At 69.2% G+C, this 115,343-nt stretch carries 91 protein-coding genes (2 of these 91 running past the window's edge); 44 read left to right on the top strand and 47 right to left on the bottom strand.

Annotated elements, in window-relative coordinates:
- Together AC1C2R_RS10550 and AC1C2R_RS10555 are read left to right on the top strand one after the other, a co-directional pair.
- Nucleotides 1-1,509, top strand: the 3' portion of a protein-coding gene (locus AC1C2R_RS10550; RefSeq protein ID WP_495379862.1) for an esterase-like activity of phytase family protein. The gene continues 1,281 nt to the left of window position 1, outside the view; 1,509 of the gene's 2,790 nt are visible here — the last part of the coding sequence; the start codon falls outside the window, past its left edge; it ends in the stop codon at nt 1,507-1,509.
- Between the two features lie 84 nt (nt 1,510-1,593).
- Nucleotides 1,594-5,253, top strand: a complete 3,660-nt coding sequence (locus AC1C2R_RS10555) for an efflux RND transporter permease subunit (protein ID WP_495379863.1) — start codon at nt 1,594-1,596, stop codon at nt 5,251-5,253.
- A 107-nt stretch (nt 5,254-5,360) separates the two neighbouring features.
- Here the strand turns inward: AC1C2R_RS10555 and AC1C2R_RS10560 are convergent, their stop codons facing one another.
- Both AC1C2R_RS10560 and AC1C2R_RS10565 read right to left on the bottom strand, forming a co-directional pair.
- The gene (locus AC1C2R_RS10560) at nt 5,361-6,947 is read right to left on the bottom strand and encodes an RNA polymerase sigma factor (protein WP_495379864.1); all 1,587 of its coding nucleotides are present in this window, start codon (nt 6,945-6,947) and stop codon (nt 5,361-5,363) included.
- 4 nt (nt 6,948-6,951) lie between these two features.
- The gene (locus AC1C2R_RS10565) at nt 6,952-7,371 is read right to left on the bottom strand and encodes a YciI family protein (RefSeq protein ID WP_495352432.1); all 420 of its coding nucleotides are present in this window, start codon (nt 7,369-7,371) and stop codon (nt 6,952-6,954) included.
- A 178-nt stretch (nt 7,372-7,549) separates the two neighbouring features.
- On the opposite strand from AC1C2R_RS10565, the gene AC1C2R_RS10570 reads away from it, so the two are divergent.
- From AC1C2R_RS10570 to AC1C2R_RS10585, 4 genes are all read left to right on the top strand, one after another.
- Nucleotides 7,550-7,909 (top strand): heavy-metal-associated domain-containing protein, encoded by a 360-nt coding sequence (locus tag AC1C2R_RS10570; RefSeq protein ID WP_495379865.1) that lies wholly within the window; start codon nt 7,550-7,552, stop codon nt 7,907-7,909.
- A gap of 406 nt (nt 7,910-8,315) precedes the next feature.
- Nucleotides 8,316-10,199, top strand: coding sequence for a glycoside hydrolase family 15 protein (locus AC1C2R_RS10575; protein WP_495352434.1), 1,884 nt, complete (start codon nt 8,316-8,318; stop codon nt 10,197-10,199).
- Nucleotides 10,200-10,420: 221 nt separating this feature from the next.
- The gene (locus tag AC1C2R_RS10580; protein WP_495379866.1) at nt 10,421-10,582 is read left to right on the top strand and encodes a hypothetical protein; all 162 of its coding nucleotides are present in this window, start codon (nt 10,421-10,423) and stop codon (nt 10,580-10,582) included.
- Nucleotides 10,583-10,739: 157 nt separating this feature from the next.
- Nucleotides 10,740-11,174: a DUF6226 family protein gene (locus AC1C2R_RS10585; RefSeq protein WP_495380399.1), complete on the top strand. Its 435-nt coding sequence runs from the start codon at nt 10,740-10,742 to the stop codon at nt 11,172-11,174.
- A gap of 101 nt (nt 11,175-11,275) precedes the next feature.
- On the opposite strand, the gene AC1C2R_RS10590 is transcribed toward AC1C2R_RS10585, so the two are convergent.
- Nucleotides 11,276-13,480 (bottom strand): copper-translocating P-type ATPase, encoded by a 2,205-nt coding sequence (locus AC1C2R_RS10590; RefSeq protein ID WP_495379867.1) that lies wholly within the window; start codon nt 13,478-13,480, stop codon nt 11,276-11,278.
- A 160-nt stretch (nt 13,481-13,640) separates the two neighbouring features.
- Between AC1C2R_RS10590 and AC1C2R_RS10595 the strand changes: the two genes are divergently transcribed.
- The 7 genes from AC1C2R_RS10595 to AC1C2R_RS10625 all read left to right on the top strand — a co-directional run bounded on the left by AC1C2R_RS10595 (nt 13,641) and on the right by AC1C2R_RS10625 (nt 20,986).
- Nucleotides 13,641-16,496: a cation-translocating P-type ATPase gene (locus AC1C2R_RS10595; protein WP_495379868.1), complete on the top strand. Its 2,856-nt coding sequence runs from the start codon at nt 13,641-13,643 to the stop codon at nt 16,494-16,496.
- A gap of 83 nt (nt 16,497-16,579) precedes the next feature.
- Nucleotides 16,580-17,581, top strand: a complete 1,002-nt coding sequence (locus tag AC1C2R_RS10600; RefSeq protein ID WP_495379869.1) for an NAD-dependent epimerase/dehydratase family protein — start codon at nt 16,580-16,582, stop codon at nt 17,579-17,581.
- Between the two features lie 75 nt (nt 17,582-17,656).
- Nucleotides 17,657-18,589: an arginase family protein gene (locus AC1C2R_RS10605; RefSeq protein WP_495379870.1), complete on the top strand. Its 933-nt coding sequence runs from the start codon at nt 17,657-17,659 to the stop codon at nt 18,587-18,589.
- 16 nt (nt 18,590-18,605) lie between these two features.
- On the top strand, nt 18,606-19,241 hold the full coding sequence (locus AC1C2R_RS10610) for a SixA phosphatase family protein (RefSeq protein WP_495352441.1): 636 nt from the start codon (nt 18,606-18,608) through the stop codon (nt 19,239-19,241).
- A 94-nt stretch (nt 19,242-19,335) separates the two neighbouring features.
- Nucleotides 19,336-19,926 carry a sulfite oxidase-like oxidoreductase gene (locus AC1C2R_RS10615; RefSeq protein ID WP_495352442.1) on the top strand — a complete coding sequence of 197 codons (591 nt, stop codon included), beginning with the start codon at nt 19,336-19,338 and terminating at the stop codon, nt 19,924-19,926.
- On the top strand, nt 19,923-20,729 hold the full coding sequence (locus AC1C2R_RS10620; protein ID WP_495379871.1) for a ferredoxin reductase: 807 nt from the start codon (nt 19,923-19,925) through the stop codon (nt 20,727-20,729). The genes AC1C2R_RS10615 and AC1C2R_RS10620 overlap by 4 nt, the downstream gene beginning before the upstream one ends.
- The gene (locus tag AC1C2R_RS10625; protein WP_495379872.1) at nt 20,729-20,986 is read left to right on the top strand and encodes a DUF6510 family protein; all 258 of its coding nucleotides are present in this window, start codon (nt 20,729-20,731) and stop codon (nt 20,984-20,986) included. Before AC1C2R_RS10620 ends, AC1C2R_RS10625 begins: the two co-directional genes overlap by 1 nt.
- Before the next feature lie 45 nt (nt 20,987-21,031).
- Here AC1C2R_RS10625 and hutI read toward each other — a convergent pair whose 3' ends face one another.
- The 4 genes from hutI to hutH all read right to left on the bottom strand — a co-directional run bounded on the left by hutI (nt 21,032) and on the right by hutH (nt 27,438).
- The gene (gene hutI / locus AC1C2R_RS10630) at nt 21,032-22,288 is read right to left on the bottom strand and encodes an imidazolonepropionase (RefSeq protein WP_495379873.1); all 1,257 of its coding nucleotides are present in this window, start codon (nt 22,286-22,288) and stop codon (nt 21,032-21,034) included.
- Nucleotides 22,285-24,018 (bottom strand): urocanate hydratase, encoded by a 1,734-nt coding sequence (gene hutU / locus AC1C2R_RS10635; protein ID WP_495379874.1) that lies wholly within the window; start codon nt 24,016-24,018, stop codon nt 22,285-22,287. Before hutU ends, hutI begins: the two co-directional genes overlap by 4 nt.
- Before the next feature lie 78 nt (nt 24,019-24,096).
- Complete coding sequence (locus AC1C2R_RS10640; protein WP_495379875.1) at nt 24,097-25,434, bottom strand: M23 family metallopeptidase; 1,338 nt, start codon at nt 25,432-25,434, stop codon at nt 24,097-24,099.
- A gap of 222 nt (nt 25,435-25,656) precedes the next feature.
- Entirely contained in the window at nt 25,657-27,438 is a 1,782-nt protein-coding gene (gene hutH / locus AC1C2R_RS10645) for a histidine ammonia-lyase (protein WP_495379876.1), read from the bottom strand.
- A 152-nt stretch (nt 27,439-27,590) separates the two neighbouring features.
- Between hutH and AC1C2R_RS10650 the strand changes: the two genes are divergently transcribed.
- A complete protein-coding gene (locus AC1C2R_RS10650; RefSeq protein ID WP_495379877.1) occupies nt 27,591-28,448 on the top strand; it encodes an IclR family transcriptional regulator in 858 nt (285 codons plus the stop codon).
- Nucleotides 28,449-28,557: 109 nt separating this feature from the next.
- Here the strand turns inward: AC1C2R_RS10650 and AC1C2R_RS10655 are convergent, their stop codons facing one another.
- A complete protein-coding gene (locus AC1C2R_RS10655; protein ID WP_495352450.1) occupies nt 28,558-29,157 on the bottom strand; it encodes an antibiotic biosynthesis monooxygenase in 600 nt (199 codons plus the stop codon).
- Nucleotides 29,154-29,597 carry a MarR family winged helix-turn-helix transcriptional regulator gene (locus tag AC1C2R_RS10660; protein ID WP_495352451.1) on the bottom strand — a complete coding sequence of 148 codons (444 nt, stop codon included), beginning with the start codon at nt 29,595-29,597 and terminating at the stop codon, nt 29,154-29,156. The genes AC1C2R_RS10655 and AC1C2R_RS10660 overlap by 4 nt, the downstream gene beginning before the upstream one ends.
- 73 nt (nt 29,598-29,670) lie before the next feature.
- On the opposite strand from AC1C2R_RS10660, the gene AC1C2R_RS10665 reads away from it, so the two are divergent.
- Nucleotides 29,671-30,063 carry a hypothetical protein gene (locus AC1C2R_RS10665; protein WP_495352452.1) on the top strand — a complete coding sequence of 131 codons (393 nt, stop codon included), beginning with the start codon at nt 29,671-29,673 and terminating at the stop codon, nt 30,061-30,063.
- Entirely contained in the window at nt 30,060-31,655 is a 1,596-nt protein-coding gene (locus tag AC1C2R_RS10670; RefSeq protein WP_495379878.1) for a multicopper oxidase family protein, read from the top strand. The genes AC1C2R_RS10665 and AC1C2R_RS10670 overlap by 4 nt, the downstream gene beginning before the upstream one ends.
- Before the next feature lie 35 nt (nt 31,656-31,690).
- Here AC1C2R_RS10670 and AC1C2R_RS10675 read toward each other — a convergent pair whose 3' ends face one another.
- Together AC1C2R_RS10675 and AC1C2R_RS10680 are read right to left on the bottom strand one after the other, a co-directional pair.
- The gene (locus AC1C2R_RS10675) at nt 31,691-33,121 is read right to left on the bottom strand and encodes a MinD/ParA family ATP-binding protein (protein ID WP_495379879.1); all 1,431 of its coding nucleotides are present in this window, start codon (nt 33,119-33,121) and stop codon (nt 31,691-31,693) included.
- 177 nt (nt 33,122-33,298) lie between these two features.
- On the bottom strand, nt 33,299-34,768 hold the full coding sequence (locus AC1C2R_RS10680) for an acyltransferase family protein (protein WP_495379880.1): 1,470 nt from the start codon (nt 34,766-34,768) through the stop codon (nt 33,299-33,301).
- Between the two features lie 153 nt (nt 34,769-34,921).
- Here AC1C2R_RS10680 and AC1C2R_RS10685 point away from each other — a divergent pair, with 153 nt between their 5' ends.
- Nucleotides 34,922-36,796 carry an alkyl/aryl-sulfatase gene (locus tag AC1C2R_RS10685; protein ID WP_495379881.1) on the top strand — a complete coding sequence of 625 codons (1,875 nt, stop codon included), beginning with the start codon at nt 34,922-34,924 and terminating at the stop codon, nt 36,794-36,796.
- A gap of 716 nt (nt 36,797-37,512) precedes the next feature.
- Here the strand turns inward: AC1C2R_RS10685 and AC1C2R_RS10690 are convergent.
- The 3 genes from AC1C2R_RS10690 to AC1C2R_RS10700 form a co-directional block, all read right to left on the bottom strand.
- Entirely contained in the window at nt 37,513-38,184 is a 672-nt protein-coding gene (locus AC1C2R_RS10690) for a response regulator (RefSeq protein WP_495379882.1), read from the bottom strand.
- A complete protein-coding gene (locus tag AC1C2R_RS10695) occupies nt 38,181-39,434 on the bottom strand; it encodes a sensor histidine kinase (RefSeq protein WP_495352458.1) in 1,254 nt (417 codons plus the stop codon). Before AC1C2R_RS10695 ends, AC1C2R_RS10690 begins: the two co-directional genes overlap by 4 nt.
- Nucleotides 39,435-39,524: 90 nt before the next feature.
- Entirely contained in the window at nt 39,525-40,595 is a 1,071-nt protein-coding gene (locus tag AC1C2R_RS10700; protein ID WP_495379883.1) for a YihY/virulence factor BrkB family protein, read from the bottom strand.
- Nucleotides 40,596-40,762: 167 nt separating this feature from the next.
- Between AC1C2R_RS10700 and AC1C2R_RS10705 the strand changes: the two genes are divergently transcribed.
- A complete protein-coding gene (locus tag AC1C2R_RS10705) occupies nt 40,763-41,731 on the top strand; it encodes a DUF2510 domain-containing protein (protein WP_495352460.1) in 969 nt (322 codons plus the stop codon).
- 19 nt (nt 41,732-41,750) lie between these two features.
- Here the strand turns inward: AC1C2R_RS10705 and AC1C2R_RS10710 are convergent, their stop codons facing one another.
- Both AC1C2R_RS10710 and AC1C2R_RS10715 read right to left on the bottom strand, forming a co-directional pair.
- The gene (locus AC1C2R_RS10710) at nt 41,751-42,797 is read right to left on the bottom strand and encodes an alpha/beta hydrolase (protein WP_495379884.1); all 1,047 of its coding nucleotides are present in this window, start codon (nt 42,795-42,797) and stop codon (nt 41,751-41,753) included.
- A gap of 67 nt (nt 42,798-42,864) precedes the next feature.
- Nucleotides 42,865-43,365, bottom strand: a complete 501-nt coding sequence (locus AC1C2R_RS10715; protein WP_495379885.1) for a GNAT family N-acetyltransferase — start codon at nt 43,363-43,365, stop codon at nt 42,865-42,867.
- Nucleotides 43,366-43,596: 231 nt separating this feature from the next.
- Here AC1C2R_RS10715 and AC1C2R_RS10720 point away from each other — a divergent pair, with 231 nt between their 5' ends.
- The 8 genes from AC1C2R_RS10720 (at nt 43,597) to AC1C2R_RS10755 (ending at nt 54,317) form a co-directional block, all read left to right on the top strand.
- On the top strand, nt 43,597-44,196 hold the full coding sequence (locus AC1C2R_RS10720; RefSeq protein WP_495379886.1) for a hypothetical protein: 600 nt from the start codon (nt 43,597-43,599) through the stop codon (nt 44,194-44,196).
- Nucleotides 44,197-44,471: 275 nt separating this feature from the next.
- Nucleotides 44,472-47,054, top strand: coding sequence for a DEAD/DEAH box helicase (locus tag AC1C2R_RS10725; protein WP_495379887.1), 2,583 nt, complete (start codon nt 44,472-44,474; stop codon nt 47,052-47,054).
- Nucleotides 47,055-47,318: 264 nt separating this feature from the next.
- Nucleotides 47,319-48,359 carry a medium chain dehydrogenase/reductase family protein gene (locus tag AC1C2R_RS10730; RefSeq protein ID WP_495379888.1) on the top strand — a complete coding sequence of 347 codons (1,041 nt, stop codon included), beginning with the start codon at nt 47,319-47,321 and terminating at the stop codon, nt 48,357-48,359.
- Between the two features lie 239 nt (nt 48,360-48,598).
- On the top strand, nt 48,599-49,807 hold the full coding sequence (locus AC1C2R_RS10735) for an acetyl-CoA C-acyltransferase (protein WP_495379889.1): 1,209 nt from the start codon (nt 48,599-48,601) through the stop codon (nt 49,805-49,807).
- A gap of 26 nt (nt 49,808-49,833) precedes the next feature.
- Nucleotides 49,834-50,613: an enoyl-CoA hydratase/isomerase family protein gene (locus tag AC1C2R_RS10740; protein ID WP_495379890.1), complete on the top strand. Its 780-nt coding sequence runs from the start codon at nt 49,834-49,836 to the stop codon at nt 50,611-50,613.
- On the top strand, nt 50,610-51,479 hold the full coding sequence (locus AC1C2R_RS10745; protein ID WP_495379891.1) for a 3-hydroxyacyl-CoA dehydrogenase family protein: 870 nt from the start codon (nt 50,610-50,612) through the stop codon (nt 51,477-51,479). Before AC1C2R_RS10740 ends, AC1C2R_RS10745 begins: the two co-directional genes overlap by 4 nt.
- A gap of 358 nt (nt 51,480-51,837) precedes the next feature.
- The gene (gene paaZ / locus AC1C2R_RS10750; protein WP_495379892.1) at nt 51,838-53,886 is read left to right on the top strand and encodes a phenylacetic acid degradation bifunctional protein PaaZ; all 2,049 of its coding nucleotides are present in this window, start codon (nt 51,838-51,840) and stop codon (nt 53,884-53,886) included.
- Between the two features lie 44 nt (nt 53,887-53,930).
- On the top strand, nt 53,931-54,317 hold the full coding sequence (locus AC1C2R_RS10755) for a hypothetical protein (RefSeq protein WP_495379893.1): 387 nt from the start codon (nt 53,931-53,933) through the stop codon (nt 54,315-54,317).
- Nucleotides 54,318-54,329: 12 nt separating this feature from the next.
- Here AC1C2R_RS10755 and AC1C2R_RS10760 read toward each other — a convergent pair whose 3' ends face one another.
- The gene (locus AC1C2R_RS10760) at nt 54,330-56,471 is read right to left on the bottom strand and encodes a RecQ family ATP-dependent DNA helicase (protein ID WP_495379894.1); all 2,142 of its coding nucleotides are present in this window, start codon (nt 56,469-56,471) and stop codon (nt 54,330-54,332) included.
- A 49-nt stretch (nt 56,472-56,520) separates the two neighbouring features.
- A complete protein-coding gene (locus AC1C2R_RS10765) occupies nt 56,521-57,570 on the bottom strand; it encodes an LLM class flavin-dependent oxidoreductase (RefSeq protein WP_495379895.1) in 1,050 nt (349 codons plus the stop codon).
- Nucleotides 57,571-57,723: 153 nt separating this feature from the next.
- On the opposite strand from AC1C2R_RS10765, the gene AC1C2R_RS10770 reads away from it, so the two are divergent.
- Complete coding sequence (locus tag AC1C2R_RS10770; protein ID WP_495379896.1) at nt 57,724-57,924, top strand: hypothetical protein; 201 nt, start codon at nt 57,724-57,726, stop codon at nt 57,922-57,924.
- A gap of 22 nt (nt 57,925-57,946) precedes the next feature.
- On the opposite strand, the gene AC1C2R_RS10775 is transcribed toward AC1C2R_RS10770, so the two are convergent.
- From AC1C2R_RS10775 to paaI, 3 genes are all read right to left on the bottom strand, one after another.
- A complete protein-coding gene (locus tag AC1C2R_RS10775) occupies nt 57,947-58,576 on the bottom strand; it encodes a TetR/AcrR family transcriptional regulator (protein WP_495352475.1) in 630 nt (209 codons plus the stop codon).
- A gap of 99 nt (nt 58,577-58,675) precedes the next feature.
- On the bottom strand, nt 58,676-60,013 hold the full coding sequence (gene paaK / locus AC1C2R_RS10780) for a phenylacetate--CoA ligase PaaK (RefSeq protein ID WP_495379897.1): 1,338 nt from the start codon (nt 60,011-60,013) through the stop codon (nt 58,676-58,678).
- An 84-nt stretch (nt 60,014-60,097) separates the two neighbouring features.
- Nucleotides 60,098-60,484, bottom strand: coding sequence for a hydroxyphenylacetyl-CoA thioesterase PaaI (gene paaI, locus AC1C2R_RS10785; protein ID WP_495379898.1), 387 nt, complete (start codon nt 60,482-60,484; stop codon nt 60,098-60,100).
- A gap of 205 nt (nt 60,485-60,689) precedes the next feature.
- Between paaI and paaA the strand changes: the two genes are divergently transcribed.
- From paaA to paaE, 5 genes are all read left to right on the top strand, one after another.
- Entirely contained in the window at nt 60,690-61,667 is a 978-nt protein-coding gene (paaA, locus tag AC1C2R_RS10790) for a 1,2-phenylacetyl-CoA epoxidase subunit PaaA (protein ID WP_495352478.1), read from the top strand.
- Nucleotides 61,667-61,972 (top strand): 1,2-phenylacetyl-CoA epoxidase subunit PaaB, encoded by a 306-nt coding sequence (gene paaB / locus AC1C2R_RS10795; RefSeq protein ID WP_495352479.1) that lies wholly within the window; start codon nt 61,667-61,669, stop codon nt 61,970-61,972. The genes paaA and paaB overlap by 1 nt, the downstream gene beginning before the upstream one ends.
- Nucleotides 61,969-62,826, top strand: coding sequence for a 1,2-phenylacetyl-CoA epoxidase subunit PaaC (gene paaC / locus AC1C2R_RS10800; protein ID WP_495379899.1), 858 nt, complete (start codon nt 61,969-61,971; stop codon nt 62,824-62,826). Before paaB ends, paaC begins: the two co-directional genes overlap by 4 nt.
- 107 nt (nt 62,827-62,933) lie before the next feature.
- The gene (gene paaD, locus AC1C2R_RS10805) at nt 62,934-63,446 is read left to right on the top strand and encodes a 1,2-phenylacetyl-CoA epoxidase subunit PaaD (protein ID WP_495380400.1); all 513 of its coding nucleotides are present in this window, start codon (nt 62,934-62,936) and stop codon (nt 63,444-63,446) included.
- Nucleotides 63,446-64,720, top strand: coding sequence for a 1,2-phenylacetyl-CoA epoxidase subunit PaaE (gene paaE / locus AC1C2R_RS10810; RefSeq protein ID WP_495379900.1), 1,275 nt, complete (start codon nt 63,446-63,448; stop codon nt 64,718-64,720). The genes paaD and paaE overlap by 1 nt, the downstream gene beginning before the upstream one ends.
- Here the strand turns inward: paaE and AC1C2R_RS10815 are convergent.
- Nucleotides 64,708-64,902 (bottom strand): hypothetical protein, encoded by a 195-nt coding sequence (locus tag AC1C2R_RS10815; protein WP_495379901.1) that lies wholly within the window; start codon nt 64,900-64,902, stop codon nt 64,708-64,710. The genes paaE and AC1C2R_RS10815 overlap by 13 nt on opposite strands.
- Nucleotides 64,903-65,039: 137 nt before the next feature.
- Between AC1C2R_RS10815 and AC1C2R_RS10820 the strand changes: the two genes are divergently transcribed.
- Entirely contained in the window at nt 65,040-65,825 is a 786-nt protein-coding gene (locus AC1C2R_RS10820) for an enoyl-CoA hydratase/isomerase family protein (RefSeq protein ID WP_495352482.1), read from the top strand.
- A 50-nt stretch (nt 65,826-65,875) separates the two neighbouring features.
- Here AC1C2R_RS10820 and AC1C2R_RS10825 read toward each other — a convergent pair whose 3' ends face one another.
- The 4 genes from AC1C2R_RS10825 to AC1C2R_RS10840 all read right to left on the bottom strand — a co-directional run bounded on the left by AC1C2R_RS10825 (nt 65,876) and on the right by AC1C2R_RS10840 (nt 71,677).
- Nucleotides 65,876-68,485 carry a family 78 glycoside hydrolase catalytic domain gene (locus AC1C2R_RS10825; RefSeq protein WP_495379902.1) on the bottom strand — a complete coding sequence of 870 codons (2,610 nt, stop codon included), beginning with the start codon at nt 68,483-68,485 and terminating at the stop codon, nt 65,876-65,878.
- A 6-nt stretch (nt 68,486-68,491) separates the two neighbouring features.
- A complete protein-coding gene (locus AC1C2R_RS10830) occupies nt 68,492-69,316 on the bottom strand; it encodes a carbohydrate ABC transporter permease (RefSeq protein ID WP_495379903.1) in 825 nt (274 codons plus the stop codon).
- Complete coding sequence (locus AC1C2R_RS10835) at nt 69,316-70,278, bottom strand: carbohydrate ABC transporter permease (RefSeq protein WP_495379904.1); 963 nt, start codon at nt 70,276-70,278, stop codon at nt 69,316-69,318. The genes AC1C2R_RS10830 and AC1C2R_RS10835 overlap by 1 nt, the downstream gene beginning before the upstream one ends.
- A 61-nt stretch (nt 70,279-70,339) precedes the next feature.
- Nucleotides 70,340-71,677: an ABC transporter substrate-binding protein gene (locus AC1C2R_RS10840; RefSeq protein ID WP_495352486.1), complete on the bottom strand. Its 1,338-nt coding sequence runs from the start codon at nt 71,675-71,677 to the stop codon at nt 70,340-70,342.
- 242 nt (nt 71,678-71,919) lie between these two features.
- Between AC1C2R_RS10840 and AC1C2R_RS10845 the strand changes: the two genes are divergently transcribed.
- Entirely contained in the window at nt 71,920-75,237 is a 3,318-nt protein-coding gene (locus AC1C2R_RS10845) for a family 78 glycoside hydrolase catalytic domain (protein WP_495379905.1), read from the top strand.
- A 19-nt stretch (nt 75,238-75,256) separates the two neighbouring features.
- Here AC1C2R_RS10845 and AC1C2R_RS10850 read toward each other — a convergent pair whose 3' ends face one another.
- The 3 genes from AC1C2R_RS10850 to AC1C2R_RS10860 all read right to left on the bottom strand — a co-directional run bounded on the left by AC1C2R_RS10850 (nt 75,257) and on the right by AC1C2R_RS10860 (nt 78,361).
- Nucleotides 75,257-75,463 carry a hypothetical protein gene (locus tag AC1C2R_RS10850; protein WP_495352488.1) on the bottom strand — a complete coding sequence of 69 codons (207 nt, stop codon included), beginning with the start codon at nt 75,461-75,463 and terminating at the stop codon, nt 75,257-75,259.
- A complete protein-coding gene (locus tag AC1C2R_RS10855) occupies nt 75,460-77,175 on the bottom strand; it encodes an ABC transporter ATP-binding protein (RefSeq protein WP_495352489.1) in 1,716 nt (571 codons plus the stop codon). The genes AC1C2R_RS10850 and AC1C2R_RS10855 overlap by 4 nt, the downstream gene beginning before the upstream one ends.
- A gap of 181 nt (nt 77,176-77,356) precedes the next feature.
- Nucleotides 77,357-78,361 carry a LacI family DNA-binding transcriptional regulator gene (locus AC1C2R_RS10860; protein WP_495352490.1) on the bottom strand — a complete coding sequence of 335 codons (1,005 nt, stop codon included), beginning with the start codon at nt 78,359-78,361 and terminating at the stop codon, nt 77,357-77,359.
- Nucleotides 78,362-78,853: 492 nt separating this feature from the next.
- Here AC1C2R_RS10860 and AC1C2R_RS10865 point away from each other — a divergent pair, with 492 nt between their 5' ends.
- The 6 genes from AC1C2R_RS10865 to AC1C2R_RS10890 all read left to right on the top strand — a co-directional run bounded on the left by AC1C2R_RS10865 (nt 78,854) and on the right by AC1C2R_RS10890 (nt 90,980).
- On the top strand, nt 78,854-81,394 hold the full coding sequence (locus tag AC1C2R_RS10865; RefSeq protein ID WP_495379906.1) for an alpha-L-rhamnosidase-related protein: 2,541 nt from the start codon (nt 78,854-78,856) through the stop codon (nt 81,392-81,394).
- Nucleotides 81,395-81,441: 47 nt separating this feature from the next.
- On the top strand, nt 81,442-82,368 hold the full coding sequence (locus tag AC1C2R_RS10870; protein ID WP_495352492.1) for an alpha/beta hydrolase: 927 nt from the start codon (nt 81,442-81,444) through the stop codon (nt 82,366-82,368).
- Nucleotides 82,369-82,391: 23 nt separating this feature from the next.
- Complete coding sequence (locus tag AC1C2R_RS10875) at nt 82,392-85,172, top strand: glycosyl hydrolase (RefSeq protein WP_495379907.1); 2,781 nt, start codon at nt 82,392-82,394, stop codon at nt 85,170-85,172.
- 78 nt (nt 85,173-85,250) lie between these two features.
- Nucleotides 85,251-86,213: an acetylxylan esterase gene (locus tag AC1C2R_RS10880; RefSeq protein ID WP_495379908.1), complete on the top strand. Its 963-nt coding sequence runs from the start codon at nt 85,251-85,253 to the stop codon at nt 86,211-86,213.
- Between the two features lie 72 nt (nt 86,214-86,285).
- Nucleotides 86,286-87,623 (top strand): GH1 family beta-glucosidase, encoded by a 1,338-nt coding sequence (locus AC1C2R_RS10885; RefSeq protein ID WP_495353238.1) that lies wholly within the window; start codon nt 86,286-86,288, stop codon nt 87,621-87,623.
- Nucleotides 87,624-87,968: 345 nt separating this feature from the next.
- Entirely contained in the window at nt 87,969-90,980 is a 3,012-nt protein-coding gene (locus AC1C2R_RS10890) for an MGH1-like glycoside hydrolase domain-containing protein (RefSeq protein WP_495379909.1), read from the top strand.
- A gap of 78 nt (nt 90,981-91,058) precedes the next feature.
- On the opposite strand, the gene mnhG is transcribed toward AC1C2R_RS10890, so the two are convergent.
- Genes mnhG through AC1C2R_RS10920 form a run of 6 tightly spaced genes read right to left on the bottom strand, consistent with a single transcriptional unit; the run spans nt 91,059 to nt 97,581 of the window.
- Nucleotides 91,059-91,424, bottom strand: a complete 366-nt coding sequence (mnhG, locus tag AC1C2R_RS10895; protein WP_495352496.1) for a monovalent cation/H(+) antiporter subunit G — start codon at nt 91,422-91,424, stop codon at nt 91,059-91,061.
- On the bottom strand, nt 91,421-91,693 hold the full coding sequence (locus AC1C2R_RS10900; RefSeq protein WP_495352497.1) for an MrpF/PhaF family protein: 273 nt from the start codon (nt 91,691-91,693) through the stop codon (nt 91,421-91,423). The genes mnhG and AC1C2R_RS10900 overlap by 4 nt, the downstream gene beginning before the upstream one ends.
- Entirely contained in the window at nt 91,690-92,292 is a 603-nt protein-coding gene (locus tag AC1C2R_RS10905) for a Na+/H+ antiporter subunit E (protein WP_495352498.1), read from the bottom strand. The genes AC1C2R_RS10900 and AC1C2R_RS10905 overlap by 4 nt, the downstream gene beginning before the upstream one ends.
- Nucleotides 92,289-93,869 carry a Na+/H+ antiporter subunit D gene (locus AC1C2R_RS10910; protein WP_495379910.1) on the bottom strand — a complete coding sequence of 527 codons (1,581 nt, stop codon included), beginning with the start codon at nt 93,867-93,869 and terminating at the stop codon, nt 92,289-92,291. The genes AC1C2R_RS10905 and AC1C2R_RS10910 overlap by 4 nt, the downstream gene beginning before the upstream one ends.
- Nucleotides 93,866-94,432, bottom strand: a complete 567-nt coding sequence (locus tag AC1C2R_RS10915) for a Na(+)/H(+) antiporter subunit C (protein ID WP_495352500.1) — start codon at nt 94,430-94,432, stop codon at nt 93,866-93,868. The genes AC1C2R_RS10910 and AC1C2R_RS10915 overlap by 4 nt, the downstream gene beginning before the upstream one ends.
- Nucleotides 94,429-97,581: a Na+/H+ antiporter subunit A gene (locus AC1C2R_RS10920; RefSeq protein WP_495379911.1), complete on the bottom strand. Its 3,153-nt coding sequence runs from the start codon at nt 97,579-97,581 to the stop codon at nt 94,429-94,431. The genes AC1C2R_RS10915 and AC1C2R_RS10920 overlap by 4 nt, the downstream gene beginning before the upstream one ends.
- A gap of 112 nt (nt 97,582-97,693) precedes the next feature.
- Here AC1C2R_RS10920 and AC1C2R_RS10925 point away from each other — a divergent pair, with 112 nt between their 5' ends.
- Nucleotides 97,694-98,929 (top strand): ATP-binding protein, encoded by a 1,236-nt coding sequence (locus AC1C2R_RS10925; protein WP_495352502.1) that lies wholly within the window; start codon nt 97,694-97,696, stop codon nt 98,927-98,929.
- 292 nt (nt 98,930-99,221) lie between these two features.
- Here AC1C2R_RS10925 and AC1C2R_RS10930 read toward each other — a convergent pair whose 3' ends face one another.
- From AC1C2R_RS10930 to AC1C2R_RS10945, 4 genes are read right to left on the bottom strand one after another with little or no spacing between them, the layout of a single operon-like run.
- On the bottom strand, nt 99,222-99,926 hold the full coding sequence (locus tag AC1C2R_RS10930; protein ID WP_495379912.1) for an ABC transporter ATP-binding protein: 705 nt from the start codon (nt 99,924-99,926) through the stop codon (nt 99,222-99,224).
- Complete coding sequence (locus AC1C2R_RS10935) at nt 99,923-101,977, bottom strand: branched-chain amino acid ABC transporter ATP-binding protein/permease (protein WP_495379913.1); 2,055 nt, start codon at nt 101,975-101,977, stop codon at nt 99,923-99,925. Before AC1C2R_RS10935 ends, AC1C2R_RS10930 begins: the two co-directional genes overlap by 4 nt.
- A 1-nt stretch (nt 101,978) precedes the next feature.
- Nucleotides 101,979-102,848, bottom strand: a complete 870-nt coding sequence (locus AC1C2R_RS10940; RefSeq protein ID WP_495352505.1) for a branched-chain amino acid ABC transporter permease — start codon at nt 102,846-102,848, stop codon at nt 101,979-101,981.
- Nucleotides 102,849-102,860: 12 nt separating this feature from the next.
- Nucleotides 102,861-104,054: an ABC transporter substrate-binding protein gene (locus AC1C2R_RS10945; RefSeq protein ID WP_495379914.1), complete on the bottom strand. Its 1,194-nt coding sequence runs from the start codon at nt 104,052-104,054 to the stop codon at nt 102,861-102,863.
- A 190-nt stretch (nt 104,055-104,244) separates the two neighbouring features.
- Between AC1C2R_RS10945 and AC1C2R_RS10950 the strand changes: the two genes are divergently transcribed.
- The gene (locus tag AC1C2R_RS10950) at nt 104,245-105,096 is read left to right on the top strand and encodes a sulfurtransferase (protein ID WP_495379915.1); all 852 of its coding nucleotides are present in this window, start codon (nt 104,245-104,247) and stop codon (nt 105,094-105,096) included.
- A 183-nt stretch (nt 105,097-105,279) separates the two neighbouring features.
- On the opposite strand, the gene AC1C2R_RS10955 is transcribed toward AC1C2R_RS10950, so the two are convergent.
- The 3 genes from AC1C2R_RS10955 to AC1C2R_RS10965 all read right to left on the bottom strand — a co-directional run bounded on the left by AC1C2R_RS10955 (nt 105,280) and on the right by AC1C2R_RS10965 (nt 107,872).
- Nucleotides 105,280-106,068 carry a MerR family transcriptional regulator gene (locus AC1C2R_RS10955; RefSeq protein WP_495352508.1) on the bottom strand — a complete coding sequence of 263 codons (789 nt, stop codon included), beginning with the start codon at nt 106,066-106,068 and terminating at the stop codon, nt 105,280-105,282.
- A 4-nt stretch (nt 106,069-106,072) separates the two neighbouring features.
- On the bottom strand, nt 106,073-106,891 hold the full coding sequence (locus AC1C2R_RS10960; RefSeq protein WP_495379916.1) for an alpha/beta fold hydrolase: 819 nt from the start codon (nt 106,889-106,891) through the stop codon (nt 106,073-106,075).
- 144 nt (nt 106,892-107,035) lie between these two features.
- Nucleotides 107,036-107,872, bottom strand: a complete 837-nt coding sequence (locus tag AC1C2R_RS10965) for a class I SAM-dependent methyltransferase (RefSeq protein WP_495379917.1) — start codon at nt 107,870-107,872, stop codon at nt 107,036-107,038.
- Nucleotides 107,873-108,037: 165 nt separating this feature from the next.
- Between AC1C2R_RS10965 and AC1C2R_RS10970 the strand changes: the two genes are divergently transcribed.
- On the top strand, nt 108,038-108,994 hold the full coding sequence (locus tag AC1C2R_RS10970) for an FKBP-type peptidyl-prolyl cis-trans isomerase (protein ID WP_495352511.1): 957 nt from the start codon (nt 108,038-108,040) through the stop codon (nt 108,992-108,994).
- Nucleotides 108,995-109,071: 77 nt separating this feature from the next.
- On the opposite strand, the gene AC1C2R_RS10975 is transcribed toward AC1C2R_RS10970, so the two are convergent.
- The 4 genes from AC1C2R_RS10975 to AC1C2R_RS10990 all read right to left on the bottom strand — a co-directional run bounded on the left by AC1C2R_RS10975 (nt 109,072) and on the right by AC1C2R_RS10990 (nt 112,494).
- Entirely contained in the window at nt 109,072-110,031 is a 960-nt protein-coding gene (locus AC1C2R_RS10975) for an energy-coupling factor transporter transmembrane component T (RefSeq protein WP_495379918.1), read from the bottom strand.
- Nucleotides 110,028-111,851: an ABC transporter ATP-binding protein gene (locus AC1C2R_RS10980; protein WP_495379919.1), complete on the bottom strand. Its 1,824-nt coding sequence runs from the start codon at nt 111,849-111,851 to the stop codon at nt 110,028-110,030. The genes AC1C2R_RS10975 and AC1C2R_RS10980 overlap by 4 nt, the downstream gene beginning before the upstream one ends.
- A 68-nt stretch (nt 111,852-111,919) precedes the next feature.
- The gene (locus AC1C2R_RS10985; RefSeq protein WP_495379920.1) at nt 111,920-112,294 is read right to left on the bottom strand and encodes a type II toxin-antitoxin system death-on-curing family toxin; all 375 of its coding nucleotides are present in this window, start codon (nt 112,292-112,294) and stop codon (nt 111,920-111,922) included.
- Nucleotides 112,291-112,494: a hypothetical protein gene (locus tag AC1C2R_RS10990; protein WP_495352515.1), complete on the bottom strand. Its 204-nt coding sequence runs from the start codon at nt 112,492-112,494 to the stop codon at nt 112,291-112,293. The genes AC1C2R_RS10985 and AC1C2R_RS10990 overlap by 4 nt, the downstream gene beginning before the upstream one ends.
- A 149-nt stretch (nt 112,495-112,643) precedes the next feature.
- Here AC1C2R_RS10990 and AC1C2R_RS10995 point away from each other — a divergent pair, with 149 nt between their 5' ends.
- Nucleotides 112,644-113,060 (top strand): transferase, encoded by a 417-nt coding sequence (locus AC1C2R_RS10995; protein ID WP_495352516.1) that lies wholly within the window; start codon nt 112,644-112,646, stop codon nt 113,058-113,060.
- Between the two features lie 50 nt (nt 113,061-113,110).
- On the opposite strand, the gene AC1C2R_RS11000 is transcribed toward AC1C2R_RS10995, so the two are convergent.
- Nucleotides 113,111-115,343, bottom strand: partial view of an arylsulfatase gene (locus AC1C2R_RS11000; RefSeq protein ID WP_495352517.1) — the 3' portion only. It continues 134 nt past the right edge of the window; only the last 2,233 of its 2,367 coding nucleotides appear in the window; its start codon lies off the right edge, out of view; the stop codon is at nt 113,111-113,113.

The following is a 115,343-nucleotide window of genomic DNA, read 5'->3' on the forward strand; positions in this document are numbered from 1 at the left end:
CCCGAGGGCATCCTTCCCGTGCCGGGCAGCGACCTGCTCGTCGTGTCGAGCGAGACCGACGAGGCATCGGTCGGTGTGCGCGCCGCGGTCAACCTCTACACCTTCGGCGGCGAGCAGTCGGCGCAGCCGGCACAGCCGAGCATCGTCTCCGACCTCGTCGACGGTGCACCGATCGGCTGGGCGGCACTCGGCGCGCTCAGCGGGCACCCGAGCGACGCGGGCGTCGTCTACGCCGCGAGCGACGCCGCAGTCTCGCCGAGCACGGTGTACTCGGTGGATGTGACGCAGACCCCGGCGCGCATCACCTCGGCGCTGCCGGTGACCGATGGTGGTGCGCCCGTCGCGCTCGACATCGAAGGACTGCAGGCACGTGCCGACGGCGGGTTCTGGCTCGCGATCGAGGGCGCGACCGGCGCCGACAACCGTGTTGTGCGAACGGACGCCGCCGGAGCCGTCGTCGAGACCATTGCACTGCCTGCCGAGGTGACGGCCCACATCGCCAAGTGGGGACTCGAGGGAGTGACCTCGATCGGCACCGGCGACGACGAGCAGCTCTGGGTGGCGCTGCAGCGTCCGCTGTGGGCGGACCCCGCGGTCACGGGCGCCGGCGCGGCGACCGTCGACGGTGCCGACCTCGCCCGCATCGGCCGCTACGACGTGGCGTCCGGCGAGTGGGCCTGGTTCGGCTACCAGCTCGAGGCCACGGCCGTCGCCGGCGACTGGATGGGGCTCTCCGAGATCACGGCGATCGACGAGAACACCCTCGCCGTCATCGAGCGCGACAAGCTCAACGGCCCTGCGGCCGCGGTGAAGCGAGTGACGCGCGTCGAGATCCCAGAGGGCGCGCCCGCGTCCGGCACACTGCCGGTGCTCGAGAAGACCACCGCGATCGATGTCCTGCCGCAGCTCCGGGCGACCAGCGGCTGGACGCAGGAGAAGCTCGAGGGCTTCGCGGTCGCGGCCGACGGGGCGCTGTACGGCGTCACCGACAACGACGGGCTGAAGGATGCCACGGGCGAGACCGTGTTCCTCGGCCTCGGTTCGGCCGACGAGGTGTTCCCGACGGTGCCCGGAGGCCCCGGCGGTCCCGGTGAGCCGGGTGAGCCCGGTGGACCGGAGGCGCCGACGCTCGACCTCGGCGCCGATTCGGTCGAAGCTGGCGGAACGCTCGCCGTGCGCGGCGCCGGCTTCGCGGCCGGCGACGAGGTGCGGCTCGAGCTCCACTCCGAGCCCGTGGTGCTCGGCCAGGCGACCGCGTCGGCCGACGGCGCGCTGGCCTTCACCGCTCGCATCCCCGCCGCGACGGTGCCGGGGGCCCACACGATCGTCGCCGTGCTGTCCGACGGCACGACCCTGTCCGCCGCGATCACCGTCACGGCGGGTGGATCGGCGAGCGCCGCGGGCCTCGCGAGCACGGGTGTCGAGTCGATGGGGGTGATCCTCGTTGCGGCGCTGATTCTCATCGCGGGTGCCGTGTTCCTCCTGCTCGCACGGCGTCGCGCGGCGTAACGGAGACCGGATCGCGTCACCGAATGCCGCTCGGATTTCATCGGTTCGAGTTATTGCGACGTCGGCGCCTGCGAGAATCGAGCAATGCACCTGCTCGCCGCACTCAGCATGAAGAACCGCGCGCTCATCGCGCTCATCACCATTGTCGTTGCGATCTTCGGCGGTATCTCGCTCACAAGCCTCAAGCAGGAGCTGGCACCGTCGATCGAGTTCCCGCAGCTGTCGATCGTGACGAGCTACCCGGGTGCATCGCCCGACATCGTCAACACGGATGTCTCGACGCCGATCGAGACCGCGATCCAGGGCATCACCGGACTCGAGACGACCTCGACGACGAGCTCGACCGGCCTCTCGCGGGTGACCGCGAGCTTCACCTACGGCACCGACCTCGCGTTCGCCGAGCAGAAGCTGCTCTCGGCCGTGAACCGCATCTCGAGCCAGTTGCCCGCCGACGTCGACCCGCAGGTGCTCGCGCTCAGTCTCGACGACTTCCCGGTGCTGCAGATCGCGGTGACCGGCGTCGACGACATCAGCGCCCTCTCCGATGAGATCGAGCGCACGACGCTCGGCGAGATCACCGACGTCGACGGCGTGCGCGAGGCGAGCCTCATCGGCGAAGTCGGACAGCGCGTCACCATCACGCCCGACACCGAGAAGCTCGCGGCGCTCGGGCTGACCCAGCAGGCGATCCGCGACGCGTTGCAGCAGAACGGCCTGCTCGTACCGGCCGGCAGCATCACCGAGGGCGACTCGACCTTCGCCGTGCAGACCGGCACCCGCATCGCCAGCATCGAGGAGATCGCCGAGCTGCCCGTGCTCGGTGCCACCGAGCAGCAAGTGCCGGATGCCGCGACCGAGACGCCCACCGACGGCGCGGAGGTGCCCGACGCCGGCACCGAGACGCCCACCGACGGCACGGAGACGCCTGACGCCGGCGCCGAGTTACCCGGCGCCGAGCTACCCGGCGCCGAGTTGCCCGGCGCCGACCAGGGCGCCGGGACCCTCGCGACCACGATCGACGTGCCCGTCTCGGCGACGATCGCCGACGTGGCATCCGTCGAACTCACCGACAACCCCGTCTCGAGCATCTCGCGCGTCAACGGCGAGCCCGCACTCACCATCTCGGTCACGAAGCTGCCCGCAGCCAACACCGTCGAGGTGTCGAACGCGGTGACCGCGCTGCTGCCCGACCTCGAATCCTCGCTCGACACCACGAACCCGGGCGCGACCTTCACGGTCGTCTTCGACCAGGCACCCTACATCGAGCAGTCGATCGAGTCGCTCGCGACCGAGGGTCTGCTCGGCCTCTTGTTCGCGGTGATCGTGATCCTCGTCTTCCTGCTCTCGATCCGGGCGACGCTCGTGACCGCGATCTCGATTCCGACCTCGGTGCTCATCACCTTCATCGGGTTGCAGGCGGCCGACTACACGCTCAACATCCTCACGCTCGGTGCGCTCACGATCGCCATCGGCCGTGTCGTCGACGACTCCATCGTCGTCATCGAGAACATCAAGCGCCACCTCGTCGAAGGCGTCGACAAGGCTTCGACGATCGTGCACGCCGTGCGCGAGGTCGCCGGGGCCATCACGGCGTCCACCATCACGACCGTCGCGGTCTTCCTGCCGCTCGCGCTCGTCGAGGGCGTCACAGGAGAACTGTTCCGGCCGTTCGCACTCACCGTGACCATCGCGCTCGTCGCCTCACTGCTCGTCTCGCTCACGATCGTGCCGGTGCTCGCGTACTGGTTCCTGAAGCCCGCGAAGCTGCACAAGCACGACGAAGACGCGGAAGTCGCGGCGGCGGCGTTCGTCGACGAAACGCCGGTGCCGGCGACCGGCACGAGCGCCGCAGCAGCCGTCGACGAACTCGAGCACCCGTCGCGCCTGCAGCGCGGCTACCTGCCGATCATCGGGTGGACCCTGAAGCACGGCGTCGTGACGATCATCGTGGCGCTGCTCGTGCTCGGCGGCACCGTCGCGCTCACTCCGCTCATGAAGACGAACTTCCTCGGATCCTCGGGCCAGAACACGTTCCAGGTGTCGCAGGAGCTGCCGGTCGGCACGAGCCTCGGCGCGCTGGAAGCGGCGTCCGAGCCCGTCGAGCGGGTGATCCGCGGCACTGCGGGCGTCGAGACCGTGCAGACCTCGATCGGCGGCGGCAGCGGACTCGCCGCCGCGTTCGGCGGAGGCGGGGCGACCGTGACGTACTCGGTCACGACCGACGAGAGTGCCGATCAAGATGCACTGCAGGCGAGCGTGCGCGACGATCTCGCCGCCCTCGACGACGTCGGCGACGTGACGCTCGCCGCGTCGAGCGGATTCGGGGCCTCGAACGACATCGAAGTCGACATCACCGCCTCGAACGCCGAAGACCTGCAGGCCGCGACGGACGCCGTGGTCGAAGAGCTCGACGGCATCGACTCCATCGCGCAGGTGTCGTCGAACCTGTCGGAGTCCCAGCCCTATGTCGCCGTCGAGGTGAACCGAGCGGATGCCGCTGCCGCGGGCTACTCCGAGGTCGCCCTCGGCTCGGTCGTGTCCGCCGCGATGCAACCGCAGAGCGCGGGCTCCGTCGTGATCGACGAGAAGACCCTCACGATCTACCTCGCCGCCGCGAACCCGCCGGCCACCGTCGAGGAGCTGGCGGCGCTCGAGGTGCCGACTCCCGCCGGCCTCGTGCGGCTCGACTCGCTCGCGACCGTCGAGAACGTCGAGGGGCCGGCATCCGTCACGACCGTGCAGGGCCTCCGCAGCGCGACCGTGTCTGCGACGCCCTCGGGAGACGACCTCGGCACGGCGAGCGGCGCCGTCTCGGCGGCGGTCGCGGCGGTCGAGTTGCCCGCAGGCACGACGGCGTCGATCGGCGGCGTCACCGCCGACCAGACCGAGTCGTTCTCGCAGCTCGGGCTTGCGCTGCTCGCCGCGATCCTGATCGTCTACATCGTGATGGTGGCGACGTTCCGCTCGCTGCTGCAGCCGTTGCTGCTGCTGGTGTCGGTGCCGTTCGCGGCGACAGGTGCGATCGCGCTGCAGGTGATCACGGGCATCCCCCTCGGCGTCGCCTCGCTCGTCGGTGTGCTGATGCTCGTCGGCATCGTCGTGACGAACGCGATCGTGCTCGTCGACCTCGTGAACCAGTATCGAGATCGCGGAATGACCGTGCGTGAAGCTCTCGTGCATGGTTCGTCGAGGCGACTGCGGCCGATTTTGATGACCGCGCTCGCGACGATCTTCGCGTTGCTGCCCATGGCGCTCGGCATCACCGGTCATGGCGGCTTCATCTCGCAGCCGCTCGCGCTCGTCGTGATCGGCGGACTCGTGTCGTCGACGGCCCTCACCCTCGTGGTGCTGCCGGTGCTCTACGACCTCGTCGAGGGCGGGCGCGAGCGTCGCCGGGTGAAGCGGGCGGCGAAGGCGGCGGGCGGCGAGTGGGATGCCTCGGCGTCGCCGGAGTCGCCGGCGCTCGCCGTCGCGGGTGGCGTTGCGGGTGGCGTTGCAGCGACTGCAGCGGCGGCGCCTGCCGAGCCGGGCACTGAGTCGGCCGCGCCTGCTGCGGTCGACGCCGCCCCCGACGCCAGCGCCGCCCCCGACGCCGCCCCCGACGCCAGCGCCAAGGCCGACCCCGCCCCCGACGCCAGCGCCAACCCCGACCCCGACGCCAGCCCCGACCCCGACCCCGACGCCAGCCCCGACCCCGACGCCGCCCCCAACGCCGCCGACGTCTCCCCGGGCGACGGTATCTGACCCCGGCGCCCGATCGACGGGGCATCCAAAAGTCGCAGATGGCGGGCATCGGTCCACTGAGGTCGCCATCTGCGACGTTTCGGTGACTTCAGTTGTGTATTGGCGCGCTACTCGGCGGGCGGCGCGGGCGGCGCGGGCGGCGCGGGCGGCGCGAGCCCGGCGATCTTCGCGAGGAGCGACGCGCGCTCGCGTTCGTTGCCGGTGAGCCGGGCCGCGGTCTCGAGCTCGCCGCGGGCCTCACCGGTACGGCCGAGTCGGCGCAGCAACTCGCCGCGCACGGCCGGCAGCGGAGCGTAGCCGGCGAGCTTGCCGCCGACGACGAGTTCGTCGACGATCAGCAGCGCTGACGCCGGCCCCGTCGACATCGCGACGGCGACGGCCCGGTTCAGCTCGACGACGGGTGACGGGGCGAGCCGCCCGAGCGCTTCGTAGAGCACCACGATGCGCGCCCAGTCGGTGTCGTCGACGGATGCCGCGACCGCATGGCACTCGGCGATCGCCGCCTGCAGGCCGTACGCGGCACGTCCGCGGCCGACCTGGTCGGCGCGGGCGAGCGCCGCAGTGCCGCGTGCGATCTGCGACCGGTCCCAGCGCGAGCGGTCCTGCTCGTCGAGCGGGATCGGCGTGCCGTCGCGCTTCGTGCGCGCCGCGAAGCGCGAGGCGGTGAACTCCATCAGGGCGACGAGCGACTGCGCCTCGGGCTCGCGGGGCATGAGCCCGGCGACCATGCGGGCGAGGCGGATGGCCTCGGCCGAGACATCCGGTCGCACCCAGGCCTCGCCCGTCGCAGGCAGGTAGCCCTCGTTGAAGATGAGGTAGAGCACGGAGAGCACCGAGCCGAGGCGCTCGGCGTACTCGTTCGGCTCGGGCACCTCGAACGGCACCTTCGCGGCGGCGAGCGTCTTCTTCGCGCGCACGATGCGCTGCTGGATCGTCGCGGTCGGCACGAGGAACGCCCGGGCGATTTCGTCCGAGCCGAGACCGCCGACGATGCGCAGGGTCAAGGCGATCTGCGCCTCCCGGGAGAGCACGGGGTGGCACGACACAAAGATCAGGCGCAGGATGTCGTCGTCGATCGTGTCGGGGTCCCAGAAGGTGTCGGATGCCGCGGCGCGATCTCGCTCGAGGTCGTGGCCCATCGACGCGTACCGCTCGTCGAGCCGCTCGCGGCGACGCCAGCCGTCGATCGCCCGGCGCTTGGCCACCGCGGTGAGCCACGCACCCGGATTGTTCGGCACGCCCTCTGCCGGCCACTGCCGTAGCGCCTCGACGATCGCCTCCTGCGCGAGATCCTCAGCCTGGCCGACGTCGCCGACGAAGCGGGTCAGGGTCGCGACGATGCGCGCCGACTCGATGCGCCACACCGCGGCGACCGCGCGCCGGGCACGGTCGGCGTCGTCGGCGTTCGCGGCACCGACCGTGCCCGGGGCATCCGCTGCATCGATTCCGCTCGCCCGGCTGCCCGCACCCGCTGCATCCGCTGCATCGATTCCGCTCGCCCGGCTGTCCGCACCTGTTGCATCCGCTGCATCCGATGCATCGATTCCGCTCGCCCGGCTGCCCGCACCTGCTGCATCTGCTGCATCCGCTGCATCCGCTGCATCAATTCGTTGTGGGGGTGCATCTCCGCCATCCGCGCCGCGTGTTGGCGTCGGATCTGCCGGAGATGCACCCCCGGAGCGATCGGTGGTCATGGGATCAGCCGTTCGCGAGCTTGCCTTCGCGCCAGCCGGCCTCTTTCTGGATCCACTCGTTGTCTTGAGGGAAGTCCTCGAGCTCGGTGACGCGACGCACCTCGAGCTTCGAACCCGGGCCGAGGGGGCAGCGCTTGGCCCACTCGGCGGCCTCTTCGGCGCTCGAGGCCTGGATGATCCAGAACCCGTTGAAGAGCTCCTTCGTCTCGCCGTAGGGGCCGTCGGTGACGACGGGGGGCGTGGAATCGAAGTCGACGACGAAGCCCTCCTTCGCGTCGGTGAGGCCCTCGCCGGCGAGCAGGACGCCGGCCTTGATGAGCGACTCGTTGTAGGCGCCCATGGCCGCGATGACCTCGGCGAAGTCGAGGTTCTCGTACGCCTCGACGGCTGCGTCGTCGGACCGCATGATCAGCATGTACTTCATGGTTCTCTCCTTTGTGGGGAGGGGGCCGAAGTGCCCGCCTCACTCTGGCGTCGAACGGGCGGGTGCCGGATCGACATCGCTCGCGAAATTCTTTTCCTCATGCTGTCATGCGTGGTCGGCTTGCGTATTCAAGTACCCGAGGGGGGTATAGTGAGCCCAACGACGAAAGGACTCCGAGATGACCCTCGCGCCCGAAGGCAGAACCGAGATCGAGCTCTCCGACGGCAGCTGCGCATGCTGCGCCGTCGACACGGTCACGGATGCCGCGGCGCCCGCCGCGGCGCACGCGCACGCCGCCGGCACGGGTGCCGCCAGCTCACTCGTCGAGGCGAGCTTCGGCGTCGCGGGCATGACGTGCGGCAATTGCGTGCGCCACGTGACCGAAGAACTCGCCGGAGTCGATGGCGTCGATGCCGTCGAGATCGCGCTCGTCGCGGGCGGCGTCTCGAGCGTGACGGTGCGCAGCGCGGCCCCGGTCACCGCGGCTGCGATCAGCGCGGCCGTCGACGAAGCCGGCTACGAGGTGGTCGAGGGGTGAACGCACGCGGTCGGGCGTTCGCCGGCGCGGTCCTGCGTTCGCCGCTGCGGTCGTGCGTTGGCCGCCGCGGTCCTGCGTTCGCCGCGTCGGGCACGCGATGGTCGGCGTGCCGTGCGTTCGCCGGCGTCGGGCACGCGATGAGCGGCGTGTCGAACGACGACGAGCTCGGGCGGTCGAGGCCGGGCGGTCGAGGCCGCGACGCGGCATCCATTTCTCGGCTCTTTCCCGGGGTCGAGCGCATGCAAGGCGTGCTCGGCCGGTGACCGACCGCGCGACGGGCACGCAACAGGGCCCGCTGGCGCGCGGGTGTTCGGGGTGCGCGCCTCTCGCCACGGAGTCCGATGCTGTGCTGTCATGAATGGGTGACTGACTCAATGCGGGAACCGGCAATCGCAGAGGCGAGCTCGTGAACACGAGGCGGGCGCCGCAATTCGCCGGCGCCGTCGGTCGCTCGCCCTTCCCGCCGATCGCCCAGTTCGCGTTCCTCTCCGATTGCCACACCGGCGCGCTCGTCGCACCCGACGGCTCGGTCGGATGGCTCTGCCCGCCGAAGTTCGATGCGCCGAGCGTCTTCGCGACGATCCTCGACCGGCAGGCCGGCTACTTTCGCTTCGGGCCGTTCGACGTCAACGCCCCGTCGTCGCGCGCCTACGAGCCGGGCACCAACGTGCTCGTCACCACGTGGAAGACCCCGACCGGCTGGGCGGAGGTGCGTGACGCGCTCACGATCGTTCCGCGGACTGCGCCCGATACGACGACCCCGCACACCCGGGCGCCCGCCGACGACGACGCGGCGCATTGCCTCGTTCGCACCGTGACGTGCCTCGACGGACACGTCGAGATGGAGCTCGTCTGCGAGCCGGTCTTCGACTACGGGCGCGTGGACGCCGAGTGGGCGGCGACCGACGAGCACAGTGCAACCGCGAGCGGTGCCGGCGTCTCGCTGCGGCTGCGCTCTGACCTGTCCCTCGGCATCCAGGGCGGGCACGTTCGCGCGCGCCACACCCTGAGCGCGGGCGAGCAGGCGTTCTGCTCGCTGTCGTGGGCCGACGACCTCGCCGGCCCGGCGACGTTCGAAGAGGCGACCGCCGAACTCTCCCTCACGGTCGCGTTCTGGCGCGACTGGCTGAGCGACGCGAGAATCCCCGACCACGCGTGGCGCGAAGCGCTCGAACGCTCGGCCCTGACGATCAAGGGGCTCACGTACATGCCGACGGGCGCGACGGTTGCCGCCCTCACGACCTCGCTCCCCGAGACACTGGGCGGAGAACGCAACTGGGACTACCGCTTCAACTGGATTCGGGACTCGTCGTTCACCGTGCAGGCGCTGCACTATCTCGACCTCGATTGGGAGGCCGACGAGTTCGTGGAGTTCCTCTCCGGGCTCGAGGCGAACGGCGACGGCTCGCTGCAGATCATGTACGGCATCGACGGGCGGCGCGACCTCACCGAGTCGACGCTCGATCACCTCACGGGATACCTGGGTTCGCGGCCCGTCAGGATCGGCAACGGCGCGTTCGCCCAGCGGCAGAACGACCTGTACGGGGCGGTGCTCGATGCGATCCTGATGCACTCGCGTCGCAGCCAACGGGTGCCGCGATCGCTGTGGCCGCTGATCCGCTCGCAGGCCGAATGCGCGACCGCGGTCTGGCGCGAGCCCGACCAGGGCATCTGGGAGGCCCGCGGCGAACCCCAGCACTACGTGTCGTCGAAGATCATGTGCTGGGTCGCGCTCGACCGGGCGTCGAAGCTCGGCGACATCGTCGGTGACGCGGAGCTTTCGAAGCAGTGGCGCGGCGTCGCCGACGAGATCGCCGCCGACATCTTGGGCAACGGCGTGAGCGATCGCGGCGTGCTGCGCCAGCACTACGGCACCGATGCTCTGGATGCATCCGCTCTGCTCGCGGCGATCTACGGCTTCCTCCCCGTCGACGACGAGCGGTTGCGGAACACGGTGCTGGCGATCGCCGACGAACTCACCGAGAGCGGGTTCGCGCTTCGCTACCGCACTGAAGAGACCGATGACGGCCTGTCGGGGCGCGAGGGCACCTTCCTCATCTGCTCGTTCTGGCTGGTCTCGGCGCTCACGATCATCGGCGAGGGCAAGCGCGCGCACGCGCTGATGGAGAAGCTGCTCCGCATCGTCTCCCCGCTCGGCCTGCTCGCCGAGGAGCTCGACACGGAGACGGGCCAGCACCTCGGCAACTTCCCGCAGGCGTTCTCGCACCTCGCCCTCATCGAGGCCGCCCGACGCATCATCATGATCGAGCGTTTGATCGAGTTCGCCTGATCGAGTTCGCCTGATCGAGTTCGCCTGATCGAGTTCGCCTGATCGGGTTCGCCTGATCGGGTTGGTCGGTCGGGTTCGTCTGGTCGGGTTGGCCTGATCGGGTTCGGTGAGCTGCGGCATCCGCCCGATGCTGGTGCACTGGCCCGCCGCCTGTTAGGTTCTCCGCGGAGGTGCGCATGCGAGGCGGGCGAGGCACGAGGTCGAGGTCGACGGTGACCGCGATGGCTGCGGCCGGCGCACTGCTGGTACTGGTGGCGCCGACCGCGTGTGCGAACGGAGCGGTCGCCGATGCGATGCGGCAGCGGATGCTCGCTGCCTCCCCCGCTGCCGTGCGACCAGACGCGGCGATCATGACCGGCCTCCTCGACCGCGCGGGCGGATGAGCGTGACTGAAGGCCGCGATTCGAGTCGAGCATTCGAGCAGCCGCCACGAGGGGAGTCGTCGGGTGTCGATGAGATCCGGGCGGCGCGGCGCTGGGGCATCGACGGGCCGCCGACCGAGTCCTACAGCCGGGTCAGCGACCCCGAGCGCTACCGCCCCTGCATGCCTTCGCCCTCGCCCTCGCCGACGACCTCGAGGCGGAGTTCGAGGTCGAGCGCGACGACGAGCCGGTACTGGAGGCGGAACTGCGCGAGGGCGTTCAGATCCTCCGCGCGGTTCGCATACAGCCTCGACCGACGGATGCCGCGGCGATCACCATCGCCCTGACCGATTTTCCCGGTCTCGTGCTCGGGTTCGGCGAGTTCACCCGCATCGTGCTGCCCTTGTGCGGATGCGATGCCTGCGACGACCAGGTGCCGGAGCTTGTCGCGTCGGCTCGTGAGCACGTCGACGCCGTCGGGTCGGGAGGATTCGCCGAGGCATCCGGAGGCTGGGCGTCGTTCCACACCGAACGCTGGTCGAGCGATGGCGGTGGCGAGGGACCGTTCGGTCCGCGCCGCGGCTGGGAAGCGTGGCCGCCCAGGAGCTCGTGAGCGGCCTCGCCGGCTGAGCTGCACGCTGCACGCAGCACCCCGAACGCCGGGTATGGAGGTGGTCAGACTGCGGGCCGGGTGACGCTGGGCGAGCGGATGCCTCAGCCCACGCGCTCGAGCACCGCCCGGGTCGAGGCCTCGGGCCGCAGGTCGAGGCGGCGCAGCAGCTGCGCGTTGGCCGCGACGATGATCGTCGAGAGCGACATCAGGATCGCGCCGACCGACATCGGCAGCACGAACCCGATCGGGGCGAGCACGCCCGCCGCGAGCGGCACCGCGATGAGGTTGTATCCGGCGGCCCACCAGAGGTTCTGCGACATCTTGCGATAGCTCGCCCGTGACAGTTCGATGACCGAGATCACCGAACGAGGGTCGGATGACGCGAGGATCACGCCGGCCGAGGCGATCGCGACATCCGTGCCGGCGCCGATCGCGATGCCGACATCCGCCTGCGCAAGGGCGGGGGCGTCGTTGACGCCGTCGCCGACCATCGCGACCGTGAGTCCCTCGTGCTGCAGCTCCTGCACCTTCGCCGCCTTGTCCTCCGGGCGCACGCCCGCGTAGACGCGGTCGATGCCGAGTTGTGCGGCGACGGTGCGGGCAACGGGTTCGGCGTCGCCCGTGATCATCACGACCTGCACGCCGAGGGCGTGCAGCGCGTCGACGGCCTCCTTCGACTCGGGCCGGATCTCGTCGGCCAGTGCGATGGCGCCGGCCACGCTTCCGTCGACGAGCATGTGCAGCACGGTCTGCCCGCGCTCGCTCCAGCCCGCGGATGCCGCGAGCGGCCGCTGCCCCTCGCGGGCGAGCAACGCGGGGCCGCCGACCTGCACGGTGCGTCCGTCGACCGTCGCGTGCACGCCGATCGCGGCCGACGCGGTGAAGCCCGACGCTGACGCGACGAGGAGGCCGCGGCGCGCGGCATCCGTCACGATGGCCTTCGCAAGCGGATGCTCCGAGTCCCGCTCTGCCGCTGCAGCGAGCGCCATGACCTCGTCGGGGTTGAACCCGGATGCCGCGACGGCATCGGTGACCGCCGGCTCGCCCTTCGTGAGAGTGCCGGTCTTGTCGAAGAGCACCGCGCCGACCGTGCGCATCGTCTCGAGCGCGAGACGGTCGGTGATGAGCACGCCGCCCTTCGCCGCGCGCTCGGTCGCGATCGAGACGACGAGCGGGATGGCGAGGCCGAGGGCGTGCGGGCAGGCGATGACGAGCACGGTGATGGTGCGCACGACGGCGTCGTCGGGATCACCGAGCAGGGTCCAGGCGATCGCCGTGATGACGGCGGCGCCGAGCGCGAACCAGAAGAGCCAGCCCGCCGCGCGATCGGCGAGACGCTGCGCGCGCGAGGTCGAGGCCTGCGCTTGCGCGACGAGTCGCTGGATGCCCGCGAGCGCGGTGTCGTCGCCCACGGCGCCGACCCGCACCCGGATCGCCGTGTCGGTGGCGACGGTGCCGGCGACGACGTGGTCGCCGGGACCGCGCGCGATCGTGATGGATTCGCCGGTGATCATCGACTCGTCCATCGCGGCGGTGCCGTCGATCACCTCGCCGTCGGCGGGCACGCGCCCGCCGGGGCGCACGATCACGACGTCGCCGACCGCGAGCTCCGACGGCGAGACGGTCTCGGTGACGGATGCCCCGGCGTCGGCCGAGCCCGTCGAGACGACTCGCTCCGCCTCGTCGGGCAGCAGGGCTGCGAGCGCGTCGAGCGCGCTCGAGGCCTGCATGATCGAGCGCATCTCGATCCAGTGACCGAGCAGCATGATCACGATGAGGAGCGCGAGCTCCCACCAGAAGTCGAGGTGGTGGCTGAGCAGGCCGAGGCTCGCGCCGAGGGAGGCGAAGTACGCGACGGTGATCGCAAGGCCGATCAGCAGCATCATGCCCGGCTTGCGCGACTTCAACTCAGACCAGGCGCCGGTGAGGAAGGGCTTGCCGCCCCAGAAGTACATGACCGTGCCGAGGATCGGGGAGATCCAGCCGATCACGGCGTTGTCGGGCAGCCGGTAGCCGAGGATCGACGCGAACATCGGGCTGAACGCGATCGTCGGCACGGCGATGACGAGCATGATCCAGAACAGGCGGCGGAACTGGCCGACGTGGTCGCCGTGGCCCGCGTGGCCGTCGTGGCCGGCGTGGCCGCTCATGTCGTGGCCCGCGTGGCCGCTCATGTCGTGTCCGGCGTGCGGATCGTGTCCGGCGTGCGCGTCGTGTCTGCTCATCTCGTGTGCAGCCTGCCTCGTCTGCGGATGCCCCGCGCCCTCGGTGTGGTGCTCGTGCATGTCGTCGCGGGTGGCGCCCATCATCTTCCTCCGTCGTCTGCTCGTGCTCCAATACCCCCATAGGGTATCGCTCCCTCAGCAGAACACCACCCCTCGCCGTTCTGTTCCCTCACCCGGCGCATCGATCGAGCCGCGCCGTCCCGCTCTTGCGGTGGTCATGACACGCCCGGAGGATGGGGGCATGACGAGCCCCGGCGAGATCTCGACCGACGCGTTCGACCCGGTGCGAACGGATGCCGCGGAGGTGGCACGCCTGCTGGGTGTCGACCTCGACAACGGACTCTCGGGAGCCGAAGCCGCTGCCCGGCTCGCCGTCCACGGGCCCAACGAGCTTCGAGGCACGCGCCGCACCCCGCTCTGGCGCCGCATCCTCGCCCAGTTCACCGACCCACTCATCGTGCTCCTGCTCGCTGCCGTGGTGATCTCTCTCATCGCGTGGATCGTCGAGGGCGCCGACGGGCTGCCGATCGATGCCATCGTGATCGTCGCCATCATCGTGCTGAACGCCGTGCTCGGCTTCGTGCAGGAGTCGCGCGCCGAGCAGGCGGTGGCGGCGCTCGCCGTGATGACCGCGGCGCACTCGACCGTGCTGCGCGATGGCGAGCTGCGCACGGTGCCGAGCGCCGAACTCGTGCCCGGCGACGTATTGGTGCTCGGTGAGGGAGACCAGGTCGGCGCAGACGGCCGGCTGTTCCGTGCGCACACGTTGCGCACCGCCGAGGCCTCGCTCACCGGCGAGAGCGAGGCCGTCGAGAAGCACTCGGAGAGGATCGAGGCCACCGTGCCCCTTGGCGACCGCCTCGACATGGTCTACAAGGGCACAGCGGTCAACCGCGGCACAGGCAGGGCGATCGTCACCGCGACCGGCATGTCGACGGAGATGGGCTCGATCGCCACGATGCTCGACGAGACCGTCGAGGAGCCCACTCCGCTGCAGGTGGAGGTCACGCACCTCGGGCGCCTGCTCGGCCGCATCGTCGTCGTCATCGCGATCGTCGTGATGGTCACGATCGTGCTCGTCGACGGCGTCAGCACCCCCGCCGAGTTCGTGACCGTGCTGCTGCTCGGTGTCTCGCTCGCCGTCGCCGCCGTGCCCGAAGGCCTTCCGGCGATCCTCTCCGTCGTACTCGCGCTCGGTGTGCAGCGCATGGCGAAGCGGAACGCGGTCGTGAAGAACCTCTCGAGCGTCGAGACGTTGGGGTCGGCATCCGTCATCTGCACCGACAAGACCGGCACGCTCACCACCAACCAGATGACCATCGAGCGGGTCGTCACGGCGTCGGGCACCGTCGACCTCGGTGGCGTCGGGTACACGCCCATCGGCGCGGCGACGACCAAGGGCCACGAACTCGGAGAGGGCTCGCTGCGTGCCGAGGCGCAGCTCGTGCTCGGTGTGGGTTCGCTCGCGAACGACGCGCAGCTCGCTGAGCGCGACGGCAAATGGGAGATCGAGGGAGACCCGACCGAGGCGGCCTTCCTCGTGGCTGCCCGGAAGGTGGCGGGCACCGCCGAGGAGGCGGCCCGCTACGGGCGCGTGGGCGAGGTTCCGTTCAGCTCCGAACGCAAGATGATGTCGACCGCGCACCGCAGAGACGACGGCGAGGTCGTCGTGCTCAGTAAAGGCGCCCCCGACGTTCTGCTCGAGCACTGCACCCGCATGCAGCTGGGCTCCGAGACGGTGCCGCTCGATGCGAATCGGCGGGAGCAAGCCCTCGCCGACACGGAGGCTCTCTCCGAGGCGGCCTTCCGCACCCTCGGGGTCGCGTACCGTGCCGCACCCGAGTTCGAAGGCGGCGACGACGCGGCGAGGGATGCAGCAGCCATCGACGAGTCCGCTGAACACGACCTCGTCTACGCCGGTGTCGTGGGCATCATCGACCCGCCGCGCCCCGAGGTGCGCCCGGCGATCGCCGAGGCGTATGCCGCCGGCATCCGCGTGATCATGATCACGGGCGACCACCCCGCGACGGCCGGGCGCATCGCGCGTGACCTCGGCATCATCCCCGACGACGGCATCGCCCTGCCGGGTGCTCGCCTCGACGGCATGGACGAGCAGCAGCTGCGCGATGCCGTTCGCACCGTCTCAGTGTTCGCGCGTGTAGCGCCGCAGCACAAGCTGCGCATCGTCGATGCGCTGCAGGCCGATGGCCAGATCGTCGCGATGACGGGCGACGGCGTGAACGACGCGCCGGCGTTGAAGTCGGCCGACATCGGCATCGCCATGGGCATCACGGGCACCGAGGTCACGAAGGAGGCGGCGAAGATGGTGCTCGCCGACGACGACTTCGCCACGATCGTCCACGCCGTGCGCGAGGGGCGGGTGATCTTCGACAACATCCGCAAGTTCCTGCGCTACCTGCTGTACTCCAACATGGGCGAGGTGCTGACGGTCTTCTTCGGCGTCGTGTTCGGCGGCGTGCTCGGCCTCACCGGCGCCGGCGACGACGGGCTCGTGCTGCCCCTGCTCGCGACGCAGATCCTGTGGATCAACCTCGTCACCGACTCGGGACCCGCACTCGCGATGGGCGTCGATCCCGAGATCGACGACGTCATGGCGAGGCCGCCGCGAGGCATCCACGATCGAGCGATCGATACGGGTATGTGGATCGGGATCGCGACTACCGGGCTCGTCATCTCGGTGATCACGCTGCTCACCATCGACATCTTCCTGCCGGGTGGGCTCATTCCCGGCGGCACGGATCCGGTCGAGGTCGCGCGCACCGCGGGCTTCACGACGCTTGTCTTCGCCGCGTTGTTCACCGCGTTCAACGCGCGTTCGGCCGCGTCGAGCGCGTTCCGCGGTCTCTTCGCCAACCGGTGGCTCTGGGGCTCGGTGGTACTGGCCGTGGTGCTGCAGGTCGCGGTCGTCTCGTTGCCGCCGCTGCAGGTGGCGTTCGGCACGCGGGGGCTCGACGGCGAGCACTGGCTCGTCTGCGCGGTGATGGCGTCGGCCGTGCTCTGGGTCGAGGAGCTCAGGAAGGTCGGTATCCGGGCGATCGAGCGTCGCCGAGCGGATGCCCTCGCGCCCACCGACTGAGGCGATGCGCCCTCGTCGCCGCGGGAGTTCGCGTTGCGAGAACACGGCTGCGCGCGGCATCCGTCACGTGCTCGAATGGGCGCATGGACCTTCTCGTGCTCGGTGGAACGCAGTGGCTCGGTCGCGAACTCGCGCGAGAGGCGATTCGGCGCGGGCACGGGGTGACGTCACTCGCCCGCGGCGAGGCGGGTGCCGCCGCCGAGGGCTCTGCGGTCGTCGTGGCCGACCGGTCGCAACCCGGCGCTTACGATGCCGTCACCGACCGCGAGTGGGATGCCGTCATCGACGTGACCCGCCAGCCCGGCTTCGCCCGCCGCGCCGCGGCGGATCTCGCCGGCCGCGCTGCGCACTGGACCTTCATCTCCTCGTGCAACGTCTACGCGGCGCACGACGAGCCGGGCGCCGACGAATCGGCCGCGCTCATGCCGCCGCTCGCCGACGACGAGTCGACGCCCGAGACGTACGGCGAAGCGAAATCGGCGATCGAGCAGGCCTACCGGGACGCGCTCGGCGACCGGCTGCTCGTGATCAGGCCCGGACTCATCACGGGCCCGGGCGACGCCTCCGGCCGCGGTGGCTACTGGTCGGCGCGCGCCGCCCGCAGCGACGAGCCGATGCTCGTGCCCGACACCTTCGACTCCGCGGTGCAGGCGATCCACGTCGACGACCTCGTGCAATTCACGATCGACGCCGTGGAGCAGCGGCTCACCGGCGCCTTCAATGCGGTGGGCGAGCACACGACGTTCGGCGACTGGATCGAGCGGTCGCGGGCCGTCGCCGGGCACCAAGGCGAAGTCGTCGCCGTCTCACCCGACTGGCTCGTCGAGCAGGGCGTCAACGAATGGTCGGGTCCCGAATCGCTGCCGCTGTGGATCGTCGACCCCGAGTGGAACGCGTTCCTCGACCGCTCGAACGCTGCTGCCGTCGCCGCAGGGCTGCGCTTGCGCCCCCTCGATCAGCTGCTCGGCGAACTGCTCGAGTGGGAGCGCGGTGAAGGACTCGACCGCGACCGCGGCGCCGGCCTCACTGCCGAGCGGGAGCGTGAACTGCTCGCGGCGCTCCGCGGCCCCGCCCCGGTGGAGTGAGCCCCGTCTGGAATCGCAGACGCCATCGGTTTGGATGCCTCGGCTCGCGGCATCCGTCATTGCTAACGTCAGGCCATGGGCATCGCTGCGCTTCCGAACGATCCACTCTGGCCACGGGCCGGTGACTGGCCGCCGCTGGGCGAGTTGCCGGCGGATGCGCGCGCCGATCTCGCGCTGCTCGGGGTGCCGACCTTCGTCACCTCGCTCTCACCGACGGGTGCGCACGAGACGCCGGCGGCGATCCGGGAGGCGCTTCGGCGGTACAGCCCCGCGATCATGGCCGATCGGGGCCGACGTGACCACGCCACGTCGCTCGCCGGACTCACCCTCGTCGATGCGGGTGACGTCGCCGACCCCGACGGCCCCGCGGGCGAGCGCCGCGTGCGCGCCGCGGTCGCCACCGCCGCCGAACGTGCCCGCATGGTCGTCGCACTCGGCGGTGACAACTCGCTCACCTCACCCGTGGCGCTCGGCGTCTGGGGCGAGCGGCTCGGCTCGGCCGGCCTGATCACGCTCGACGCGCACTACGACCTGCGCGACGGCGTGAGCAACGGCTCGCCCGTGCGGCGCCTCGTCGAAGCCGGTCTCGACGGCCGCCGCATCGTGCAGATCGGCATCGCCGACTTCGTGAACTCGCGCGAGTACGCCGAGCGGGCCCGCGACTACGGCATCACCGTCGTGCACCGCGACGAACTGCACCGCCGCCCCATGGGCGACGTGTTCGCAGAAGCCCTCGAGATCGCGGGCGCAGGGGGCGGACCGATCCACGTCGACCTCGACGTCGACGTCTGCGATCGCGCCGTGGCGCCGGGGTGCCCGGCCTCGGTGCCGGGCGGTATCTCGGCGTACGAGCTGCGCCAGGCCGCACGGGCCGCCGGCGCCGATTCGCGAGTCGAATCGATCGACCTCGCCGAGGTGGATGCCACGGCCGACGCCCCCGATGGGCGTACGGTTCGATTGGCGGCCCTCTGCGTACTGGAGGTCGTGGCGGGCATCACGCTTCGCTGAACGCACGAGTGCACGAGTGCCCGAGTGCTCGACGGGTCGTCGCACAATCGTCGCGCTCGTCGAGTACCGTCGAACGCCCGTCGTCGAGTACCGTCGAACTCCCGTCGTCGAAAGGACCACCGTGAAGACGCTCGTGCTCATGCGCCACGCGAAGTCGAGCTGGGACACCCCGGGGCTGATCGACCACGACCGCCCGTTGAACGAGCGAGGCCGGCGTGATGCGCCGCGCATGGGTCGGCGTCTCGTGGATCGTGGAATCGCCCCCGACGTGATCCTCGCGAGCACCGCGGTGCGGGCACGATCGACGGCCGAACTCGTCGCCGGCCCGCTCGGCCTCGACGCACGGCGGATCATTGCGGACGAACGGCTCTACGGCGCATCCGTCGAAGCCCTGCTCCGAGTCATCCGTTCATTCGACGCGCGCGTGACGACGGCGATGCTCGTCGGCCACAATCCCGAGATGACCGACCTCGCCTCCCGGTTCTCGCCCGACATCGAGTCGATGCCGACGGCGGCGGTCGCCGTCTTCCGCTTCGACGTCCCGTCGTGGCCCGAGCTGCGCGTCGCGGCATCCGTCGGTCGCAGCACTGCCTCGCCCGTCAGCGTGACGTTCGATGCACCGCAGAGCGTGTCCGACTCGGACGCCCGCTGATCGGTGGGAATGATCTGACCGGTGGGAATGGTGAGGAAACCGGTGACACGGGGACTGCGCAACACTAGTGTCGAAGCCAACAGGAGGGGTCGCCATGTCGTTCATCACCAGAGGATTCAGTGGTCGAAGCCGTGAGCGCGATGACCGCCTGCCGCCCGGACAAACCCTCGTGCACGACTTTCCGGTGCTCTCGGCCGGGCCGACGCCCGAGGTCGACACGGCCGAGTGGGAGTTCACGATCCGCACCGAAACCGGCGTGCACCGCTGGAACTGGGACGAGTTCATGGCCCTGAAGATCGACGACGTCGACACCGACATCCACTGCGTCACGCACTGGTCGAAGCTCGGCACGAGTTGGCGGGGTGTCTCGCTCGACACGCTCTTCGAACACGTCGAGACCGAGCAGGAGTACGTCATGGCGCACAGCTACGGCGGGTACACGACGAACGTGCCGCTCGACGAGTTGCTCGACGGAAAGGCGTGGGTCGCATTCGAGTTCGACGGTGAACCGCTCGACCCCGAGCACGGCGGCCCGGCACGACTCCTCGTGCCGCACCTCTACTTCTGGAAGAGTGCGAAGTGGGTGCGCGGCCTCGTCATGATGGACGACAACGAGCCCGGCTTCTGGGAGCAGAACGGCTACCACCTGCACGGCGACCCGTGGACGGAAGAACGCTACTGGTGAGCGACGCCTCGACGGTCTCGTCGTCTCTGCAGACCGACGGGCTCAGCGCGGCGCTGCGAGCGGTGCCGCGTTCGGGATGGCACGTCGCCACGGTCGCCGCCGCCCAGCGCGAGACCCCGAACGCCTCGCGACTCGAACTCGACGTCGACGGATGGCCCGGCAACGCCGCAGGCCAGCACGTCGATGTGCGGCTCACCGCCCCCGACGGTTACACCGCCACGCGTTCGTACTCGATCGCCTCGTCGGGGTCGACGACGCGGGTCACCCTCGCGGTCGACAAGCTGCCCGATGGCGAGGTGTCGCCCTACCTCGTCGACGACGTACGCGCGGGCGACATGCTCGAGGTGCACGGTCCGCTCGGCGCCTTCTTCGTGTGGGCTCCGACCGCAGAGACCGGCGACGCTCGCCCGGTGCAGCTCATCGCCGGCGGATCCGGCGTCGTCCCCCTCTTCGCGATGGCGACCGTCCACGCCCGCGCCGACGACCCGACGCCGTTCCGGCTGCTCTACTCGGTGCGCACGCCCGACGACGTGTACTTCGCCGACGAGCTGCAGGCGCTCGCCGCGGCATCCGCGCCCCTTCGACTCGACCTCGTCTACACGCGCCGCACGCCCGAGGGCTGGCCGACGCAGCCAGGGCGCATCACGCGCGAGGTGCTCGAGGCGGCAGTGCTTCCCGCGACCGAGCGGCCGCGCGTCTACGTCTGCGGTTCGACCGGTTTCGTGGAGCTGGTCGCCGACTGGCTCGTCGAGCTCGGGCACGACCCGCGGTCGATCCGCACCGAGCGATACGGAGGCACGTGATGCAGCACGTCGACGGCAACTCCCTGGCCGGTCCGCTCGCCGACTTCTTCACCTTCGACGTGACGATGGCCACGGCCCGGTGCAACGGGTGCGGCGCGATCGGCGAGCTCGCCCGCGCGATGGTCTACCGCAGCGGCGTGGGCACCGTTGTGCGCTGCGCCACGTGCGACCACGTGCTCGCGACCCTCGTCGAGTCCGGCGATCGCGCGTGGATCGGGTTCAGCGGCGTGAGCGCGGTCGAGGTGCGGCGGGGCTGAGGTCGCCTGGCTGACTCGTCGACGAGCTGACCGGATGCCGCGGCGTCACGCCCCGGCGACGACCTCGCCGTCCTTCCAGACACGCGCGACGAGCGGCACGCCCGGCCGGTAGGCGAGGTGCACGTGGCTCGGCGCGTCGAGCAGGACGAGGTCGCCTCGTGCGCCCGGGCGGATCGCCCCGACATCCGTTCGCCTGAGCGACTCTGCCCCGCCCGCGGTCGACGCCCACACCGCCTCAGCCGGCGTCATGCCCATGTCGCGCACGGCGACGGCGATGCAGAACGGCATCGAGCTCGTGAAGCTCGAGCCCGGGTTGCAGTCGCTCGCGAGGGCGACGGTGACCCCGGCGTTGATCAGGCGTCGCGCATCGGGGTAGGGCTGGCGCGTCGAGAACTCCACGCCCGGCAGCAGGGTCGCGACGGTGCCTCCCGCAGCGAGCGCCGAGACATCCGCATCGCTCAGGTAGGTGCAGTGGTCGACGGAGGCGGCGCCGAGCTCGACCGCGAGCCGCACGCCCTCGCCCGGCCCGAGCTGGTTGCCGTGCACGCGCACGCCGAGTCCGGCAGCGGCGCCCGCTTCGAGCACCCGCCGGGATTGTTCGGCCGTGAAGGCGCCGCGCTCGCAGAACGCGTCGACCCATTTCGAGTACGGCGCGCACGCGGCGAGCATCTCGCCGACGATGAGGTCGACGTAGGCGTCGGGGTTGTCGGCGAACTCGGCCGGCACCACGTGCGCGCCGAGGAATGTGACCTCCTCGGTGACCTCGCGGGCGAGGCGCACGAGTCGCTCCTCTGCCTCGACGCTCAAGCCGTAGCCGCTCTTGATCTCGAAGGTGGTCGTGCCCTGCCCGTGCAGTTCGTCGACGAAGCCCGCAAGGCGCGTGCGCAGTTCGTCGTCGGTCGCAGCCCGAGTCGCGGCGACGGTCGAGCGGATGCCGCCCGCCTCGTACCGGCGGCCCGCCATGCGTGCGGCGAACTCCTCGGCGCGATCACCGCCGAAGATGAGGTGCGTGTGGCTGTCGACGAAGCCGGGGATGACGGCGCGGCCGCCGGCGTCGAGCTGCTTCGTTCCGGGGGTGCTTTCGCGCCGGATTCCCCCCGAATCGGTCGAGTTCTGGCGCGAAAGCACCCCCGGAGCATCCGCCGCGGGGCCGACCCAGGCGATGCGGCCGTCGTCGACGAGCACTGCCGCATCGCGGATGATGCCGAGCGGGCCGCCTTCGCGCCCGGGCAGCGGGTCATTCGTGACCAGCTCGCCGATGTTCGTCAGCAGCATGCGCCCCGCGGCAGCCCCGTCGCTCATGACTCGAGCATAGGTACGCGCAGGCCGCGCTCGCGGGCGACCTCGACGGCACGGTCGTAGCCGGCATCGACGTGCCGCATGACACCGGTGCCCGGGTCGTTCACGAGCACGCGCGCGATCTTCTCGGCGGCGAGCGGTGTTCCGTCGGCGACGACGACCTGCCCGGCGTGGATCGAGCGGCCGATGCCCACGCCGCCGCCGTGGTGGATCGACACCCAGGTCGCACCCGATGCCGTGTTGAGCAGCGCGTTGAGCAGCGGCCAGTCGGCGATCGCGTCGGAGCCGTCGGCCATCGCCTCGGTCTCGCGGTACGGGCTCGCGACCGAGCCCGAGTCGAGGTGGTCGCGGCCGATCACGACGGGTGCGCTCAGCTCGCCCGACGCGACCATCTCGTTGAACTTCAGCCCCGCGAGGTGGCGCTCCTGGTAGCCGAGCCAGCAGATGCGGGCGGGCAGGCCCTCGAAGCGCACCTTCTCGCCGGCCTTCATGATCCAGCGGCGCAAGTGCTCGTCGTCGGGGAAGAGCTCGAGGATCGCACGGTCGGTCGCCGCGATGTCGGCCGGGTCGCCCGAGAGCGCCGCCCAGCGGAACGGCCCCTTGCCCTCGGCGAAGAGCGGGCGGATGTAGGCGGGCACGAAGCCCGGGAACGCGAACGCGCGCTCGTGCGCGAGCCCGCCGAGCTCTGCCTCGCGCCGGATCGAGTTGCCGTAGTCGAAGACCTCGGCGCCGGCATCGAGGAAGCCGACCATCGCCTCGACCTGCTTGGCCATCGAGGCACGGGCGCGGTCGGTGAAGGCTTCGGGGTCGGATGCCGCGAGCTCATGCCACTCCGCAACGCTCACGCCTTCGGGTAGGTACGACAACGGGTCGTGCGCGCTCGTCTGGTCGGTGACGATGTCGATCGCCACGCCGCGGGCGAGCAGTTCGGGGAACACGGATGCCGCATTGCCGACGACACCGACGCTGAGCGGGCGGCGCTCGGCCTTCGCCCCGAGCACCCGTGCGACGGCGTCATCGAGGTCGCCGGCGAGCTCGTCGAGGTAGCCGTGCTCGACGCGGCGCGCGAGCCGCGTCTCGTCGACGTCGACGATGAGCACGACGCCCTCGTTCATCGTCACTGCGAGCGGCTGCGCGCCGCCCATGCCGCCGCAGCCGCCGGTGAGGGTGAGGGTGCCGGCGAGGCTCCCGTCGAAGCGCGCGCGCGCGATCGCGCCGAACGTCTCGTAGGTGCCTTGCAGGATGCCCTGCGTGCCGATGTAGATCCACGAGCCGGCGGTCATCTGGCCGTACATCGTGAGGCCGAGCTGCTCGAGCCGGCGGAACTCGGGCCACGTCGCCCAATCGCCGACGAGGTTCGAGTTGGCGATGAGCACGCGCGGCGCCCACTCGTGCGTGCGGAAGACGCCGACGGGCTTGCCCGACTGCACGAGCAGCGTCTCGTCGGCCTCGAGCCCCTCGAGCGTGCGCACGATGGCGTCGAACGACTCCCAGTTGCGCGCGGCCTTGCCCGTGCCGCCGTAGACGATGAGGTCTTCGGGGCGCTCGGCGACCTCGGGGTCGAGGTTGTTCATGAGCATGCGCAGCGGCGCCTCGGTCTGCCAGCTCTTCGCGGTGAGGGTGGTGCCGCGGGCGGCGCGCACACGTCGACCAGCCTCGGTGCGGGCGGTACGCCCGCCCCCTGTATCAGCCGTCGGCAGAGAGGTCGGGGCTTCGATGGGTGCGTCGGTCATGTTCCGATGCTCGCTCACGCGCAGGGCGACGACAACGGATGTCGCGAGCGATGCGTCTGGGATTCCAGACGAACGACCTCAGCCGAGTGCGATGCCGCGGGCCGTCATGAAGGGCACCGAGTCGATCGCGATACCGTCGATGCGCACCTCGAAGTGCAGGTGACAGCCGGTCGAGGCGCCGGTGGAGCCGACGGCGCCGATCAGCTGGCCGGCCGTCACGGTCTCGCCGGGCTCGACGAGAATGCCGCCGTCGACCAGGTGCGCGTAGCCGGTCGAGACCCCGGCTCCGTGCTCGACGAGGATCCAGTTGCCGTAGGTGCCGTTGGCGCGGGCTTCGACGACCACACCGCCCGTCGCGGCGAAGACGGGCGAGCCGCAGCCGGCCGCGACATCCGTGCCTCGATGGAATTCGTTCACACCCGCGAGTGGCTTGTCGGGCCGCGGGCCGAACCCGTCGGTCTCGTGGCCGGTCACCGGCGAAGCCCAGCCCTGTTCGCTCAGCTGGCCCGCATCGCGCGGAAGGGAGTCGAGGATGGCGACACTCGAGGCGGCGACTCTCGTCTGCAGGCCGGAGAAGTCTTGGCGGGCGGATGCCACGTCGACCTCGGCTGCGGCAAGCGTGCTCTGAGCCGACTCGACCGGCACGGCGTCGACGTCGCTCCAGGCGGTCGCGGACTGCTCTTCGGCGAGCTCGGACTCATCGGCGCGCTTCTCGGCGAGCTTCTGCAACTTCACGGCGTCGCCGGTGATCTGGTTGACGCGTGCGACTCCGCCGAGGCCCGCGAGCAAGTCTTTGCCCGAGCCGAATGCCGCACTCATCGAGGTCAGCGACGCGTCGCCTCCCCGTGCTGCCGCAACGTAGATGCTCGCGGCGGTGGCAGCCGCTTCGTTCGCCTCGTCAGCCCTCTCCTCCAGTTGCTCGGCGAGGGAACGAGCGACCTCGCGCGTCGATTGCGCCGTCTCGAGTTCGGCCTCGGCCGTCTGCAGCTCGGCCGTCGCCCGGTCGATCGCCGTGCGGGCGGAGAGCAGTGCACCGAGTTGGGGGTCGGCGCCCGTCGAGATGCGCGCGTACGGGCCGTCGCCGATGAGCAGCGGGCCACGAGGTGCGGCGACGGGTGCAGTCGGAGCGGGCGGCTCGGGCGTGGGGGTCGGGGTGGGGGTTGGAGTCGGCGTCTCGGTCGGCTCCGGCGTTTCAGTCGGCTCTGGCGTCTCGGTCGGCTCCGGCGTCGGGGTTGGCGACTCGGTCGGCTCCGGCGTCTCAGGTGGCTCGGTCTCAGGTGGCTCGGTGGCTGGTGGCTCGGTCGCGGGAGGCTCGGTGACTGGTGGCTCGGTCGCTGGAGTCTCCGTCGCCGAACCGTCGTCCGTCGACAGACCCTCGGTAGCAGGCGCGGTCGCAGTCGAGGTCTGCGCCGGCACTGGCTCCTCCGCGAACGCGGGGCTCACCGACAGCGAACTGACCAGAACGGCAACCGCGGCCGCAGCGAGGGCAACCCTCTCATTCCGAGCGCCCGGCGTTCGGAGAGGATGTTTCAGGCCGGCGACGAATCTCGACATAGGGTTCCGTTCGATCCGGCTCCGGAGCCGGACTCCCAACAGTCTTTCATCGCCCAGGGGGTGACACAACCGCCTCTTCGAGGCTCAGTCGAGCTCTCCGGCGACGGATTCCGCCGCCATCAGCACATCTCCCCGTGCAGTCATCGCCGAGATCACTTCGATCTCGGGGGAGAGGAATCGGTCGGGGCCGGGTACCGCGCCGATTTGCGCGATGAGCGACACGACAGCGCCGGTAGCGGCCCCGGGCACGAGCGGTGCCCGGAGGGCGAGGCCGCGCGCCGCAGTCATGACCTCGATCGCGAGCACGCGCGCGAGCCCGTCGATCGCACGGCGCAGCTTCCGCCCTGCCGCCCAGCCCATCGAGACGTGGTCCTCCTGCATCGCAGATGAAGGGATCGAGTCGACGGATGCCGGCACCGCGAGTCGCTTCAGCTCGCTCACGATGCCTGCGGCGGTGTACTGCGCGATCATGAGTCCCGAGTCGACGCCCACCTCGTGAGCGAGGAATGGCGGCAGGCCCTGGTTGCGCGCACGGTCGAGGAACCGGTCGGTGCGCCGCTCGCTCATCGACGCGACATCCGCCACCGCGATCGCGAGGAAGTCGAGCACGTACCCGACCGGCGCCCCGTGGAAGTTGCCGTTCGACTCGACACGCCCGTCGAGGGTGAGCACCGGGTTGTCGATCGCGCTCGCGAGCTCGGCATCGGCGACGGATGCCGCGTGCGCGAGCGTGTCGCGAGCGGCGCCGTGCACCTGGGGGGCGCAGCGCAGCGAGTACGCGTCTTGCACCCGGGTGCACTCGGGGCCCTTGTGGCTCGCGACGATCGGCGATCCGGCGAGCAGTCGTCGCAGGTTCGCAGCGGATGCCGCCTGGCCGGCGTGAGGCCGCAGCCGGTGCAGGTCTTCGGCGAACACGGCGTCGGTGCCCATGAGTCCTTCGACGCTCATGGCCGCTGCGATGTCGGCGGTGGTCAGGAGCATCCGCAGGTCGTCGATCGCGAGGGCGAGCATGCCGAGCATGCCGTCGGTGCCGTTGATGAGGGCGAGGCCCTCCTTCTCGCCGAGGCGGAGCGGCGTGATGCCGGCGGCGGCGAGGGCCTCGGCCGCGGGCATGAGGTCGCCTGGCGCCCCGCCCGCTGGTCGAGTAGCGCCCGGCGCCCCGCCCGCTGGTCGAGTAGCGCCCGGCGCAGGAGGACGCGTATCGAGACCACCCGAACCGGTCTCGATACGCTCGCTGGCGCTCGCTACTCGACCAACGGAATCCACGCGCACTTCTCCCTCGCCCATCGCCACGAGCGCACAGTGCGCGAGCGGTGCGAGGTCGCCGGAGCATCCGAGTGATCCGTATTCGCGCACGACCGGGGTGATACCCGCGTTGAGAATCGCCGCGTAGGTCTCGGCGGTCTCGCGGCGCACGCCGGTGCGGCCGGTCATGAGCGTCGAGAGTCGCAGGAGCATGAGCGCGCGGACGACCTCGGTCTCGACCTCGGCGCCCGAGCCGGCGGCGTGCGAGCGCACGAGGCTCGCTTGCAACTGGGCACGGCGGTCCTCGGCGATGAAGGTCGTGGCGAGGGCCCCGAATCCGGTAGAGATGCCATAGTGCGGCTCGGGGTCGGCGGCGAGGCCTTCGATGATCGAGCGGCTCGCGGCGACGACGTCGAGCGCGGTGGGGTCGAGCACGACGGATGCCCCGTGGCGGGCGACCGCGACGACCTCGCCGATGCCGAGCGGACCGGTGCCGACGGTGATGGTGTCGCCAGTGCTGGTGTCGACGGTGCTGGTGCCAGTGCCAGTGCCGGTGCCGGTGCCGACGGCGTCGGATGCCGCGGCGCGGGCGCGGTCGGCTGCGGGGTCGATGCTGCTCATGCATCCGATTCCACACCGCCCTCGCGCGCGCGGGAACACCGTGCGCCCCCTCGCCGTCCGGTATCCCAGACGAAGCGTAGGCTGGGCGCATCCGCTCGGCCGATCCTCCGTCCACGGTCCACGGTCCGCGCTCATCATCGAAAGTGCACAAGATGTCGGAATCCTCGCCCCGAAGCGACAATTCGCGCACTCTCGATGCATCCGTCGTTCTGCCACCGAAGGCGGGCACGGGCGGAGGAGTCAAGGTGCCGGCGGCCGACCAGACGCTCGCGATCCTCGCGCATCTCGCCGCGCAGCGCGGGCCGGTGCCCGCTGCGACGATCGCGCACGCGCTCGGGTTTCCGCGGTCGACGGTGTACCACCTGCTCGCGGTGATGCAGCAGCGCGGATTCGTCGTGCACTTGCCCGAGGAGCGTCGCTACGGTCTCGGCATCGCCGCGTTCGAACTCTCGAGCGGGTTCTCGCGCCAGCAGCCGCTCGCGCGCCTCGGCCGCCCGCTCGTCGCGGCCCTCGTCGACCTCCTCGGCGAGAGCGGACACCTCGCCGTGCTGCACGGGCGCGACGTGCTCTACCTCGTCGAGGAACGCGCCCCGCGGCGCCCGTCGCTCGTCACCGACGTCGGTGTGCGCCTGCCCGCCCACCTCACCGCCACGGGCCGGGCGATGCTCGCCGAGCTGCCACCCGCGCAGCTCCGCGCGCTCTACCCCGACCGGGCTGCGTTCGCCTCACGCGTGAACGAGGGCGCTCCGGATGCCGCGGAGTGGAGCTACGGTCGCCTGAAACGCGTGCTCGCGAGCGTGCGCGAAGCGGGGTTCGCCGCCGAAGACGGCGAGGTCACCGGCGGCCTCGCCTCGGTGGGCGTCGCCGTCGTCGACCATCTCGGATGGCCCGCGGCCGCGATCGCCGTGACATTCCCCGATGATGCGCGGCCGGAGCTCGAAGCGCAGGCGGTCACGGGAGTGCGAGAGGCGGCGGCGCTGCTGTCACGGCGCATCCGCGGCATCCGCTGATCGCGTCTGCTCGCTGAGCTCGTCGAGTGGGTGGCCCTGCGACAGGCTCAGGGCGCGGCGATGGCTCAGCGAGGGCGCGGCGATGGCTCAGCGAGGGCGCAGCGATGGCTCAGCGCGCGTGCGGCGCGAGCCATCGCCGCAGCATGCGCGTGACGAAGGGCAGCGCCCAGAAGGTCATGACCGGGGTGAGCAGGAGCGTCGTGATGAGCACCTTCCAGACGACGGCGAGGTCGTCCCAGCCGGGCACGAACGAGGTGACGAGCAGGGTGAAGGCGAGGTTCACCGGGAAGAAGCCGAGCCAGATGGTCACCGCCTGCTTCCACCGCGGCGGTGCGGGCGGCAGTTCATCGAGGGCATCGGATGCCGCGGCATCCGCCACCGGAACCGACCCCGTCGCCGGGTCGTCGAACCAGCCCTCGATGCCGGTGCGCCGCTTGCTGCGCTCCGAGCGCACGAAGCCCTCGCCCATCGAGAGCCACCACGTGCGCTCGGTCGAGCGTTCCCATGCTTCGAGGGTCTCTTCGCTCGCGAAGCGGTAGAGCATGTGCCACACCTGCGAGCCCTCGCCGGCGCGCACCCAGCCCGAACCGAGGAAGCCCGGGTATTTGGCGGCGAGGTTCACGCCGGTCTGCACCCACGCGGTCGCCTCGGCGATGCGTTCGGGGTCGACCTCGCGCCGAATCGAGACGGTGATCGGTTCGCCGGTCATGACTCCATTCCCGGGGTGGGCTGCAGGATGCGTTCCAGGATCGACTTCAAGGTTTCCATGTCGTGTGGGCCGACGGCTCCGAACAGCTCATCGGCCACGCGCTGCGTGTGCTGCTGCGCCGCACGAAGGGCTCGGTCTCCATCGTCTGTCAATCCGAGAATGGTGACCCTGCGGTCGAGGGTGGATTGCGTCCGGGAGACGTATCCGAGTCGTTCGAGGTCGTCGATCATGCGCACCATGCCGGTCTTGTCGGTGATCAGGCGCGCAACGAGGTCGCGTTGAGTGTGCACGCCGTCGCGGATCAGGAACATCACCGTGACGTGCCTGTTCGTCAGGCTCGTCGGTCGAAGCGCGGTGTTCAACTGCTGGGTGGCCAGTGTGTAGACCCGGTGGAGCAGGAGACCCACCTCGATCGACACTCGCCCGCCGTCATCGCTCATGTTTTCCATTCTCTCGCACATTGATCCACATGCGAATTGTTCCAAATGGATCTAATTCGATAGGCTTCCCATCATGTCTTCTCCCGATGACGCGCCCCGCAGCGGGCGACGGTGGCCGGTGTGGTTCCTGCGTTTCGCGCTGGCGGTGACGGCTGTGCTGATGTTCGATCAGGCGGTGCTGGCCGGTCAGTTCATGGCGGGGGTGTACCCGGCGCTCGCGACGCATCGCGACATGGCGATCGTCACGGGAGTGGCGACGCTGGTCTGCGTCATCGCGGCCGTGCTGGTGCGCTGGCCCGGGGGCGGACCGTGGTGGCCGATTGCGGCGACGGTCGGTCTGGTCGGATTGATGTCGCTGCAGGCGTTCGCCGGGTTCCGCTCAGTGCTCGCGCTCCACATCCCGCTCGGCGTGACCGTGATCATGCTGACGGCGGCATTGACGGTGTGGGCCTGGTGGAGGCGGTGACTCGACCGATCAACCGGCGGCTGTTCATCGGCGGCGTCTTCGGCGGGGTCGTCGCAGTCGGGGTGGGGGTGCCCATCGCACTGAGCCTCGGCGGCGCACCGACCTCGACCGGGAACCTGCTGACCAGTCAGCTGCCTCTCCCGAAGCCGTTCCAGCGCCGTCTGACGATTCCGCCGGTGCTCGCGCCGGTGCGGAGCGATGCCGACACCGACTACTACCGGGTCACGCAGCAGATCACGTCCGCGGAGATCGTCCCGGGCCTGCAGACCGAGCTGTGGACCTACGGCGGTTCGTTCCCAGGGCCGACGATCGAGAGCCGTCGCGGGCGCACGGCCGTCGTCACACACGTCAACGAACTGCCGTTGCCGACGGTCGTGCACTTGCACGGGGGTCGCACGCCGATGGCCAGCGACGGTTATCCGATCGACTTCGTCTACCCGGTCGACCGCAGCGGCTACGACCGACAGCTCGGCAGTCGTGACCACATCTCCTCCGGGCACGACTCGGCGATGACGATGGTCGGCGATACCAGCGACGGCGAGCGTGACTACACCTTTCCACTCGACCAGCGTGCGGCGACCCTCTGGTATCACGATCACCGCATGGACTTCACCGGCCCGAGCGTGTGGCGGGGCCTCGCCGGGTTCCATCTCCACCGTGACGACGAGGAGGAGGCCCTCGGGCTCCCCGCCGGGGAGCGCGAGTTGCCGCTGATGATCCTCGACCGGAGCTTCACCGCCGACGGTTCGCTGAAGTATCCGAGCAGCGACCCGACGCTCGTGCACACGCCCGGCGTCACCGGCGACTACATCGCCGGGGTGCTCGGTGACGTCATGCTCGTCAACGGCACGCCCTGGCCGGTGGCGGAAGTCGACGGCGCACACCACCGACTGCGACTGCTGAACGCCTCGAACGCCCGGCGCCTCTCACTTCGACTCGACCCGCCGCTCCCCGGCGGCTTCATCGAGATCGGTACCGACGGCGGCCTGCTGGAATCCCCGCAAACGCACGACCACCTCGTCCTCGCGCCCGCTCAGCGCTTCGACGTGATCGTCGACTTCGGCGCCTACGCACCGGGCACCATCGTCACGCTCCGCAACGACTTCGACAGCGGCCGCATGGGCGAGGTGATGCAGTTCGTCGTCGGTGACCGGATCGATGACGCATTCGTCGTACCCGACCGGCTCTCCACGATCGAGCCGTTGCGCGCTGAAGACGCGGTGGTCAGGCGTTCGTTCCAGTTCCGTGAAGGAGAGGTCGGCGACATGCACGGCTGGCTCATCGGCGGCAAGCCGTTCAGCCCCGACGACATCGCCGCGACCGCAGTGCTCGGCACCGTGGAGGTCTGGGAGCTGTTCGCCGACTTCCACCACCCGGTGCACCTGCACCTGAACCCCTTCCAGGTGCTCGAGCGCGGCGCCGAGGGGCCGGGGCAATTCGACTCCGGATGGAAGGACACGATCGACCTCAACCCGGGCGAACAGGCCAAGATCGCCATCCGATTCGACGGATACCCCGGAAAGTACGTCTTCCACTGCCACAACCTCGAGCACGAGGACATGGCAATGATGGCGAACTTCGAGGTCAGATAGCCAGCTCCTATTCGCCTCCCGCAAGCGAGGCCGGCTCAGAGCTGGTCGGCGACGACGGCGGCGGCGTTGAGCCACGCGCCGTGGGTCTCGGGTGACAACGCCTCGAAGTCGATCGTGCCGCCGTCGACGAGCTCGTCGTCGTAGGGGATCGTCGTGACCGCGGCGGTCAGCGCCCCGAAGTGGTCGGTGAGGCGCTGCTCGAGCTCGCGGTCGGGCTTCTCCGACGGCGACGTCAGGATCGTGACGGCCCGGTCGACCTTGTCGCCGAAGCCCTTCTCGGCGAGGCCGTCGAGCAGCCACGCCGCGCTCGCCGCCGTGTCTTCGCGCACCGTCGAGACGATGACGAGTTGATCGGCCGCGGCGACGGCGGCAACCCAGTTCGAGGCCCGCATGTTGTTGCCGGTGTCGACGACGAGGAGTCGGTAGTACCGCGAGAGGGTTCGGTGCAGCCGGTCGAACGCCGCGTCGTCGATGGTGGATGTCGCCGCGGCATCCTCATCGGAGGCCAAGACGTCGAAGCGGGCGTCGACCTGCGTGCGCACGTAGTCGTCGAGCTGGCTGAGGCTCGCGACGCTCGGGTTCTCGAAGCGCTCGAGGTCGCCCAGCAGGTCGACGGCGGTGCGGTGGTGCGGCGTGTGCTGGGCGCGCCAGCCCAGGGTGCCGCGGGTCTCGTTGTTGTCCCACGCGAGGGTCGAGCCGCCGCGGAGCCTGCCGAACGTCGCGGCGAGCAGCAGCGTGCTCGTCGTCTTGTGCGCCCCGCCCTTCGGGTTCAGCACGACGATCGTGCGCGGGCCGTCGAGCCGCTTCTGCACGCGAGTCGTCTGCTCGTGCTTCGTCTGCTCGACGGTGCTCGGCTTCGGCGAGATGAGGCCGCCGCTGAGCCGGCGCACGCGCCCCTGCCACCCGGTCGTCGCGCGCAGCGGGCGCACCCGGGGGCGACTCGAGAGCAGGTCGTCGACCGTCGGGCGGTGCGGCTTGGCGTCGGCAGCAGCAGGCGTCGGGATGCCGGCACGAGCCGGTGCCGCCCGGACCTGGCCGGCCGGAGCAGGCGACGCCGTGACCAAGCCGGCCTGCGCCGGCCGAGTGGTGGCGGCCGAAGCAGACACGGGAGGCGGAGCGACCACGACGGGCACCGAGAGGTTCTGCGGCAGGATCGGAATCGGAGCGGTCGAGGTCGGCGTCGCCTCGGTGTATCCGCCGGGCGGCAGCGCGGCGGGTGCTTCGGTGACCCGCCCATCGGGTTCGACGGTCAGGGTCCAGTGCGACGAGTCGTCGATGAGCGAGGCGGTCGCCGGGGTTCCGAGGCGCTGAGCGCGATCTTGGACGAAGGCGACGACGCGGTCGCGCAACGCACCGCTGTCATCGGCCTGAATGCCGACGACGGAGCCGTCGGCATGGACGTCCGCCTGCGTGGCGGAGGTCAAGAACACCGTGACGCCATCCTGCGTGTTGGTCGATATAGACAAGACATTCCCCTCGTATGCACTGCGTATGTTCGAGCTGCCGCCCGACGTGCGGCGTGCGGAATACGCGACATCGACGATGTGCCGACGCCGGCTGCGGGCGACTCGCGCGCAATCGCGCCCGCATCGCCGGTCATTCCCCCGATGGCAGTCTATGCCGCGGCATCGCGCGGGCGCGATCTACGCGGTCGCGGCTGCCGGCGCCGCTGCCGTCGCTGCTGCCGTCGTCGCGAGCGCGATTCCGCTGCGGTGCGACCCGCGCTGAACCGCCGCCCAGACGGTCGCACTGCCGCGCAGCGCGACCACGAGCAGCGCGAGCGAGATGACGGCCTGCACCGGGCCGAACCCGGTCACGAGCACGACGGCGACGCCGGCGGCTCCGCAGACGGCATCGATCGCGGTCGACCATGCGGTCGGCGTCGTCGACGCGGGCGCCGAAACGGGCGCCGAGCCGGGCGCCGAAACGGCGGATGTCGCGGCCGACGTTGTGCGCCCCGCCGCCTTCGATCGCTCGAATCGTGCGAACACCAGGGTGACGGGCACCACGACCGCCGCGGCGACGCTCAGCCAGAGCGCCCGGCTCGCCCACCACTCGACGCTCAGCGGTTCGGGAAGGGGGAGCCCGAATCCGGCGTTCGCGACGAGCAGTGCACCGGCGAGCAGGATCAGCACGGGCAGGTGCCACAGGTAGACGGTCATCGCGCGCTCGCCGACGGCCGAGATCAGCCGCGAGGCATCCGCTCGCTCGACCCATGCCCTGATGCTGGGGCGTGCCAGCTGGAAGAGCGCGAGTTGGGCGATGCCGAGCACCACGAGGCACACGGTCGGCGGGTTGAGGTTCACGTACATGTCGAGTGAGTAGGGCCCGGCGAGGGTCAGCACGGCGAGCAGCGCGAGGGATGCCGCGGCCACGCCCCAGAGCGTGGTGCGTGCGAGCCGGTCGACACTGCCGTCGGCGAGGTGGAAGCCGAGCTGCTGCACGAGCAGCCACACCAGCAGCAGGTTGAGGAACCCGATCTCCTCGACGCCGGTCGAGATGCGCAGCACGTCGACGGCGACGACTCCTGCGAGCAGAGCGATCGGGGTGAGCACCCGTGCCCGTTCATGCGCGCGCACCATCACGGGCACGAGCGCCGAGGTGAGCACGTACACGCCGAGGAACCACAACGGCTGGCCGATGCGGAACCCTGCGGTCGCCACGAGCTCGGGCGCGAGCCCGGCGAGACTGAGGGCGACGAGCGCGCCGCCGACCACGGTGACGAGTGCGATCGCGGGCCGCACGAGCCGTTCGAGACGTGCCCGCACGTAGTCGGCTTCGCTCGCCCCTCGTGCGCGCATCGAACGCCAGTGGTGGAAGCTCGAGAATCCGCCGGCGATGAAGAAGAGCGGCATGATCTGCACCACCCAGCTCACGGGGCCGAACCACGCCTGCCCCTCGAGTGCGTTCTGCAGCACGGGGCCGTCTGGGCCGACGCTCACGCCGACCATCATCGCGTGGAGGGCGAAGACCACCACGAGCAGAAGCGCCCGGATCGCGTCGACGCTCGAGTCGCGGGCAACGCCTGAAGAATGGCGGGCGGATGCCCCGGTGCGCGGCGTCGCCGTACTGGGTGGCGCGATCCGGGGCGAACGGGTGAAGGTGTCGGTCATGATCGGCCCATCCGGGCGGCCCTTCCGCCCACGCAGGCAGGTTAGGAACGCGGCGGCCGGATGATCATCACCCCGTGGAGCCGTTCGGCGCCCCTACCGGGGTAGGGGCGAGGGTGCCATAGTCGGATCAGTCACTGACGATCAGGGGAGAACATGGACCAGAAGCCCGCATCCGCATCGATCGAGGCTGCGCATCACGCGCTGCGCAGCTCATTGCCGTTCTCGGTCACGCAGGACTTCGACGACGCCGATCGCGGGTTCCTCGGCGCGCTCGAGCCCGGAGTCGTGCACGCGGCCGACGGCCGGGTCGTGTGGGACAACGACAGCTACGCGTTCATCTCCGGCGACGCCCCCACAACGGTGAACCCCAGCCTCTGGCGGCAGTCGTCGCTCGTCGCCAAGCAGGGTCTCTACGAAGTCGTCGAGGGCATTTACCAGGTGCGCGGGCTCGACCTCTCGAACATCACCTTCGTCGAGGGCGACACCGGCGTCATCGTCATCGACCCGCTGATCTCCACCGAGACCGCTGCCGCCGCGCTCGCGCTCTACCGCACGCATCGAGGTGCCAAGCGGGTGGTCGCCGTCATCTACACGCACAGCCACGTCGACCACTTCGGCGGCGTCTTCGGCGTCGCGACCCAGGCTGAAGTCGACGCGGGCACGATCGCGGTGCTCGCCCCCGAGGGGTTCGTGGGGCATGCCGTGGCCGAGAACGTCTACGCCGGCACCGCCATGGCGCGCCGCGCCGGATACATGTACGGCGCAGTGCTCGATCGCGGTCCGCAGGGCCAGGTCGGGGCAGGGCTCGGTCAGACCACCTCGAGTGGAGAGGTCGGCCTGATCGTGCCGACGCTGGAGGTCACGACGACCGGCGAGACGCACACCATCGACGGCGTCGAGATCGAGTTCCAGATGGCGCCCGGCACCGAGGCGCCGGCCGAGATGCACTTCTACTTCCCGCGGTACCGGGCGTTGTGCATGGCCGAGAACGCGACGCACACCCTGCACAACCTGGTGACCCTCCGCGGTGCGCTCGTGCGCGACCCGCACGTGTGGTCGGCGTACCTCACCGAGGCGATCGAGACGTTCGGCGACAAGACCGACGCGGCCTTCGCCTCGCACCACTGGCCGACGTGGGGCGGCGAGCGCATCGTCGAGTTCATCGGCCTGCAGCGCGACCTCTACGCCTATCTGCACGATCAGACGCTTCGGCTGCTGAACCAGGGCTACACCGGCACCGAGATCGCCGAGATGCTCGAGCTGCCGCCGGCACTCGAGAACGCGTGGAACGCTCGCGGGTACTACGGATCGGTCAGCCACGACATCAAGGCGATCTACCAGCGCTACATGGGTTGGTTCGACGGCAACCCCGCGCGGCTCTGGTCGCACACGCCGTCGAACCTCGCGACTCGCTACGTCGACGCGATCGGCGGCATCGACCGCGTCGTCGAGGTTGCGCAGTCGGCATTCGACGCGGGCGACTTCAGGTGGGCAGCCACACTGCTCGACCACGCGGTCTTCGCCGACGAATCGCACGCGGCCGCGCGGGCGCTGTACGCCGACACGCTCGAGCAGCTCGCGTACGGCGCCGAGAACGGCACGTGGCGCAACTTCTTCCTCTCTGGAGCGACCGAGCTGCGGGACGGCAACTTCGGGACGCCGACCGCGACGAGCGCCCCCGCGATCGTCGGGCAGCTGAGCCCACAACAGATCTTCGACGCGATCGCCATCTCGGTGAACGGGCCGAAGGCGTGGGATCTGACGCTCGCGTTGGACGTCACGTTCACCGACCTCGGCACGAACTACCGGGCATCGTTGCACAACGGGGTCTTCATCGCCGTCGAGAAGTCGGCCGATGCAGAATCAGCGGATGTCACGCTGACGCTCACGAAAGCGCGCATGATCGCGCTCCTCGGCGGCGACCTGACGTCCCCGGGCCTCCAGGCCTCGGGCGACACCGGAGCGATGCCGACGCTGCTCGGCGTGCTCGATGCCGGCGACCCGTCGTTCGACATCGTGACCCCGTAGCGGGTGTCGCTGGTCGAGTAGGCGCCACACGGTGCTCGCGTACGTTCCGCGGACTTCGCCAACGATGCCGGCACCGTCGTGTACTCCGTCGCAGTGCAGGCTGCGCTCGATGTGTATCCGCAGCATGAGAAGGAAGTGGGCCGTGACTACAGATTCGTACAGGGGGTCTCCCAGCGACCGACCGAGAGCCGGGGCGCGAGGCATCCTGTTTCTCTTCGGAACGGTCGTTCCATGTCTTTGGGTAATCTGGGTCACTATTCGGATCGGGGTCGCAAACTCCCCACTCTTCGGAAGTCAGACCGAAGATGCCACTTATCCGCGCGATATGCCGGAACTCTGGATAACGGCCGTGATTCTCACTCTCACAAGCGCCGCGTTCATTGCGGTAGTTGTGCGCTCAACGCGCTTACGCGCAAGCACCGTCGTATTCACCACGTTGACGTTGGCGGCTACGGTGGTCAACTGGGCAATATTGCTGTTTCCGTAGGAAGCTCCGCCTCACCGGCGACGTGACGTCGCCGGTCCTCCAGGACTCGGGCTACACCGGAGCGATGCCGACGCTGCTCGGCGTGCTCGATGCCGGCGACCCGTCGTTCGACATCGTGACCCCGTAGCGGGTGTCGCTGGTCGAGTAGCGACGAGGGAGCGTATCGAGACCCGGGTGCGTGGTCTCGATACGCTCGCTGGCGCTCGCTACTCGACCTACAGAAAGGTGGTCACGAGCCGGGCTGCACGAGCCCGGTGTCGTATGCGAACACGACCGCGTGCACGCGATCGCGAAGCCGCAGCTTCTGCAGGATCTTGCTGACGTGGGTCTTCACCGTCTGCTCGGCGATGAAGAGGGCGGTGGCGATCTCCGAGTTCGACAGTCCGCGGCCGACGAGGGTGAGCACCTCGCGCTCGCGATCGGTGAGCTCGGCGAGACGCGTGCCCGATGGGCGGGGCGGCGGGCCCGACCGTGCGAAGTCCTCGATGAGGCGCCGGGTCACGCTCGGCGCGAGCAGCGCGTCGCCTGCGGCGACGATCCGTACGGCGGCAACGAGTTCTTCGGGCGTCGCGTCTTTCAGCAGGAACCCGCTCGCCCCGGCGCGGAGCGCCTCGTAGACGTAGTCGTCGATATCGAACGTCGTGAGCATGAGCACGCGCGGCACGTAGTCGGTGGAGCGCGGCGGGGTCTGCAGGGCCCGGGTCGCCTCGAGGCCGTTCCGGCCAGGCATCCGCACGTCCATCACGACCACATCGGGTCGCAGTTCGTGCGCCATCGCGACGGCCGCGTCGCCGTCTGACGCCTGCCCGACGACCTCGATGCCCGGCTGCGCGCCGAGCACGGCGGCGAAGCCGGCACGCACCATCGCCTGGTCGTCGGCGATCAGTACCGAGATCGTCACGCCGTTCCTCCATTCGAGCCGAGCGGCAGGGTCGTCAGAACACGGTAGCCCCCGCCGGGCAGCGCCCCGTACTCGGCGCGCCCGCCGAGCAGGGCCGCGCGCTCGCCGATGCCGATGAGACCGTGGCCGCCGCCCTTCGCGTCGGGCCCCGGGGCATCCGTCGCCGCCTCGTTCTCGATGCACACGACGAGGTCGTCGGCGAGCACCTCGACGGAGACGAAGGTCGACGCGCCCGGCGCATGCCGCACGACGTTGCTGAGCGCCTCTTGCACGATGCGGTACACGGCTGTCGACGCGAGCCCGGCGTCGGGCAACGCTTCGGCGATCGTGAGTTTCACCGGCACGCCGGCGCGTTCGACGGATGCCGCGAGCTCGGACAGTTGGGCGAGCCCCGGCTGCGGTGTGGTCTCCGCCGCGGCGTCGGCACTGCGCAGCACCCCGAGCAGTTGCCGCATCTCGGTCATCGCGGAGCGGGCGGAGACCGCGATCTCGGCGAACTCGGTCTTGGCCCCCTCGCTGAGACCTTCGACCCGGTACGGCGCGCTCGTCGCCTGCACGTGGATGATCGAGAGCCCGTGCGCGACGACGTCGTGCAGTTCGCGGGCGATGCGGTTGCGTTCTTCGACGAGCACTCGTCGCTGCTGCTCAGTGGCCGAGTGCTCGCGCTCGCGGAAGAGTTCGACGCCGATCAGTCGCCACTGCGCGAGGAGCACCGCGACGGCGAGCGCGAGCGCCGTGACGGCGGCGCCCGTCACCATGCTGGCTGCGGCGCCCGCGTCGACGAATGCGAACGGCATCGTGACGACCACGCCGGCGAACCAGGTTGCGAGCCCGACCCACCACGGTCGCATGAGGCCGAGCACGATGAGCAGGGCGCCCTGCCCGATGATCGTCGTGACGGGCCACGGCCACGGGGCGCCATCGGAACCGGCGGAGAGCAGCGCGAAGGCGAGCAGGCCGATCGTCGCAACCCCCGCGGCGACCCAGGGCAGGCGCACAGCGAGCGGGATGGAACCGGCGAGCATGAGACCCGTCGCGAACGCGGCGAGCAGGTGCACCCCGTAGACGGTCGCCGCGAGGGGAACCGCGACCGACAGGAGCAGCACGGCGAGGAGGGAGGTCGCCACCCACATCCACGCTCGGAACTGCCGCTCGTCAGGGCCGGCGACGCGCGGCGGCAGCGGCGGTGCGGGCGGGCGAGGGGCCGGGGCATCCGCTGGTCGAGGGCTGGTCTGGTCGATCTGGTCCATGATGCCAGTACTCTGTCACGCACCGTTCGGGCGCCGCATCCCTCTTGGGAGCCATTCGGCGCCCCTACCGCGGTAGGGTTTCCGGCCCGCTCACCCGTGGGGCCGACGCCCCGCAGGAGGCGTCACACCGTCTGTCACGACGTCGGGCCGCATGCTGGCAGAGGCGCGCACGTCGCGTTGGCGCTGTTCGCGGTTCTTCGCGATGAGCCGGTCGTCGCGGAGCGGCAGGTGCACGTGCTCCTCCGCTGCGATGCCGGCCCGCAGCTGGCGAGCCCGCTCGACCTCGGTGTCGAGCACGGCGCCGAAGAGCATCGCGAGATTCGAGAGCCAGATCCACAGAAGGAAGACGATGACCCCGCCGAGCACGCCGTAGACGCGTTGGTACGTGCCGAACCCGAGCACGTACAGCGCGAAGAGGCCCGTCGCGATCACCCAGGCGAGCAGCGCGCCGACGGCGCCGACGCTCAGCCAGCGGAAGTTGCGGCGCTTCACGTTCGGCGCGGCCCAATACAGCAACGCCATCACGAGGATGCCGATCGCGGCGAGCACGGGAAGCTTGCCGAGGTCCCACCAGAACGCAGCACCCTCGTCGAGGCCGAGCACTCGCACGGCCGCCTCGGCCACCGGCCCGGTCAGCGCGAGGGCGACGGCCGCGACGGCGGCGAGCACCACAAGCACCGCCGAGATCGCGAGTGTCATGGGCCGCATCGCCCAGAACGGCCGGCCCTCCTCGACCTCGTAGATGCGGTTCATGCCGCGGCCGAACGCACCGACGAAGCCCGACGTCGCCCACAGCGTGCCGAGCAGTCCGGTGGCGAAGGCGAGGCCGGCATGCGAGGCGTTCAGCAATTGGTCGATGGGTTCGTCGAGTGCATCGACGACGGATGCCCCGCCGAGCTCCCGCACGACCTCGAACACGTCGTCCACCACGGCCTCGGCGCTGCCGAAGATGCCGAGCAGCGCGAGCGTCGCGAGCAACGCGGGGAACACCGCGAGCAGCACATAGAAGGTGAGTGCGGCGGCGATGTCCTGCACCTGGTTGATGCGGTACTCGTGCACCGTGCGCGTGAAGATGAGACGCCAGTCGCCGCGGGAGAGTTGCGCGGGCGAGTCGTCGGGTTCGTCGGGTTCGTCGGGTTCGGGTGAATCGTGGTCGGGCATGTCATCTCCGATCGGAACGCTCCGAGCCTACGGTTGCGGCGGCCGTCGGCGCAGGGGCTTGCCCAGCCATGTGCTCAGGGGTAGGCGCCGGTCGACCTCGGCCGCCTTCAACCGACAGGAGGCGCGCGGCCCCACAGGGGTGGGCCGGCTCTGACAGGATCATGGTCATGACTGACGCGAACGCCCCAGCTGGCTGGTACGACGACGGATCCGGCCGCCTGCGCTACTGGGATGGCGCAGCATGGACGGTGCATTTCGCGCCGGCCGTGGTGGCACCGACTCCGACTCCGGCACCGGCACCGGCGCAGCCCGTGGGATTCGTCGAACCGGCGACCGCTGCCGTACCGCCCGCCGTCGCGCCCGCCGTCGGCGTCGCCGCGGTCCCAGCCGTAGGCTCGCCCGGTGGCACGCACGTCGGCTCGACGCTCAACGTGCTCGGCCTCATCGCGCTCGGTGCCGCCGTGCTCGGGTTCGTGGTCGCGTGCATTCCGGTCGTTCGGTTCGTGGGATGGTTCCTCCTGCTGGCCGCTGTCGCGCTGGCGATCGTCGCCCTCTTCCAGAAGGGCGCGAAGTGGCCCGCCTTCACTGCACTCGGTGTCGCAGTGGTAGGCGGCGTCGTGAGTCTCGTCGTGTTCGTCGTGAGCGTGGTGGTGGCCACCGGCGCGTTCTTCGGCGCTGTCGCCTCTTCTGCTCCCGAGACGACGCCGCCCGCGGCGACCTGGCCCTCGCCCGCGGTCCAGTCGGGTGAGACCACGGTCGCGTTCGGCGGGACCTTGGTCTGGGAGGACGGTGTCGAGATGACTGTGTCACCGGCCGAGCCGTACACGACGAGCGAATACGCGACAGATCTGCCGTACGCCGACAACGTCTACTTCACCGTGATCGTCGAGAACAACTCAGACGAGATCATCGAATTGTCGTACATGACCCTCTCCCTCTACTCCGCGGAGAAGGGGGCGGGCGAGATCTTCGACTTCGGTGGTGTTCCCGACGACGTCGCCACGGAGCCGACCGAGGTGCTCCCGGGGGAATCAGTGACGTGGAACTCGGCATGGTCGGTCGCCGATCCCGATTCCCTGACGCTCGCGATCTCCCGCGACTTCAACAGCGAGGAGGTCTTCTTCACCAACGAGTAGGTGCGCCAGCGCCGCGGCGCTACCCGAGGTGAGCGTGCAGGAATGCCGCGACCCGTGCGCGCAGCGCCTCATCGAGGATGCCGATCGAGTGCTCGGCGCCGGCGACCACCGCGAGCTCGACGGGCACGCCCGCGGCCTCCAACGTCGAGGCGAACCGCCGCGACTGTCCGAGCGGGACGATCTCGCCCTCGGCATGGCCGATGAAGAACGGCGGATCGCTCGGGTCGGCGTGGGGGCCTGCCGAGGCATCCGTCGCCTGACTGCACTGCTCATCGCTCGCGCCGGGTTCGCAATCGAGGTATTCGCCGATGATGCGACGAAGCCAGTCGGATGCCCCGTCGGCATCGAGCTCCGATGCGCCGAGCTCCACGGGCCCCGAGAGCTCGGCGACCGCCGCGACCCGCGAACCCTCGTCGAGCGGGCCGTCGCCGGTGGTGCCGAGCAGGGCGGCGAGGTTGCCTCCGGCCGAGCCGCCGAACGCGCCGATGCGGGCCGGGTCGATGCCGAACCGTTCGGCCTGCTCGGTCGCGCGCAGCCACTCCACGGCGAGTGCGACGTCGTCGATCGCGGCCGGGAAGTGCGCGTCGGGCACGAGTCGATAGTTGACGGATGCCGCGACGAATCCCTCGCTCGCAAGCCACAGGCAGACGTTGCGCCAGTCGGCGTTGGCCTTGTCGCCCCGGGCCCAACTGCCGCCATGGATCGCGACGACCGCGGGCAGGAGCTCGGCTGCGATGCCGGTTGCCGTGACGCCGGTGTCTGCGAGGCCGGTGTCGGCGGGCACGCAGACGTCGAGCGTCAGCAGCGTGCCGTCTTCTCGGGTGCCGTATTCGAGGTCGGCGTCGACCGTGATGCCCTCGGGTGCCGTGAACGTGCGGATGCCGATGATCTCGGTGCTCGTGAGTTCGCTCGCGGCGTCGGATCCCTTCGGGTCGATCTCGCGCAACTGCACGTGGAAGCCCGAGAGCGCGCTCACGCTCGCGATGGCGGCTGCAGCAGCTGTGACGGCCCACACGACCCGCCGGGCGCGGGTGCCTGAACCGCCTGTGCGTCGGGTCGAGTTCACACCGGGCTCCGGGTTCAGGGGTGCAGTGATGTTAGCTCACTTCTCCTGCTGTTGGAAACGCTTCCCGTCAGGCGAGCCGCTTCGCGAAGCACACGGAGTGCGGTTCGCCGACGTACTGGCCGAACTGCGGGATCTCGCGGTAGCCGTGGCGCGTGTAGAGCGCCTGGGCGGCGTGGTGCAGGTCGCCGGTCTCGAGCACGATTTGACGGATGCCGCGCGCCGACGCGTCGGCCTCGACTCGGGTCAGCAGCGCGCCCGCGACGCCGCGGCCCCGCGCCGACGGGTCGACGAACATGCGCTTGAGTTCGCCGCGCGTGGGTGCAGGGGCATCCGCCGCCGTTGTCGTGCTGTCGATGACGAGCGCCGCGATGCCGACGGCGCGTTCGCCGTCACGCGCGACGTAGAGGGTCACCTCGGGCTGCTCGAGCGTGGCGATGTCGAGCAGGAAGTTGCTCTCGGGCGGATACAGGCTCTGCGCGTAGGCGGAGCTGCCATCGAGCAGCCGCTCCACCTCGGGCTGGCGGGGCGGTTCGACGGCGACGGTCACGGGCGGGTGTTGCTGGTCCACCCCGGGAGCGTACGTCGGCGATGTTTCGCCACGGTTTCCGGCGTGTCGAGCGGCGACGGGGCCTGGATGCTCCGCACCGGCTCAGTACGATGAGCGCGACGCGGCCTGTACGGCCGCTGGCGAACCGGAGCGCGTTACCTGGGGGTAGAGATGAGCGACGACACGAATCCGCCGAGCACGACTCCAGCAGAAGCCACAGCCACCGCTCCACCACCGGGAGCGACTCGCGCGATGCTCATCTGGGTGGGCGCCGCGGTCGTCGTGCTCTCGTTCGTGGCGGCGTTCCTCGGAGCGAGAGTCGCGGGCTCGGCGGACGCAGCCGCGGCGCCGACGCCGACACCGACGACCGAGGTCGATCTCATCGACTACGAGCAGGCTCTCGAGGAGATCCTCCCGGCTGGTTCCGCCGTTCGCGCCGGAACCGGGACGCCCGAATCGGGTAAAGGATACGAGGGCGATGTCTACATCGACATCTCCAATTCCAACGTCTACCTGTTCCAGAACGGCGAATGGGAACCCGTCGGGAACATCCGGGAGTCGGCCGCGGCCAACCTCACGGGAGCGACGGGTGCGACAGGGGAGACCGGTGCGAAGGGCGGAACCGGTGCGACCGGTGACACCGGCGCGACGGGGGAGACCGGCGCACAGGGTGAACCCGGGACGCAACTCACGCTCGGACTCGGGGCGCCCTCGAACGAGAAGTGCACGACCGACGGTGACGTCTACATCGACACCGAGACGCTGACCTTCTTCGAGTGTGCTGCCGGCGAATGGCTGCTCTTCGGCCCGACCGAACTCACTGAGGAGCCGGCGGCAAGCACGGAAGGCTGATCAGGTCGCCACGGTTTCGTGCACATGGCCGGATGCCGCGCAAGGCGCTTTCTCAGCCGATTTCCGGTATCGTAGCCGAGTCGGTTCTGGACACTGCGCTGTGCGCGGATGGGTTTGTGAGTCCAATGGGCCGGTTTCGGGGCAAAGGCCTCGGATAGTCACCGTATGTGAACGGCCCCGGTCGACGATGCTCCGGGTTCTCAGACCTGCTGTGCGCCAACGCGCGCCTGGCGGGCCTGCCATGTACTTCAAGTACAACCCAGGAAGACATCAGCATGCCCAAGAACAAGAAGCCCCAAGGCGGCAGGCCCGCCAAGAACTTCGATCCCTCGTACGCGAAGGGCGGCTCGAAGGGCGGTCCGGCGCGCGCCGGATCGCAGAAGCCCGGCTCGCGCAGCGAGGGCCACCGCGGCTACCGCCCCGAGCCGACCGAGGCTCCGAAGAAGGAACGCTGGTCGCGTGACGAGCGCGTCTCCACCGGCCGTGCTCCGCACCGTTCGGAGCGCGACAGCCGTGACGAGCGCCCGGCCCGTTCGTACGACCGCAACGATCGCTCGGCTCGACCCGCGTACCGCGAGGACCGCCCCACGCGTTCGTACGATCGTGACGATCGTGCGCCCCGCTCGGGTGACCGCGATGATCGCGCCCCTCGCTCCTTCGATCGCAACGAGCGCCCTGCGCGTTCGTACGACCGCGACGATCGTGCCCCCCGCACCTCCTCCGATCGCAACGAGCGCCCCGCGCGTTCGTTCGACCGCAACGACCGTGCACCGCGCTCGTTCGATCGCAATGACCGTAGCGAGCGCCCCGCGCGTTCGTACGACCGTGACGACCGTGCCCCTCGCACCGGCGACCGTGACGACCGTGCGCCGCGTTCGTTCGACCGTGACGACCGTGCCCCTCGCACCGGCGACCGCAACGACCGCGCGCCGCGTTCGTTCGACCGGAACGACCGTACCGAGCGCCCTGCGCGTTCGTTCGACCGCAACGATCGTGCACCGCGGTCGTTCGACCGGAACGACCGTAGCGAGCGCCCCGCGCGTTCCCTCGACCGCGACGACCGCGCGCCGCGTACCGGGGATCGCAACGACCGGAACGACCGCCCGGCTCGCCCCGCGTACCGCGAGGACCGCCCCGCGCGTTCCTTCGACCGTGACGATCGCGCGCCCCGTCGCGACCGCGACGAGCGCCCTGCGCGTTCGTTCGACCGCAACGACCGGAACGACCGCCCCGCGCGTTCGTTCGACCGCAACGACCGCCCGGCCCGCTCGTACGACCGTGACGACCGTGCTCCCCGCCGCGAGGTCGACCGCCCCGGCTTCAAGGACTCGGGTCGACGCGAGTCGAGCTTCTACCCGGCGAAGGAGAAGGGCCACGGCTTCTCGACGAACGACGACGTCGTGCTCGAGCGCCTCGAGGCCGAGGCCATCCAGGCCACCGATACCGACGGGGTGAGTTTCGCCGACCTCGGCCTCGGCGGCAACGTCGTGCGCGCACTCAAGGAGCTCGGCGCGGACGCGCCGTTCCCGATCCAGGCCGCGACCATCCCGGTCGTACTCGAGGGTCGCGACGTACTCGGCCGTGGCAAGACCGGCTCGGGCAAGACCATCGCCTTCGGCGCACCCACCGTCGAGCGCCTCATGGCCATGTGGGCCGAGTCCGGCAAGTCCGGCGGCAAGCGCCAGATGGGCCGGAAGCCCCGCGCGCTGATCCTCGCGCCGACCCGTGAGCTCGCCCTGCAGATCGACCGCACGGTGCAGCCGATCGCGCAGAGCGTCGGTCTCTTCACGACGCAGATCTACGGCGGTGTACCCCAGCAGCGCCAGGTCGGCGCGCTGCAGCGCGGCGTCGACATCGTGATCGGCACCCCCGGTCGCATCGAAGACCTCATCGAGCAGCGTCGACTCGACCTCTCCGAGGTCGTCATCACCGTCATCGACGAGGCCGACCACATGTGCGACCTCGGCTTCCTCGAGCCGGTGCAGCGGATCCTCCGCCACACCGCCGCCGGCGGCCAGAAGCTGCTCTTCTCGGCGACCCTCGACAAGGGCGTCGCCACGCTCGTCGACGAGTTCCTCGTCGAGCCGGCCGTGCACGAGGTCGCCGGTGAAGACCAGGCCTCGTCGACGATCGAGCACCGAGTGTTCGTCATCGGCAACCACGAGAAGCGCGATATCGTCGCCGAGCTCGCGAACCGCGAGGGCAAGACGCTCGTCTTCAGCCGCACCCGCGCGTTCGCCGAAGACCTCACCGGGCACCTCGAGGACTACGGCATCCGAGCCGTCGCCCTGCACGGCGACCTGAACCAGTCGCGTCGTACCCGCAACCTGCAGCAGCTGACCTCGGGCCGTGTCAACGTGCTGGTGGCAACGGATGTCGCAGCACGCGGCATCCACGTCGATGACATCGACCTCGTGATCCAGGCCGACGCGCCCGACGAGTACAAGACCTACCTGCACCGCTCCGGCCGCACCGGCCGCGCGGGCAAGGCCGGCCGGGTCGTGACGCTCATCCCGCGCAACCGCCAGCGTCGCATGACCGAGCTGCTCGACCGAGCCGAGATCGACGTCGAGTTCGTCGACATGCGTCTCGGCGACGACTTCATTGGCGAGCTCGAGAGTGGCGCCGCGACTGGGTCGGTCGAGGCCGCGGCCGAGGCCGCTGTCGAGTCGCTCGCGGCCGTCGTCGAAACGACCGAAACCGAAGTCGAGACTGAGGCCGAGGTGGCAGTCGAGTCGCCCGACGCCGAGGCCGAGGCCGAGATCGTCGAAGCGGTCGAAGCGGTCGAAGCGGTCGAAGCGGTCGAAGCGGTCGAGGTCGTCGAGATCGACGTCGTCGCCGACGATCGCGCGAGCTGAGGCATCCGCTCGCTCTGATCTGCACGAAGGCTCGCGTCCACCGGACGCGGGCCTTCGTCGTATCGCCGCCCGTCCGTCGGGTCGCTATACGGTGACGCCGGCGACCGACTGGGCGTGCACCCGGATGAGCAGCACGGGGCGGTCCGCCACCAGGCGCGCGTAGGCGCCGCCCGCGAAGTGAGTGTACAGTCACTCCCTTAATGGGATAAGGTGAGTGGTGAGCCACTCACTCATCAGTTGGAATCTACTCAAACGGAGGACGAAATGACTCGCACCGCAGTGATGACGGAAGCAGTTGTTCTGCCCGGGATCGTCGAGCCCGAAAGCCTGGCCCCGCTGTCGCGGTCGCTTGGCACCCCGGGGAAGGGGGAATTGCTTGTGCGGGTCGAGGCGACCGGGATCTCGTTTGCCGAACAGCAGATGCGGCGGGGGAAGTACTACGACCAGCCCCCCTTCCCCTTCGTGCCCGGTTACGACCTGGTCGGAATCGTGGAAGCCGCCGGCTCGGACGCCGATATGGGATTGGTTGGCACGCGCGTCGCTGCCGTGACGAAGACGGGCGGCTGGAGTACGAGGGCGATCGTGCCATCCGACGAGGTCGTGACCGTTCCCGCCGGGTTGGATGCCGCGGCTGCGGAGTGTTTCGTCGTCAACGGCGTGACCGCGTGGCAGATGCTTCACGACGTCGCTCGTGTTGGTTCCGGTCAGACGATTCTCGTTCACGGTGCCAACGGGGGTGTCGGCTCCGTCCTGGTCCAGCTGGCGCGTCTCGCAGGTGTGCGGGTGATCGGCACCGGATCCTCCCGGAGTGCTCGCGCGATCGAGGAGCTCGGCGCGATACCCGTCGACTACGCCGGCGACATCGAGGAGCAGGTACGCGGCATCGCCCCAGAAGGGGTGGACGCAGTGTTCGACCACGTCGGAGGCCCGGGCATCGCTGTCTCATTCCGCCTCGTGCGGCGCGGCGGCACGCTCGTCGCGTACGGCACGGCGGGCACTCTGGACGAGACCGGGAACGCCAGCATCCCGGTCTTGAAGCTCGTCGCTCGTCTGATCTGGTGGCAGGTGCTGCCGAACGGGCGCTCGACGCACTTCTACAATTTCTGGGCGGGCAAGCGGAACCGCGCTCGCTTCTCTGCTCGCCTCCGCGATGCGCTGAGCCAAGTCTTCGACCTCGCCGCCGCGGGAGATGTCACAGCGCGGATCGCTGCGCGCTACCCGCTGACCGAGATCGCGACGGCGCTTCGTTTCGCGGAGTCGCGCGGCGTGACAGGGAAAGTGATTCTCGAGCCGAACGCGAACTGAGGCTCACCTCCACACCATCACGGCCCAGGCGCTCCACGCCGCGCTGAGTCGATCAGCGATCGGGTCGGGCCGGATCGCTCGGGCATCTGCGATCGGGCAGGGTGGCGCCCGCGACATCCATTTGCCATAATTATTTCCTGAACGATCGGTCACTAATTCCGACCAGCGGATGCCGCGATTCCCTGCCTACGCTGGGAGCAGCGTTCCACAACAGACAGTGTTGTCAAGAGAGGGTGCCCATGAACAGCGCCACGGCCGATGCCTACCTCGTCGATGGCGTTCGCACGCCCGTCGGGCGCTATGGCGGCGCCCTCGCCGCCGTGCGTCCCGACGACCTCGCGGCGCTCGTCGTCGGCGAGCTCGTGCGGCGCACCCGGCTCGACGTCGCGGGCGAGCTCGGCGCGATCGATGAGGTCATCCTCGGCGCCGCCAATCAGGCGGGCGAAGACAACCGCAACGTCGCACGCATGGCGGTGCTGCTCGCCGGGCTTCCCGACGAGATTCCCGGCATCACGGTCAACCGCCTCTGCGCCTCGGGCATGTCGGCGATCACGATGGCCGCGCAGGCGATCCGCGCCGGCGATGCCGACCTCATCGTCGCTGGCGGCGTCGAGTCGATGACGCGGGCGCCGTGGGTGCAGGCGAAGCCCGAAAAGGCCTGGGCCCGGCCCGGCGCGACGCACGACACGTCGATCGGCTGGCGCTTTCCGAATCCCGAGCTCCTGGCGCGCGACAAGGCGACGTACTCGATGCCCGAGACGGCAGAAGAGGTCGCTCGCATCGACGGCATCACTCGCGAGGAGGCCGACGCGTTCGCGCTGCGCTCGCAACAGCGGGCTGCGGCGGCCATCGCGGCGGGGCGGTTCGAAGCCGAGATCGTCGGCGTGCCGACCGCGCATGGCGAGGTGCGCGTCGATGAGGGGCCACGCCCGGAGACGACGCTCGAGGGGCTCGCGCGCCTGCGCACCGTCGTGCCGGGCGGTGGGGTGGTCACCGCGGGCAATTCGAGCGCGCTGAACGACGGGGCATCCGCGATACTCGTCGCCAGCGGTGAGGCCGTCGAACGCTACGGTCTCACGCCGAGGGCTCGCATCGTGGTGGGCACGAGCGTCGGCCTCGCACCCGAGATCATGGGTCTCGGCCCCGTGCCCGCGACCGAGAAGGCACTCGAGCGCGCCGGCATCGATCTCGACGAGATCGGCTCGATCGAGCTCAACGAGGCGTTCGCCACGCAATCGATCGCCGCCATGCGCCGCCTCGGGCTCGACGAATCGCGAGTCAACGCCGACGGCGGGGCGATCGCCCTGGGGCATCCGCTCGGTTCCTCGGGCTCGCGCCTCGTCGTGACGCTGCTCGGCCGCATGGAGCGCGAGGGCTCGCGCTACGGCCTCGCCACGATGTGCGTCGGCGTCGGCCAGGGCACCGCGCTCATCGTGGAGCGGGTCTGATGCGCGAGAGTCATGAGCTTGCCGAAGTGAGCACCGTGGGCGGCGGATCCGCTTCGACAGGCTCAGCGAACGAGAGTCCGCTGCTCGTCGAGCGGCACGACGACCGCGTCGTCGCCACGCTCAACCGGCCCGAGAAGCGCAACGCGATCGACCAGGCAACGATCGACGCCCTGCACGTGCTCTGCGCCGAACTCGAGGCAATCCCGCGCACGCTCATCCTCACGGGCGCGGGCGGCGTCTTCGCCTCCGGCGCCGACATCGCCGAGCTCCGCGAACGACGAGCGGATGACGCGCGCGCGGGCATCAACGCGAACGCCTTCGTGCGACTCGCGCTGCTGCCGATGCCCGTGATCGCGGCGCTCGACGGGTACGCGCTCGGCGGCGGCGCGGAGCTCGCGTATGCCGCCGACATCCGCATCGCGACGCCTGCGCTGAAGATCGGCAACCCCGAGACCGGCCTCGGCATCATCGCCGCGGCCGGCGCGAGCTGGCGGTTGAAGCAGATCGTCGGCGACGCCCGCGCGATCGAGCTGCTGCTCACCGGTCGCACCGTGGGCGCGGCCGAGGCGCTCGAGATCGGGCTCGTGAGCGAGCTGCATCCGGCCGACGAGCTGCTGCCCGCCGCGCATGCGATCGCCGACCGAATCTCCCGCAACGATCGCGCCGCGACGATCGCGACGAAGCGGGTGTTCCGCGCACCGCGCGATGCGCACCCCGCCGTCGATCTCGAGGAGCAGGCTGTGCTCTTCGAGAGCCCCGAGAAGTTGCGCCGCATGACCGAGTTCCTCGAGAGGAAACGCACGTGAACGAGACCGACACCGGAGCTCCCGCCGACGTCGGCGTGCTCGGGGGCGGGCGCATGGGCGCCGGCATCGCGCACGCCTTCCTGCTCGCGGGCTCCCGTGTCACCGTCGTCGAGCGCGACACGGATGCCGCGGGCGCGGCCAAGGCCCGCGTGCTCGAGTCCGTCGCGGCATCCGTCGCCCGAGGCACTGCCGACGATGACGAAAGCGCCATCGCCGCACGGTTCGCCGCGTCGACCGATGTCGGGGACTTCGCCCGTTGCGATCTCGTCGTCGAGGCCGTGCCCGAAGACCTCGAACTGAAGATCGACGCGCTCACGCGCGTCGAGTCGGTGCTCGCGCCCGGCGCGGCGCTCGCGTCGAACACTTCGTCGATCTCGATCGACCAGCTCGCGGCGTTGCTCGATCGGCCCGAGCGGTTCCTCGGCCTGCACTTCTTCAACCCCGTGCCCGCGTCGACGCTCGTCGAGATCGTGCGAGGCCGCGCGACCGATGGGTCGCTCGTGGAAGAGGCTCGGGGTTGGGTGCACGCCATCGGCAAGACACCGATCGTCGTCGCGGATGCCCCGGGGTTCGCCTCGTCTCGGCTGGGCGTCGCGCTCGGGCTGGAAGCGATCCGCATGCTCGAAGACGGCGTCGCGTCGGCTGAAGACATCGACGCCGCGATGAGCCTCGGCTACAAGCATCCGATCGGGCCGCTGCGGCTCACCGACATCGTGGGCCTCGACGTGCGGCTCGGCATCGCCGAGTACCTCTCGGCGACGCTCGGCGAACGCTTCGCCCCGCCCGCGCTGCTCCGCCGCATGGTCGCCGAGGGCAAGCTCGGACGCAAGACCGGCGAGGGCTTCTACCTGTGGGATGCCCCGTGATCTCCCGCTTGCTCCCGCCCGTGCGCTCGGCGCTCGGCGACACTGACACTGACACCGACACCGACGTCGACACTGACACTGACGTCGAAACGTCGCAGATGGCGACTTCCTCTTTCGCCGGGTCGCCATCTGCGACGTCTCGACGCCCGTCCAACGAAAGGCATCCCCGATGAACACGATCCTGCCGAGCTATGTGAACGGCACGTGGTGGACGCCGCCGGCATCGTCCGGAGGTGGCACGGCGGCGGACTCAGGTGTTGATGCGCGGGACGCATCAGCAGGTGAGGTGGCGGGTGTCGCCGGTGTTGACGTGCGGGACGCATCAGCAGGTGAGGTGGCTGGTGCCGCCGGTGTTGACGTGCGGGACGCATCAGCAGGTGAGGTGGCTGGTGCCGCCGGTGTTGACGTGCGGGACGCATCAACGGGTGAGGTCGTCACACGCGTCTCGACCGAGGGGCTCGACCTCGGCGGCGCGCTCGAGTACGCCCGCACCGTCGGGCAGGCCTCGCTCGGCGGGCTGACCTTCCACCAGCGTGCGGTGCTGCTGAAGCAGATGGCGATCGCGCTCACCGAGCGCAAGGGCGAGCTCTACGAGCTGTCTTCGCGAACGGGTGCGACGAAGCAGGACTCGTGGGTCGACATCGACGGCGGCATCGGCGTGCTCTTCACGTACTCGTCGAAGGGTCGGCGCGAGATGCCGAACTCGAAGGTCTACGTCGACGGTGCCGTCGAGAACCTCTCGAAAGACGGCTCATTCCTCGGACGGCATATCTACACCCGCCTGCCGGGCGTTGCCGTGCAGATCAACGCCTTCAACTTTCCCGTGTGGGGCTCGCTCGAGAAGTTCGCCCCGGCGTTCCTCGCGGGCGTGCCCACTCTCGTGAAGCCCGCGACGCCGACCGGATACCTCGCCGAGGCGTTCGTGCGCATCCTCGTCGAGTCGGGGCTGCTGCCCGAAGGCTCGCTGCAACTCGTCTCCGGCAGCGTGCCGACGCTCTTCGACCACCTTCGGCTCGGCGATCTCGTGGCCTTCACCGGCTCGGCATCGACCGCCGAGAACCTCCGCGCGCATGACTCGGTGCAGACCGGCGGCGTGCGATTCACGAGCGAGACCGACTCGATCAACGCGAGCGTGCTCGGCACGGATGCCGTCGCAGGCACCCCCGAGTTCGACGCGTACGTCAAGCAACTCGTCACCGAGATGACGACGAAGGCGGGGCAGAAGTGCACGGCGATTCGCCGCGCGATCGTGCCCGAGGCATCCGTCGACTCGGTCATCGACGCCGTGCGTGCGCGCATCGCCGAACGTGTCGTCGTCGGCGACCCGCGCGCCGAGGGTGTGACGATGGGACCGCTCGCCTCGCTCGCGCAGCGCGACGAGGTGCTGCGTCAGGTCGGCAGGCTCGAAGCCGGCGGCGGTGAGCTCGTCATCGGGTCGACGGATGCCCCGAGCGTCGGCCTGCCCGACGGCGTGAGAAGCGCGGCGTCCGAGGGCGCTTTCGTCGCGCCGATGCTGCTGCGATTCACGGATGCCGCGAGCCCGGCTCTGCACGAGGTGGAGGCGTTCGGTCCGGTCGCGTCGATCGTCGGCTACGACTCGGTCGCTGAGGCCGTCGCCCTCGTGGCACGGGGCGGCGGATCGCTCGTGACGAGCGTCGCGACGCACGACCCCGAGATCGCCGTGGCCCTGGCGGGCGGCATCGCCGCCTACAACGGGCGCGTGCTGTTCCTCGACCGCGACGACGCGCGCTCCTCGACGGGCCACGGCTCGCCGCTGCCGACCCTCGTGCACGGCGGCCCCGGGCGCGCCGGCGGCGGCGAAGAGCTCGGCGGCATCCGTGCGGTGCTGCACCACATGCAGCGCACCGCGGTGCAGGGTTCACCCGCGATGCTCACCGCGCTCACCGGTGTGTGGCACGCGGGGGCGGCATCGCAGCCCGACGGCGGGCACCCGTTCCGCAAGTCGCTCGCCGAGCTCCGCATCGGCGACCAGGTCGTCTCGGGTTCGCGCACGGTGACCCTCGACGACATCGAGACGTTCGCAGCATTCACGGGCGACACGTTCTACGCGCACATGGACGAGGCCGCGGCATCCGCGAACCCGTTCTTCCCAGGCCGTGTCGCGCACGGCTACCTGCTCGTGTCGTGGGCGGCGGGCCTCTTCGTGGACGCGGCGCCGGGGCCGGTGCTCGCGAACTCGGGCCTCGAAAACCTGCGCTTCGTCACGCCGGTGTCGCCCGGCGACTCGATCCGCGTCGAGCTCACGGCGAAGCAGATCACACCGCGCGAGACCGACGAGTACGGCGAGGTGCGGTGGGACGCGGTGCTGCGCAACCAGAACGACGAGCTCGTGGCGTCGTACGACGTGCTCACCCTCGTCGCGAAGGAGCTCGCGCCGATCGCGTGACATGGCGGCTTGACGCCCGCCCGTTCGACCTCCACGCTGAACGCATGAGCGAATCGACGCAGATCGCCGCCCGCGGCGCTGCTTTCTGGATCTGTTACGCCGTGGTCATCGTCAGTGCGGGGTTCAGCGTGACCTACTCCATGCTCGCCGTGATCGACGGTGGGGTCGAGGCGTCCAACGCGAATGCGCTCTACGCCGCCGCGTGCAGCACGGCACTCGTCGTGCTCGCGCTCATCGCACCGCTGTTCCGATCGGATGACGCGCTACTCGCCATCGCTGTCGCGATGACGATCGTGCAGGGCATCGATGCGTTCATCGGGGCGATCCAGGGTGATGCGGCCAGGACGATCGTCTCCGCCGTGCTCTGCCTCGTGACGATCGTCGCGGCGACGTTCCTCGCGCGGAGCGATCACGCGCGCGGACGTGGTTGAGCCCCGCTCGTCTCAGCCGCGGAGCGCGAGCACGAACGGCAGCACCGAGGTCGCGCCCGCCTGACGGAGCACGCGAGCGGCGATCGTCAGCGTCCAGCGGCTGTCGGCCTGGTCGTCGACGAGGAGCACCCCGCCGGCCGGCACGTCGAGGCCCTCGGCGGTGAAGCGATCCCAGAGGCCGGCGAGCCGGAACGCACTGTTGCCGCCCGGCTGGCCCGTCGGGCCGCCGCCCGAGTGCGCGAGCGCCCCGAGGTACGGCAACCGCCCGACCTCGGCGATGCCTCGAGCAAGCGAGTCGACGAGCAGCGGTCGTGAGCGCGACGGCATGGCGACGACTGCCACTGGGCGCTCCGCCCACCCCCAGTCGGCGAGCACGCGCACGCACGCCGCGAGCACCTGCGGCGAGATAGGGGCGTCGGGGTTGCCCGGCGCGAACAGGTCGCGCAAGGTGCCGCCCCAGCCGAGATCGGTGAGCCTGGCGAGCGCACGGCCTTCGCCGGCCTGCTCGGCCGGGGCGATGCGCCCCTTCACGGGAACACCGAGCCGGTCGGCTCCCGTCGGCCACGCGCGCCGGGGCTCGATCGGCACGCCGACACGGTCGAGCGACTCGGCCGCCGTCGCGCTTGCGGATGCCGCGATCTCACGTGGGAACCAGACGCCGGCGCAATTGTCGCACCGCCCGCAGGGCGCTGCCGTGTCGTCGTCGAGGGAGCGCTGGAGGAACTCCATGCGACATCCGTCGGTCTGCTCGTACTCGATCATGTGCTGCTGCTCGGCGAGACGCTCGGCGGCGATGCGTTCGTAGCGTTCGGCGTCGTAGACCCACGGCTCACCCGTGGCGACCCAGCCGCCCTGCACGCGGCGCACGGCACCGTCGACGTCGAGCACCTTGAGCAGCAGCTCGAGCGGTGTGCGACGGATATCGACCATCGCCTCGAGCGCCGGCGTCGAGACGGGCGCATCGCTGAGCGCAGCGATCACGCGCTCGGCGCGCTCCTGATCGGGCATCGAGGCCGTCGCGAAGTAGTGCCAGATGGCGGCGTCTTCGGTGCCGGGAAGCAATAACACGTCGGCGCTCTCGCTCGCTCGGCCGGCTCGGCCTACCTGCTGGTAGTAGGCGACGGGCGACGATGGCGCGCCGAGGTGGAGCACGAATCCGAGGTCGGGCTTGTCGAAGCCCATGCCGAGCGCGCTCGTGGCGACGAGCGCCTTCACCTCGTTGCGCTTCAACATTCCCTCGGACTCGGTGCGCTCGTCGGTGTCGGTCTGCCCGGTGTAAGCGCGCACCTCATGCCCGCGATCGCGCAGCAGGCGCGCAGTGTCGTTGGCCGCCGCCACGGTCAGCGTGTAGATGATGCCCGAGCCGGGGAGATCGTCGAGGTGGCTGAGCAGCCACGCCAGACGGCTCGGAGAGTCGGGCAACCGCAGCACCCCGAGTCGCAGCGACGCGCGGGCGAGAGGCCCGCGAATAGTGAGCACCTCGGGGCCCGCCCCGGTGCTGTCGGCGCCGGTAGCGTCGGCCGAGCCGGTGCCGAGTTGCTCCGCGACATCCGCCACCACTCGGCTGTTCGCCGTGGCGGTCGTGGCGAGCACCGGCACTTCGGCCGGCATCTGCGCGATGAGGTCGCGCAGTCGCCGGTAGTCGGGCCGGAAGTCGTGCCCCCAGTCGCTGATGCAGTGCGCCTCGTCGACGACGAGCATGCCGATGCGCCGCACGAGGGCCGGCAGCTGCTGCTCGCGGAAGGCGGGATTGTTGAGCCGCTCGGGTGAGACCAGCAGCACGTCGACCTCGTCGCGGTCGAGTTGTGCGAGCACATCGCTCCACTCGTGCGCATTCGTCGAGTTGATCGCTACGGCCCGCACACCTGCACGCTCAGCAGCGGCGATCTGGTCGCGCATGAGTGCCAGCAGCGGTGAGACGAGCACCGTCGGCCCGGCGCCCTGTCGGCGTAGCAGCAAGGTCGCGACGAAATACACCGCCGACTTGCCCCAACCGGTGCGCTGCACGACGAGCGCTCGCCGCCGCCCCTCGACGAGTGCCTCGATCGCTTCGTACTGCCCGTCGTGGAACTCGGCGTCGGAGCGCCCCACGAGTTCGCGCAGCGCTGCGAGAGCGGCGTCGCGGGTGTCGGCGGGCGTCGCGGCGAAAGTCATCCCTCCACTCTGGCCCACGCGACCGACAAGCGGCTGGGCAAGAGCTGATTCAGCGCTCGGCCCGCTCCCACCCGATCGCGGGCGCGACGTACTCGGCGATCGCCGCGAGCAGTCGCGTGTTGTAGGCAACGCCGAGCTGGTTCGGCACGGTGACGAGCAGAGTGTCGGATGCCGCGACGGCAGCGTCGTTCGCGAGGTCGGCAGCGATCTTGTCGGGCTCGCCGATATAACTCTTGCCGAATCGGGCGAGGCCGCCGTCGAGGAATCCGACCTGGTCTTCGGAGTCAGACGATTCGCGCTCGCCGAAGTACATCCGGTCCTCGTCATTCATGATCGGCAGGATGCTGCGCGACACCGACACTCGCGGGGTGCGCTCCCACCCGGCATCCGCCCACGCATCGCGGAAGATCTGGATCTGCTCGGCCTGCAGCTCGTCGAACGGCACCCCGGTGTCTTCGGTGAGCAGGGTCGAGCTCATCAGGTTCATGCCCTGTTCGGCGGCCCATTTCGCGGTGGCTCGCGTGCCCGAGCCCCACCAGATGCGATCGGGCAGGCCCGGCGACTGCGGCTGAATCGGCAGCAGGCCGGTCGAGCCGGTCATCTGCGGGTTCGCCGGAGCGACGCCCGCGCCCGCGATCGTTGCGCGGAAGAGCTCGGTCTTCGCACGGGCGAGATCGGCATCGGTTTCACCCTCGGGCGGAACGAAGCCGAACGTCTGCGAGCCGTCGAGCGCCGTCTCGGGCGACCCGCGGCTCACGCCGAGCTGCAGGCGGCCCTCGCCGCCGGCGTGGGCGCTGATGAGGTCGGCCGCGGCGGCCTCCTCGGCCATGTAGAGCGGGTTCTCGTAGCGCATGTCGATGACGCCCGTGCCGATCTCGATGCGGCTCGTGCGTGCGCCGATCGCGGCGAGCAGCGGGAACGGCGAGGCGAGCTGCCGGGCGAAGTGGTGGACGCGGAAGAACGCGCCGTCGATGCCGAGCTCTTCGGCCGCGACGGCGAGTTCGATCGCCTGCACGAGTGCGTCACCGCCGGTGCGTGTGCCCGATTGCGGCGAGGGATGCCAGTGGCCGAACGAGAGGAACCCGATGCGTTGCTTCACCTTGACTACAGCGCTCCGAGGCATCCGACCATTCCCCACCTCGTGCCCTACCTCAGACGCGCGGGCTGGTCGCGGCGAGGAATAGGGCGATGAGCGGATGCCTGGTGCCCCCCTTAGCGAGGAATCTCGAGACATACACACACAGGAGTCGACATGTTCATCTCGGAAATCACCTTCCCGCACCTGCAGGCAGCGAACGACGAGCGCCTGACACGCGAACTGGAGTGGCGCAGGGTCGTGGATGAGCGTCGTGAAGAGGCGGCATCGGCCGCGGAGCCGCTGCCTCACCGCTCGGCCTCGCGCCGAAGCACCCGTCAGGTCGCCACGTCCACCAGCGGTCGCGCCACCGCGTAGCCGTGCTCTCGGGTCGAGCCAGTCAGCCGAGCAGCTCTTCGACCCGGTTCGAGGTGGGCATGCGCAGGCCGTCGAGCGCGACGGCGATGACGTCGTCGGCGAGCTTGTCGGCGTCTTCACGCCCGCCGGGTCGATACCACTCGACGATCGAGTTGATCATGCCGAACAGCAGGCGTGAGACGACGCTCGCATCGATGTCGCTGCGCAACGTGCCCTCGGCCTGCGCCTCCTCGACGAGGGCGGTGACCGCCTTGTCGAAGGCGCGGCGCCGGGCGAGCGCGCGGCGTTCGACCTCGGTGTTGCCGCGCACCCTGAGCAGCAGTGTCACGGAGGCGAGCTTCGACACGAGCACCTGCACGGCGCCGCGCAGCACACGGTCGACACGGTCGGTCGCACGCCCGCCCGCGGCATCCGCTTCGCTCAATACGGATTCGAGCGCGCTCAGCGCTTCATCGAGTGCGCGCTCGAGGATCTCGTCTTTCGACGCGAAGTGGTGGTAGATCGCCGACTTCGAGAGGCCGAGTCGGTCGGCGAGCACACCCATGGAGGTCGCGTCGTAGCCGTACTGGTTGAAGGCGGCGACGGCGACCTCGAGGATGCCCTGCCGGTCGTAACCCGGGCGCCCGCGTCGAAGTGATCCGTTCTCAGACATCGCCCTCATCTTCGCATCCGTGCGCGCCGAGAGGACGCAGATGGTCGCTTGGGCGTCGGTGTTGCAACAACTTGCATCCTCTCGAAAGGCGTGTGGTCGTCACGGAGTGCGCAGGTCGTAGACGCGCTTGTACTTGCCCTCGCTGCGGGGGAGTGCCCCCGGCTCCTCGAGCACCACGGCGACGGATGACCCGATGCCCTCCTTAATGCGCTTGGCGAGCACGATCGTGGCGGCGTGGCAGACGTCGACGTCGAGGTCGGGGTGGCGCTCGATGCGCACGGTCAGGTCGTCCATCGTGCCCGTGCGGGTGAGCTCGAGGATGAAATGCGGCGTCAGCTGCTCGATGCCGAGCACGATCTCCTCGATCTGGGTCGGGAAGAGGTTCGCGCCGCGCAGGATGATCATGTCGTCGTTGCGGCCGGTGATCTTCTCGATGCGACGCATGCCGGGTCGCGCCGTGCCGGGCAGCAGTCGCGTGAGATCGCGCGTGCGATACCGGATGACCGGGAACGCCTCTTTCGTGAGCGAGGTGAAGACGAGTTCGCCCATCTCGCCGTCGGCGAGCTGCGCACCGGTCTCGCCGTCGATGATCTCGGGCAGGAAGTGGTCCTCCCAGATGTGCGGCCCGTCTTTCGTCTCGAGGCACTCGTTGCCGACGCCCGGGCCCATGACCTCGCTGAGGCCGTAGATGTCGAGCGCGTCGATGCCGAGGCGCTGCTCGAGGTCGCGCCGCATCTCGTTCGTCCACGGCTCGGCGCCGAGCACGGCGACCTTGAGGCTCGTCGAGCGCGGGTCGATGCCCTGCTCGACCATGCAGTCGGCGATCGTCAGCAGGTAACTCGGCGTGCAGAGGATCGCGTCGGGCTCGAAGTCGACGATGAGCTGCACTTGCCGCGCGGTCTGCCCGCCCGACATCGGGATGACGGTCGCGCCGAGTTTCTCGATGCCGGCGTGCGCGCCGAGACCGCCGGTGAAGAGACCGTAGCCGTAGGCGTTGTGCACCTTCATGCCCGGGCGGATGCCGCTGGCCCGCAGCGACCGCGCGATGAGCGTCGCCCAGCGGTCGAGGTCGCCCTTCGTGTAGCCGACGACCGTGGGCCGGCCGGTGGTGCCGCTCGATGCGTGGATGCGCGCGACCTGCTCCATCGGCACGGCGAACATGCCGAAGGGGTAGGTCTGGCGCAAGTCCGCTTTCGTGGTGAAGGGCAGCTTCGCAAGATCGGCGAGCGAGCGGATGTCGCGGGGGTGCACGCCCGCATCGTCGAACTTCTTCGTGTAGAGCGGCACGTGCTCGTAGGCGTGCTGCACGGTCTGCTGCAGTCGCTCGAGCTGCAATGTCTCGACCTCGGAGCGGGACATCCGTTCTTCGGGGTCGAGTTCTTCGGGCGTGGCGGGGGCGAGGCCCGAGATGCTGGGGGAGATGGTCGTCGTCGACACGGGGTGCTCCTGGATCGGTCGTTGGTCGAGTAGCGCGAAGCGCGTATCGAGACCTTCGAGTTCGCGAGGTCTCGATACGCTCCGCTACTCGACCGACGGGTGGCTGCGGTTGGTGGAGATCGAACGGCCGCGGAACTCGGCGACGGGGTCGCCGTGCTCGTCGGTGACCGAGACGTCGTAGAGGCCTGTGCGCCCGCTGCGGGTGCGGCGCACCGCGGTCGCCGTGAGCGTCTGGCCGGCGACCGTGGACTTCAGGAAGGTAATGTCGGCGCCGGCTGCGACGGTGACGGTGTCGTCTTCGTTGCAGGCGATCGCGAAGGCCGTGTCGGCCAGGGTGAAGACGAGCCCGCCGTGGGTGATGTGAAACCCGTTCGTCATGTCGTCGCGCACACGCATCGAGACGACCGCGATGCCGGGTTCGTCGCGCTCGACGACCATGCCGAGCGCGGCGGAGGCGAGGTCGCGCTGCATCATGGCACGGTTCGAGGCCGGGCCGGTTGTCGTGGCAGTGGTCGCGGCATCCAAATCTGAAGCTCCTCATCGAGTTCACGCGTTCGCACGTCGTTGCTGCGGCGCTCGACTTGACTATATACTAACTGAACGATCGGTTAGTAATGTTGGATGCCACGAGCGCCCGCAGACCAGGCGAAAGCCGCAGAACACACAGGAGTCGACGATGACCTCTCCCGCAGACCTCAGCGTGGTCGAACGAGACCTCTCCCCCGAGGAAGAGCAGTTCAACGACCTCATCGCCGCGGACTCGCGCGTCGAGCCGCGCGACTGGATGCCCGACGCGTATCGCAAGACGCTCATTCGCCAGATCAGCCAGCACGCGCACTCCGAGATCATCGGCATGCAGCCCGAGTCGAACTGGATCGCGCGGGCGCCGAGCCTCAAGCGCAAGGCGATCCTCATGGCCAAGGTGCAAGACGAAGCAGGCCACGGGCTCTACCTCTACTCGGCCGCGCAGACGCTCGGCATCACCCGCGAAGAGATGATGGACCAGCTCATCACCGGCCGGGCGCGCTACTCGTCGATCTTCAACTACCTCACCCCGACGTGGGCCGACATGGGCGCGATCGGGTGGCTCGTCGACGGCGCCGCGATCTGCAACCAGGTGCCGCTGTGCCGTGCGTCCTACGGCCCGTACGGCCGGGCGATGGTGCGCATCTGCAAAGAGGAGTCGTTCCACCAGCGCCAGGGCTTCGAGATCCTGCTCGAACTCATGCAGGGAAGCGAGGCGCAGCGCGAGATGGCGCAAGACGCCGTGAACCGCTGGTACTGGCCGTCGCTCATGATGTTCGGCCCGCCCGACGACGAGTCGCCGAACTCGGCGCAGTCGATGGCGTGGAACATCAAGCGGTTCTCGAACGACGAACTGCGCCAGCGCTTCGTCGGCATGCTCGTGCCGCAGGCCGAGGTGCTGGGCGTGACGCTGCCCGACCCGAACCTCGCGTGGAACGACGAGACGAAGCAGTACGACATGAGCGAGATCGACTGGCACGAATTCAACGAGGTGCTCGCCGGTCGCGGCCCCGCGAATGCCGAGCGACTGCGCCGTCGGCGCGAGGCGCACGAAGACGGCGCCTGGGTGCGCGAGGCCGCAGCGGCGTACTCCGCGAAGCAGTCTGCGCGCCAGGCGGCGGTGGCGTAATGTCGACCCCCGGCGAGATCGGCACCGAGTCCTGGCCCCTGTGGGAGGTCTTCGTGCGCGCCAACCGCGGCCTCTCCCACGTGCACGTGGGCTCGCTGCACGCGCCCGACTCCGACATGGCCGTGCGCAACGCGCGCGACCTGTACACCCGCCGAGGTGAGGGCATCTCGATCTGGGTGGTGCCCGCCGACGCGATCACCACGAGCGACCCCGATGCGAAGGGTGCGTTCTTCGAGAGCCCGGCCGGTAAGAACTACCGGCACGCCGTCTACTACACGAAGAGCGAAGGGGTGAAGCACCTGTGAGCGGCGCCGACCCCGAATCGCACGGCGAGGTCTCCGTCGATCGGCTCGCGCTCGCCGACGAGCTCGCGGGCACCGCGGCCGACGGCACCACGGCGGTCGCGTCGACGGATGCCGCGGAGTACGCGCTGCGCCTCGGCGACGACGCCCTCGTGCTCGCCCAGCAGCTCGGCATGTGGATCGCCAACGCCCCCGAGCTCGAAGAGGACGTCGCTCTCGGCAACATCGCCCTCGATCTCATCGGCCACGCGCGCTCGCTTCTGCACTACGCGGGCACCGCGAGCGGTCGCAGCGAAGACGACCTCGCCTACTGGCGCGATGAGTCCGACTGGCGCAATGCCTGGCTCTTCGAACAGCCGAACGGCGACTTCGCCCACACGATCGCGCGTCAGCTCGCGGCATCCGTGTACCTGTACGAGCTGTACTCGCGTCTGGTCGACTCGGCCGATCCGACGCTCGCGGCGATCGCCGCGAAGTCGGTGAAAGAGGTCGACTACCACCGCGACCACGCGACCCAGTGGGTGCTGCGGCTCGCCGGCGGCACCGATGAGTCGCGTCGCCGCATGATCACCGCGATCATCGACACCTGGCCGTACATCGACGAACTCTTCGTCGACGACGTGCTCGTCGAGCAGCTGGCTGACGACGGCATCGCGGTGCTGCCCTCGATGCTGCGCCCAATGTTCGACGCCGTCATCGACGAGGTCTTCGCCGAGGCCGCGCTCGAGCGTCCGACGGGCCGCACCGCGTTCATCGCGTCGGGCGGCGGCCGCGAAGGCCGGCACACCGAGCACCTCGGCCCGCTGCTCGCAGAGATGCAGGTGCTCGCCCGTGCGCACCCGGGGGTGTCGTGGTGATCGCGGCCGCAATCGCCCGTCGAGTAGCGCCGCCGGAGGCGACGCGTATCGAGACGCAGACGGGTCTCGAAACGACGGCTGCCCCGCGTACTCGACCAGCGGCTTCCGTGGCGCGGCCGCTGCCCGCCGACCCGGCGGCGCGGCGCGCGTGGGACGTCGCGGCGACCGTGACCGACCCCGAGATCCCCGTGCTCACGATCGAAGACCTCGGCGTGCTGCGCTCGGTCGACATCGGCGGCGACGGCGCCGTACGGGTGCAACTGACGCCCACGTACAGCGGATGCCCCGCGCTCGACGCCATGCGCGACGACGTGCTGCTCGCGCTCACACACGCCGGGTACGGCGAGGTGCGGGTCGATCTCGTGCTCGCCCCCGCGTGGACGACCGACTGGATGAGCGAGGCCGGCAAGGAGAAGCTCCGTCGCTACGGCATCCAAGCGCCAACGGGCAACGCCGCCGCCCGCCCGGCGGGGCCGGTTCGACTGCAGCTCGCGGTGAAGTGCCCGCGCTGCGACTCGCTGAACACGCGCGAGCTCGCTCGCTTCGGCTCGACCTCGTGCAAGGCGCTCTACGAGTGCCGTGACTGCCTCGAGCCTTTCGACTACTTCAAGGTGCTCTGATGGGGGCGCGCAACCTGGGCGCCGCTTCCGCTGGTCGAGTAGCGAGCGTCAGCGAGCGTATCGAGACCCCCGCACCGGATCGCGCCGCATCCGAGAATCGACCAGCAGAGGAGGCGGTCGCCTCGGCGTTCCTCGCGAGCACGGTCGGCGGCGAGACGGCGACCAACGAGGGCGCGCCGAGCCCGAGCCGTCGGCGAGCCCGGTTCCACGCGCTCGAGGTCGCCGAGGTGCGCCCGCTGACTGCCGACGCCGTCGAGGTCACCTTCGGAGTGCCCGACGAGCTCGCCGACGAGTACACCTACCTGCCCGGGCAGTACGTCGCCCTCCGCAAGGACTTCGACGGCCATGAGCTGCGACGCAGCTACTCGATCTGCCGGCCGCCCGTGCGGGGCAGCGTCTCGGTGGCGATCAAGCGCGACCTCGGCGGCCTGTTCTCGACGTGGGCGAACACCGAGCTCGCCGCGGGCGACATGCTCGACGTGATGAGCCCGCAGGGCACGTTCACCTCGACCCTCGACGCACTCGACGGCAAGCATGTCGTCGGCATCGCCGCCGGCTCGGGCATCACCCCGCTCATGGCGCTCGCCCAAACGGTGCTGGCCCGCTCCGCGACATCCGAATTCGAACTCGTCTACACGAACCGGTCGACGCTCGACGTGATGTTCCTCGAAGAGCTCGCCGAACTGAAGGACCGCTACCCGTCGCGCCTCGCGCTGCACCATGTGCTCTCGCGCGAGCAGCGCACCGCGCCGCTGCTGTCGGGGCGCATCGACGGCGAGAAGCTCGAGCGCATGCTCGACGTGCTGATCAGACCCGAGACGGTCGACGAGTGGTTCCTGTGCGGGCCGTTCGAGCTCGTGCAGCTCGCCCGCGACACCCTCGCGGAGCGGGGCGTGCCGGTCAAGCACGTGCGCTACGAGCTGTTCACGACCGATGCCGACCGGGTCGAACCGCGGCACGGGCGGCCCGTCACGGTCGAGCGCGGTGAGCCGACCGTCGCGATCGAGTTCACCCTCGACGGGCAGTCGACGACGGTCGAGAGCCCGGTGAGCGCGAACGAGTCCATCCTCAATGCGGCGCTGCGGGTGCGGCCCGACGTGCCGTTCGCCTGCGCCGGCGGAGTGTGCGGCACGTGCCGCGCGCGCCTCGTCGAGGGCAACGTCGCGATGACCGAGAACTACGCGCTCGAACCCGACGAACTCGAGCGCGGCTACGTGCTCACCTGCCAGTCGCATCCGAAGTCCGACCGTGTCGTCGTCGACTACGACGTGTAGCCCTCACGCACCTCTCCCACCTTACGCACCTCTCCCACCTCTCCCACCTCACGCCCCTCACGCACCTCTCCCACTTCACGCACCTCTCCCACTTCACGCACCTCTCCCATCTCTCCCATCTCTCCCATCTCTCCCATCTCTCCCATCTCTCCCATCTCTCCCATCTCTCCCATCTCTCCCATCTCTCCCACCTCACCGCTCCGGGGGTGGTTTCCCGCCAGAATGGGCTCGTATCAGGCCCCGATTGGCGGAAATGCACCCCGGTAGCGAAATGAACGGAACCAGAACCGCGAACGAAGGAGTAGCGATGGTTGTAGCGATGGTTGAACTGAACGTGAACGAGGGCGTTGCCGAGATCGTGCTGAACGCGCCCGAGAAGCTCAACGCGCTCGACCCCGCCGCGATCGCCGAGTTGTCGGCGGCGTACGTCGAAGCGGAGCGGATGTCGCAGCTCGGCGAGGTGCGTGCGCTCGTGCTGCGCGGCGAAGGGCGCGCGTTCTGCGCCGGCCGCGACATCTCGGGCGTCGACCCGCGTGAAGACGACGTACTCGGCTACCTCGGAGGACTCGTCGAGCCGTTGCTGCAGCGCATGGCGGGATTCCCCGCGCCGACGTTCGCCGTCGCGCACGGCGCGTGCCTCGGCGTCGGCCTCGGCCTGCTCATCGCGTCGGACATCGTCTACGTCGCCGACACCGCGAAGATCGGCTCGCCGTTCGCGAACCTCGGCGCGACCCTCGACTCGGGCGGCCACGCCCTGTTCTTCGAGCGCCTCGGCGCGCACAGAACGATGGACCTCATCGTCACGGGCCGGCTCATGTCGGGGTCGGAGGCGGTCGCCGCAGGGCTGTTCTCGCAGGTCTTCGGTGCCGACGAGGTGACGGATGCCACCCGCGCCGCGGCCCGCGCCGCGGCATCCGGAGCGACTCAGGCGTTCGTCGCCTCGAAGCGACTCATCGCCGCGCTCCGCGACGACCGGCTCGGGCTCTGGGCGTCGATGGCGGAGGAGAACCGTGCGCAGGCCGCGCTCTGCGACACGGTCGACTACCGCGAGGGCTTCGCCGCGTTCCAGGAGAAGCGAAAGCCGGTCTTCACGGGCTCACGTTGATCGAGTAACGAGCGTCAGCGAGCGTCTCGAGATCGACTCTCGAGATCGACTCACGAGATCGGCGTGCCTTCGAAGTGGTGCACGCCGAGCCCGACGGTGACCGGAGCGCCGGCACCGGGCACCCACACTTCGGCGACGACGCCGTACGGCACTTCGACCTCGAGCAGCACGCGGCCCGCTTCGATGCGCCACGAGCTCGCGATGCGGCCGTAGGGCGAGTCGAAGGCGACGCGCGCGTGCGAGAGCTGCCCCGTGACGAGGGGCCGCACGGTGACGCGCCGCCAACCCGGCGCGGCGGGCGCGAGACCTCCGACCGATCGGTGCAGCCAGTCGGCGACCGCGCCGTACGCGTAGTGATTGAACGACGTCATGGTGCCGGGATTCACGGTGCCGTCGGGCATCATCGAGTCCCATCGCTCCCAGATCGTGGTGGCGCCCATCGTGACGGCGTACAGCCACGACGGCGGTGCGGTCTCGAGCAGCATGCGGTGGGCGACGTCGGGGCGACCTGCCACGCACAGTGCATCGAGGATGAGCGGCGTGCCGACGAACCCGGTGGCGACGCGGTACTCGGCCGCGATGACGAGCTCGACCAGGCGGTCGCCCGCGGCGCTCCGCGCTGCGGGGTCGGCGATGAGATCCCAGCAGAGCGCGAGCGCGTAGACCGTCTGGCAGTCGCTGAGGACGCGCCCGCCGGGGGTGACGTACTCGTGGTTGAACGCGCGGGTGATCTCTTCGGAGAGCGTTGCGTAGCGTTCGGCATCGTCGGTGCGCCCGAGCGTCGTCGCCGCGGCCGCGAGCAGACCGGCCGAGCGTGCGTAGTACGCCGTTGCCACGACGTACGGATCGGCTGCGGCCTTCGCCGGCTCCTCGGGCGGTGCCGTCGGATCGAGCCAGTCGCCGAACTGGAAGCCGGTGTTCCAGAGGTGGTCGTCGCCGGCGAGGCTCGTCACCTTGTCGACCCACGCCCGCATCGAGGGGTACTGCCGTTCGAGCAGGTCTCGATCGGCGTATGCGAAGTAGAGGGTCGACGGCACGATCGTGGCGGCGTCGCTCCACGCTGCGGCGGCGGGGGCTTCTTCACGCAAGACGTCGGGAATGATGTAGGGCACGCCGCCGTCGGGATGCTGCTCGGCCGAGAGATCCTCCAACCACCCCGCCAGGAAGCCCGACGTGTCGAACAATGTGGCGGCGGTCGGCGCGAACACCTGGATGTCGCCGGTCCAGCCGAGCCGTTCGTCGCGTTGCGGGCAATCGGTCGGCAGGTCGAGGAAGTTGCCGCGCATTCCCCAGACGACGTTCTCGTGCAGCCGGTCGACGAGGGGATCGGAGCTCTCGAACCAGGCGGTCCGGCGCAGCGCGGAGCCGAGGACGAGACCCGTCACATCGGCGGGATCGAGGTCTGCGACACCCGAGATCTCGGCGTATCGGAACCCGTTGAAGGTGAATGTGGGGTGCAGCACCTCGACCTCTGCGCCGCTCAGCACGTACGTCGACGTGACCTTCGCGCTGCGGAGCGGGCGCATCGCGAGCTCGCCCCCTTCGAGCACCTCGGCATGGCGAACCGCGACCTCGTCACCCGAGCGGCCGCCCCGCACCACGACCTCGACCCAACCGACCAGGTTCTGCCCGAAGTCGACGATCGTCCGGCCCGACGGGGAAACCGAGACTCCCGCCGCCGGCACGCGTTCCGTCACGCGCACGGACGGGCCGCGACGGGCGACGAGTCGCGCGTGGTCGCCCGGTACCACCTCGACCGACTCGCTCGCCGCGCGGTCGGGTTCGGCGGGCACCCGCAGGTCGCGCCGCTCGCCGTCGTAGAGGTCGTCGAAGAGGATGCCGCTCGGGCTCGCGCGCCACGAGGCATCCGTCGCAATCACTCGTCGCGAGCCGTCGGCGAACTCGAGCTCGAGCTGTGCCAGCAGTGCGAGCCGGGTGCCGTAGCTCGAACGGTTTCCGGGCCAGACGAGCTGGCCGCGGTACCAGCCGTTGCCGACCAGTGCGCTCAGCGTGTTCGTTCCGCGCCGGAGCCCCGCGAGCACGTCGTATGCCTGATACCGCAAGCGGTGCTCGTACGCGGTCCAGCCGGGTGCGAGCACGTCGTCGCCGATGCGAGCGCCGTTCAGCGACGCCTCGTACACGCCGTGCGCGCTCGCATAGAGACGGGCGCGCACCGGCAGCTCGTCGAGCGCGAAGTCGGTGAAGAGGAGCGGCGCCCCGTCGTCGAGCCCGCCCAATGACATCGGGCTCACGAACGCCGCGGTCCAATCCTCGGTGCCGAGGAGGCCGACCTCGAGGGGTTCGGGGTCGCTCCACTCGGTCCACCGGGCACCCGAACCGACGCGAACGCGCAGTCGGCCGTGCCGGCGGGATTCGAGCGGCGCGAGCGGCCAGTCGACGAGCACGCTGTCGGTACTTTGAACAAGGGCGATGGATGCCTCGCCGGAGGCATCCTCGTACTCGACCTCGTAGCGGTCCGATCGCCAGCCGGTATCGCCGGTCTCGAGCACCCAGGAGAGTCGCGGCGTCGCGGTGCCGAGTGCAGCACCGGTCTCGGCCTGCTCGAGCCGGAGCCGGATGACGCGCGCCGTCGTCGTGAGCGACGTCGTCGACGCAGGCAGGTTCTGGGCGACGCCGTCGCGCGCCACCGGGTGTTGCATCGTCATCTACTCGAGCCCGGTTCCGACGACGCCCTTGATGTACCACTTCTGGAACACGATGAAGACGATCAGCACCGGAATCATCGCGATCACCGCGCCGGCCAGACCGACCGCGGGAGAGATGATGGAGTTCTCCCCGCCCGCGAGCGGAGCGAGCGCGACGTTCAGGACCCGCTGTGCGGGGTTGGGCGCCACGATGAGCGGCCAGATGTACATGTTCCACGCCGTCAGGAAGCTGATCGAGCAGAAGGTGGCCAGTGCCGGCTTCGCAAGCGGCAGCGCGATCGAGACGAATACCCTCGGCCAGCCGGCGCCGTCGATGCGAGCCGCCTCGATGAGACCGGCGGGAAGGGTCACGAAGAACTGGCGGAACAACAGGATCGCGAAGGCGCATTGCGCCGCCATCGGGATGATGAGCCCCGCGAACGAGTTGAGCCAACCGAGTTGGAACGTCACGATGAACAGCGGGATGAGGGTGAGGTTGCCGGGCACGAACATCGGCACGACGAGCGTCGCGAGGATCGCTCCGGTCCACTTGAAGGGGATCTTCGCGAGCGCGAACGCAGCCGGCAGCGAGATGAGGAGCTGGAGCCCCAGGATGCCGAGACTGAAGATGAAGGTGTTGCCGATCACCTGGGGGGTGAGGAAGTTCCAGGCATCGGCGAAGTTCTGCCAGATCGGCGTCTCGGGCAGCAGCGGCTGCGGAAAGGCCTTGACCTCGCTTGCAGACTTGAGCGAACCCGAGACCATGTACAGCAGCGGTGCTGCCAGCACGATGCCGCAGACGACGATGAGCGCGTAGCGAAGGGTGTTGTAGAGACGCGGATGCATCAGCTGCGCTCCTTCCTGAAGCGGACGATCGCTCGTGAGAGCAGCACGATGGCGATGAGCAGCACGAGTTGGAAGAGCGAGAGGGCGCTGCCGTAGCCGATGTCGCGCTGGGTGAACGCGACCTTGTACGAGTACAGCGCGAGTGACTGGGTCGTGCCGAGGGGGCCGCCGTCGGTCATGATGAGGGCGATCTCGAACGAGCCGCTGATGAAGCCCACGGCCTGCAGCACGGCGACGAGCACGGTGGTGCTCCAGACGTTCGGCCAGGTCATGCTCCACAGTTGCCGCCACTTTCCGGCGCCGTCGAGCGCGGATGCGGCGTAGATGTCTTCAGGCACGCGCTGGAGCCCGGCGAGGTAGAGGATGATGACGATCGGCAGGGCCCCCCAGATCATCATGATCACGAGCGCGGGCCTCGCCCACGTCGGATCGGAGAGCCAGTTGGGGCCGTCGATGCCGAGGAGCGCGAGGAACTGGTTCACGAGTCCACCGCGCCCGCTGTAGAGGTTCACCCAGATGATGGACGCCACCGCCGCCGATGCGATCATGGGCGTGAAGTAGAGCACGCGCCACGCGCCGACGCCGGGCATATTGCTGTTCACGACGACGGCGAGCAGGAAGCCGATGACGATCGTCGGGATGACGCCCATCACGACGAAGAGCACGGTCACCCCGAGTGCCTGCCACATGTCGGGATCGGCGAACAACCGCGTGATGTTGTCGAGACCGACGAAGACCGGCGTACCGAAGAGGTCCCACTCGAAGAACGAGAGCACGAGGCCGCCGATGGCGGGCAGGATCACGAAGATGAAGAAGCCGAGCATTGCGGGCGAGACGAAGAGCACCGCGGTGAGGGCGTCGACCCGACGGTTCTTTCGGGCCGACAGATGCTCAGCCGGTTGGGATGGACGGGGCACGTCGACGCGGGGAGGCGGCGTCTCCGTCAATGGTGTTGCGGTCACGGATGGATCCTTCGAACGGAGTCGGGTGCGGGAACGCAAGTTCCCGCACCCGATTCTCGACTTACTTGAGTTCCTTGGCGATGGCGGCGTTCACGGTCGCCTCGGCCTCTTGGAACGCCTCGGCCACGTCACGGCCTTCGAGCGTCACCTGCTGCGTCGCCTTCTTGGTCGCTTCGGACATGACACTCGCGCTTGCGCCCGGCATCTGGGTGAGCAGCACCGCGGTGCGCGCCGATTCGCCGAAGATGGCGATGTTGGCGGGCGGAGGCGTCCCGTCCTTCCAGATGCCGTTGTCGATGCCGTCTTCGGTCGGCGGAATCACGCCGCCCACCTCTTGGGCGACCTTCATGCCGGCGTCGGTGTCGTAGAACCATGCGAGGAACGCCCATGCGGCGTCTTGGCTCTTACTCGTCTGCGCGATCGAGAGGCCGTACGAGCCGCCACCGGCCGTCGAATTGCCGTCGATCGTGGGAAGCACCTGCACGTCCCAGTCGTGGTCACCCATCGTCGTCTTCGTCTGCGGAACGGCGCCGCGCGAGCCGATGGACATCGCGACGCTTCCCGAGTCGAACTTCAGCGTCGGGTCGTCGGTCGTCGCGGTGTACTCGCCGGAGGCGGTGCCGTACGCCGAGATCAGCTTCGTCCAGGCTTCGATGGCCTCTGGCTGACCGATACCGGATTTCCCGGTATCCGCGTCGTAGACGAATCCGCCGTAGGCCTGGATGACGGGGCCGTAGACGATCTGCGCGGTGCCATCGCTCAACGGGGCTGCGAGACCCGTGATGGCGCCGCCCGACTTCGTCTGGATCTCCTCCGCGACCCGATACAGGTCATCCCAGGTCCAGTCGGCCTGGGGATACTCGTCGACGCCGGCCTCTTCGAAAACGGTCTTGTCGTAGTACAGACCGACGGAGTCGGCGCTCACCGGCAGGCCGGTCACCTGGTCGGGGTTGTCGAGCGGCCGGTACTGCCCCACGAACTGCGGCAGGAAGTCCTCGATCGTCAGGTCGCCGAGCTTGCCTTCGTCGATGCCCGGGCCGAGGTCGAGGGTCACGTTGTTCTTCGCGAGCGTGTCGGCGAGGAAGTCGACGTTGAAGAACACGTCGGGGAGTTCGCCGCTGAGACGAGCGGTCGCGAGCTGCTGCGCGTATACGGCGGCATCGTCGGTCGTGCTGCGCACCTCGACCTTGCGGTCGGGGAACTCCTTCATGTACGCGTCGGCGTACTCCTGGAACTGGGGCTCGAGGCCCGTGATGGTCGTGAGCACGATGCTGCTGCCCTCGACTTCGCCGGCGGCGCCGCCGGCATTCGTGCTGCCGCACGCCGCGAGCAGCGGCAACACCGCGAACGCTGCGGCGGCGACGGCCAGTCGACGGTTGCGTGTAGGACGTGACGTCATTGTCCACATTTCCTTTCCTGTGATGGGTGCAAGGGAGGAGATGGCGTCGTCCTGGTGGGCAACACCGTTGTTGAAACCTTTCAGTTCATGGTTCTTCAGACGTGGCGGAATGTCAAGCGCAGATATCAAAACGTTTCAAAAATGCGATGGTCCGCTGTGAGGGCGGAATGGCGGGCGTTCCGGTGGTTGCCTGGAGGCATTGTGATACGTTTCAATAATTCTCGGCACGAAAGGGGACGTCAGTGACGACGCAGCATCCGGAACGAATGGCGGCGCAGCAACCCGACGGAATGGTGTCAGAGCACCTCGATCGAGTGACGACCCAGCACGACGATCGAACGGCGGCGCAGCACCCGGTTCGAAGCGAGGCCGCCGAACGCCCCCCACATCCGTACGCCGGAACGACGGCGGAGGATCTGCGGGTCGACGCGCGCACGACGCGGCGCCTCGACCGCTTCATCGCGCTCGCGACCTCTGCCCGCCCTCGCGTGTCGTGGACGGTGCCACTCCTACGCGACGGTCAGTCGCAGACCGCCTTCGAGGCGGTCGTGCTCGACGGAACGGGTTCCGCGACCGTCTGGACGAGCGGAGTCGTCGAAGGCGCCGACCCCTGGGTGCGGGTCGCCGCCGACCTCCCCGCCCACTCGCACGACCTCGTCATGGTGCGCACCCGCGACGAGCACGGCGAATGGTCGGAATGGTCGGAGCGCGTGCCGCTCGAGACCGGACCGCACACGATCGCCGACTGGGGCGGCGCGAGGTGGGTGTCGGCTCCGTCGCTCGGCGTGCTCCGCCGCACCTTCTCCGTCGGGGGCGCACCGCGTCGCGCGCGCCTGCACGTGACCGCCCAGGGGCTCGTGCGCGCGAGCGTCAACGGCCGCCCGGTCAACGCCGCATCGAGCGACCCGTCGCGCACCGATGCCGACCGCGCGCTGTTCCGCAGCTACGACGTGACCGATCTCGTGCGGGTCGGCGACAATGCGCTCGACCTCGCGCTTGCGCACGGGGAGTGGAAGCGCACGGGCCTCGATCCGCGGGTGCTCGCGGTACTGGTGGTCGAGCACGGCGACGGCTCACGCTCCTTCCACGGCACCGGCGAGGGCATGCTCGCGGGCGCAGGCCCGGTCACCATCGAGGACCCCTTCTACCTCGAAGCGCACGAGCCCGGCCGGGCGATCGTGTTCGCCGCGGCATCCATCGCCGTACTCGACTCGGCCGACGACTCGGCCGACCGCCCGGCCGGGTTCGACGAGCCTCCCGCGTGCGTGGCGCCCGACCCCGGCCCGCCGCTGCACGTCGTCGAGACCATCACCCCGGCGCTGATCTCCGCACCCGAGCCGGGCGTGCTGCTCTTCGATGTGGGGGTCAACGTGGCGGGGCGCAGCCGCCTGGTGTTCGAGGAGGACCTGCCGGCCGGAACCGTGATCGAGGCCGTGCACGGCGAGCACGTCGGCGCCGACGGGCGGCTCGATACGACCAACCTCACGATGCCGTTCGATCAGGGGCGGGTGCGGCAGGCCGTGCGGTACACGATCGGCGACGGCGACGGCGACGGCGACGGGGCGAGCCGGGTGCTCGAACCGTGGTTCTGCTACCACGGGTTCCGATACCTCGAGGTGCGCGGCATCCCGGTCGGCGTGGCCGTGCGGGTGGAGGTGCGCACGCTGCACAGCGACCTCCGCCCGAGCGGCACCCTCAGCACGGATGCCGCCGCCGTCGACACGCTCATCGAGCGCGGCCGCCGGACCCTGCTCAACAACGTGCACGGCATTCCAGAAGACTGCCCGACGCGCGAGCAGGCCGGCTGGACGGGCGACACCGCGAGCGCGGCCGACTTCGACTTCTCGGCGTTCGACATGCAGGCGTTCTTCACGAAGTGGCTCGGCGACCTCCGCACGAGCCGGCAGGCGAACGGGGCGATTCCCGCGATCGCACCAGATGTGCGCGCAGAGCGGATCCCGTCCGATCCGGTCTGGGGTGCCGCGCTGCAGCGGGTGCTCGAGGGGCACTGGCTGCACTACGGCGACCTCGATGTCGTGCACGAGACGCTGCCGGCGCTGCGCGCCTGGGTCGACTTCCAGCTCTCCTGCGCGAGCGCCGACGGCACCATCGGCCGCTCGCCGATCAGCTACGGCCACGACTGGCTCGCGCTCGAGCAGACGCCGCCTGAACTTCACCACACCGCTGCGACGCTCGATGCGCTGCGCGTGCTCGCCGAGTTCGAAGAGCTCGTCGGCGACACGGATGCCGCGGCAGCACGCCGCGCGCAGGGCGACGATCTTCGGCGCGCTGCACGAGCGAGCTTCGTCGACTCGTCGGATGGACGGCTGTCGGTGGGGAACGGCTCTCAGGGCTCGCTCGCGATCGCGCTGGAGAGCGGATGGCTCACTGCGTCCGAGTCGGCCGTCGTCGCGGCGCAGCTCGAACGAGACGTGCGGGCCCGCGGCAATCGGGTCTCGTCGGGCTTCGCGACGACGCGCACCGTGGTTCGCGCACTCGCGCGCCACGGTCGTTCGCAAGCGCTCTTCGACGCACTGCACCAGCCCGCGGAGCCCGGCATCGGCGCCATGCTCGACCACGGGCCGGGCACGTTCTGGGAGTGCTGGTGGATCGACCCCGAGAACACCGGCACCGGTTCCCTCGATCACATCGGTCTCGGTGGCCCCTTCGCCGGATGGGCCTGGCAGTCCCTCGCGGGCGTGCGGCCTGTCGCGGGCGGATTCTCGCGCTTCGTCGTCGAGCCTCGAATGGTCGACGGGCTCACGACCCTCGCGCTCGAGACCCGCACGGTGCGCGGCTCGATCGAGGTGCGATTGCGCCGCGACGGCTCCCGACTCGAGGTCGAGCTGGTCGTTCCGGTCGGCGCGGAGGCCGTCGTGCGGCTGCCCGGCGCGACCGAAGAGACGGTCGGATCCGGTCGGCACCGGTTCGTCGCCGAGGTGACGGTGCCCGTACACGTGCCGCCCGCGGTGGAATCGCCGTGGCATCCGCCGGTGTGGGCGCCGTCATCGACCGATGTCGACGGCGACGGATCCCTCCTGCAGTCGGCGATCACCGACGGGCGATTCGAGGCAGCCGGCTCGACGGGGTCGATCGCCGTGGTCGAGCATGGGCTGGAGTGCATGCCGGTGCCGCACGCGCAGCTCGAAGGGCCGGTTCTGCGCGTCACGGGCGCCGACTCCGTCGACCCGGGCGGCCCGCTGGCCAGAATCACGATGCCCGTTCCCGTCGACCTGTCGGATGCACGTTTCGTCTTCGCGATGTTCGACCTGTGCCTCGACGGCCCGACACGACCGGTCGAGACCGTTCTCCGTGTCGTCGCCGCGGACGGCACGACTCTCGAGACGAACCAGCGGCTCTGGCCGGCCGGCTGGATCCGTACGACGCTCGACCTCGTCGGCTGGGCCGGAGCAGCCTCGGTGGTCGCGATCGAGGCCGGGCTCGAATACCTCGACACCGCAGCCACGACAAATGCCGCTCACCCGGCGGCTCCGCAGCAGCCCGCGTCATTCCACCTCGGCCGCGTCGGATTCTCTCGAGCGCGGCGCACCTGGCCGTAGGCCCACCTGAAACGCCCGCTCATGCGGGAGCGTCTTGTACCAGTACGCCGACTTCTTGTAGGCACGCTCGCTCGTCCGCCTGCTTGCCCTGTTCGGGGTCGTCGAGGCCCGGCGCGAAGACCGGCATGCCGTATCCGACCCACAACGCGATCGGCTCGTTCGACGTCGACCACAACGGCACGCGATCCCCGCTGGTCAGCCGTGCGGGTGCCGCGGTCTCGTTCATGGCAGGTGCTGTGCGGCATGCAGGCGCGCGTATGCCCCGCCGGCCTCGAGCAGGGCGTCGTGATCGCCGACCTCGACGATGCGCCCGTGGTCCATCACGACGATGCGATCGGCACCCCGGATGGTCGAGAGCCGGTGCGCGACCACGAGCGAGGTGCGACCCCGCATGAGGGTGTCGAGCGCGTCTTTCACCTTCGCCTCCGACTCGCTGTCGAGCGCGCTCGTCGCCTCGTCGAGCAGGAGGATCCGCGGATCACGGATGAGCGCGCGGGCGATCGCCAGTCGCTGCCGCTGCCCGCCCGAGAGCCGCGCACCCCGCTGGCCGACCATCGTCTCGAGCCCTTCGGGCAATTCGTCGACGATCTCGGCGGCATTCGCGTCGACGAGCGCCCGGCGCACACGTTCCTCCGGGACATCCGTCAGCCCGTAGGTGACGTTCTCGCGGATCGTGCCCTCGAACAGCACGGATTCCTGCGGCACCACCGAGACGAAGCGACGGAAACTGCGCAGGTCGAGGCGTTCCATGTCGCGACCGTCGAGCAGCAGTCGGCCTGCAGTGGGGCGGATGAATCCGAGCACGAGATTGATCGTCGTGGACTTGCCCGAGCCCGACGCGCCGACGAATGCCACGGTCTCGCCGGGTTGGATATCGAGGTCGATGTGATCGATGGCCGGCCGCGCGGCATCCGGAAAGGAATAGCCGACGCCTTCGAAGGCGATCTGACCGACCACGCGATCGACCACGGTCTTGCCCTCGTTGCGCTCGAGGTCCGGGTCTTCGAGCACTTCGGCGATGGACTTGATCGACTCGACGCCGCGCGCGATGATCGGTGTGAGTCCGACGAGCTGGGTGATCGCGCCCGTCAGCGTGGCGAAGTAGGTGCTGAGCAGCACCACCTGGCCCGCGGTGATCGGCACGATGCCCGATATCGCCGCCCATCCCGACAGCCCGAGGCACAGTGTCGACAGCACCTGGAACGAGACCCACGACATGCTCTCGAACCGGGAGTTGAGGCGGTCGAGCGCGAGGCCGGCCTGCTTGACGTTCTCCGCCGTCTCGGCCACGCGGGTCGACGCGGTGCGTTCGAGCCCGTGCGCGCGGGTGATCGGGATGAGCGAGGCCATCTCGCCGACTCGAGCAGACAGGTCCTCCATCTCGAGCCGGAAGGCCTCGTTGCGACGGGCCGCACGGTGGCGCATGCCCGCGACGAGACCGGCCGCGATGGGCACGGTGATGGCGAAGACCAGGAGGAAGGCAGGCGCCTGGATCGCCGTCACGGTGATCGAGCCGATCAGGATCGAGAGGGAGACCGCCACCACTGGGAAGACCTGCTGCATGAGCAGTTCGACGTTCTCGACGTCGCGAACGATCTTGGTCTGGATGATCGATGCGCTCTTGCGCGTGTGGTACCCGATGGAGAGTCCCTGCAGGTGGCCGGTCAAGGCATTGCGCAGGTCGGCGGCGACCGAGCGATAGGCCTTGCTGTACATCCGCACGTACCAGATGTGGTTCGGCGTGTTCAGGAGCAGCACGAGCACCGTCAGGGCGACGAGGAGCCAGAGCCGCCCGTAATCCGCCGCGCCGCCTTCCGCGCCGGAGACGACGGTGTCGATGATCTGCGCGGTGAAGACGGGGACGAGCCAGATCGGGCAGTCCTTGACGGCATGGAACAGCACGGCCGCGAGGACCCGACGGCGATAGGGGTGAAGCATGCTGCCGATGGACCGGATGGGGTGACTTGCACGGATGTGCACAACAGCTCCGAAGCTCGGGGGCGGGTGCGGGTGCGGACCAGAGCGTGACGGCTCGAGCCTGTCACCTCGGGAGTGCAGGAATGAAAGGTTTCACTGAGCTGCCATCATGGAGGGATGCTCCGGGGCTGTCAAGCACCGCTCAGCGTGGCGCGGAGCTCTCTCGCACGATGAGCTCGGGCGAGAGCTTCAGCTGCTCGTGGCGATGCTCGGGGTTGTCTGCTTCGTCGAGCGCGAGACGCACAGCGTGCTCCGCGAGGAGATCGGTGGCCTGGCGCACCGTGCTGAGGGGAACGACCGCGGACTCGGCGTAGTCGATGTCGTCGTACCCCACGACGGCGATGTCGCGCGGCACGCGGAGCTGTTCGGACATCACGAGTGCCTGCAGTACCCCGAGCGCGAGCAGGTCGTTCGCCGCGAACACCGCGTCGGGGCGCTCGCTCGCGGGCATCGCCTCGATGACGGCGCCGGCGGCGCGACCGTCGGCGATGGTCTGGTCGTGGGTGTCGACGTGCGTGAGGCGCACACCCTGGTGCTCGGCGCAGACTCGTTGCGCGCCGAGCCACCGGTCTTCCACCTGGTGCAGTGGACCGCCGAGGAAGGCGATGTGACGTCGACCGGACTCGATGAGGTGGCGTGCGACGAGTTCGCCACCCGCTCGGCCATCGAGCGTGACCGAGCAGAAGTCGCGGTCTTCGTGGATGTCGAAGAGGATGAGCGGCATGCCGCGGGCGCGGAGTTGCCGCATTCGTTGCGTGATGCCGTCGAGCGGCGCGACGAGCATGCCGCGCACCCGCTGCTCCTCGAAGAGGTCGAGATAGCGGTCTTCCCTGGCCGCGAGCTGATCACTCGAGCCGAGCACGACGGTCTGCCCGGCCTGCTCGGCGGCCGCTTCGGACGCATGTGCCAGGTCGGCGAAGAAGGGGTTCGCCACGTTGAGCACGATCATGCCGAGCGTCGTGCCGGCACCCATCTTGAGCTGGCGCGCCAGATCGTTGCGCACGAAGCCGAGATCATCGATCACCGCCTGCACTCGAGCGAGGGTGGTCGCGGAGACCTGATCGGGCTTGTTGAGCACGTTGGAGACGGTGCCGACGGACACACGAGCCGCTTCAGCGACCTCCCGGATGCCGACTGTTCGGCCCATCGCGCCTCCGACCTCTCTGTTGACTCTCCATCCTAAGAGTCGGCGCAGGCCGGCTCGGCGATTTTGCGGGCCAGAATGAAACTTTTCAACCGGAGAGATCGCGCCCGATGTCGCCTCGACGAGAGCCGCTCGCCGACCTTCAGTCCACCTGCTCGCGCGGGCGGACGGTGCTTCCGTTGCCGACAGCACGGATTGCGTGGTCCCGCTTGTGGAATATTCAGTGGACGCCCTAATCTGAAACGATTCAGGTGGCGAAAGGGTGCGTACGGATGTCGCGAATGGACCTGCCAGACAACGCAGCCCAGCCGAAGGTTCGTACTTCCACGAAGACGAGGACGTCATGAAGAGAAGAATGAGTGCCGCCCTGACGGTGACCACCGTGACCACCGTGACCACGGTGACCACGGTGACCACCGCACCCGCTGGACGAGTGTTCCAGAGCTTCACCCGCTGCCGGCCATTCGGCGAACAGTTCCGAAGTGGATGCGGCGAATGACGGCACGCTGGATCTGGCGCAGTGAGGGCGAGTCGTCGCCCAGGAACGAGTTCACCTGGTTTCGTACGGTCGTCACGCTCGACGAGCTCCCACTGGATACCTCGCTTCGTTTCGCGGCGGACAGCACCGCCCAGCTGTGGCTCAACGGACGACCTCTTCGACGCAAAGTCAGTCGGTTCCATGAGCCTGAAGCACGCGCCGAGTGGGTCGACGCCGGGTCGCTCCTGCGCACCGGTGCGAACATCGTGACCGTGCTCCACCACAACTGGGGCGGAATCACGACTTTTCAGAGAACTCAGAATGTGCGCGCTGGGCTCTATGTTGAAAGCTCGTGGCTGGTGAGTGACGAGCGATGGCAATGGCTCGCGGCTGACGAATTCGAGAGCAATGACAACCAGTTCCTCGGCCTCGCGGGTGACGCCCCACGGGTGCGTTTTCCGATCCGCTGGAACGCACGGCTGACCCGTGATCTGCGACAGGATTCCTCGATCGAGACGACCGGAGACGGGCTCTGGGCGGCGGCCGCGGCAGTAGAAGGCGGCCCATGGCCGCACCAGCCAGGAATCGTCGAAACACCGGCACAGCGCGAGAGCGACCAGTTCCCGCTCTCGATTCTCGCCACTGGAACATCGACACGGCCGATTGCCGGGAGCGAATCGTCGCCGTCGGCGCTGGCCGGTTCGCGCCTCGTACCCGACCGCCCCATGCTGCGGGCCGTCGGCCCGTTGGTCGATGGTCACGCCGTGACGGTCAGCGGCCAGGCGGGCGAGACGCGGTACCTCACGGTCGATTTCGCGCGCCCGGTGCACGGATATCCTTTCCTCGAATTGTCTGCCGACGTCGAAGCTGAGGTCGATGTCGGGTACGGAGAACTCGCGCTTTCGCCCTTCGACGGCCGGGAGCTCGTCAGCGAGGACGGCTGGATCGATGTCGATGCAATCGTCGCGCGGGGGTACGCCGACCGCGTGCTCGCCGCGACCGAGCGGAGACGGTACGAGCTTCCCGACGAGCGGACCGCGCGATGGATGACCGTGCACATCACCTTCTCGATCACAGGGAGTGTTGTCATCCACGGCCTCGGATTCGTGAAGTCGCAGTTTGCGATCGAGCCACGTGGATCGTTCCGCTCGGGCGACGAACGGCTCGACCAGATCGTGAAGCTGTGCGAGATCCACGCCGAAGTGACGATGTCCGACGCCTTCGTCGACACCCCCGGCCGGGAGGACGGCCAGTGGATCGAGGATGCGCGCCCGCGCGCCCAGATTGCCGAGCGCTGGTTCGGCGACACGAGCCTGAGGCGCTTGGCGATCAGGACCCTCGCAGAAGGACAGGGAGCCGACGGCCAGCTTCATCCCTTCTTTCCCAGTGATTTCCCCGCCTATCCGGCAGCCTGGGACTGGTCGGTGCAGTGGGTGGCGATGCTCTACGACGACTATGTCTGGCACAACGATCTCGAATTCGTCGCTCGGCACTGGTCGACCCTCCGGCGACTGTGGAACCGCCTCCTCGAGGATGTGACGGACGACGGCCTGTGGCGAACAGGGGCTGTGCTCGGCGACGTTCGCAACTCCGAGCGACCCGACGCTGGAGCATCGAGCGGCCTCATCACGCCGTGGATCATCGAACGGCTCCGGTGGAGCGCACTCATGGCCGAGGCGCTCCACGACGCACCGCATGCAGAGCTCTGGAATGCCACGGCCCAGCTCCTGGACGACGGCTTCAGACGGCTCCATGTCGTTCGCTCGCATGACCAGGTGGCTGCCATCGTTGCGGACGTGTACGACCCCAGCACCGGCGGACATCACGGGTACGGGCAGGCTGGCCAGGTCGCGCCCCTTCTGGACGGTTCGATCGACGGCCAGGACGCACGAGATCTCATCGACTTCGTATTTCCCGAACCGGTGGGCTCGCCACCGAGCGGCGTCGCGCGCTGGAACAATCCGACCGCGGCGTACCGAGTGCTCAGCGCGCTGAGCGCGCACGGCTACCAGCAGCGAGCCCTCGCGCACCTGATCGAACGATATGCGCCGTACCTTCCGGGGCATCCGCGCAATCCCGTACCTCTCTCGCTGCAGGGCCCTTACGGCGGCCCCCTGCCCGAATACTGGATCTCCCGGGAAGACCGCGAGCTCGCCCGTGGCGAGGCCAACACCGCCCAGCCGATCGACGCGACCGGCTCGCACGGCTGGGGCGCCGTTCCATTGCTCTGGCTGCACGAGAGTCTGCTCGGCGTCACCTTCTCCGGACGGGGGAGCACCGCGATTTCCATCACGCCGGTGTCGGCCGGGCTTCCGTACGTGCAGGGCACGACCGTGACCCCGATGGGAGCTGTGACGGTCTCCTTCGATCCGAGCGTTCCGAAACTCTCCGTCGAGATTCCCGTCGGCTGCGTCGCGACCGTCGTCTTTCCGGAGGAGTTCCGCGACAGGATGGTGCGGGATGCGGATCGGCAGTATCTCCCCGTGCCGGCCAGCGAGAACGCGGTGCTCACCGAGGCCGGCCGATACACATTCGTGGCCGTCGGTGCGCACCGGTGACAGACCAATTGGCTGAATGGCGTGCGACACCCTATGAGGAGAGAGCTATGAATACCGCCGAAGCTTCATCGACGTTCGCCGAGGCCATCCGCAGCCTGGAAAGCGGGACCTCGTCCCCTGATCCGAGGACGGATGTGGACACCGCGTCACTGGTGGAGCGCTATCCAGAGCTCGGCAGCGTGACGGTGCGCGACCTCAGCATCCCTGCACGCCACGGCGATATCCCTGCCCGCCTCTACCTGCCGGAAGGGACCCCGAAAAGCGCCCTCGTCTGGGCCCATGGCGGAAGCTTCATCGGCGGAAACCTCGACATGCCGGAGAGCAACTGGGTCGGCCTCGCTGTGGCGGCGCATGGCTCTGCGGTGCTGTCCGTCGAGTACACCAAGGCACTGTTCGGGGTGCACTTTCCGGTGCCATCGCTCGATCTGCTCGATGCCTGGAACTGGGCCGTGGAGGAGCTCGACCTGAGCCCGGCGACCATGCACCTGGGGGGAGCCAGCGCGGGAGCGAATCTCGCCGCGGGAGTCGGGGTGCGGCTGCGCGACGGTGAGGGGCAGCTGCCGGCTTCGCTCGTGCTGGTCTATCCACAGCTCCACACCATGGTTCCCGAGCCATCGGAGGCCGCGCGCGCTGCGGCGGAGACTCTGCCGGAGATCCACCGCTTTCCGCAGAGCATGGTCACGGCGATAGCCACGAACTATCTGGGTTCCTGGCCGGATGCCGACGACCCGTACGCCTACGCCGGCCACGCGGATCTCACGGGCATGCCGCCCCTGTTCATCCTCAACTCGGAGCGCGATGAGCATCGCTATTCCGGGGAGGAGTTCGCCAAGCAGGCCATGGATGCCGGCGTCGCGATCACCGTGGTCTCCGAGCCGGGGAGCAGGCATGGTCACCTCGATCGTCCGCATACCATCGAGGCGCAGCGGAGCATCGACCGCATCGCCCACTGGCTGGACGGATTCTCGAAGTGAACCTCGCTCCAACAGAAGCGATCATGCTGGATCGCCCGCGCATCCGACCCGAACCGCTCGACCCGGAGCGATTCGCGGCCCCCGAGGCCGATGACCGCCCCGGCGTGCGGTGGTGGTGGCAGAGCCCCGTTCCGATCGAGGAGCTCACTCGCCAGCTCGGCGCCATCGCAGATGCCGGGTTCCGTGAAGTGGAGATCGCCTTCAACCGGGAGTTCTGGGGCGTGGAGAAGCAGCGTGATGCGCTCGGAGCGATTCTGATCGAGGCGGAGCGACTCGGTGTGGGCGTGGCGATGACGTTGGGGGCCTCGTGGCCGCTCAAGACGCCGAACACGACGAAGGGCACGGGGTTCGCCACCCAGGAACTGCAGTACGGATCGGTGCGGCTGCCCGCAGGGCTGTCGGGACCGGTGCGCCTTCCGGCTCCGTTCGATGATGTCGATGCCGAACGCGCGTCGACGCTCGTGCGGGTCACTGCCGCTCGGGTCGTGCACTGGAATGACCCGCCGGCTGTCGCTCCGCTCGGTGATCCCTGGGCGCCACCTCGTCGTGTGATCCACCCTCCCCTCGCGTCGACCGTGTTGGACTCGGAGTCGCTGATCGACCTGACATCGCAGCTCGTCGATTCCACGATCGACTGGGAAGCGCGCGACGGCGACTGGATGGTGTTCGCCTTCTGGATGCGCGACTGCGAGCAGGGTGTGACGAGTTTTCTCGATCGACGCTCTGCACAGGCGGCCACGGAGTACCTCGACGAGCATCAGATCGGCGCGGACAACGTCGCAGCGCTCGGCGCCGTCGGCACCGAACTCTTCGAGGATTCGCTGGAGCTCAACGCCGATTCGGTGTTCTGGAGAGCCGAGATGATCGAACGCTTCACCGAACGCCACGGCTATGACGTCACTCCCTACCTCCCGCTGCTCTTCGCGCACGGGATGTGCCGCTTCTGGGTGCCGAACGAGGAGCCGGTCCCCGATTTCGAGCTCGAGACCGGTGCCGGCGCTCGGGTGCGTCGCGACTACTACCGGCTGCTGACCGACCTCTACATCTCCGATCATCTGCTCCCGGTGCAGGAGTGGTCGATGAGTCACGGATTACGACACAAGGCGCAGGTGGCCTACGGCCAGAACCTCGAAGCGATTCGGAGCAATCGTGACTTCGTGCGGGCTGGCGGGCGGGCCGAGGGCGAATCGCTGAACTCAGGAGACCGGGCACCGGTCAACCGCTCGAGCGCGACGTGGCGGTTCGCCCTCGACTGGCAGCGATCCGTCGTCGGCGGAGCCCACCAAGGGGGTGCCGTGCGCATCAGCACGGAACTCGGCGCACAGTTTCGGGCGGCATACGCGTTCACCCTCGGCGATCTGCGACGGATGCTCGCGAAGGAATGGGCGGCCGGGATCACCAAGCCCTTCCTGCACGGTGTGGCGACGCAGAAGCCAGGGGCCGCGTGGCCGACGCAGACCCGGTTCGAACAGCACATCGTCGGGGACTGCTGGAACGACACGCATTTTCCCGAATGGGCCAACTGGCTGCCTCTCACCGACTACTGGGCGCGAGGCACCGTCGTGCTCGAGACCGGGGTTGCGCGCACGGACGTCGCGGTCTATCGCGACGGCTTCCTGACGATCGCCGCACGCGGTGTGCGGGACGTGAGCGTGGACGCGACCGTTCCCGCGCGCCTCGCCGACACGGAGGCCCTCGAGAACGCGGGCTTCACCGTGCAATTCGTCGACCCCATCGGGCTCGCCGAAGCGGGCACCGTCGGTGATGATGGCACCGTGTTCCCCACCGGGCCCGCTTATCGAGGCCTCATCATCGACGAGCGAGCCCTTCCACCCGAAGCGGCAGAGGCGATCGCAGCAGCCGCGGAACGCGGGACGCGCATCCTGATCGTCGGCGAGCCACCGTCTGCTGATTCGGGCTTCGCCGGCGGCAGTACCGGCGACGAGCGCGTGCGGGCCGCGATGGCCCGTGCGCTTCGCCAGCCCTCGACGGTGCAGCTGAGCAGGATGTCGGAGGCCTCCGATGCGTTCCTCCGTCTCGGACTCCTGCCACGAGCGGTCGTCGATGCGCCGGCGCTGCTCTCCCAATGGCGCGAGGCCGGATCATGCCGATACGTGCTCGTGTACAACACCCTCGGTGCGCCGGCTCCCGTGACGCTGTCGCTCGAGGGCGTCGGCCGTGTGCGTGAACTCGACCTGACCAGCGGCCGCGTCCTCGCTGCGGCGCACCGGGTAGAGGCAGACCGCACCACCGTCCCGACGCGGATCCCGGCCCTGGGAGTGCGGGTGTTCGAACTCGACCTGCTCGCCGCACCCGAGCCCGACGACGACGAGCCCTCCGTCGCGACGGTCGAGCTCGCCATCGACCACTGGCTGCTCGAGGTGGACAGCGAAGAACCTGCCGGTCCTCGTGCCATCACGCTCGACGGTGTCGGCCCCGGGGACTGGCGAGAGGTGGATGCGCTGCGTTTCGTCTCAGGAACCGGACGCTACACCGCGCGGGTGGTCGTCCCGGAAGAGCTCGCCGGCCTGCCCGCTGTCATCGACCTCGGCAGGCTTGCTGGATCTGCCGTGGTGCGGATCGGCGACCGGGTATTCGGTACCGCCTACGTCGATGACACGATCATCGATCTCGGCGATGCTCTCGAGAACGGAGACCTGATCGAGATCGAGGTTCGAACCGCGCTTCGCAACGCCGTGATCGCGAGCGAGATCACTGAGCTGATCGGCCCTGATTCCTCCCAACCGCAGGGGCTGATCGGTCCGGTGGCCATCCGAGTCACGCGAGCATCGGACGCGACGTGACGAGAGCCATCCGAGGAGTGACCCGTCGAACGTCCGTTCTTCGGTGGAGTTGCGCGTCTCGCGTACGAAAGGAATGCCATGTTCACCGACCGACCGGAGGCTGAGCTTCGAACGTATCGGAGCGCGCAAGTCGACCCGACGGACTTCGACGAGTTCTGGGCGACGACGCTCGGGATCAGCCGTGAATTCGATCTCGATGTCTCGCTCACGCCCGTCGAGACCGGGCTGACGACGATCGATGTCTGGGATGTCTCGTTCTCCGGGTACGGCGGGCAGCGGGTGCGCGCCTGGCTTCGCGTGCCGGCGGGTGCGGCCGGCCCACTGCCGGCCGTCGTGCAGTTCGTCGGCTACGGCGGTGGACGTGGCAATGCGGCGGAGACCCTGTTCTGGGCATCCGCCGGATTCGCCCATCTTCAGATGGACATCCGTGGACAGGGGTCGGCCGGCAGCGTCGGCGATACTCCGGACGACGTGGGCTCGGGGCCGCAAGGCCCCGGGTTCATGACCCGCGGCATCGAGAGCCGTGAGACCTACTATTACCGGCGGGTGTTCACGGATGCCGTACGCGCTGTCGAGGCCGCCCGCTCACTCCCGATCGTCGACGAGACACGAGTCTCGGTCGTCGGCGGCAGCCAGGGCGGTGGCATCGCACTCGCGGTCGCCGGGCTCGTCCCCGATCTCGCCGCGGTCGCGGCCTACGTTCCGTTCCTCTGCGATTTCCCTCGCGCGGCCACGATGACCGACAACGATCCCTATCGCGAGATCGGTCGCTACCTCGCCGTCCACCGAGGATCCGTGGATCGGACCTTCGAGACGCTCTCGTACTTCGACGGCGTCAACTTCGCGAAGCGAGCCACCGCGTCCGCGATCCTGAGCGCCGCACTGATGGACCCGATCTGCCCGCCCTCGACGGTCTTCGCCGCCTACGCGAACTATGCCGGACCCAAGCAGATCATGGTGTGGCCGTACAACGGGCACGAGGGCGGCGGCATCGAGGATCAGCTGTCAGCGCTGCGGCACATCAACTCCATGGTCCGGTAGCGGACACCTGGCGCCCAAGGGCGCATCGTATGCAACCACGACAAGGGAACGGGATCCATCATCACTCTGCAACTGCCACCCTTTTTCGAATTCGGCGTAGCGACCAGCGCTTTCCAGATCGAAGGCGCCTGGAATGAAGACGGCAAGAGCCCGTCCATCTGGGACACCTTCAGCCAGACTCCTGGGAAGGTGCGAGGGGACCTCCCAGGAAACGTCGCGTGCGATCACTACCACCGTTATCCCGAAGACATCGCGTTGATGAAAGACCTGGGAATCGACACGTACCGGCTCTCACTCAGCTGGTCGCGGCTCATGCCAGACGGCGTCGGCGCTGTGAACCAGAAGGGCGCCGACTTCTACAACCGACTCATCGACGACCTACTCACCGCGGGCATCCAACCGAATGTGACCCTCTATCACTGGGACCTGCCCCAGGTGCTCGAAGACCGGGGCGGATGGCCCAATCGCGAGGTCGCGGACTGGTTCGGCGAGTACTCCGCCACCTCCTTCGATCTCTTCGGAGACCGCGTGCACAGGTGGGCGACTCTCAACGAACCCATTGCGCTCTGGGTCGGATACGCCCTCGGTGCGTTCGCGCCCGGACTGCGTGACGAGAAGCTGGGCAGACAGGCGATGCACAACGCGATGCTCGCGCACGGCACGAGTGTGCAGGCGTTCCGAGCAGCCGGCAGCGTCGACAGCGAGATCGGAATCGTCCTCGACATCTGGAAGCGGCAGCCCTTGACCGAGTCTGCCGAAGACCGGGCACTTGCCGATGAGGGCGAAGACGATGGCTTCCGGTTCTTTCTCGACACACTGCGGGGTGGCGGCTACAGCGACCGGCTGATGGAGCGTCTCGAGAGCGCCGGCACCTTCCCCCACGTGGAGCCGGGCGACCAACAGCTCATCGAATCGCCCATCGACTATCTGGGGCTCAACGTGTACTCGCGCGTCGTGGTGGATTCGACGCGGCAGCAACCCGGTGCCTGGGCGGAGAGCCACCCTCAGCCGGGAGGAAACTTCCTGGAGAGCGGATCGGAGTTCTACCCGCGCGCGGTCTACGAGGCGATCGAGATGGTGCGTGACGACTACGGCTGGGAGGGCCCGATCTTCATCACTGAGAACGGTGTTCCAGACGCCTCGGCCGCAACGACGGCAGACCCCCTCGACGATGAAGAGCGCATCACCTACGTTGAGGGATTCCTTCACTGGATCTCGGTCGCGATCGCGGAGGGGGCGGATGTGCGGGGTTACTACCTGTGGAGTCTGCTCGACAACTATGAATGGGCGGCCGCGTTCGACTTCAAGTACGGGCTCGTACGCGTAGACCCGGAGACGCAGGTCAGAACACCGAAGAAGTCGGCCGCGTGGTATGCGAAGACGATCGCGGATCACCGGGCGTCGGTATAGGCCAGCGCCAAGCACGTGGGTGGGCTGAATCTCATTCCACGACCGGTGAGCTCCATCCTCTGAGTCGGCCGAGTCGTGAGCCGACCACTCGCCCGGGTCAGATATGAAACTTTTCAACCCCGAACAGCTCTGGGTTCTGCCGGCCGCACGGCCTGCCCGTCGGCGCATCCGTGTCGGAAATGGTTGACAGCCCTGCGTTTCTTCAATACGATGCATGAAACGTTTCAGTTCTGGAACGCACCTTCTCGGTCCGGGGCCGGTCTCGTCGCACCCGGCCGACTCAGCGGTGCGCCGCACGCATGCAACTTCTTCACCGATATCGAGCAATGGAGCTATCCGATGGGCATGAGCAGTAACCGTTTCACGGCGAGTCGACGTTCATTCCTCAAAGGGGCCGGCCTCGTCGCCGCCGCGAGCACACTGGTGGGGCGCACCGCGCAAGCCCAGACCGCGGCGGCGGCGGAGGCCGCGACCTATCGACTCGAGAACGGCTTCGTCAGCATCGGCGGCGCGTACGGCAAGCTGACCCGGCTGGCGTGCGATCCGACGGGTGGCGGCCGGTACGAACCCACCGCGTTCAGCTCGCTGTTCATCGGAGAGTCCGACTTCTACGATGCGGGCTTCAACGACGGCGTCGTGTGGACGAGCACCGAGACCACCCTGAACGTGACCGGCATCCAGATTCCGTCGGCGGCCGACCTTCGGCAGGCTCAGCTCAATGCGCCGGTTCCGCTCAGCCCCGGACGGACGCTCGGCCAAACGTTCACCGCGACGGCGCATCGCTTCTTCCGCGTGGGCGGTCAGTTCCCGACGTGGAGCAACCAGAACTCATCGATGAAGTTGACGCTCTACTCCGGCACCCCCGCGACCGGCCTGACCGAGATCGGCAGCACTGACGTGAGTCCCGTGCAAGACAACGGCTGGGCCTACGTCGACGTGCCGGCCCAGCCGGCCGGCGTCTACTACCTCGAAGCATCGGATGCCGCGGGCACGCCCGGCTGGTGGGCGCAGAGCGGCGCGGTCAATGTCGACGTCGGCGGCGCCTCGTACGCCGATCGCACGCAACTGGGCGGGAGGACGATGACGATCGACGTCGTCGGCTTCAACGTCGATGGCCTCGCGTCATGGCAGTTCGAGCTCAGCGGCCCGACCCTCCAGCTGTCGTACGAGCTGGCATGGCAGGGCGACCCGCGCGCCGATCCGGGGCTCACGATGAACACCTCGTGGGTCAAGGACGGCTACTCGATCGACGCGGCCGACGGGGTTGTCTTCAGCCGCTTCATCGGTGACGACGGCTACTACCTCCCGTCGCAGCAGCTGAAGCGCCGCGCGGCATGGACCAATCCCGTGCTCGGAACCAAATGGGTCGGAGCGACCGGAACAGGTCCGTACGACCTCCGCATCACGGCACCCCAGCCGATCCTCGACGGCACCATGTCGGCCGACTCGATGAAGCTCTCGTTGAACACAGGCGGCACCGACGCGGTGCCCACGATCTCGCGGTCGATCGCCATCGAGGTGCAAGCCCACACCGACGCGTTGCCCGACGTCTTCCCCGTCTTCACGGCATCCGACGAGGTGCGTGCGACCCAGCTCTCGACGTTCTACTGGGAGCGTGCGCTGAGCTTCCGGTTCAGCGGGCACGCGGCCGACTGGGCCGATTGGGAAGGACGCATCCTCGACTGGACGGGCACGGTCGGCGCCGACGAACAGTCCGCGAGCCTGCTGAACACGAAGCTCGACGACGACGGGTACGTCTGGTCCTGGCCGGATTCGCAGGGCTGGCCCTTCCCTGATCCGAAGCTCTACGACAGCAGACACTTCACCTCGAACGCGATGTACGTGCTCGCCACGTGGCGGTACTTCTCATGGACCGGTGACTCCGCGTTCCTCAACACCATGCTGCCCCGCGCGAGGAAGGCGATGGACTTCTACCTCGACTCCTTGGGCGGCAGCAGCGGAGTCGTGACGATCGACTCGCCCGACCACAGCGGGCGAGACGGAGCCGTTCCATCCAATTACTGGGACATCGCTTCGCACGGACACCTCGACGCGTACGTCAACGCGTACTTCTACGGTGCACTCGAGGCGATGGCCCAGCTCGAGGACTTCGTCAAGGAGAAGAAGCGGGCGAAGCAGCTGAGAGCGCTGCGGCCGACCGTCGCGCAACGCTACAACGAGCTGTTCTGGAACGACACCGACGGCCGCTACGTCCAAACCATCGACGTCGACGGCGTCGTGCACGACTACGGTGCAACCTACGTCAACCTCGAAGCCGCATCGTTCGGACTGCCCTCGGCAGAGCAGGCCGCGCGGATCTTCGAGTGGCTCGACCACGGCCACACCGAGCTGCAGAACTCGGTCGTACTCATCGAGGGCGGCGGCCTGGCGCCGAAGATCGAGGCGGGGCGAACCATGGGCCAGAGCTTCACGGCCAATGCAGCGTTCACGAGCGTCGCCGCGCGGTTCCCGACGTACGGCGTGCGCGGCGCTTCGTTCACGATGACCCTGTACCAGGGCGTGCCCGACGGCACGTCGCCGGTCGTGGTCGCCGACCGGCAGTTCAGCGACTGGGGCGACGGTGGCGTCGCCCACATCGACGTGCCGAAGCAGGCACCGGGCGTGTACTACCTGGAGGTCTCGAACGTCACCGGCTCGCTCGCGTGGTGGTCGTCGATGACGACGGTGCCCGGTGCGCTCGCCTACTCCGACGGGCTTCCCGCCGCGAATGCCAGGTCGCGGTTCGTGGCGGCACTCGGCGAGCACTTCGAGGGGCCCGCCGACATCTACTCGAAATGGGTCTTCGCGCCGAGGGCCACCACTCGACGCAACAACTACTGGTTCTTCCTGAACAACCTCAACATCCCGTGGGGACACCAGGTGCAAGACGGCGGTGCGATCCTCTACACCTCGGGCTTCGACGTGATGGCCCGAGCCCGATACCGCTCGGCCGACGACGCATGGGCGCGGTTGACCGCGATTCTCGATCGGTGGAGCGAACCGGATCACATCTCGGGCGGCACACCGCTCTTCCGCGGCGAGAGCACCGTCGACAGCGGCACGGGCAGCACCTCGGTCGGAACGGACATCCCGTTCCCCGAGAGCGGACTCGTGCCGGCGAGCTTCATGTACGCCTTCATCGGCGTCGAAGCAGAGCCCGATGCCCTCGTCATCACGCCGAACCTGCCGTCGACGCTGAGCCATGCCGGCGTGCGCAACCTCTCCTGGCACGGAAAGCGGTACGAGGTGCGGGTGACTCGAGACCGGATCACGGTGGAGGGTGGCGGCGGCACCGTGACCCGGCCGTACAAGCCCGGCAAGCCGGTGCGGTTGAAGGCAGCGCAGCTCGCACACTGAGGCGCTCGCAGCGACTGAGTGCCTCAGCTCACCGTCTGATCCAGACGATCCGGGCTGTTGCCGGGCCTCCGTCTGGCATCACCGTTGGCTCTCGGACCCCGATTGGTCGTGCTCGGCGATGTCGCGGTCGAGGTCATCCTCGATGAGGAGGTCGCGGCGAACGTGGTCGCTGCGGTAAGCCGAGCGCCCCAGCATGTGCGCGGTCATCGGCTGGGTGAGCAACTGGAACGTCATCACGAGCACGGCCGTGGTGAGCACGCCCCACGTCGGAACCTGCACGACGATCGCGACGAGCACGGTCGCGAGCCCGAGCACCTGCGGCTTCGTCGCCGCGTGCAACCGGGTCAGCACGTCGGGGAAGCGCACGATGCCGATGCCCGCGGCCATCGACAGGAACCCGCTCACCAGGATGAGGAGGCCGACTGCGATCTCGGCGGCGCTCATGAGGCATCCTGCTTCGCCATGAACCGTGCGATCGAGATCGAGCCGACGACCGCGAACATCGCGAGCACGAGCATGACCACGAGGGTGTCGATGTGCTTGTTGATCGCCATCTCGGCGCCGAGCGCGCAGATGGCGATCGCGAGCAGCACATCGGTCGCGAGCGCGCGGTCGAGGATCGACGGCCCCTTGATGATGCGGTAGACCGAGGCGATCGCGCCGATGCCGAACATGACTCCGGCGATGATGCTGACGATCTCGAGGAAGGTCATGTGCCTGCTCCCTTCGTTCGTGCGGCGTGCTCGCGACGCTCACGACGGGCAGCGCGAACGGATGCCGCCTGCGCACGTGTGCCGATGGCGAGCACGATGCGCTCCTCCGTGCCGAGCACGGCGCTGCGCACCCGATCGATGTCTGCCACCGTGCGGGTGCCGAGGGCGTGCAGGTACAGCAGCCCCCGCTCGCGGTCGATGTCGACGACGACGGTGCCCGGCACGACCGAGATCGCCTCGGCCGTGAGGGTGGTCACGAGGTCGGAACGGGTGAGCAGCTGCACGGCGATGATCGAGTTCAGCGGCTTCCACCGCGGATCCAGCGCCAGCCAGGCGACCTGCAGCGAGGCGCTCGAGACGTCGTACATCATGCGCAGGCCGAGCAGCAAACCCCGCCACACGTTGAAGCGACCGCTGAGCAGCACCGGCGGCAGGTACAGCACGCGGGTCACCCCGATCGCGAGCAGCACCCCCGTGACCACCGTGAGCACGGTGACCTGGTCCCAGAGGAACACCCACACCAGGACGAGGGCGACGAGGAGCGGCAGCTGGCGCCAGACGGAACGCCAGCGCGAGACATCCGCTGCTGAATGCGTCATCGGATGCCTCCGGGGAACACGAGGGAGATGTACGCGCCGGCGTCGAGCAGGTCGGCGGCCGCGCGCCCCGCGAGGTCGAACATCGGGCCGGCGAAGACGGTGAGGCAGATCGTGACCATCACGAGGGCGCTCGTCGCGACCACCATGAGCACGGGCGTGGTGCGGGTCGCGGTGACCGTGGCTCCCTCGGGCGCTTCGAGCACCGAGCCGAGCAGCACCGACTCGTACCCGTCGAGCTCGGAGCGCCGCCGCCAGAACGCCATGTTCCAGAAGCGCGTCAACGCGTAGAGCGTGATGAGCGAGGTGAGGGCGCCGACCCCGATGACCACCCAGATGAGCCACGCCGTGCTCGGGTCGACCGCAGCGCCCTCGGCGCCGGCAAGGAACAGCCCGGTCTTGCCGAGGAACCCGGAGAACGGCGGAATGCCGCCGAGGTTCAGTGCGGGGATGAAGAACAGCACGCCGAGGAGCGGCGAGGCCTTGAGCAGCCCGGCGAGCCGGTTGATCGACGTCGCACCGCCGAAGCGCTCGATGAGACCCGTCGTGAGGAACAGGGTCGTCTGCACCGTGATGTGGTGCACGACATAGTAGATCGTCGCAGCGAGACCGAGCTGACTCGCCAGGGCGATGCCGAAGATCATGTACCCGATATGGCTCACGAGCGTGAACGAAAGCAATCGCTTGATGTCGGCTTGCGTGAGCGCGCCGAGGATGCCGATGAGCATGGTGAGACCGCCGACCACCATGAGCAGCACCGTCACGTCGCTCTCGACGAACATCACCGTCTCGGTGCGGATGATCGCGTACACGCCGACCTTCGTCAGCAAGCCCGCGAACACCGCCGTGACGGGTGCGGGCGCCGTCGGGTACGAGTCGGGCAGCCAGAACGACAGCGGGAAGACCGCCGCCTTGATGCCGAAGGCGATGAGCAGCAGCAGGTGCAGCATGAGCTGCACCTCGCCGGGCAGCTCGGCGAGGCGCACCGAGAGCTGGGCGATGTTCACGGTGCCCGTCGCGCCGTAGATGAGCGCGATCGCGCTCAGGAAGAAGAGTGACGAGACGAGGCTCACGATGATGTACGTGACGCCCGCTCGGATGCGCTCGCCGGTGCCACCGAGGGTGAGCAGCACGTAACTCGCCGACAGCAGGATCTCGAAGCCGACGTAGAGGTTGAAGAGGTCGCCCGCGATGAAGGCGTTGAAGACGCCCGCCGACAAGATGAGGTAGCTCGGGTGGAAGATCGACACGGGCGTCTCGCGATGCTGGTCGGCGATGCCCTGCCCCACTGAGTACACGAGCACGACGAGCAGCATGATCGCCGAGATCACGAGCATGATCGCCGAGAGCCGGTCGACGACGAGGGTGATGCCCCACGGGGCATCCCACCCGCCGATGTAGACGACGGCCGGGCCGGTCGTGTCGACCGCGACGAGCAGCACCGCGGCGATCACGGTGACTGCGGCGAGCACGCTGAGGCTCACCGCCATCTGCGCGCGGCGGTGACGGCCGAGAATCAGCGCTGCGGCCGCCCCGAGCAGGGGCAGCAGCACGACGAGGGGCACGAGTACGGCGGTCACGGCTTGCCCTCATCCCGCGTTGGTCGAGTAGTCGACGAAGGAGGCGTATCGAGACCCCCGCCATCGAGATCGTCGCGAGCGGATGCCTCGAGCTCGAGCTCCTCGTCGAGCTCTTCGTCGGGCTCTTCGTCGCTCGCATCGATGAGGTCTTGGATCGCTTGGTCGTCGGCCGCGGAGCTGCGGATGAGGTCGGCCGCCTCTTCGGCGTCTTCGGCGACATCTGCGTCATCGTCGACGAGGTCGCCCTTCGCACCGAGCTGCGCGAGCCACCACGAGCGGTAGATCAGCGCGAGCATGAACGCCGTGATGCCGAGGTTGATGACGATCGCCGTGAGCACGAACGCCTGGGGCAGCGGGTCGGAGATCTCGTCGGCATCGACACCATCGCTCAGGATGGGCGCGAGCCCCGGTGCCCCGCTCATGAGGAAGATCAGGATGTTCACCGCGTTGCCGACGAGCAGGAACCCGATGAGCACTCGTGTGAGGCTGCGTTCGAGCATGATCGAGACGCCCGCGCCGAAGAGCACGGCCATGAGCACGACGAGCGTGAGGGAGGCGGTCATGTGCGGCGCCCCTCATCCGTCGGTCGCGTATCGAGACCCGTTTCCGTTGGTCGAGTAGCGACCGACGCAGGAGGCCGCGTATCGAAACCCCCCGCTGAGTCTCGATACGGCGCTGGCGCGCCGACTCGACCGATGGGATCCGAGTCGTACTCGGCACCGTCGGCGAACTCCTGCCCTTCGTTGTGATCGACGTCGTCGTCGCCGTCGCCCGTCGTGAACCCGCTGTCGTCGTCGGACTGGCGCTCCTCTTGACGATCGACCTCACCGCCGAGCGATCGCAGGATGTCGAGCACGAGCCCGACGACCACGAGGTAGACGCCGATGTCGAAGAGCGTCGAGGTGCCGATCGAGATCGTACCGAGCAACGGCACCTCGGTCTCGAACCAGGCGGACTCGAACACCGGGCCGCCGAAGAGCAGTGAACCCGCGGCGGTGCCGGCGGCGAGCAGCAGCCCCGTGCCGAGCAGGCGCCCCGCGTCAACCGGGGCCGCCTCGCCGAGCTCGTAGCGCCCGCCCGCGAGGTAGCGCGCGACGAGGGCGAGGCCCGCGAGCAGTCCGCCGGCGAAGCCGCCGCCCGGGGCGTTGTGCCCGACGAAGAGGAGGAAGACCGACACGATGATCGCGGGGTGGAAGAGGAGCCGCACGAGCACCTCGATGAGGATCGAGCGGTTGCGCGGCGAGATCGTGCGACCCGCCAGGAGCCACGTCTGCCTCGTCTCGGCGGCCTCGCCCGCGGCATCCGTCTCGCCTTCGGTGTCGGCGAGGCTCGTGCGGGGGGCACGGATCGACCATGCGGGCTCGGGCACCGGTCGCAGCCGGTCGCGACGGTTCACGCCCTCGTCGCCCGCGTCGAGGCGCGGCGCGCCGCCCGTGCGACCCGACACGAAGATCAGGCTCGCGACACCCGTCGCGACCGCGACGAGCACCGAGATCTCGCCGAGGGTGTCCCAAGCACGGACGTCGACGAGCATGACGTTGACGATGTTGGTGCCGTGGGCTTCGAGCGCCAGGGCGGGCAGGCCATCGGCGATCGTCGGGCGGATGCGCGCGCCGAGCGCGACGAGCCCGAGCACGCCCATGACGATGCCGGCGAGGGCGCCGATGATGCCGCGCGCCAGCTTGTGCACCGGAGGGTTGCGCTGCGCGATCTGCTTCGGGAGGCGCCTCAGCACGAGCACGAAGACCACGAGCACGATGGTTTCGACGAGCGCTTGCGTGAGCGCGAGGTCGGGCGCTCCGGCCATGCCGAAGAGCAGCACGAGGCCGTAGCCGGTGACGCTCACGAGGAGCACCGCGGTGACCCGCTGGCGCACCGTGGCCGCGGCGACAGCGGCGACGCCCATGACGAGGGCGAGGAACGGCTGCGCCGGATAGTCCCAGAGTCGGATCTCGCTCGGCCACGAGGTGTTCATGATCGACACCGTGCCGAGGCCGCCGATGAAGACCGCGATGATGATCGCGAGGTACCCGGGGAGTCCTCGATGCTGGATGGCCGTCGTGGTCGATGCCGCCACGCGGTCGACGACCGACACGATGCCGAGGTACCCGCGCGCCGAGTCGAGCATCGGTGCCACCGACGCCTGCACGCGCGCGACCCGCTGCCTGCCCCAGACGAGCAGGGCGCCGAGCGCGAACACGACGGCCGAGACCGCGAGGGCCGGTTCGAAGCCGTGCCAGAGCGCGAGGTGGTACTCGTGACCACCGGGCAGCTCGTCGGCGTAGCCCGCGAGCAGCGGCTCGATGAACGGAATGGCGAATGCGGCTACGACGCTTGCCGCTGCGAGGATGCCCGGTGCCACGCCGATGGCACGGCTTTCGGCGTGCAGTGGTGTCGCCGCGACATCCGTCTTGGAGAAGAAGGCGCCCCAGATGAAGCGCACCGTGTAGGCGACCGTCAGCACCGACCCGACGAAGGCGCCGACGAGCGCGACCCACGCCCATGAGTCACCTGCGGCGACGGCATCGAGGAACGAGGTGAACACGGCCTCTTTCGCAACGAAGCCGAGCAGCGGCGGCACACCGGCCATCGACGCGGCCGCGATGAACGCGATCGTCGCGATCACCGGCATGCGACGGCCGAGCCCCGAGAGCTTGCGCCAGTCGCGCGTGCCCGCCGCGTGATCGACGATGCCGACGACGAGGAAGAGCGTCGCCTTGAAGAGCGCGTGCGCGAGCAGCAGGGTGACCCCCGCGAGGGCGGCATCGCGGGTGCCGAGGCCCGTGACCATGATGAGGAAGCCGAGCTGGCTTACCGTGCCGTAGGCGAGCAGGAGCTTCAGGTCGTACTGGCGGAGGGCTCGCCAACCGCCCACGAGCATGGTGAGCGCGCCGAGTCCGATGACGATCGGATGCCACACCTCGAGGTCTGCATACCCGGGCGCGAGGCGCGCAACGAGGTAGACGCCAGCCTTCACCATCGCGGCTGCATGCAGGTACGCGCTGACGGGCGTGGGGGCGGCCATCGCGGCCGGCAGCCAGAAGTGGAACGGCACGAGCGCGCTCTTGGAGATCGCGCCGAGCAGCACGAGGGCGATCGCCCACTCGCCGGCTGCGCCGGTGACGGGGTGGGCGACGAGTTCGGCGAGCGAGGTCGTGCCGCCGTCGACGGCGAGGATGACGAGGCCGACGAGCATCGCGAGCCCGCCGAACGTCGTGACGGTGAGTGCCTGCAGCGCGGCACCGCGGCTCTCTTTTCGGCCGGTGTAGTGGCCGATGAGGAGGTAGGAGAGCACGCTCGTGGCCTCCCAGAACGTGAACAGGATGAACACGTCGTCGGCCGCGACGAGGCCGAACATGACGCCGGCGAAGGCGAGGAGGAGCGCCGCGAATCGCCCGAGTGCCGGCTCGTCGTCGGTGAAGTAGTGCATGCAGTAGAGCAGCACGAGGGCGCCGACGCCTGTGACGATGAGCGCGAGGAGGAGTGCGAGTGCGTCGAGCCGGAAGCTGAGCGCGATGTCGAGGGCGGGGATCCATGGCACGATCTCGACGACGGGCGTGCCCGCGAGTACGCCGGGCAGCCACGTGAGGAGCAGCACGAAGACCGCTGCGGGCAGCAGGGCGATGATCGCGAAGATGCGCCGGCCGAGCCAGCGCGTGAGCAAGGGCGTGACGAGCGCGACGGCCGCGAAGGCAGCGAGGCTGGCGATCAATTCACCCTCCTCGCGCTCGCACCGTCCTGTCATTCTATCTACAGGCTGATGGCTCTTTAGTCGGTTTTATGACTCCTCGATAAAGTCTGGTAAAGGTTCTAAGATCTGGGTCATGGACAGCATCAGCAACCCGTATACGCCGAATGCCGGTGCTGCCCCCGAGATCGTCGTCGGCAGAGGCGACCAGATCGATGCGTTCCGGGTGCTCCTGAGCCGGCTGGAACGTGGGCGAACCGAGCAGTCCATGATCATCACGGGGTTGCGCGGCGTCGGCAAGACCGTCTTGCTCGGTCAGTTCATGGACATCGCGAGCGCTGCGCACTGGGAAGTCGTCGAGATCGAGGCGGCGAAGCACGACGACGCTCGCTTCCGGCAGTCGATGTTCTCGCAGCTGAAGGCCGCCCTGCTCCGCCTCTCTCCGCGCGCTCGGTGGACCGAGCGGGGCCGACGCGCCGCCGAGGTGCTGAGCGCGTTCGCGGTGTCGGTCGATCAGCAGGGCACGTTCAGCGTGTCATGGGACGTGCCACCCGCTGAGGGCCTGGGCGATCACGGCGACCTGTCGATGGACCTCACCGATGTCTTCGTCGCACTCGGTGAAGCGGCCGCTGAGCAGGGGCGCGGCGTCGCGCTGCTCATCGACGAAGTGCAGTTCCTCGGGCGCTCGCAACTCGAAGCGCTGATCCAGGCCGTGCACAAGACGGTGCAGCGCAAGCTCCCGATCACGTTCGTCGGGGCGGGCCTGCCGCAGATCGCCGAGCTCGCCGGTGACGCGAAATCGTATGCCGAGCGCTTGTTCAAGTTTCCGCGCATCGGCTCGCTCACCGGCGACGACGCTCGCAAAGCCCTCATCGAACCCGCTCTCGTCGAAGGCGTCGTCTGCGACGCCGACGCCGTCGACCTCGCCATCGAGATCACGCAGGGCTACCCCTACTTCATTCAGGAACTCGGCTATCAGGTCTGGGGTGTCGCCGTCGACGGCCGCGTGCGCCGCGACGACGTCGAGATCGCGAAGGACGCCTACGAGGCGAAGCTCGACGGATCGTTCTTCAGGGTGCGACTCGATCGGGCGACTCCGCTGCAGACGGCGTACATGCGCGCGATGGCGGAGCTCGGCTCAGAGCCGCAGAAGGCATCGGATGTCGCGAGGGTCATGGGGCGCGAATCGACGCAGGTCGGCCCGACTCGCGCAGAGCTCATCGACATGGGGCTGCTCTACACCCCCGAGCACGGCTACGCCGCGTTCACGGTGCCCGACTTCGACCGGTTCATGTTGCGCGCGGTGCCCGAGCTGACGGTGCCCGAAGTGCAGAAGCGGCGTCGCCGCGACGAGCTTCCGCCGGGCGAGTAGTGAGCGCCGCTTCCGCTGGTCGAGTAGCGAGCGCCAGCGAGCGCCCCTCCCGCTGGTCGAGTAGTGAGCGCCAGCGAGCGTATCGAGACCTCGACCCGGCAACTCATCGGTGGCCGGACGTCGACCCGCCGCTGCGATTCCGGAGGAGTTCGTATCACCCATATAGGAGAGGCGTCGGGATCACCCATGTGACCTCTGCCTCACCTGAGGCAGATCTCGCATGACCGCCTCGCACGCTGGGGTGCCGCCGACCGGCGCGCCCGCGCCTGGGTCCGCCAACACGCCGCGTCGGCTACGCCGCAGCACCCCCGAGGTACGCGTTGCGCACCTCGGGCAGCTCCACGAGTTCGGCGGGCGTTCCCTCGAGCACCACACGACCCCGCTGCATCACCACGGCCCGGTCGGCGATGCCGAATGAGGCGCGCACGTTCTGTTCGACGAGGAGCACGGCCATGCCGCGGCCGCGCAGCTCGGTGAGTACCTTCATGATCTCGGCGACGACCTTCGGGGCGAGCCCGATCGAGGGTTCGTCGAGCAGGATCGCCTTGGGCGAAGCCATGAGGCCGCGGCCGATCGCGACCATCTGCTGCTCGCCGCCCGAGAGCGTGCCGGCCGCTTGGCCGAGACGAGGCTGCAGCCGCGGGAAGAGCTCGAGCACGGCCGCGAGGTCGCCCTTGCCGCCGCGGCTCCACGCGCCGAGCATGAGGTTGTCGCGCACCGAGAGCGACGGGAAGCACAACCGGTTCTCGGGCACGTGGGTGAGGCCGAGCGCCGCCATCTTCTCCGTCGGCTGCGCGGTGAGGTTCACTCCGGCGAGCGTGACGGTTCCGGCGGTGGGCTTGATGAGACCGTTGAGCGCCCGCAGGAGAGTCGTCTTGCCCGCGCCGTTCGAACCGACCACGGTCACGATCTCGCCCGGCGCGACCGAGAGGCTCACGTCGTGCAGAATGGCGAGCTTGCCGTAGCCCGCATCGAGGCCAACGACTTCGAGGGTCATGAGTGGTCCTCCAGCTCTTTCAGCTCGGCTTCGGCCTCTTCGGCATCGGTGCCGAGGTAGGCGACGATGACCGCGGGGTCGTTGCGCACCGACTCGGGGTCGCCGTGCGCGATGAGCACGCCGTCGTCGAGCACCGCGACCGAATCGGCGAGGGCCATGACCTGCGCCACGTCGTGCTCGACGAGCACGATCGTGAGACCTGCGTCGCGCAGCGCCCGCAACAACGTCGCGAGCAGCTCGCGCTCGCTGCCCGAGAGTCCGGCCATCGGCTCGTCGAGCAGCAGCAGCGCGGGCTCGGCGGCGAGCGCCCGGCACACCTCCATCATGCGCTGGCGGCCGAACGGCAGGTCGCCCGCGGCGAGGCCTGCGACATCGCCGAGCCGCATCGAGTCGAGGATGTCGTGGGCGATCTCCTCGTGCGCGTACTGCTCGCGGCCCTGCAGGCCGAGCATGCCGCGGAGGATGCCGGCCCGGCCCTTGCGGTAGCGGCCCATGTAGACGTTGCCGACGACATCGGTCGAGGAGAACACCTGCAGGTTCTGGAACGTGCGGGTGAGTCCGGCTTCGGCGCCGACGTGCGGCTTCTTGCCCTGCACCTCCTGGCCGAGGAAGCGCACGGTGCCCGACGTCGGGGTGATCGCGCCCGTGATCATGTTGAAGCACGTCGTCTTGCCGGCGCCGTTCGGGCCGATGAGGCCCATGATGCGGCCGGCGGGCACGGTGAAGCTCACGTCGTCGACGGCGACCACGCCGCCATAGCGCTTGGTGAGACCCGTGACCTCGAGGATCGTCTCGCCGACCGCCACCGGCGTCGAGACGGCCGGTATGCGAGGGGCGGATGCCGCGGCATCCGTCGCCTCGTCGAGACCCCCGGCACTGGCGGCACTGGCGGCATTGAGGCCGGCGGCACCGGCGGCACCTGACGCCGACTCGCCCGGCAACCCGCCGAACGCACGCGTCGGCACGTCGCTGGAGCCCGCACCCGCGTCGGCAGTGCCGTCGGGCACCGGCCGCGCCGCGGCATCCGCCCGCTTGGCCATTCGCCGGCGAATCGCCGCCCACGCGGTCTTCACGACCTGGTAGAGCCCGCCGGGCAAGAGGATGATCACGAGGATCAGCACGAGGCCGTAGCCGATGAGCTGCACTTCGCCCGTCGCGCCGGGGATGATCGCGGGAATCAGGTCGCGCAGCCCCTCGGAGAGCAGCTCCACGATGAACGCTCCGGCGATCGCGCCCCACACCGAGCCGAGGCCGCCGATGACGACCATCAGCAGCAGCTCCACCGAGACGTGGAACTCCGCGACCTGCGGCGAGACGATCTGCACCTGATAGGCGTAGAAGACGCCGCCGAGCCCGGCGAAGCCTGCCGAGAGGGTGAAGACCTTCACGCGCAAGGCGTAGGTGTTGACGCCGAGCGACTCGGCTGCGAGCTCGGAGTCGTTGACCGATGAGAGCGCCCGGCCCGCCCGCGAGCGGGTGAGGTTCAGCGCGAGCACGAGGCCGATGAGCACGAACGGTGCGACGAACCAGAAGAACAGGCCGTTGTTGTCGATCGGGATGCCGAAGATCTCGGGTCGCCCGTAGCCGTAGATGCCCGTCGTGCGGCCCGTGAAGTCCCACTCGCGCACGGCGATCATGACGATGAAGCCGAGGCCGAGTGTCGCGAGGGCGAGGTAGTGGCCGCGCAGGCGCAGCATCGGCAAGCCGACGAGGAGCGCCGCGAGCATCGCCGCGACGACGCCGCCGACCGCGGCGACGAGGCCCGGCAGCTCGAACTTCTGCAACAGGATCGCGTGCGTGTACGCGCCGATCGCGAAGAACGCCGCCTGGCCGAGCGACACCTGGCCGGCGAGGCCCATGAGCAGTGACAGGCCGATCGCGGGCAGCGCGAAGATCATCGAGAAGACGGCGATGTTCATCATCGACGAGCTCGCAGTGAAGGGCACGATGGCGATGATCACGGCGAACACTGCGACGCCGATGATCGTGCCGCGGTTGTTGGGCCAGAAGCCGGTCTTCGACCGCATGGCGGCCTTGTTCAGGTAGGACATCTCAGACCCTCACGGCGTTCGGGCGCAGCACGAGGCCAGCCGGTCGGATGATGAGCACGATGATGAGGATGAAGAACGCGACGGCGTCCTTCCATCCGGATGCCACGTAGCCGGCGACGTACGACTCGATGATGCCGAGCAGCAGCGCGCCGACGATCGCCGCACGGAACGAGACGAGCCCGCCGAGCACCGCCGCCACGAACCCCTTGAGGCCGAGCAGCAGGCCGCCCGACCAGATCGAGAGGTAGATCGGCGAGCTGACGACGCCCGCCGTCGCGCCCACGAACCCGGCGATCGCGAAGGCGATGACGGATGCCACGGCCGGCGAGATACCGACGATGCGTGCTGCAACCGGCTGCTCTGCGCTCGCGCGCAGCGCCTTTCCCCAGCGGGTCTTCTCGTAGAAGAGCAGCACGCCGCCGCCGACGACGACGAGTGCACCGAGCATCCAGAGCTCCTGCGAGCGGATGCTGACACCGCCGAGGTCGAGGTCGCTGCCGGGGAAGGCGGGCAGACGTCGACCCTCTGCTCCCCAGATGAGGAGCATGATCGCCTGCAGCAACGTCGAGACGCCGAGGGTCAGGATGATCGAGACGAGCGTCGTGAGGTTCTTCACGCGTGAGATCACGAGGCGTTCGATGAGCACTGATGCGAGGGTCACCGAGACGAGCGCGATGAGGATGGCGACGGGCAGCGGCAGGCCGGCCGTGACGAGCGAGATGCTGCCGAGACCGGCCAGCGTCGCGTAGTCGCCCTGGGCGATGTTCACGACGTGCCGCACCGTGTAGGTGGCGATGAGGCCGACGGCGAGCAGGGCGTACACAGATCCCTGTGAGAGCCCTGCCACCGTCAGCTGGAGGAAATCGATCAAAACGAGTGCTGCCTACTCTTCGTAGAGGGTCCAGCGGCCGCCCTCGGCGAGCGCCATGATGAGCGCGTCGGCGGTGAGGCCGGAGTGGTTCTCGGGGGTCATCGTGAAGACGCCCGAGATGCCCACGAGGTCGGTGGTCGACTCGATCGCGTCGCGGAGGGCCTCAGGGTCGGTGCCCGCGGCCTCGATGGCCTGCGTGCCGACGAGCCATGCGTCGAACGCGTGCCCGGCGAAGCTCGAGGGCGAGCTGCCGAAGGCCTCGGTGTAGTCCGCGATGAACTGGTCGATGACCTCTTTCTGCGGGTCGTCGTCGGCGAGCTGGTCGGCGACGAGCAGGCGGCCCATCGGTGCGATGACGCCCTCGGCTGCGGGCCCGGCGGCTTCGAAGAACGCTTCGTTGGCCACACCGTGCGACTGGTAGACCGGCTTGCCCACCCCGAGCTGCACGTAGGCCGCCTGCGCGAGGCCGGCCGACGGGGTGATGCCCCAGATGATGACGGCGTCGGCGTCGGCGCCGCGGATGTTCGTCATCTGCGCGGTGAAGTCGGTCGCGCTCGGCTCGAACGACTCGGTCGCCGTGAGCGTGATGCCGCGCTCGGCGCCGAGCTCGGTGATGATGTCGGCGATGCCCTCGCCGAAGCCCGTTGCGTCGCGCACGAGTGCGACCTTCGTGTAGCCCTTCGACTCGGCGTCGTCGAGGATGCGCTCGAGCACGACGAGGTCGTTCTGCGCGGTCTTGAAGACCCACTCCGAGCCGTCGACGATCGCGGCGTTCGCGGCGACCGAGATGGTCGGCACTTGCGCTGCCTCGACGAGCGGGCGCATTGCGAGCGACGGGCCGGTGCGGGAGGAACCGATGATGAGGTCGACGTCGTCGTTCTCGATGAGCTGCGACGTGGCCTTGGCTGCGCCGTCTTCGGTGGACTGATTGTCTTTGATGATCAGCTCGACCTCGCGGCCGTCGATGCCGCCGTCTTCGTTGAGCTGCTCGGCGAGCATGTTGAGCGTGTTCTGCTCGGGCACGCCGAGGTTCGCGCCGACACCCGTGATGTCGAGCACGGCGCCGATCTTGATCGGGCCCTCTTCCGAGGCGCCGTCGTCGCCGGAGTCGCCGCCGAAGTTCGAGGCGCCGCAACCGGTGAGTGCGAGGGCGATGGATGCCGCGACCGCGGCGGGAACGAGCAGACGGCGTTGCACACGGTGCATGGGTGAACTCTCCTTTGAGCCCTGGCGGGTTCTCTTCGCTGAGTGGGGGTGATGATTCATGACCGACCATTCGGTCACTATTTCGACTCCCTCGAAGATACGGTGCGTGACGAGGCATCCGCAAGCCAAGTTATGCAACGGAGACATGGATGCTGCGCGCAGAACGGGCGTCTGCGGGTTGGATGGAGGAATGCTGATTCTCATCGACGCCGAAGCGCTCGCCCGACGACTCTCCGATGGAGCGCGAACGGTCGTGCTCGACGTGCGCTGGACCCTCGCGCAGCCCGACGGCTCGGAGGCGTACCGCGCGGGGCACGTTCCGGGCGCCGTGTACGTCGACCTCGATCACGAGCTCGCTGATCACGCGGTGACGGGGGAGGGGCGGCATCCGCTGCCCTCTGAAGCGGCGTTGACCGCCGCCATGCGGCGCTGGGGCGTGCGCGACGGTGACACCGTCGTGGTCATGGACGACGTCGGCAACCAGTCCTCCGCACGGGCATGGTGGCTGCTCCGGCACGCAGGGGCTGAAGATGTGCGCATGCTCGACGGCGGTCTCGGCGCGTGGCGGGCCGCGGGGCATCCGATCGAGACCGGCGACGTCACCCCCGAGCCCGGCGACGCGACCGCGCACTTCGGCTCGATGCCGGTGATCGACATCGACGCGGCGGCGGCATTCCCGGCCGAAGGCGTGCTGCTCGACGCACGAGCCGCACCGCGGTACCGCGGGGAAGTCGAACCGATCGACCCCCGCGCCGGGCACATCGCGGGCGCTCGCTCCGCGCCGAGCGGCGACAACCTCGATGCCGAGGGCCGGTTCCTGTCGCCCGAGGCGCTGCGCGAACGCTTCGCCGGAGTCGGCGCGACCGTCGGCACACCCGTCGCGGCCTACTGCGGGTCGGGGGTGACGGCCGCGCACGAGGTCGCGGCGCTCGCCATCGCCGGCATCGGGGCGGCGCTCTACCCGGGCTCGTGGAGCCAATGGTCGAACGACGACTCCCGCGCGGTCGCGGTCGGGTCTGACGTGGTTCCGCCGGTCGAGTAGGGAGCGAAGCGAGCGTATCGAGACCCGTGCGGGGGTCTCGATACGCGTCCTCCTTCGTCGGGCGCTACTCGACCGGCGGTTGGGCGTGCGGGGTCGGGTCGGACGTGGTTCCGCCGGTCGAGTAGGGAGCGAAGCGAGCGTATCGAGACCCGTGCGGGGTCTCCTCGACCGGCGATCGGGCGTTCAGACCTCGGGTCGCTCGTGCGGCACGGGGACTCCTGCGGCGCGGAGCCTGGCCTCGGTGAGCGCGGTCAGCCGCGCAGAGATCGGCGCCTGGCCTTCGCCGTGGTTGTTGATCAGTGTGTACTTGGCGGAGGCGTCGATCCAGGCCCGCATGATGCCGGGATCCCCCAGCAGGGCGGGGTTGGCGAGGTAATGGTCGGCCGTGGCGGTCGCGAGTTCCTCGATGCGCGGGTCGTCCGGGCCCCAGCTCTCGGCCTCCCAACTGCGCTTGGTCAGGTCGACGTACCCGGGGTCGTCGAGCCGAAGCTCGATCTGGGTCAGGAAGCCGTCGAAGCCGCCCGGCAACAGCGCCCGGGCGAGCACGAGGCCCTCGCGTTGGCCGACCACGTAATCGGGGCTGAAGCCGAGAGCGCGCATCCGGTCGAGCACGGCGCACGCGCGGTCGGGCAGCAACGCGCGGTCGCCGTCGGCGAGCCGGTGCAGCGTGTCGCGACGCGCGATCAGGTCCGTGATCCGATCGGTCAGCCGCTCGTCGACGTCGGCGACGGCAGCGGAGAACTGCTCGGTGTCGGCGTCGAGCAGGGACCCGATCTCGGCCAGCGGCACGCCCGCGGCAGCCAGGGTCCGAACCTGCACCAGGCGCAGCAGCTCGTCCGATCCGTAGCGCCGGTACCCGGAGGTGTCGCGTCGTGGTTCGTCGACGAGGCCGAGCCGGTGGTAGTGCCGCACGGTCTTCACCGTGATACCGGCGAAGGCCGCCGCCTGCCCGATCGTGAGTCCGCCGGTCATGCCCTCAACGACCGCTTCGCTCGAGGGCGGCGACCTCGCGCACAACCGCGGCGACGGCCGGGGAATCCTTGCGCAGGACGCTTCCATGGTTGCTGGCGACCTTCGCGCTGATCTTCAGGTTCGAGTTGCGGGCCAGCACGGGGTCGATGGCCTTCCGCATCTGCTCCTGCAGGTCGTCGCGGCTGCCCACGGCCTCACCGGACGCGACGACGTACCGGACCGGCACGGTCATGCCGTCGAGGATCGGTTCGAGGGCGGCGTGCAGCAGGTGGGACTCGATGGCGAGATCCGCGTGCGTCTCGGCCGAGAACCGCGCCGCCAGACCCAGCGGGCGAACCAGCGGCATCATCGGCTTCATGCGCCCGAACACCTTCCGGATCTCGTCGTGGCCGGCCTCGTCGGTCCAGCCGACCGGGTACGGGCCGTCGACCCCCACCACGCCCAGGGCGCGGGCCGGGTTCCGGCTGGCCCAGTGCACTCCCAGCAGGGCCCCGTAGGACCAGCCCACCAGGAGTGCCCGGTCCACGCCCCTCGCCGCGAGGACGGCGTCGATGTCTCGCATGCAGGCTTCGAACGAATAGTCGGCCGCGAGCTTCGATTTTCCGCGGGCGCGTTCGTCGAACGTGATGTGCCGCATGCCCGGTCCGAGATCGGCGACGACGCGCCCCCAGTGCCGCTGCGAGGCGTACGCGCCGTTCAGGTAGACCACGGGGATGCCCGGGCCACCTGTGTCGGTGACCGCCAAGGCCGTGTCATCGACCGACACCATGCCAGTCCATGCCGTGTTGGAATCGGTTGCTTTCGTTGCTTTCGTCGTGTTCATGTCGTCAGCCTGCACCCTGACCCAAGGTCAAGGTCAAGGTCAATACCCCGGGGATCGCTGGTCGAGTCGGGAGCGCAGCGAGCGTGTCGGGACCCGGTGCGGGGTCTCGAGACGCGTCCTTCGTCGGTCGCTACTCGACCAGCGTTACTCGACCGGCCCTGTCGGGGCCGACGGGCGCCGACCGACGGCGATGAGCGTCGTCACGTCGATCGAGGCCAGGTCACGCTCGGCGAGCGCGTCGAGGTACCGCTTTCGCACGCCGGCGATCGCCTGCTCGTCGAGTCCGTCGAGCATGAAGCGAAGCGCGGTGCCGAGCACGAGCGTCCATGAGAGCTCGGGAGTGAGCTCGAGGTGCCGCTGCACCGCCTCGGCGCGCACCCCCGTGAGCCCGAGCCCGGTGAGCCATTGCGCGAGACTTCCCGCGGTGTCGATCGACTCGAGCCCGGCCGAGCGCGGAGCGTCGTCATCGAGCGCGGCGCCGCCATCTGGCAGGGCCGCCGCGAGCAGCTCCGGAACGGGCTCGAACGCGCCCCGGGCCCAAACCGTGATCGTGACCCGACCTCCGGGCCGGGCCCGCTCGATCAGGTGGCGGGTGCCGTCATCGGGATCGGGGAAGAAGAAGACGCCCAGCACGCACTGCACGAGGTCGTACCCCGTGGGCTCCCAACTCGTGACGTCGGCGACGTGGAAGCGCAGCTGCGGCATCCGCTCGCCTGCTCGTTCTCGTGCGACCTCGACGAGCGGCTCGGCGAGCTCGACCGCATCGACCACCCCGCCGATGCCCACGAGCTCCGCGGTCGGCAACGCGGATGCCCCGTCGCCCGAGCACGCGTCGAGCACGAGCTCGTCGAATCGGGGCCGTGCCCGCGCTACCGCCGCGGTCGAGATCGGATTCCACAGTACGTCGTCGAGCTCGATGAACGACGCGGCCGCAGCCGCGAATCCTCCAGCGAGATCAGGTTCCCCCAACTTGTCCCCCATTCACCCATTCTGGCCCTGATCGGCCCAGAACGAGCGGATTCCGGTGGTCCGCCGCGGAATCCCGGCGGCTGACTCAGGCCACTGAGAGCACGAACTCAGGCAATCGAAAGCAGAACCGTGCAGACTGGGCACACACAGCTGACGATCGAATCGAGAGTTTCTCCCATGAACCGTGCCCTGCGCCGTGCCGCGCCTATCGCGCTCGCCTCCGTGGCAGCCCTGCTCCTCGCCGGTTGCGCCGGCGGCCCCCAGCCCGAGGCATCCGAAACACCCGCTGCCGCCGAGTGCATGGATGTGAAGTCGGGTTCGCTCAGCGACGGTGTGACCGTCGAGGGTGAATTCGCCGCCTCGCCGACCGCCACGTTCACCACGCCGCTCGAGGCCGAAGAGCTCGAGCGCACCGTCGCCATCGAGGGCGACGGTGACACGACCGCCGACGGCGACCCGATGAACGTCGTCGTCACCGCCTTCTCGGGCACGAGCGGCGAGTCGCTGTTCTCGCAGCCCACCACGATCACCGTCGGCGACGAGGGCGTCTTCGAGTCGTTCCTCGCCGGCATCGACTGCGTGCCCGTCGGCTCGCGCACCGTGACCGTCGCTCCCGCGTCGACGCTCTACGGCGACACCGGCAACGAGACCATCGGCGTCGCCGCCGGCGAGACCGTCGTCATCGTCATCGACGTCGTCGAAGTGCAGGAGCCCCTGACGCCCGCCGAGTGGACCGAGAACGTGCCCGAGGTCAAGTTCGGTGCCGAAGGCGAAGCGCCCACGGTGACCCTGCCCGGCACCCCGCCGTCGACCGAGCTCGAGCTGAAGGTGCTCGAAGAGGGCGACGGCGCCGAGGTGCAGGCCGGCGATAGCGTCACCGTGCAGTACCAGGGCACCAGCTGGGACACCGGCGAGGTCTTCGACCAGAGCTACGGCGGTGACGCCGCGACGTTCACGACCGATGGCGTCATCCAGGGCTTCGGTGCCGCGCTCGTCGGCCAGAAGGTCGGCACGAAGCTCATCGTGACGATTCCGCCGGAGTACGCGTACGGCACAGATGCCGAGGCGCACGAACTCGGCGGGCAGACGCTCCTGTTCCTCGTCGAGATCGAAGACACCGCGGCGGCCGAGTAGCACGCTGCTCGAAGGGCCGGACGGCATACCGTCCGGCCCTTCGTCGTTCCCGGTACGGGTGTGCGGGATGCGCGCGCTCAGCGGCCCCACGTCAGCGCGGCGATGGCGGCGCTCACGACGAGGAAGCACGCCACGAACACCGTGTCGCGCACGCGCCACGGTGAGAGGTGCCGCTCGGTGCGCGAGGGGTGCGCGCCGAAGGCACGGGCGTCCATCGCGAGGGCGACTCGCTCGGCGTGGCGGATCGCGGAGGCGAGCAACGGCACGATGTAGCCGAGCGCACGTCGCACGGCCGCGACCGGTCCGCGACCGACATCCGTGCCCCGAACGCGATGGGCGGCCCGGATGATCTCGAGCTCGTGACCGAAGCGGGGCACGAATCGCAGCGCGGCCAGCGCTGTGTAGCCGATGCGGTACGACACCCCGAGGTTCGCCACCATCGCGCGAACGAACTCGGGCCCGGTCGAGGTGACCCCGGCGATGAGCGACAGCAGCAGGATCGCGAGGATGCGCAGCCCCGTCGCAAGCCCGACGAGGTAGGCGGCGAGCGTGAAGTCCCAGTCGCCGATCGAGACGAGGGTGACGGATGCCGCCGGCTCGCCGGCCACGCTCGACGGGTCGATCCACACGCCGAACGTCACGCCGAGCACCGCGGCGGCCACGGGGGTGCCGACGAGGAGTGCTGCGGCCGCGCGCCCCGGCAGCCGTGCCCCGATGAGCAGTACCGCCATCGCGAACACGATGAACGCGAGCGGCACGGCGATGCCGCGGCTGAACACGACGAGTACCATCACGGGCAGCGGCGCCGCGAGTTTGGCCAGCGGGTTGAGGGCGTAGAGGAAGTGCGCGGGGTGGTGGGCGCGATGCTCGGAGAACGGATCGAGGGTCGTCGGGGCCGGTGCAGTCGGGTCGAGGGCGGTCGCATCGGGCGCCGTCAGGTCGGGCGCAGCGGATGCTCCGGCGCCCGCGAGGCCCTCACGGTCGTGCCCGGCCGCGCCGAGAGGCTCCTCGGCGCCGTGCGCATCGAACGTGCTCACGAGTTCGCCTTCGAAGTGACCGGCAGCTGCGACATCCGCACCACCGAATGCCAGGCGGGGTGCCGCTCGAGGCCGCGAGTGGCGCGGGCGAGCGGCGGGTGACGCAGTCCGGCCTGCTCGATGAGCGGCCCCGCGAGCACCTCGGCGGCCGGGCCCACGCCGAGAAGGCGCCCTTCGGCCATGACCGCGATGTGGCTTGCATGGTCGGCGACGAGCTGCAGGTCGTGGGTGACGACGAGCACGGTGGCCCCGTCGTCGTTCAGGGTGCGCAGCAGGTCGAGGAGCTCGGCGGCGCGTGCACGATCTTGCCCGAAGGTGGGTTCGTCGAGGGCGAGCACGGGGGCGCCGGCGATCAGGGCGGTGCCGACCGAGAGGCGGCGTTTCTGCCCGCCGGAGAGGAGGAAGGGGTGGCGTTCGCGCAGCGCTTCGAGCCCGAAGCGGCGGAGCATCGCGTCGACACCGCGTTCGATGTCGGCGGCGGTTGCGCCCTGCTGGCGGAGGCCGTGTGCGAGTTCTTCGGCGACCGTCGGGGCGATGAACTGGTGCTCGGGGTTCTGGAACACGAAGCCGATGCGGCGCGCTCGTTCGCGGGTGTCGCAGCGAGCCGGGTCGACGCCCAGCACCTCGACCGTGCCGCGAGGCGCAGGGATCACGCCCGCGAGCGCCTGCAGCAGCGTGGTCTTGCCGGCGCCGTTCGTGCCGACGATCGCGAGGAAGTCCCCGGTCGCCACCTCGAGGTCGACGCCGTCGACGACGACCGGACCGCGTCGCCCGCCGCGTCGCACCGAGAGGGCGCGGGCGCGGATCGCGACGCCGGTTCCCTCATCGGCACCGGTTCCCTCATCGGCGCTCGTTCCCTGGGCTTGTCGAAGGGAACCCCCGCCCTCACCGTCCCTTCCCTTCGACAGGCTCACGGAGCGGAACTCCGGCCGGGGCGCCGATTCGATGAGCGGGGCAGGCAGGGCGGGTTGCGCGTCGAGGGCTGCCGCGAGCTCGGCCGGGGTGAGGGGGAGCGGGTCGAGCACGACCCCGGCGTCGCGCAGGCGCATCCCCGCGAGCGTCGATACCGGCAGCCAGACGCCGAGGGCGGCCAGCTCGTCGGCCCGTTCGCGCAGGGTCGTGCGGGCGGGCCCGTCGATCACGAGCCGCCCATCGGCATCGAGCACGATCACCCGATCGACGATGTCGACGGCGGAGTCGAGGTTGTGTTCGACGAGCACGACAGCATGCTCGCGCTCGCTCGCGAGTTCGCGCAGCACCGCGTAGACCTCGTCGATGCCGGCGGGGTCGAGGTTCGCCGTCGGTTCATCGAGCACGAGCACGGGCGCCGCCATCGCCAGCGCGCAGGCGATCGCGAGTCGTTGCCGACCGCCTCCAGAGAGCACGTCGGGGTTCTCGGCGCGACGATCCCAGAGGCCGACGAGTTTCAGTGCGCGCTCGGCGCGCCGGCGCACTTCGGATGCCTCGACGAGCTGGTTCTCGGGCGCGAAGCACACTTCGTCGAGCACGGTGGCGGTGACGATCTGCGCGTCGGGATCTTGGAAGACCATGGCGACGTGCGCACTCAGCACGCCGACGGGATGCTCGCGGGTGTCGAGCCCCGCCACGAGCACCGTGCCGTCGAGAGTTGCGGGCACCGCGTGCGGTACGAGCCCGTCGAGGGCCAGGGTGAGCGTCGACTTGCCGCAGCCGCTCGGACCGAGGATCAGCACGACCTCGCCGCGTGCGACATCGAACGACACGTCGACCGGGGTGGCGGCCTCCGCGCCCGCATGACGGATGCTCACGTGATCGAGCTCGAGAAGCGGTGCAGAGGGCATGGCTGGGCCTGGCGAGATGGTGGTCGGCGGACGGCCCGCGACGCGGCATCCGTAGTGCTTAGGTCAGCCTAACCTCGTGAGTCGAGCGGATGGGCGTTCCGCTCGAGCCACTCCATGGCCGCTGCGAGCGATTCGCTACCGGCGGCAACACGACGGATGAACGCGTCAGCGTCGGCCGAGGGCCTGAGATCGTACCCGTTGAGGTCGTAGAAGACGAGCGTCACCGCCCACGACAGTCGCTTGTTTCCATCGAGCAACGGATGGTTTCGATTGATGCCGATCATCAAGACCGCGGCCTTCAGATGCAGGCCTTCGTAGACCTCTTCGCCGAATACCGGCATCGGGCCTGCCAAGGCCGACAGGAAGAGCGAGCGGTCGCGGAAATGCAGGCCGCGCCGCTCGAGCCATTCTTCGATATCGAGCGGATCGACGTACTCGGTCACTTCGAGAGCGCTTCGAGCAGAGCCGCGTCGCGGATCTCCATGCGATCGAGAGCGGCGCGCGTGCGCTCGCTCTTCGACAGTCGCTCGGCCCGATCGCGGATCGCGAGGATCGCAACCTCGTTCATCGAGCGGTGCTCCTTCGCTGCCAGGGCGCGCAGCAGCGCACTGTCGGCCTCGTCGATGCGCAGATTCATCGCCATTTCGCTTGCCTTTCGGTCGCTTGGTACCACTTTGATACTACGCGGATGTCCCCGAGTGCACCAGCTCTCGCACTGCGGGAATTCCCCGGTCAGCTGTGGTGTTGTACCAGTGTTCGGGTGTGGAATCACCACCCCGGAAGGAGGAGAACGTGGGCATCAGTTATGTCGAGTTCGAGGACGAAGCCGGGATCACGCGTCGCTATCGCAAGCACGTGAACGGCCGGGGCCTCGTTGCCACGACCGCCAAGGTCGACCCGACCGCGTTCGTCGACCCGACGGCCTACGTCGATCCGGGCGCCGAAGTGCAGCGCGGGGCGCAGATCGGCCCGGGCGGCTGGATCGAGGGCGACGCGATCGTCGCCGAACGCGCCGTCGTGGGTGTGAACGCCCATGTCGGCCGCCGTGCCGTCGTCGGCCGCAATGCCGTGCTCGGCGCGTACGCGATCATCGGCAGCGACGCGAGGGTGCAGAACGGCGCCCGAGTGCCGCGCGAGGTCACCGTCGAAGCGGGCGACGAGTACCGCGCCTCGAGCGACGACCTGCGCCGGCTCGGCCTCGCGGCCTGAGTCGCAGCACCGGCTCCGCGGCGTGATCGCCGCCGAGCCGGCCCGCGGCCCTATTGACGCGCCATCGCGACGCGCATGCGCTCCTCGGGGTCGACGAAGTGGTCGTGGTCATCGTCTCCGGCGTCGATCTGCACCCAGTTGATCCTGCCCGTGAAGCGACTGGACTGCGGCGTGTAGTCGGGACTGACGGTCGTACCCGATTCGTACCCGACATCCGTCGTCTCATCGGCCGAGAAGATCATCGGCTGCGTGGTCTCGACTCGCCCGCTGCCGACGGCATCGCCGTCGTAGTAGAGAGTCACGCCGCCGCCCTTCGCGAGGCCGCCGCCGTCGTAGGCGAACTCCATGCGCACTTGGTGCGTGCCGGCCGGAATCGGCTGCTCGGCCGTTGTCGCGAACGACTGGATACCGAGCACGTTGTAGACGAACTTCGCCGCGCCCTCTGACGCGTAGAGGGTCCAACCGCCGAAGCGGCCGCCCTGCGCGATGATCACGCCGTTCGCCCCGCCCTCGGGCGCCTCGACCTCAGCCGTCACCGAGAACGACTTGTTCTTGATGCTGACCACGCTGTTCTCCGACAGACGCCCCATGCCCGGGTAGAGCAGCTGGCTGTTGCCGCGGATGAGGGTCGGGCGACCCGCCAACTCGGGGTTGAGTCGCTCGCCCGTGCGATCGTCCATCGGCAAGACGTCGTACTTCGCCGCCTCGATCAGCCAGAGTCGCTGCAGGTGCGCGAGCCGCTCGGGTTGCTCCTGCGCGAGGTTCCGTGCCTGGCTGTAGTCCGAGGAGCCGTCGTAGAGTTCCCAGACGTCGTCGTCGAAGGCGTGGGTGTCGGGATCGACGATGAGCCACGGCGTCTTGTGCTTCGTGACGGCGCTCCACCCCCGGTGGTAGACGCCGCGGTTGCCGAACATCTCGAAGTACTGCAGCTCGTGGCGTTCGGCGGCGCCGGAGTCGTTGAACGAGTAGAGCATGCTCGTGCCCTCCATCGGCGACTGCAGCACGCCGTTCACCATTGTCGGCTCCGGCAGGCCCGCGGCCTCGAGGATGGTCGGCGCCACGTCGATGCAGTGCGTGAACTGCGAGCGCAGCCCGCCCTGCTCGGCGATGCCCTTCGGCCAGTGCACGATGGTGCCGTTGCGGGTGCCGCCCCAGTGCGACGCCACCTGCTTCGTCCACTGGAACGGCGTGTCCATCGCCCAGGCCCAGCCGACCGCGTAGTGGTTGTACGAGCTCGGCGTGCCGAACTCGTCCATCTTCGAGACCATGAACTCGGGCGTCTCTATCGCTGCCATGCCGTTGAAGTTCGCCATCTCGTTGAAGGCGCCGTTCATGGTGCCTTCAGCGGATGCCCCGTTGTCGCCGATGATGTAGTAGATCAGCGTGTTCTCGAGCACGCCGAGGTCTTCGATGGCGTCGATCACCCGGCCGACATGGTGGTCGGTGTGCTCGAGGAATCCGGCATAGACCTCCATCTGCCGTTCGAGCACGGGCTTCAGGTCGTCGGGCATGTCGTCCCACGCCGTGATCAGCGGGTTGCGCGGCGTGAGCTCCGCGTCTTGGGGAATCACACCGAGCTCCTTCTGGCGTGCGAAGGTCTTCTCCCGTTGCGCATCCCAGCCGTCGGCGAACTTCCCCTTGTATTTGTCGGCCCACTCCTGCGGCACGTGGTGCGGTGCGTGCGTCGCGCCGGGGGCGAAGTAGACGAAGAACGGCTTGTCGGGCATGAGCGCCTTCTGCGTGCGGATCCAACTCACCGCGTGATCGGCCAGATCCTCCGTGAGGTGGTAGCCCTCCTCGGCGGTCGCGGGCGGCTCGACGGGGGTGGTGCCGTCGTACAGGGCCGGCTCCCATTGGTTGTTCTCGCCGCCGATGAAGCCGTAGAAGGTCTCGAACCCGCCGCCGCCCGATGGCCACGCATCGAAGGGGCCCATGGGCGAGGACTGCCAGACGGGCACCTCGTGGCACTTGCCGAACTGCGCGGTCGAGTACCCGTTCAGCTTCAGCGTCATCGCCACGGGGGCCTTCGTGTTCGGCTTCAGTGAGCTGTTGCCGGGTGCCGACGTCGCCGTCTCGGTGATGCTGCCCATGCCGACCGAGTGGTGGTTGCGGCCGCTCAGCATCGCCGCCCGCGTGGGCGCGCACAGGGCCGTGGTGTGGAAGCGGTTGTACTTCAGCCCGCCGGCCGCGAGCTTCTCGGCGTTCGGCGTGCTGCACGGGCCGCCGAACGCGCTCGACGCCCCGAAGCCCACATCGTCGACGAGCACGATCAGCACGTTGGGC

The organism is Agromyces sp. Y182 (assembly GCF_059445385.1).

What these genes read in the sequence shown, in the direction of transcription:
- AC1C2R_RS10555 (WP_495379863.1), top strand. Translation starts at nt 1,594, where the DNA reads ATGCACCTGCTCGCCGCACTCAGCATGAAGAACCGCGCGCTCATCGCG.
- AC1C2R_RS10560 (WP_495379864.1), bottom strand. Translation starts at nt 6,947, where the DNA reads ATGACCACCGATCGCTCCGGGGGTGCATCTCCGGCAGATCCGACGCCA.
- AC1C2R_RS10565 (WP_495352432.1), bottom strand. Translation starts at nt 7,371, where the DNA reads ATGAAGTACATGCTGATCATGCGGTCCGACGACGCAGCCGTCGAGGCG.
- AC1C2R_RS10570 (WP_495379865.1), top strand. Translation starts at nt 7,550, where the DNA reads ATGACCCTCGCGCCCGAAGGCAGAACCGAGATCGAGCTCTCCGACGGC.
- AC1C2R_RS10580 (WP_495379866.1), top strand. Translation starts at nt 10,421, where the DNA reads ATGGCTGCGGCCGGCGCACTGCTGGTACTGGTGGCGCCGACCGCGTGT.
- AC1C2R_RS10590 (WP_495379867.1), bottom strand. Translation starts at nt 13,480, where the DNA reads ATGGGCGCCACCCGCGACGACATGCACGAGCACCACACCGAGGGCGCG.
- AC1C2R_RS10595 (WP_495379868.1), top strand. Translation starts at nt 13,641, where the DNA reads ATGACGAGCCCCGGCGAGATCTCGACCGACGCGTTCGACCCGGTGCGA.
- AC1C2R_RS10600 (WP_495379869.1), top strand. Translation starts at nt 16,580, where the DNA reads ATGGACCTTCTCGTGCTCGGTGGAACGCAGTGGCTCGGTCGCGAACTC.
- AC1C2R_RS10605 (WP_495379870.1), top strand. Translation starts at nt 17,657, where the DNA reads ATGGGCATCGCTGCGCTTCCGAACGATCCACTCTGGCCACGGGCCGGT.
- AC1C2R_RS10615 (WP_495352442.1), top strand. Translation starts at nt 19,336, where the DNA reads ATGTCGTTCATCACCAGAGGATTCAGTGGTCGAAGCCGTGAGCGCGAT.
- AC1C2R_RS10625 (WP_495379872.1), top strand. Translation starts at nt 20,729, where the DNA reads ATGCAGCACGTCGACGGCAACTCCCTGGCCGGTCCGCTCGCCGACTTC.
- hutI (WP_495379873.1), bottom strand. Translation starts at nt 22,288, where the DNA reads ATGAGCGACGGGGCTGCCGCGGGGCGCATGCTGCTGACGAACATCGGC.
- hutU (WP_495379874.1), bottom strand. Translation starts at nt 24,018, where the DNA reads ATGACCGACGCACCCATCGAAGCCCCGACCTCTCTGCCGACGGCTGAT.
- hutH (WP_495379876.1), bottom strand. Translation starts at nt 27,438, where the DNA reads ATGAGCAGCATCGACCCCGCAGCCGACCGCGCCCGCGCCGCGGCATCC.
- AC1C2R_RS10650 (WP_495379877.1), top strand. Translation starts at nt 27,591, where the DNA reads ATGTCGGAATCCTCGCCCCGAAGCGACAATTCGCGCACTCTCGATGCA.
- AC1C2R_RS10655 (WP_495352450.1), bottom strand. Translation starts at nt 29,157, where the DNA reads ATGACCGGCGAACCGATCACCGTCTCGATTCGGCGCGAGGTCGACCCC.
- AC1C2R_RS10660 (WP_495352451.1), bottom strand. Translation starts at nt 29,597, where the DNA reads ATGAGCGATGACGGCGGGCGAGTGTCGATCGAGGTGGGTCTCCTGCTC.
- AC1C2R_RS10665 (WP_495352452.1), top strand. Translation starts at nt 29,671, where the DNA reads ATGTCTTCTCCCGATGACGCGCCCCGCAGCGGGCGACGGTGGCCGGTG.
- AC1C2R_RS10680 (WP_495379880.1), bottom strand. Translation starts at nt 34,768, where the DNA reads ATGACCGACACCTTCACCCGTTCGCCCCGGATCGCGCCACCCAGTACG.
- AC1C2R_RS10685 (WP_495379881.1), top strand. Translation starts at nt 34,922, where the DNA reads ATGGACCAGAAGCCCGCATCCGCATCGATCGAGGCTGCGCATCACGCG.
- AC1C2R_RS10695 (WP_495352458.1), bottom strand. Translation starts at nt 39,434, where the DNA reads ATGGACCAGATCGACCAGACCAGCCCTCGACCAGCGGATGCCCCGGCC.
- AC1C2R_RS10700 (WP_495379883.1), bottom strand. Translation starts at nt 40,595, where the DNA reads ATGCCCGACCACGATTCACCCGAACCCGACGAACCCGACGAACCCGAC.
- AC1C2R_RS10705 (WP_495352460.1), top strand. Translation starts at nt 40,763, where the DNA reads ATGACTGACGCGAACGCCCCAGCTGGCTGGTACGACGACGGATCCGGC.
- AC1C2R_RS10720 (WP_495379886.1), top strand. Translation starts at nt 43,597, where the DNA reads ATGCTCATCTGGGTGGGCGCCGCGGTCGTCGTGCTCTCGTTCGTGGCG.
- AC1C2R_RS10725 (WP_495379887.1), top strand. Translation starts at nt 44,472, where the DNA reads ATGCCCAAGAACAAGAAGCCCCAAGGCGGCAGGCCCGCCAAGAACTTC.
- AC1C2R_RS10730 (WP_495379888.1), top strand. Translation starts at nt 47,319, where the DNA reads ATGACTCGCACCGCAGTGATGACGGAAGCAGTTGTTCTGCCCGGGATC.
- AC1C2R_RS10735 (WP_495379889.1), top strand. Translation starts at nt 48,599, where the DNA reads ATGAACAGCGCCACGGCCGATGCCTACCTCGTCGATGGCGTTCGCACG.
- AC1C2R_RS10755 (WP_495379893.1), top strand. Translation starts at nt 53,931, where the DNA reads ATGAGCGAATCGACGCAGATCGCCGCCCGCGGCGCTGCTTTCTGGATC.
- AC1C2R_RS10760 (WP_495379894.1), bottom strand. Translation starts at nt 56,471, where the DNA reads ATGACTTTCGCCGCGACGCCCGCCGACACCCGCGACGCCGCTCTCGCA.
- AC1C2R_RS10770 (WP_495379896.1), top strand. Translation starts at nt 57,724, where the DNA reads ATGTTCATCTCGGAAATCACCTTCCCGCACCTGCAGGCAGCGAACGAC.
- AC1C2R_RS10775 (WP_495352475.1), bottom strand. Translation starts at nt 58,576, where the DNA reads ATGTCTGAGAACGGATCACTTCGACGCGGGCGCCCGGGTTACGACCGG.
- paaI (WP_495379898.1), bottom strand. Translation starts at nt 60,484, where the DNA reads ATGCAGCGCGACCTCGCCTCCGCCGCGCTCGGCATGGTCGTCGAGCGC.
- paaA (WP_495352478.1), top strand. Translation starts at nt 60,690, where the DNA reads ATGACCTCTCCCGCAGACCTCAGCGTGGTCGAACGAGACCTCTCCCCC.
- paaB (WP_495352479.1), top strand. Translation starts at nt 61,667, where the DNA reads ATGTCGACCCCCGGCGAGATCGGCACCGAGTCCTGGCCCCTGTGGGAG.
- paaE (WP_495379900.1), top strand. Translation starts at nt 63,446, where the DNA reads ATGGGGGCGCGCAACCTGGGCGCCGCTTCCGCTGGTCGAGTAGCGAGC.
- AC1C2R_RS10815 (WP_495379901.1), bottom strand. Translation starts at nt 64,902, where the DNA reads ATGGGAGAGATGGGAGAGATGGGAGAGATGGGAGAGATGGGAGAGATG.
- AC1C2R_RS10820 (WP_495352482.1), top strand. Translation starts at nt 65,040, where the DNA reads ATGGTTGAACTGAACGTGAACGAGGGCGTTGCCGAGATCGTGCTGAAC.
- AC1C2R_RS10825 (WP_495379902.1), bottom strand. Translation starts at nt 68,485, where the DNA reads ATGCAACACCCGGTGGCGCGCGACGGCGTCGCCCAGAACCTGCCTGCG.
- AC1C2R_RS10830 (WP_495379903.1), bottom strand. Translation starts at nt 69,316, where the DNA reads ATGCATCCGCGTCTCTACAACACCCTTCGCTACGCGCTCATCGTCGTC.
- AC1C2R_RS10840 (WP_495352486.1), bottom strand. Translation starts at nt 71,677, where the DNA reads ATGACGTCACGTCCTACACGCAACCGTCGACTGGCCGTCGCCGCCGCA.
- AC1C2R_RS10850 (WP_495352488.1), bottom strand. Translation starts at nt 75,463, where the DNA reads ATGAACGAGACCGCGGCACCCGCACGGCTGACCAGCGGGGATCGCGTG.
- AC1C2R_RS10855 (WP_495352489.1), bottom strand. Translation starts at nt 77,175, where the DNA reads ATGCTTCACCCCTATCGCCGTCGGGTCCTCGCGGCCGTGCTGTTCCAT.
- AC1C2R_RS10860 (WP_495352490.1), bottom strand. Translation starts at nt 78,361, where the DNA reads ATGGGCCGAACAGTCGGCATCCGGGAGGTCGCTGAAGCGGCTCGTGTG.
- AC1C2R_RS10865 (WP_495379906.1), top strand. Translation starts at nt 78,854, where the DNA reads ATGACGGCACGCTGGATCTGGCGCAGTGAGGGCGAGTCGTCGCCCAGG.
- AC1C2R_RS10870 (WP_495352492.1), top strand. Translation starts at nt 81,442, where the DNA reads ATGAATACCGCCGAAGCTTCATCGACGTTCGCCGAGGCCATCCGCAGC.
- AC1C2R_RS10875 (WP_495379907.1), top strand. Translation starts at nt 82,392, where the DNA reads ATGCTGGATCGCCCGCGCATCCGACCCGAACCGCTCGACCCGGAGCGA.
- AC1C2R_RS10880 (WP_495379908.1), top strand. Translation starts at nt 85,251, where the DNA reads ATGTTCACCGACCGACCGGAGGCTGAGCTTCGAACGTATCGGAGCGCG.
- AC1C2R_RS10890 (WP_495379909.1), top strand. Translation starts at nt 87,969, where the DNA reads ATGAGCAGTAACCGTTTCACGGCGAGTCGACGTTCATTCCTCAAAGGG.
- mnhG (WP_495352496.1), bottom strand. Translation starts at nt 91,424, where the DNA reads ATGAGCGCCGCCGAGATCGCAGTCGGCCTCCTCATCCTGGTGAGCGGG.
- AC1C2R_RS10900 (WP_495352497.1), bottom strand. Translation starts at nt 91,693, where the DNA reads ATGACCTTCCTCGAGATCGTCAGCATCATCGCCGGAGTCATGTTCGGC.
- AC1C2R_RS10905 (WP_495352498.1), bottom strand. Translation starts at nt 92,292, where the DNA reads ATGACGCATTCAGCAGCGGATGTCTCGCGCTGGCGTTCCGTCTGGCGC.
- AC1C2R_RS10915 (WP_495352500.1), bottom strand. Translation starts at nt 94,432, where the DNA reads ATGACCGCCTCCCTCACGCTCGTCGTGCTCATGGCCGTGCTCTTCGGC.
- AC1C2R_RS10925 (WP_495352502.1), top strand. Translation starts at nt 97,694, where the DNA reads ATGGACAGCATCAGCAACCCGTATACGCCGAATGCCGGTGCTGCCCCC.
- AC1C2R_RS10930 (WP_495379912.1), bottom strand. Translation starts at nt 99,926, where the DNA reads ATGACCCTCGAAGTCGTTGGCCTCGATGCGGGCTACGGCAAGCTCGCC.
- AC1C2R_RS10935 (WP_495379913.1), bottom strand. Translation starts at nt 101,977, where the DNA reads ATGTCCTACCTGAACAAGGCCGCCATGCGGTCGAAGACCGGCTTCTGG.
- AC1C2R_RS10945 (WP_495379914.1), bottom strand. Translation starts at nt 104,054, where the DNA reads ATGCACCGTGTGCAACGCCGTCTGCTCGTTCCCGCCGCGGTCGCGGCA.
- AC1C2R_RS10950 (WP_495379915.1), top strand. Translation starts at nt 104,245, where the DNA reads ATGCTGATTCTCATCGACGCCGAAGCGCTCGCCCGACGACTCTCCGAT.
- AC1C2R_RS10955 (WP_495352508.1), bottom strand. Translation starts at nt 106,068, where the DNA reads ATGACCGGCGGACTCACGATCGGGCAGGCGGCGGCCTTCGCCGGTATC.
- AC1C2R_RS10960 (WP_495379916.1), bottom strand. Translation starts at nt 106,891, where the DNA reads ATGAACACGACGAAAGCAACGAAAGCAACCGATTCCAACACGGCATGG.
- AC1C2R_RS10965 (WP_495379917.1), bottom strand. Translation starts at nt 107,872, where the DNA reads ATGGGGGACAAGTTGGGGGAACCTGATCTCGCTGGAGGATTCGCGGCT.
- AC1C2R_RS10970 (WP_495352511.1), top strand. Translation starts at nt 108,038, where the DNA reads ATGAACCGTGCCCTGCGCCGTGCCGCGCCTATCGCGCTCGCCTCCGTG.
- AC1C2R_RS10980 (WP_495379919.1), bottom strand. Translation starts at nt 111,851, where the DNA reads ATGCCCTCTGCACCGCTTCTCGAGCTCGATCACGTGAGCATCCGTCAT.
- AC1C2R_RS10990 (WP_495352515.1), bottom strand. Translation starts at nt 112,494, where the DNA reads ATGGCGATGAATCTGCGCATCGACGAGGCCGACAGTGCGCTGCTGCGC.